Source organism: Streptomyces spectabilis (genome assembly GCF_008704795.1).
Classification (GTDB): domain Bacteria; phylum Actinomycetota; class Actinomycetes; order Streptomycetales; family Streptomycetaceae; genus Streptomyces; species Streptomyces spectabilis.
In genome coordinates this window covers 6,897,517-7,012,859 of the sequence record NZ_CP023690.1, presented here as the reverse complement: position 1 = coordinate 7,012,859, position 115,343 = coordinate 6,897,517, and the positions used below count along the sequence as shown (strand labels likewise).

85 protein-coding genes, 1 tRNA gene, 2 rRNA genes and 1 pseudogene (2 of these 89 only partly in view) are annotated in these 115,343 nt (G+C 71.0%); 28 read left to right on the top strand and 61 right to left on the bottom strand.

Going from position 1 to position 115,343, the window contains the following annotated elements; all coding sequences use genetic code 11:
* Positions 1-580 carry the 3' portion of a response regulator gene (locus CP982_RS30845; protein ID WP_150513451.1) on the top strand. 98 nt of this gene lie to the left of the window's left edge, so only the last 580 of its 678 coding nucleotides appear in the window; the start codon falls outside the window, past its left edge; it ends in the stop codon at positions 578-580.
* Between the two features lie 35 nt (positions 581-615).
* Here the strand turns inward: CP982_RS30845 and CP982_RS30840 are convergent, their stop codons facing one another.
* The 6 genes from CP982_RS30840 to CP982_RS30810 form a co-directional block, all read right to left on the bottom strand.
* A complete protein-coding gene (locus CP982_RS30840) occupies positions 616-2,205 on the bottom strand; it encodes a solute symporter family protein (RefSeq protein WP_150513450.1) in 1,590 nt (529 codons plus the stop codon).
* The gene (locus CP982_RS30835) at positions 2,202-2,723 is read right to left on the bottom strand and encodes a DUF485 domain-containing protein (RefSeq protein ID WP_150513449.1); all 522 of its coding nucleotides are present in this window, start codon (positions 2,721-2,723) and stop codon (positions 2,202-2,204) included. Before CP982_RS30835 ends, CP982_RS30840 begins: the two co-directional genes overlap by 4 nt.
* 88 nt (positions 2,724-2,811) lie before the next feature.
* Positions 2,812-3,495 carry a response regulator gene (locus CP982_RS30830; RefSeq protein ID WP_150513448.1) on the bottom strand — a complete coding sequence of 228 codons (684 nt, stop codon included), beginning with the start codon at positions 3,493-3,495 and terminating at the stop codon, positions 2,812-2,814.
* Positions 3,496-3,671: 176 nt separating this feature from the next.
* On the bottom strand, positions 3,672-4,820 hold the full coding sequence (locus CP982_RS30820) for a sensor histidine kinase (RefSeq protein ID WP_150513447.1): 1,149 nt from the start codon (positions 4,818-4,820) through the stop codon (positions 3,672-3,674).
* Between the two features lie 32 nt (positions 4,821-4,852).
* Positions 4,853-5,341: a CcdC protein domain-containing protein gene (locus CP982_RS30815; protein ID WP_150513446.1), complete on the bottom strand. Its 489-nt coding sequence runs from the start codon at positions 5,339-5,341 to the stop codon at positions 4,853-4,855.
* Between the two features lie 296 nt (positions 5,342-5,637).
* Entirely contained in the window at positions 5,638-7,761 is a 2,124-nt protein-coding gene (locus tag CP982_RS30810) for a DNA gyrase/topoisomerase IV subunit B (protein ID WP_150513445.1), read from the bottom strand.
* Between the two features lie 453 nt (positions 7,762-8,214).
* Between CP982_RS30810 and CP982_RS30805 the strand changes: the two genes are divergently transcribed.
* Complete coding sequence (locus CP982_RS30805) at positions 8,215-8,448, top strand: DUF7455 domain-containing protein (protein WP_150513444.1); 234 nt, start codon at positions 8,215-8,217, stop codon at positions 8,446-8,448.
* Positions 8,449-8,784: 336 nt separating this feature from the next.
* Here the strand turns inward: CP982_RS30805 and CP982_RS30800 are convergent, their stop codons facing one another.
* The 7 genes from CP982_RS30800 to CP982_RS30770 all read right to left on the bottom strand — a co-directional run bounded on the left by CP982_RS30800 (position 8,785) and on the right by CP982_RS30770 (position 19,903).
* Positions 8,785-9,615, bottom strand: a complete 831-nt coding sequence (locus tag CP982_RS30800; protein ID WP_150513443.1) for a S1 family peptidase — start codon at positions 9,613-9,615, stop codon at positions 8,785-8,787.
* Positions 9,616-9,792: 177 nt separating this feature from the next.
* The gene (locus CP982_RS30795) at positions 9,793-11,331 is read right to left on the bottom strand and encodes an RNA polymerase sigma factor (RefSeq protein ID WP_144321331.1); all 1,539 of its coding nucleotides are present in this window, start codon (positions 11,329-11,331) and stop codon (positions 9,793-9,795) included.
* Between the two features lie 533 nt (positions 11,332-11,864).
* Positions 11,865-12,752 carry a FadR/GntR family transcriptional regulator gene (locus tag CP982_RS30790; protein WP_184925273.1) on the bottom strand — a complete coding sequence of 296 codons (888 nt, stop codon included), beginning with the start codon at positions 12,750-12,752 and terminating at the stop codon, positions 11,865-11,867.
* A gap of 244 nt (positions 12,753-12,996) precedes the next feature.
* A complete protein-coding gene (locus tag CP982_RS30785; protein ID WP_150513442.1) occupies positions 12,997-14,961 on the bottom strand; it encodes an ATP-binding cassette domain-containing protein in 1,965 nt (654 codons plus the stop codon).
* A gap of 206 nt (positions 14,962-15,167) precedes the next feature.
* A complete protein-coding gene (locus tag CP982_RS30780; RefSeq protein WP_144321328.1) occupies positions 15,168-15,929 on the bottom strand; it encodes an NUDIX hydrolase in 762 nt (253 codons plus the stop codon).
* A gap of 119 nt (positions 15,930-16,048) precedes the next feature.
* The gene (locus tag CP982_RS30775; protein WP_229878782.1) at positions 16,049-18,001 is read right to left on the bottom strand and encodes a glycogen debranching N-terminal domain-containing protein; all 1,953 of its coding nucleotides are present in this window, start codon (positions 17,999-18,001) and stop codon (positions 16,049-16,051) included.
* A 366-nt stretch (positions 18,002-18,367) separates the two neighbouring features.
* On the bottom strand, positions 18,368-19,903 hold the full coding sequence (locus CP982_RS30770; RefSeq protein ID WP_150513440.1) for a DUF4192 domain-containing protein: 1,536 nt from the start codon (positions 19,901-19,903) through the stop codon (positions 18,368-18,370).
* A 133-nt stretch (positions 19,904-20,036) separates the two neighbouring features.
* Between CP982_RS30770 and CP982_RS30765 the strand changes: the two genes are divergently transcribed.
* Together CP982_RS30765 and CP982_RS30760 are read left to right on the top strand one after the other, a co-directional pair.
* Positions 20,037-22,226 carry a RecQ family ATP-dependent DNA helicase gene (locus CP982_RS30765; protein WP_150513439.1) on the top strand — a complete coding sequence of 730 codons (2,190 nt, stop codon included), beginning with the start codon at positions 20,037-20,039 and terminating at the stop codon, positions 22,224-22,226.
* 218 nt (positions 22,227-22,444) lie between these two features.
* The gene (locus CP982_RS30760) at positions 22,445-23,113 is read left to right on the top strand and encodes a hypothetical protein (protein WP_150513438.1); all 669 of its coding nucleotides are present in this window, start codon (positions 22,445-22,447) and stop codon (positions 23,111-23,113) included.
* 206 nt (positions 23,114-23,319) lie between these two features.
* Here the strand turns inward: CP982_RS30760 and CP982_RS30755 are convergent, their stop codons facing one another.
* The 3 genes from CP982_RS30755 to CP982_RS30745 all read right to left on the bottom strand — a co-directional run bounded on the left by CP982_RS30755 (position 23,320) and on the right by CP982_RS30745 (position 25,623).
* Complete coding sequence (locus tag CP982_RS30755) at positions 23,320-23,985, bottom strand: hypothetical protein (RefSeq protein ID WP_150513437.1); 666 nt, start codon at positions 23,983-23,985, stop codon at positions 23,320-23,322.
* 77 nt (positions 23,986-24,062) lie between these two features.
* A complete protein-coding gene (locus tag CP982_RS30750) occupies positions 24,063-24,764 on the bottom strand; it encodes a ribonuclease HII (protein ID WP_144321323.1) in 702 nt (233 codons plus the stop codon).
* Positions 24,765-25,008: 244 nt separating this feature from the next.
* The gene (locus CP982_RS30745; protein ID WP_150515784.1) at positions 25,009-25,623 is read right to left on the bottom strand and encodes a TetR/AcrR family transcriptional regulator; all 615 of its coding nucleotides are present in this window, start codon (positions 25,621-25,623) and stop codon (positions 25,009-25,011) included.
* 129 nt (positions 25,624-25,752) lie between these two features.
* Between CP982_RS30745 and CP982_RS30740 the strand changes: the two genes are divergently transcribed.
* Positions 25,753-27,309, top strand: a complete 1,557-nt coding sequence (locus tag CP982_RS30740; protein ID WP_150513436.1) for an MFS transporter — start codon at positions 25,753-25,755, stop codon at positions 27,307-27,309.
* A gap of 179 nt (positions 27,310-27,488) precedes the next feature.
* Here the strand turns inward: CP982_RS30740 and CP982_RS30735 are convergent, their stop codons facing one another.
* Genes CP982_RS30735 through abc-f form a run of 3 tightly spaced genes read right to left on the bottom strand, consistent with a single transcriptional unit; the run spans position 27,489 to position 30,711 of the window.
* Positions 27,489-28,394 (bottom strand): ADP-ribosylglycohydrolase family protein, encoded by a 906-nt coding sequence (locus CP982_RS30735; protein ID WP_150513435.1) that lies wholly within the window; start codon positions 28,392-28,394, stop codon positions 27,489-27,491.
* 12 nt (positions 28,395-28,406) lie between these two features.
* Positions 28,407-29,066 carry a histidine phosphatase family protein gene (locus CP982_RS30730; protein WP_150513434.1) on the bottom strand — a complete coding sequence of 220 codons (660 nt, stop codon included), beginning with the start codon at positions 29,064-29,066 and terminating at the stop codon, positions 28,407-28,409.
* A gap of 34 nt (positions 29,067-29,100) precedes the next feature.
* The gene (gene abc-f, locus CP982_RS30725) at positions 29,101-30,711 is read right to left on the bottom strand and encodes a ribosomal protection-like ABC-F family protein (protein WP_150513433.1); all 1,611 of its coding nucleotides are present in this window, start codon (positions 30,709-30,711) and stop codon (positions 29,101-29,103) included.
* A 520-nt stretch (positions 30,712-31,231) separates the two neighbouring features.
* On the opposite strand from abc-f, the gene CP982_RS30720 reads away from it, so the two are divergent.
* Positions 31,232-31,795: a TetR/AcrR family transcriptional regulator gene (locus CP982_RS30720; protein ID WP_150513432.1), complete on the top strand. Its 564-nt coding sequence runs from the start codon at positions 31,232-31,234 to the stop codon at positions 31,793-31,795.
* Positions 31,796-31,898: 103 nt separating this feature from the next.
* On the opposite strand, the gene CP982_RS30715 is transcribed toward CP982_RS30720, so the two are convergent.
* Positions 31,899-32,504 carry a YdbC family protein gene (locus CP982_RS30715; protein ID WP_150513431.1) on the bottom strand — a complete coding sequence of 202 codons (606 nt, stop codon included), beginning with the start codon at positions 32,502-32,504 and terminating at the stop codon, positions 31,899-31,901.
* Between the two features lie 33 nt (positions 32,505-32,537).
* Positions 32,538-33,359 (bottom strand): arylamine N-acetyltransferase family protein, encoded by an 822-nt coding sequence (locus CP982_RS30710; RefSeq protein ID WP_150513430.1) that lies wholly within the window; start codon positions 33,357-33,359, stop codon positions 32,538-32,540.
* A gap of 119 nt (positions 33,360-33,478) precedes the next feature.
* Between CP982_RS30710 and CP982_RS30705 the strand changes: the two genes are divergently transcribed.
* Positions 33,479-34,009, top strand: a complete 531-nt coding sequence (locus CP982_RS30705; RefSeq protein WP_150513429.1) for a TerD family protein — start codon at positions 33,479-33,481, stop codon at positions 34,007-34,009.
* A 62-nt stretch (positions 34,010-34,071) separates the two neighbouring features.
* On the opposite strand, the gene CP982_RS30700 is transcribed toward CP982_RS30705, so the two are convergent.
* Together CP982_RS30700 and nrdR are read right to left on the bottom strand one after the other, a co-directional pair.
* Positions 34,072-36,966, bottom strand: a complete 2,895-nt coding sequence (locus tag CP982_RS30700) for a vitamin B12-dependent ribonucleotide reductase (RefSeq protein ID WP_150513428.1) — start codon at positions 36,964-36,966, stop codon at positions 34,072-34,074.
* Between the two features lie 136 nt (positions 36,967-37,102).
* Complete coding sequence (gene nrdR, locus CP982_RS30695) at positions 37,103-37,657, bottom strand: transcriptional regulator NrdR (RefSeq protein WP_150513427.1); 555 nt, start codon at positions 37,655-37,657, stop codon at positions 37,103-37,105.
* Positions 37,658-38,171: 514 nt separating this feature from the next.
* Between nrdR and lexA the strand changes: the two genes are divergently transcribed.
* Complete coding sequence (lexA, locus tag CP982_RS30690; RefSeq protein WP_030680474.1) at positions 38,172-38,957, top strand: transcriptional repressor LexA; 786 nt, start codon at positions 38,172-38,174, stop codon at positions 38,955-38,957.
* 331 nt (positions 38,958-39,288) lie between these two features.
* Here the strand turns inward: lexA and CP982_RS30685 are convergent, their stop codons facing one another.
* From CP982_RS30685 to CP982_RS30655, 5 genes and pseudogenes are all read right to left on the bottom strand, one after another.
* Complete coding sequence (locus CP982_RS30685; protein ID WP_150513426.1) at positions 39,289-41,259, bottom strand: ATP-dependent DNA helicase; 1,971 nt, start codon at positions 41,257-41,259, stop codon at positions 39,289-39,291.
* A gap of 40 nt (positions 41,260-41,299) precedes the next feature.
* Positions 41,300-43,153 carry an IucA/IucC family protein gene (locus CP982_RS30680; RefSeq protein WP_150513425.1) on the bottom strand — a complete coding sequence of 618 codons (1,854 nt, stop codon included), beginning with the start codon at positions 43,151-43,153 and terminating at the stop codon, positions 41,300-41,302.
* 128 nt (positions 43,154-43,281) lie between these two features.
* Positions 43,282-44,058: a GNAT family N-acetyltransferase gene (locus CP982_RS30675; RefSeq protein WP_229878707.1), complete on the bottom strand. Its 777-nt coding sequence runs from the start codon at positions 44,056-44,058 to the stop codon at positions 43,282-43,284.
* A gap of 112 nt (positions 44,059-44,170) precedes the next feature.
* Positions 44,171-46,534 (bottom strand): IucA/IucC family protein, encoded by a 2,364-nt coding sequence (locus CP982_RS30670; protein WP_170316513.1) that lies wholly within the window; start codon positions 46,532-46,534, stop codon positions 44,171-44,173.
* Positions 46,535-46,677: 143 nt separating this feature from the next.
* Positions 46,678-48,260, bottom strand: a pseudogene (locus CP982_RS30655) (diaminobutyrate--2-oxoglutarate transaminase family protein).
* A gap of 445 nt (positions 48,261-48,705) precedes the next feature.
* Here CP982_RS30655 and CP982_RS30650 point away from each other — a divergent pair.
* Together CP982_RS30650 and CP982_RS30645 are read left to right on the top strand one after the other, a co-directional pair.
* Positions 48,706-49,935: a trypsin-like serine peptidase gene (locus tag CP982_RS30650; RefSeq protein ID WP_150513423.1), complete on the top strand. Its 1,230-nt coding sequence runs from the start codon at positions 48,706-48,708 to the stop codon at positions 49,933-49,935.
* A 373-nt stretch (positions 49,936-50,308) separates the two neighbouring features.
* Positions 50,309-51,523 (top strand): trypsin-like serine peptidase, encoded by a 1,215-nt coding sequence (locus tag CP982_RS30645; protein ID WP_150513422.1) that lies wholly within the window; start codon positions 50,309-50,311, stop codon positions 51,521-51,523.
* Between the two features lie 272 nt (positions 51,524-51,795).
* Here the strand turns inward: CP982_RS30645 and hflX are convergent, their stop codons facing one another.
* The 6 genes from hflX to miaA all read right to left on the bottom strand — a co-directional run bounded on the left by hflX (position 51,796) and on the right by miaA (position 60,479).
* On the bottom strand, positions 51,796-53,286 hold the full coding sequence (gene hflX / locus CP982_RS30640) for a GTPase HflX (protein ID WP_150513421.1): 1,491 nt from the start codon (positions 53,284-53,286) through the stop codon (positions 51,796-51,798).
* A 311-nt stretch (positions 53,287-53,597) separates the two neighbouring features.
* The gene (locus CP982_RS30635; protein WP_150513420.1) at positions 53,598-55,148 is read right to left on the bottom strand and encodes a M1 family metallopeptidase; all 1,551 of its coding nucleotides are present in this window, start codon (positions 55,146-55,148) and stop codon (positions 53,598-53,600) included.
* Positions 55,149-55,363: 215 nt separating this feature from the next.
* Entirely contained in the window at positions 55,364-57,529 is a 2,166-nt protein-coding gene (locus tag CP982_RS30630; protein ID WP_150513419.1) for a RelA/SpoT family protein, read from the bottom strand.
* 460 nt (positions 57,530-57,989) lie between these two features.
* The gene (gene dapF, locus CP982_RS30625) at positions 57,990-58,880 is read right to left on the bottom strand and encodes a diaminopimelate epimerase (protein WP_150513418.1); all 891 of its coding nucleotides are present in this window, start codon (positions 58,878-58,880) and stop codon (positions 57,990-57,992) included.
* A gap of 61 nt (positions 58,881-58,941) precedes the next feature.
* The gene (locus CP982_RS30620) at positions 58,942-59,433 is read right to left on the bottom strand and encodes a hypothetical protein (RefSeq protein ID WP_150515782.1); all 492 of its coding nucleotides are present in this window, start codon (positions 59,431-59,433) and stop codon (positions 58,942-58,944) included.
* A 107-nt stretch (positions 59,434-59,540) separates the two neighbouring features.
* Positions 59,541-60,479, bottom strand: coding sequence for a tRNA (adenosine(37)-N6)-dimethylallyltransferase MiaA (gene miaA / locus CP982_RS30615; protein ID WP_150513417.1), 939 nt, complete (start codon positions 60,477-60,479; stop codon positions 59,541-59,543).
* 181 nt (positions 60,480-60,660) lie between these two features.
* Here miaA and CP982_RS30610 point away from each other — a divergent pair, with 181 nt between their 5' ends.
* A complete protein-coding gene (locus CP982_RS30610) occupies positions 60,661-60,978 on the top strand; it encodes a hypothetical protein (RefSeq protein ID WP_150513416.1) in 318 nt (105 codons plus the stop codon).
* 23 nt (positions 60,979-61,001) lie between these two features.
* On the top strand, positions 61,002-61,277 hold the full coding sequence (locus tag CP982_RS30605; protein WP_150513415.1) for an antitoxin: 276 nt from the start codon (positions 61,002-61,004) through the stop codon (positions 61,275-61,277).
* A gap of 178 nt (positions 61,278-61,455) precedes the next feature.
* On the opposite strand, the gene CP982_RS30600 is transcribed toward CP982_RS30605, so the two are convergent.
* Complete coding sequence (locus CP982_RS30600) at positions 61,456-62,181, bottom strand: class III extradiol dioxygenase subunit B-like domain-containing protein (protein WP_150513414.1); 726 nt, start codon at positions 62,179-62,181, stop codon at positions 61,456-61,458.
* 143 nt (positions 62,182-62,324) lie between these two features.
* Positions 62,325-63,830: a tRNA (N6-isopentenyl adenosine(37)-C2)-methylthiotransferase MiaB gene (gene miaB / locus CP982_RS30595; RefSeq protein WP_372503527.1), complete on the bottom strand. Its 1,506-nt coding sequence runs from the start codon at positions 63,828-63,830 to the stop codon at positions 62,325-62,327.
* Between the two features lie 304 nt (positions 63,831-64,134).
* On the opposite strand from miaB, the gene CP982_RS30590 reads away from it, so the two are divergent.
* On the top strand, positions 64,135-64,920 hold the full coding sequence (locus CP982_RS30590) for an SAM-dependent methyltransferase (RefSeq protein WP_150515780.1): 786 nt from the start codon (positions 64,135-64,137) through the stop codon (positions 64,918-64,920).
* A gap of 37 nt (positions 64,921-64,957) precedes the next feature.
* On the opposite strand, the gene CP982_RS30585 is transcribed toward CP982_RS30590, so the two are convergent.
* Complete coding sequence (locus CP982_RS30585) at positions 64,958-65,893, bottom strand: MBL fold metallo-hydrolase (protein WP_150513413.1); 936 nt, start codon at positions 65,891-65,893, stop codon at positions 64,958-64,960.
* A 335-nt stretch (positions 65,894-66,228) separates the two neighbouring features.
* On the opposite strand from CP982_RS30585, the gene CP982_RS42175 reads away from it, so the two are divergent.
* Together CP982_RS42175 and CP982_RS30575 are read left to right on the top strand one after the other, a co-directional pair.
* Positions 66,229-66,600: a MarR family winged helix-turn-helix transcriptional regulator gene (locus CP982_RS42175; RefSeq protein WP_212669233.1), complete on the top strand. Its 372-nt coding sequence runs from the start codon at positions 66,229-66,231 to the stop codon at positions 66,598-66,600.
* Positions 66,601-66,677: 77 nt separating this feature from the next.
* Positions 66,678-67,673 (top strand): TAXI family TRAP transporter solute-binding subunit, encoded by a 996-nt coding sequence (locus CP982_RS30575; protein WP_150513411.1) that lies wholly within the window; start codon positions 66,678-66,680, stop codon positions 67,671-67,673.
* Here CP982_RS30575 and CP982_RS30570 read toward each other — a convergent pair.
* Both CP982_RS30570 and CP982_RS30565 read right to left on the bottom strand, forming a co-directional pair.
* Positions 67,663-69,093, bottom strand: coding sequence for a sensor histidine kinase (locus CP982_RS30570; protein ID WP_150513410.1), 1,431 nt, complete (start codon positions 69,091-69,093; stop codon positions 67,663-67,665). The genes CP982_RS30575 and CP982_RS30570 overlap by 11 nt on opposite strands.
* Positions 69,094-69,102: 9 nt before the next feature.
* Positions 69,103-69,795, bottom strand: a complete 693-nt coding sequence (locus CP982_RS30565; protein WP_150513409.1) for a response regulator transcription factor — start codon at positions 69,793-69,795, stop codon at positions 69,103-69,105.
* Positions 69,796-70,177: 382 nt separating this feature from the next.
* Between CP982_RS30565 and CP982_RS30560 the strand changes: the two genes are divergently transcribed.
* From CP982_RS30560 to CP982_RS30530, 8 genes are all read left to right on the top strand, one after another.
* Positions 70,178-70,954 (top strand): amino acid ABC transporter ATP-binding protein, encoded by a 777-nt coding sequence (locus CP982_RS30560; RefSeq protein ID WP_030680539.1) that lies wholly within the window; start codon positions 70,178-70,180, stop codon positions 70,952-70,954.
* Between the two features lie 96 nt (positions 70,955-71,050).
* On the top strand, positions 71,051-71,890 hold the full coding sequence (locus tag CP982_RS30555; RefSeq protein ID WP_150513408.1) for a glutamate ABC transporter substrate-binding protein: 840 nt from the start codon (positions 71,051-71,053) through the stop codon (positions 71,888-71,890).
* Positions 71,891-71,982: 92 nt separating this feature from the next.
* Positions 71,983-72,648, top strand: a complete 666-nt coding sequence (locus CP982_RS30550) for an amino acid ABC transporter permease (RefSeq protein WP_150513407.1) — start codon at positions 71,983-71,985, stop codon at positions 72,646-72,648.
* Positions 72,645-73,556, top strand: coding sequence for an amino acid ABC transporter permease (locus CP982_RS30545; protein ID WP_150513406.1), 912 nt, complete (start codon positions 72,645-72,647; stop codon positions 73,554-73,556). The genes CP982_RS30550 and CP982_RS30545 overlap by 4 nt, the downstream gene beginning before the upstream one ends.
* A 191-nt stretch (positions 73,557-73,747) precedes the next feature.
* Positions 73,748-75,574 (top strand): FAD-dependent monooxygenase, encoded by a 1,827-nt coding sequence (locus tag CP982_RS30540; protein WP_170316512.1) that lies wholly within the window; start codon positions 73,748-73,750, stop codon positions 75,572-75,574.
* A gap of 177 nt (positions 75,575-75,751) precedes the next feature.
* On the top strand, positions 75,752-75,838 hold the full coding sequence (locus CP982_RS43255) for a putative leader peptide (protein ID WP_361832679.1): 87 nt from the start codon (positions 75,752-75,754) through the stop codon (positions 75,836-75,838).
* A gap of 70 nt (positions 75,839-75,908) precedes the next feature.
* On the top strand, positions 75,909-76,460 hold the full coding sequence (locus CP982_RS30535; protein WP_150513405.1) for a cupin domain-containing protein: 552 nt from the start codon (positions 75,909-75,911) through the stop codon (positions 76,458-76,460).
* A gap of 14 nt (positions 76,461-76,474) precedes the next feature.
* Positions 76,475-76,909 (top strand): rhodanese-like domain-containing protein, encoded by a 435-nt coding sequence (locus CP982_RS30530; protein WP_150515779.1) that lies wholly within the window; start codon positions 76,475-76,477, stop codon positions 76,907-76,909.
* 95 nt (positions 76,910-77,004) lie between these two features.
* On the opposite strand, the gene CP982_RS30525 is transcribed toward CP982_RS30530, so the two are convergent.
* The 6 genes from CP982_RS30525 to CP982_RS30500 form a co-directional block, all read right to left on the bottom strand.
* On the bottom strand, positions 77,005-79,551 hold the full coding sequence (locus CP982_RS30525; protein WP_150513404.1) for an FtsX-like permease family protein: 2,547 nt from the start codon (positions 79,549-79,551) through the stop codon (positions 77,005-77,007).
* Entirely contained in the window at positions 79,548-80,258 is a 711-nt protein-coding gene (locus CP982_RS30520; RefSeq protein WP_150513403.1) for a helix-turn-helix domain-containing protein, read from the bottom strand. Before CP982_RS30520 ends, CP982_RS30525 begins: the two co-directional genes overlap by 4 nt.
* Positions 80,259-80,457: 199 nt before the next feature.
* Entirely contained in the window at positions 80,458-81,180 is a 723-nt protein-coding gene (gene recX / locus CP982_RS30515; protein ID WP_229878711.1) for a recombination regulator RecX, read from the bottom strand.
* A 3-nt stretch (positions 81,181-81,183) separates the two neighbouring features.
* Positions 81,184-82,308 (bottom strand): recombinase RecA, encoded by a 1,125-nt coding sequence (recA, locus tag CP982_RS30510; protein ID WP_150513402.1) that lies wholly within the window; start codon positions 82,306-82,308, stop codon positions 81,184-81,186.
* Positions 82,309-82,628: 320 nt separating this feature from the next.
* Positions 82,629-83,861 carry an AI-2E family transporter gene (locus tag CP982_RS30505; RefSeq protein ID WP_150513401.1) on the bottom strand — a complete coding sequence of 411 codons (1,233 nt, stop codon included), beginning with the start codon at positions 83,859-83,861 and terminating at the stop codon, positions 82,629-82,631.
* A gap of 204 nt (positions 83,862-84,065) precedes the next feature.
* Positions 84,066-84,260 (bottom strand): DUF3046 domain-containing protein, encoded by a 195-nt coding sequence (locus CP982_RS30500; RefSeq protein WP_030680572.1) that lies wholly within the window; start codon positions 84,258-84,260, stop codon positions 84,066-84,068.
* Positions 84,261-84,339: 79 nt separating this feature from the next.
* On the opposite strand from CP982_RS30500, the gene CP982_RS30495 reads away from it, so the two are divergent.
* A complete protein-coding gene (locus CP982_RS30495; RefSeq protein WP_150513400.1) occupies positions 84,340-85,287 on the top strand; it encodes a hypothetical protein in 948 nt (315 codons plus the stop codon).
* Between the two features lie 28 nt (positions 85,288-85,315).
* Here CP982_RS30495 and CP982_RS30490 read toward each other — a convergent pair whose 3' ends face one another.
* From CP982_RS30490 to CP982_RS30480, 3 genes are read right to left on the bottom strand one after another with little or no spacing between them, the layout of a single operon-like run.
* Positions 85,316-85,624, bottom strand: coding sequence for an AzlD domain-containing protein (locus tag CP982_RS30490; RefSeq protein WP_150513399.1), 309 nt, complete (start codon positions 85,622-85,624; stop codon positions 85,316-85,318).
* On the bottom strand, positions 85,621-86,376 hold the full coding sequence (locus tag CP982_RS30485; RefSeq protein ID WP_150515778.1) for an AzlC family ABC transporter permease: 756 nt from the start codon (positions 86,374-86,376) through the stop codon (positions 85,621-85,623). The genes CP982_RS30490 and CP982_RS30485 overlap by 4 nt, the downstream gene beginning before the upstream one ends.
* The gene (locus CP982_RS30480; RefSeq protein WP_150513398.1) at positions 86,361-87,266 is read right to left on the bottom strand and encodes an AraC family transcriptional regulator; all 906 of its coding nucleotides are present in this window, start codon (positions 87,264-87,266) and stop codon (positions 86,361-86,363) included. Before CP982_RS30480 ends, CP982_RS30485 begins: the two co-directional genes overlap by 16 nt.
* Positions 87,267-87,428: 162 nt before the next feature.
* Here CP982_RS30480 and CP982_RS30475 point away from each other — a divergent pair, with 162 nt between their 5' ends.
* The 3 genes from CP982_RS30475 (at position 87,429) to CP982_RS30465 (ending at position 93,911) form a co-directional block, all read left to right on the top strand.
* Entirely contained in the window at positions 87,429-92,096 is a 4,668-nt protein-coding gene (locus tag CP982_RS30475) for an ATP-dependent helicase (RefSeq protein ID WP_150513397.1), read from the top strand.
* Positions 92,097-92,233: 137 nt separating this feature from the next.
* Positions 92,234-93,034, top strand: coding sequence for a DNA-formamidopyrimidine glycosylase family protein (locus CP982_RS30470; RefSeq protein WP_150513396.1), 801 nt, complete (start codon positions 92,234-92,236; stop codon positions 93,032-93,034).
* A 70-nt stretch (positions 93,035-93,104) separates the two neighbouring features.
* Positions 93,105-93,911 carry an SDR family NAD(P)-dependent oxidoreductase gene (locus CP982_RS30465; protein ID WP_150513395.1) on the top strand — a complete coding sequence of 269 codons (807 nt, stop codon included), beginning with the start codon at positions 93,105-93,107 and terminating at the stop codon, positions 93,909-93,911.
* Between the two features lie 382 nt (positions 93,912-94,293).
* Here CP982_RS30465 and CP982_RS30455 read toward each other — a convergent pair whose 3' ends face one another.
* The 9 genes from CP982_RS30455 to CP982_RS30415 all read right to left on the bottom strand — a co-directional run bounded on the left by CP982_RS30455 (position 94,294) and on the right by CP982_RS30415 (position 109,118).
* Positions 94,294-94,764 carry a Dps family protein gene (locus CP982_RS30455; protein WP_144321275.1) on the bottom strand — a complete coding sequence of 157 codons (471 nt, stop codon included), beginning with the start codon at positions 94,762-94,764 and terminating at the stop codon, positions 94,294-94,296.
* A 249-nt stretch (positions 94,765-95,013) separates the two neighbouring features.
* Entirely contained in the window at positions 95,014-95,388 is a 375-nt protein-coding gene (locus CP982_RS30450; RefSeq protein ID WP_030688912.1) for a helix-turn-helix domain-containing protein, read from the bottom strand.
* Positions 95,389-95,497: 109 nt separating this feature from the next.
* Positions 95,498-96,091, bottom strand: a complete 594-nt coding sequence (locus CP982_RS30445; protein ID WP_229878721.1) for a CinA family protein — start codon at positions 96,089-96,091, stop codon at positions 95,498-95,500.
* 32 nt (positions 96,092-96,123) lie between these two features.
* On the bottom strand, positions 96,124-96,837 hold the full coding sequence (gene pgsA, locus CP982_RS30440) for a CDP-diacylglycerol--glycerol-3-phosphate 3-phosphatidyltransferase (RefSeq protein WP_150513393.1): 714 nt from the start codon (positions 96,835-96,837) through the stop codon (positions 96,124-96,126).
* On the bottom strand, positions 96,834-98,333 hold the full coding sequence (gene rimO, locus CP982_RS30435; RefSeq protein ID WP_150513392.1) for a 30S ribosomal protein S12 methylthiotransferase RimO: 1,500 nt from the start codon (positions 98,331-98,333) through the stop codon (positions 96,834-96,836). The genes pgsA and rimO overlap by 4 nt, the downstream gene beginning before the upstream one ends.
* A 94-nt stretch (positions 98,334-98,427) precedes the next feature.
* Positions 98,428-99,324, bottom strand: coding sequence for a helix-turn-helix domain-containing protein (locus tag CP982_RS30430; protein ID WP_150513391.1), 897 nt, complete (start codon positions 99,322-99,324; stop codon positions 98,428-98,430).
* A 292-nt stretch (positions 99,325-99,616) separates the two neighbouring features.
* Positions 99,617-102,394, bottom strand: coding sequence for a DNA translocase FtsK (locus tag CP982_RS30425; protein WP_221515264.1), 2,778 nt, complete (start codon positions 102,392-102,394; stop codon positions 99,617-99,619).
* A gap of 225 nt (positions 102,395-102,619) precedes the next feature.
* On the bottom strand, positions 102,620-103,303 hold the full coding sequence (locus CP982_RS30420) for a response regulator (protein WP_150513389.1): 684 nt from the start codon (positions 103,301-103,303) through the stop codon (positions 102,620-102,622).
* Between the two features lie 301 nt (positions 103,304-103,604).
* A complete protein-coding gene (locus CP982_RS30415) occupies positions 103,605-109,118 on the bottom strand; it encodes a HAMP domain-containing protein (protein ID WP_150513388.1) in 5,514 nt (1,837 codons plus the stop codon).
* A gap of 256 nt (positions 109,119-109,374) precedes the next feature.
* On the opposite strand from CP982_RS30415, the gene CP982_RS30405 reads away from it, so the two are divergent.
* Complete coding sequence (locus CP982_RS30405) at positions 109,375-112,035, top strand: SpoIIE family protein phosphatase (RefSeq protein ID WP_221515263.1); 2,661 nt, start codon at positions 109,375-109,377, stop codon at positions 112,033-112,035.
* Between the two features lie 82 nt (positions 112,036-112,117).
* On the opposite strand, the gene CP982_RS30400 is transcribed toward CP982_RS30405, so the two are convergent.
* From CP982_RS30400 to CP982_RS30385, 4 genes are all read right to left on the bottom strand, one after another.
* Positions 112,118-112,193 (bottom strand) — tRNA-Thr (locus tag CP982_RS30400).
* Positions 112,194-112,280: 87 nt separating this feature from the next.
* Entirely contained in the window at positions 112,281-112,958 is a 678-nt protein-coding gene (locus CP982_RS30395; protein ID WP_150513386.1) for a DegT/DnrJ/EryC1/StrS family aminotransferase, read from the bottom strand.
* A gap of 100 nt (positions 112,959-113,058) precedes the next feature.
* Positions 113,059-113,174: ribosomal RNA gene (rrf, locus tag CP982_RS30390) — 5S ribosomal RNA — on the bottom strand.
* An 88-nt stretch (positions 113,175-113,262) separates the two neighbouring features.
* Positions 113,263-115,343, bottom strand: a 23S ribosomal RNA gene (locus CP982_RS30385) (it continues 1,042 nt past the right edge of the window).

The window sequence follows — 115,343 nt, the reverse complement described above, 5'->3', positions numbered from 1 at the left end:
CCACAACGCGGCCGAGGCGCTGCGCCTGGTCGAGGAGGTCCCCGTCGACCTGGTGCTCCTCGACCACTATCTGCCGGACGAGACGGGTCTCACCGTGGTGCGCACGCTGCGCGAACGCGGCCTCCAGACCGACGTGATCATGGTGACGGCGGCCCGTGACGTCACCACCGTGCAGGCCGCGATGCGCCACGGCGCGCTCCAGTACCTGGTGAAGCCGTTCTCGTACGCGGGGCTCCGTACGAAGCTCGACGCGTACGCCACACTGCGCCGCACCCTCGACGGCGGCGGCGAGGCCGAGCAGGCCGAGGTCGACCGGATCTTCGGCGCGCTCTCGTCGACCCCGGCACCCGAGCTGCCCAAGGGGCACTCCCCCACGACCGCGGAGCTGGTCCGCAGGGCCCTGATGGCCGCCGATGGACCGCTCTCCGCCCAGGAGCTGGGGGAACGCACCCGGCTCAGCCGTCAGACCGCCCAGCGCTATCTGAAGCTCCTGGAACGCACCGGCCGGGTGCGGCTGAGTCTGAAGTACGGCGACACGGGACGTCCCGAGCACCGCTACGAGTGGGCGTCCAGCCGCTGACCCACCCGGCGTGGCGTCCCGCGGGTCGAGGCCGATTACACGGCACCCGCCCCGGTCAGTGAACGCACCTCCGTCTCCGCGTGCTTGGCCTCGTCCGCCCGGTCCGCCGACGTGACCGTCCCGAGCCAGCCCGCGAGGAAGCCCAGCGGGATCGAGACGAGCCCCGGGTTGTCCAGCGGGAAGTACTGGAAGTCCACTCCGGGGAACAGCGAGTCCGGGCTCCCGGACACCACCGGCGACAGCACGACGAGCACCAGCGCGGGCAGCAGCCCGCCGTACACCGACCACACGGCGCCCCGCGTGGTGAACTCCCGCCAGAACAGCGAGTACAGCAGCACCGGCAGGTTCGCGGACGCGGCCACCGCGAAGGCGAGCCCCACCAGGAACGCGACGTTGAGATCGCGGGCGAGCAGACCGAGCCCGATCGCGACGACCCCGATCCCGGCGGCGGCGACCCGCGCCACCGCCACCTCGCTGCGCTGCTTGCTCCCCCGCCGCAGGGACGCGTAGAGGTCGTGGGCCACCGACGCCGAGGAGGCGAGCGTGATCCCCGCGACCACGGCGAGGATCGTCGCGAACGCCACGGCGGCGACCACCGCGAAGAGAACCGTTCCTCCCGTGGAATCCGCGCCCCCGCCCAGATCGAGCGCCAGCAGAGGCACCGCCGTATTGCCCGCCGCGTTCGACCCGCGTACCGCGTCGGAGCCGACGATCGCCGCCGCCCCGAAGCCGAGCACGATCGTCATCAGATAGAAGCTGCCGATCAAGCCGATGGACCAGACCACGGAGCGACGGGCGGCCCGCGCGGTCGGCACCGTGTAGAAGCGCGAGAGGATGTGCGGAAGCCCGGCCGTGCCGAGCACCAGGGCGAGCCCCAGGCTGATGAAGTCCAGCCGCGCCGTCCAGTCCCCGCCGTACTTCAGCCCCGGCGCCAGGAAGTCGCTTCCATGCCCACTGCGGTCGGCCGCCGTACGCAACAACTGATCGAAGTCGCCGTGGAACCGCATCAGGACGAGCACGGTCAACGCGATCGCACCGCCCATCAACAGCACCGCCTTGACGATCTGGATCCACGTGGTGGCCCGCATCCCGCCCAGCGACACATAGATGACCATGAGCGCGCCCACACCGATCACCGCCCACGTCCGGGCGGCCGCGCTCGTCTCCCCGAGCAGCAGCGCGACCAGCGAACCCGCACCCACCATCTGCGCCACGAGATAGAGCACGGACACGGTCACCGACGACGTGCCCGCGGCGATGCGCACCGGCCGCTCCCGCATCCGTGCCGCGACGACGTCGGCGAGCGTGAACCTGCCGCAGTTGCGCACCAGTTCCGCCACGAGGAACAACACGACCAGCCATGCGACGAGAAAGCCCACCGAATAGAGCAGACCGTCATACCCGTACAGCGCGATCAGCCCGGAAATGCCGAGGAACGAGGCAGCCGACATGTAATCGCCCGCGATGGCAAAACCATTCTCCATGGGCGAGAACAACCGCCCGCCCGCATAGAACTCCTCAGCCGAGCCATGCCTGTTACGGCTCACATACGTCGTGATCCCGAGCGTGATCGCCACGAACACGCCGAACAGGACGAGCGCCAGCGTCTGATGGTCACCGGTCACCGCTCCGCCCCCTGCCTCAGCTCCCGCTCCCTGTTCTGCTCGAACACGGCCCAGCGCAGATCCAGCGCCGGACGGTCCCGCCGCAGCCGCGCATGCCGGGCATACGCCCAGGTCAGCAGGAACGTCGTGAGGAACTGCCCGAGTCCCGCCACCATCGCCACATTCACCGCTCCGGCGACGGGCCGCGCCATCAGCCCCGGCGCCGTCGTCGCCGTCACGACATACGCCACGTACCAGGTGAAGAAGGCGATCACCGCCGGGACCACGAACCTCCGGTAGCGGCGGCGGACCTCCTGGAACGCCGCGCTCGCCTGCACCTCCAGGTAGATGTCGGCCGCGCTCCCGTGCCGCCGCGGCGCGGCGGCTGGATCCGTGGGCGTCGGTGTGCCCGTGCCGTCCAGCTCGCCCCAGCCTGCGGCGAGCTCGTCGTACCACGGATCCTTCAGGTCACCGGGCCTGTCCCGCCCGGCATCGCGGCCGTCGTCCTTCTCCACCGAACTCTCCTTGTCCGCAGCCATGTTCGGCCGCGAGCCCAAGGATGGGCAGAACAGGAAGATCCGTCCCTCTTCTCTCCCCGCTCTTCACCCCATCAGGTGACGGAGATCCTCACCTGCGGCTACTCCCCGGCGGCTGCGCGAGACCGTGCCGATAGGCATAACGCACCGCTTGCGCACGGTCCTTGAGGCCCGCCTTGGCGAAGAGGTTGTTGATGTGGGTCTTCACTGTGGCCGTGGAGACCTGCAACGCCCGCGCGATCTCCTGATTCGTCAGCCCCTCCGCGATCAGCCCGACCACCTCCGTCTCGCGCAGCGTCAGTCCGTCCGGCGGCTGCACCGGCCGCACAGGTGTCTCCGGCTCCGAAAGCCGCTCCAGAAGCCGCCGTTGGATCTGCGGTGAAAGCCCGGCCTGCCCCGAGAGCACGTCCTCGATGGCCCGCACGATCTCCTCACCACCCGCGTCCTTGGTGAGATATCCCCGCGCCCCTGCCTTGAGCGCGGGAAACAGCGACTCGTCGTCGGCGTACGTGGTGAGCACCACCACCTGCGTGCCCGGATACTCGGCACGGATCCGGCGGGTGGCCTCCGCCCCGTCGCAGCGCGGCATGCGCAGGTCCATCAGCACGACGTCCGGCGAGAGTTCACCCACGAGCCGCACCGCTTCCTCGCCGTCACCGCCGGACCCGACGACTTCGACGCCCGGCAACAGCCCCAGGAGCATCACGATGCCCTCACGTACCACGGTCTGGTCATCGACAACGACCACGCGCGCGGGCGCCTTGCCTTCTCTCACAGCCCCCTGCCCCAGCGACCGCGCCGCCCCTGCACCTGCCCCGGCACCAACGGCCGCCTCAGAAGCACCACTTGTCCACGCCTTGACTCCAGCCCCGGCGCCCGACCCAGCACCAGCACCAGCACCAGCACCAGCACCAGCCACGGAAGCACCGTCGCGGCGCCCGTCGTCCCCTGTCATCCCGGCACCCTCAGCCTCACGGCAAAGCCCTTGTCCTCCGGCCCCGCCTCCAGCGAGCCGCCGAGCAGCTCGGCACGCTCACGCATTCCCAGCAGACCGTACCCGGCTCCCGATGCCGCGAATTCCCCCGGCGCTCCCCCGGAATCGGTCACGTCCAGCATGACCTCCCTCTCTCCATACTCGAAGCACACGGTGACCTTCGCCCCCGGCGCGTGCTTCCGTACGTTCGTCATCGCTTCCTGCGCCACCCTTCGCACCGCCTGTGAGGACTCCGCGGGGAGGGCCCGCCGCTCCCCGGAGACCGCGACGGAGGCACCGTCCTCCCGGGCGAGCTCCCGCAGGAAGTCCTCGACCGGGGTCATCTCCCCGCGCAGCGCCGACAGTGCCTGACGTGTCTCGGCGAGCCCCTCGGCGGCCATCGCCCGCGCCGCCACGACCCGGCCCAGAACCTGATCCCGGTCCGCGTCCCGCTCGATCAGCAGCCGGGCCGCCTCTAGATGGACCAGCTGAGCGGAGAGGCTGTGCGCCAGCACGTCGTGGATCTCCCGGGCGATACGCGCGCGCTCCCCCAAGGCCGCCGACTCCGCCTCGGCGGCCCGCGCGGCCCGCTCCTGTGCGAGTAGCCGCTGCGCGTTGCCCCTCGCCTCGGCATCGAGCCGCAGGACATACCCGGCGAGACCGAGTCCCACGGTGACGGCCGCCGTGGTCGGCCAAGGGTCCTCGTTCACCACGGCGAACGCCCCCAGGGACGTCAGCGCGGCGATCACCGCTATGGCCAGGGGCAGTCGCTCCAGCGCCATCATCGCGCAGGCACACCACAGCACGGCCGCCGGCGTCTCGAACCCGGTCCCCTGTGCCGCCGCGCCCGCGACCAGCAGCACGCCCCACGCCATCAGAGACGGCCACAGTCGCCGCTCAAGCGTGGTGTGGAGGAACCACGCCGCCGCCCCCGCGCAGAGAACGATCACGAGCACCGCGAGTGCGAGTCCCCAGCCGGGGATCTCCTTCCGTGCGAAGGCGCTCCACAGCAGCATGCCGATGAACACCGCGCGCACGCCCCAGATCAGCAACCGGCGAGGCCGCGTCAGATCCTCTTGTGTAAGCGCCTCCCGCGCGGGCCAGCGCGTCCAGATGTCTCGCGTCACGCCCGCTCCTTCCCGTCGATGCGGCCAGCTCGTCACCGTACGGCGCCGGTGAGCGCCGGGCCTGTGCGGAGGGTGTGGGCCCGCAGCTCCAGGAGGCCCGCGCGTACCAACAGGGTTGCCGCGAGGGCGAGGAGCAGCGCACCGGTGCCCTGGTGGATGCCGATGAGCAGACCTATCCCCATGAGCCCGAGCCGTGAGGCTATGCCGACGATCCACACCACGGCTGTGGCCTTGGTGCCGCGGCTCCACACAGACCCGTCCTGCTCGGCCCAGACATGGCTGGTGCGTGCCCAAGCGACACCCATCAGCAGGCCTATGAGCAGCTCACCACCGAGCAGCGCGAGCGACTCCACCCGGCGGCCGGGGTCGAGGAGGCCCGATTCCCGCAGGCCGCAGTACGCGAGCACGGCGGGCACCAGCCACCAGCGTCGGGCGTCTGTGAGTCGCTGCGGCTTCATCTGGCGTATGACGACCAGCGCAATGACTGCGAGGATCAGCAGCGCTTGGGCGAACCCGGGCATCACGGCCTCCGATGGCGTGCGCGGACGATGAAGTACGAGAAGTACGACGCCATCGACGTTACGGATTCGGTCTGGCCGGGGGATCGGAGCAGGGGTGGATCTTGGGTGGACGAAGCGCCTCCACCCGAGGGTGGAGGCGCCCGACGTGGCGAGTCGGCAGGCGGGCGACGACCCAGCCGAACTGCCCACGAGTCGGCTGACAAGCCCCGCCCCACACCCGCCGCGCGCCGCGACGGGCTACCGGCGCTACCGACGCTACCGGGGCTACCGGGGCTACCGGGGCTACCGGGGCATGCCTACGCGTCGATCCGCGATCGGTCCAGCGTCGCCGCGGAGCTGGTGATGAACTCCTTGCGCGGGGCGACCTCATTGCCCATGAGCAGGTCGAAGACCTGCTCGGCCGAGTCGAGGTCGGAGATGTTGATACGGCGCAGCGTGCGGTGGCGCGGGTCCATCGTCGTCTCGGCCAGCTGATCGGCGTCCATCTCGCCGAGGCCCTTGTAGCGCTGGATGGAGTCCTTGTACCGGACCCCCTTGCGCTCGAACTCGAGCAGGGTCTCCCGCAGCTCGCGGTCCGAGTACGTGTAGACGTACTTGTCCTGGCCCTTCTTGGGCTGGGTCAGCTCGATGCGGTGCAGCGGCGGGACGGCGGCGAAGACTCGGCCCGCCTCGACCATCGGCCGCATGTAGCGCTGGAAGAGGGTCAGGAGCAGGCAGCGGATGTGGGCGCCGTCGACGTCGGCGTCCACCAGCAGGATGATCTTGCCGTAGCGGGCGGCGTCGATGTCGAAGGTCCGGCCGGACCCCGCTCCTATGACCTGGATGATCGCGCCGCACTCGACGTTCTTGAGCATGTCCGACACGGACGACTTCTGGACGTTGAGGATCTTGCCGCGGATCGGCAGCAAGGCCTGGAACTCGGAGTTCCGGGCCAGCTTGGCCGTACCGAGCGCGGAGTCGCCCTCGACGATGAAGAGCTCGCTGCGGTCGACGTCGTCGCTGCGGCAGTCGGCGAGCTTCGCCGGGAGCGAGGAGGACTCGAGAGCGGTCTTACGGCGCTGCGCGTCCTTGTGCTGGCGGGCGGCGATGCGCGTCCGGGCGGCGGCGACGACCTTCTCCATGACCGCGCGGGCCTGCGCCTTGGCATCGCGCTTGGTGGAGGTCAGGAACGCCTTGAGCTCCTTGGCGATCACGTTGGAGACGATGCGGTTGGCCGCCGACGTGCCGAGGACTTCCTTGGTCTGGCCTTCGAACTGCGGCTCCGCCAGGCGGACGGTGACGACGGCCGTCAGCCCTTCCAGGGCGTCGTCCTTGACGACGTCGTCCTCGGCGACGCGGAGCAGCTTCTGGCCACGCAGCACCTCGTTGACCGTCTTGGTGAGCGATCGCTCGAAGCCGGTGACGTGGGTGCCGCCCTTGGGGGTGGCGATGATGTTGACGAAGGACCGGATCGTCGAGTCGTACCCGGTGCCCCAGCGCAGGGCGACGTCCACGCCCAGCTCGCGGGTGACCTCGGTCGGTGTCATCTGGCCGCGGTCGTCGAGTACCGGAACGGTCTCCTTGAAGGTCCCCTGCCCGGAGAAGCGCAGGACGTCGCAGACCGCCTTGTCCTGGGCCAGGTATTCGCAGAATTCGCTGATGCCACCGTCGAAGCGGAAGGATTCCTCGCCCTTCGTGCCGCCCTCGCCCAGGCCGTACTCGTCGCGGACGACGATGGTCAGGCCCGGCACCAGGAAGGCGGTCTGACGTGCGCGCTGGTGCAGGTTCTCCAGGCTGAGCTTGGCGTCCTTCAGGAAGATCTGGCGGTCGGCCCAGTACCGCACACGGGTGCCGGTGCGGGCCTTGGGGACCTTCTTGACCTTGGTCAGCCGCGCTGCGGAATCGAAGGCCGCATCGGGACCCGACTTCGCGAACGCACCCGGTACGCCGCGCCGGAAACTGATGGCGTGAGTGTGCCCGGCACGGTCCACCTCGACGTCCAGGCGGGCCGACAGGGCGTTCACCACGGAGGCGCCCACGCCGTGCAGACCGCCGGAGGCCGCGTACGAACCGCCGCCGAACTTGCCGCCCGCGTGCAGCTTGGTCATGACGACCTCGACTCCGGAGAGCCCGGTCTTCGGCTCGACGTCCACGGGGATGCCTCGGCCGTTGTCCCGGACTTCCACGGAGGCGTCGTCGTGCAGGATGACCTCGATGTGGTCGCAGAACCCGCCCAGGGCCTCGTCGACGGAGTTGTCGATGATCTCCCAGAGGCAGTGCATCAGGCCGCGGCTGTCCGTCGAGCCGATGTACATGCCCGGACGCTTGCGGACGGCCTCGAGCCCTTCCAGGACGAGCAGGTGCCGCGCGGTGTAGTTGGAACCGTCCCGGTCGGCTCCGGTCAGCAACGCTGTGGACGGCACGGACGTCTCGGCGGTCACGCGGTTCGCTCCTCGCTGAATTTCAAGGGAGGCCCTTGGGGGTAAGGGCTCGGCTTCTACTGCCGGTGAGAGGGTACCGAGGCCTGGTAGAGCCGTTGTCACGCCACCCTCAAGTCAACCCGCACCAAGTCCAGACTAGTCCAGAAGCGTACGCGTGTTCGATCCCTCGATGGAGTGAAGCGCACGTCACGTTCCCTTCCAGGCATGAACCATTTAGGCTCCGGGCACGTCCTCATGAACAACCGGCAAGCCAGCCGGCTGAGGACCTGACCTGACAGACAGCGCGAAACCGTACGACACGTAAGACACGCAATACGGCACATTCGCCGCCAACCGGCAGCAGACAGCCTCCTCGAAAGAAAAGTTCGGGGAAAAGCCACGAGCGGGAACGTTTTCGGGCTGGTTGGATGTTGACCCTGGTACGACAGCTCGTCGAGCTAGAGAAGAGGCGACGTGACTACTGTTCTGACCCCCGCGAGCCCCCTGACGGCCGCTGACCGCTGCGACCGCTGCGGCGCCCAGGCATACCTGCGCGTCGTCCTGTTGAGCGGCGGTGAACTGCTCTTCTGCGCCCACCACGGTCGCAAGTTCGAGCCGGAACTCAAGAAGATCGCCGCCGAGATACAGGACGAGACGGAGCGCCTGACGGCTGTGCCGGCGGCCAACGCGACCGAAGAGGAACGCTGACGCCTCGCACCCACGACGAGCGAGCGCCGGACCACCAGACCGGCACGGGCGGCTCCCCCTGTGACCCAGGGGCAGCCGCCCGCTCTCGTTCCCGGAGCCCTGCCGAGCCGATCCGCCCGGCCCGTCGATACGGGCCTTCAGCGTCGCGCAGGGCCCAGCACGAGGCCGTCAGGAGCCGTAAAGCGTTCCCTTGCGGCCTCCAGGGCGCTTGCGGCGCCTGAGCCCACCAGACCCGCCCGCGAGCCCTCAGGGGCCGCCACAGGCCTTCTCGGGCCGCCGTTCAAGGGCCGATGTAGATCGCAGCCCCGAGCATCCGGTTCCGGCCCACCGCAGGCCCTACACGTACCGCTGCACCACCCGGGCCACGTCCGAGACGCGCGTATAGACCCCTGGACTGTCTGCCCGGCCGCATCCACTTCCCCACGACACCAAGCCGATGAGCCGCCCGTGAGCGACCAGCGGACCGCCGCTGTCGCCCTGACAGGCGTCCCGGCCGCCCTGTGATTCGCCCGCGCACAGCATCGATGACCGTGTGTACGTCCCGTCGGCACTGCCCCGGTAGGCCTGCTCGCACACCGCGTCCGACAGCACCGTCACGCGCGCGGAACGCAGCGTGCGCGCGTAGTGCCCCATCCCCGTCGTGTCGCCCCAGCCGTACACGGCGGCGCCCGTACCGGACTCGTACGCGGCGTCCCCGTCCCGCGCCATGGGGATCGCCTGAGCCTTCGTAAGCGGCTTGGACAAGGTGAGGACCGCGACGTCACCTGCGTTCGTGTAGGCGTCGTACTCGGGATTGACCCACACGTCGCGTACCGGAACCTCACTCCCCGCATGGGTGTCCAGGTCCTCACGGCCCACGATGACCCTGAGGTCCCGCATCTCACGGAGGGGCACCCCGAGCACTTCTTCGCCCATGCAGTGGGCCGCAGTCAGGACCGTCGACGGTCCGATCACGACGCCGCCGCAGAACTGGCCCGAGCGCGTACCCCCGAACTGGTCACGACTGGCGAGCGCCACCGCCCATGGGCTGTCCGCCACCCGCGCGGGTGTGCCTCCGACGACCACGCTGTCGGCTGCCACCGGAGGCGGGGAGGCCAGCGGCAGGGTGGCCACCGCGGCCCCCAGGGTCAGCGTTCCCACCAGCGCTCGGGCGAAGGGACGACGCATGCGATCTCCTCACTCTGGGTTGCCATCGCGTACCCAGAGTCAACTATCGCCGCGCGCGCCGCACGCCTTTGCCACGCGAACACACGAAAGACCCGGAGCCCCTCCCGCGCGGGGAAGGAATCCGGGCCTTTCGGTGGCGCTGTGACGCGACCCTGGGGCTGGCCCAGGGGGCGGGACCTAGTCCAGGTAGTCGCGCAGGACCTGCGAGCGCGAGGGGTGGCGCAGCTTCGACATCGTCTTCGACTCGATCTGACGGATGCGCTCACGCGTCACTCCGTAGACCTTGCCGATCTCGTCGAGGGTCTTCGGCTGACCGTCGGTGAGACCGAAGCGCATCGAGACGACGCCCGCCTCGCGCTCGGACAGGGTGTCGAGGACGGAGTGCAGCTGCTCCTGGAGGAGCGTGAAGCTGACGGCGTCGGCCGGAACGACGGCCTCGGAGTCCTCGATGAGGTCACCGAACTCGCTGTCGCCGTCCTCGCCCAGCGGGGTGTGCAGGGAGATGGGCTCGCGGCCGTACTTCTGGACCTCGATGACCTTCTCCGGGGTCATGTCGAGCTCCTTGGCCAGCTCCTCCGGGGTGGGCTCGCGGCCCAGGTCCTGGAGCATCTGGCGCTGCACGCGCGCGAGCTTGTTGATGACCTCGACCATGTGCACCGGGATGCGGATGGTGCGGGCCTGGTCGGCCATGGCGCGGGTGATGGCCTGACGGATCCACCAGGTGGCGTACGTGGAGAACTTGTAGCCCTTGGTGTAGTCGAACTTCTCGACCGCGCGGATCAGACCGAGGTTGCCCTCCTGGATGAGGTCCAGGAAGAGCATGCCGCGGCCCGTGTAGCGCTTGGCCAGGGAGACCACCAGTCGGAGGTTGGCCTCCAGGAGGTGGTTCTTGGCGCGGCGGCCGTCCTCGGCGATGATCTCCAGCTCGCGCTTGAGCTTCGGCGCGAGCTTGTCGGCGTTGGCGAGCTTGTCCTCGGCGAACAGACCGGCCTCGATGCGCTTGGCGAGCTCGACCTCCTGCTCGGCGTTGAGCAGGGGGACCTTGCCGATCTGCTTCAGGTAGTCCTTGACCGGGTCGGCGGTGGCGCCGGCCGCGGCGACCTGCTGCGCGGGCGCGTCGTCCTCGTCCTCGTCGGAGAGGACGAAGCCCTGGGCACCTTCTTCCGCGGGCTCGCCCTCGCCGGGCTTGCCGACGGCGGGCGTCTCCTCGGTGGCCTCCTCGTCGAGGAACTCGGCGTCCTTCTTGGAGGCGGTCTTCTTGGCCGTGGTCTTCTTGGCGGCGGTCTTCTTCGTGACGGTCTTCTTGGCCGTCGTCTTCTTGGCAGCGGCCTTCGTGGCCGTGCCGTCCTCGTCCACGCCATCGGCGGCGGGCTTCACGGAAGCGGCCGTGGCCGGCTTCGCGGTGGCGGTCTTGGCCGCGACCGTCCTGGTCGCGGTGCGCTTGGCCGGACTCTTCGCTGCGACGCTCTTGCGGGGGCGCTTAGGCTCCGCGGCACTGACCATCAGCGTCACACCCTCTTCCTCGAGGATCTGGTTGAGGCTGCGCAGAACGTTCTTCCACTGAGTGGCCGGGATCTGGTCAGCTTCGAAGGCACGACGCACGTCGTCGCCGGCGATCTGCCCATCAGCCTTTCCCCGCTCGATGAGCGCCATCACAGAGACGGATTCGGCAATCTCCGGCGGGAGCGTACGGGATGTGCTGGCCGACACGAACAACCTCTCGGAACGTTGGAAAACGGCTTCCGGCCCCGTCCACCATGGATCGGAGCCGACGACCGACGGCTGGGGATTGTGCCGACGGCGCGGGCGGGACCGTGGAGCTGCACAGCGCCGTGAACGACGTCTGTATTCCCTCCTCGGCTATCACCTCTTAGGTCATCGCGCTGTCTCTAGGAGCGTTACGCCCAATCTACGTGGCCCGAGTCACACCCCGTAAGCGCCTAAAAACGTCCAGATGCGGTCAGACTCGACGAGGATCAGGCGAAGAGTTGTCACCCCTTCAACCATCCCCCCTTGACTACGCCCGTCTCATCGTGGCTGCTGACACGTTTCCTCATGCCGGGTGCGCGCGTCCTCCAGTCCCGGCGAGGACGCGCCGCGGCTCCGAGGCTGCTGCGCCCGTGTCGCCGGGCCCCCGGCCCCTGGCAGGGCCCCGGGAGTCCGGCGACACGGGAGCGGTCAGCGGAAGGGGCAGCAGCGAAACGATGCTGCGCGGCGCGCACGGCGGCGGTGCCGACGCGGATGCGCGGTCAGTGCTCGCGAGGAGCCGGCACGACCCGCTCCACCTCCGGGTGGACGGTCAGGAGCTGGCGCATGGCGGCCTCGGCGGCGGCTCCGTCGCCCGAGGCGAGTCCGTCGACGATCCGGGCGTGGTGGGCCAGCGAGGCCTCGGTGGGGCGGTCACAGCCGGTGACGGGGCCGCCGGAGACCTGGAGGGCGGCCGAGACGATGCCCGACAGGTGCTCCAGCATGCGGTTGCCCGCGACCTGGATGAGCAGCGAGTGGAACTCTGCGTCGGCGCGGGCGAAGGTGATCGAGTCGCCCTGGCCGAGCGCGTGCCGCATGATCTCGACCATGTCGGCGAGGCGCTGCTGGATCTCCTCCCGGCCGTGCCCGGCGGCGAGCCGGGCCGCGAGGGGCTCGATCGTCCAGCGGAGCTCGCTGAGCTCGCGGCGCTGGTCGTCGCGCTGCGGGCCGAAGGCCCGCCACTCGATGATGTCCGGGTCGAGCAGGTTCCAGTCACTGACCGGGCGCACGCGCGTGCCGACGTTGGGCCGGGCGCTGACGAGGCCCTTGGCCTCCAGCACGCGCAGGGATTCGCGGACGACGGTGCGGGAGACCTCGAACCGCTGGCCGATCTCCTCCGGGACGAGGGGACGGTCGGCGCCCAGGTCCCCGGAGACGATCATCTGGCCGAGCTGCTGGACCAGTTGGCCGTGCAGTCCGCGGCCGCGGCTTCCGGCGGCCCGGCGGCCCACGCGGGCCAGGTCCTGGTCGGCGCTGTCCCAGGCGGGCGCGACCACGCGGTCGGCGCCGTGGGCCTCGGCGTAGGGGTAGCGGTCGAGTTCGCCCGGGCCGGCGAGGCCGGCGTCTGCGGAGCGGGCGGTGGTCATCATGGTGTGCGCAAGGGTACTCACGGATTCAGTTGTCGGCCTGGCCCCCAAGTCCCTTGAGGTCTTTGGTGAAAAGCACACGAAAGGGTGATCGCTTACCTCGCTGCAATTGACGCCTTATCGGAAAGAAGTGGCTGCCCTGCGAAGACTTGTGCGCAGCGAGGGATCGAAAGGCGGCAGGCGCACGTCAGCGACCTGCCCGCGGTCGCCGGAAGGCCCTCAGCGGCCGGTACGCCGCCGCCATGCGCATCGGGGACGGCGAAGGCTGTCAGCGCGCCCGCCCGCGCACGGCCGTCAGCAGATACGCGCCGAGCAGTACGACGAGCGACAACATCAGCGCACTGCCGACGGGTTGAGCCACCATCCTCAGCCCCCCGGCGACATACCGTTCGGCGCCCAACGGCCACTCCAGCAGCGTGAGCTCACGCAACCGCCCCGGAAGTCCAGCAGCCGATCGAACGGACGGCCCTTCCAGTGCTTTCTGTACGAGCGGTACGACGACGATCGGCACCGCGAGCACCGCGGCGAGCCCAGCGGTCGTGGACCGGAACACTCCGGCGGCCAGCACCCCGGCCCAAGCACAGCCGATCATGAAGGAAATCCAACTGGCGGTCGCCGAAAGCCAGTCCGGGGGAACTTCTGTGAGCTCGCCTCCGTATACCAGGTGGAGCACAACGGCGTCGCACCCCACGGTGAGCCCGGCGAGCAGCAGCGCAGTGGCGGCGGCGACAGCGAGCTTCGCGGCGAGGAGCCCCAGGCGCCGGGGCACCGTACCGCGATCCGCGGCGAGGGCGGGATGGCGGAACTCCTCACCGAAGGCGAGCGCACCGAGGAGCCCTGCGCCCAGGGCGGCGGGCGGTAGGGGAAGTTCGCCGGGCCAGGCAGCGAGCAGGCGCAGCTGCGGTGTGTGTCCGGTCCGGGCGAGGAACAGGCACAGGAGCGCGGACAGCGCGGTGGCCGCGGCCACCGTGAGGTATCCCGTGCCGACACCGGCGGCACGGCGCAACTCGTAGCGCAGCGGACGGAGAGGGTTCGGTGCCGTACGGATGGCGATGGGAGGAGGCAAGGGAGACAACGAGGACTGTGATGCGCTCGCGGCGCTCGGAGTGATCCGAGTGGGGCCGTCGGCACCTGGCGCGGGAGCGGCGTCGGCGACGGGCGGGCGTTCGGCCGCCGTGTCGTGCGTGGACGCCACAGGGGCTTCCTGAAGTGACTCCCGCGGCTCACCGGCGGCAGAGGTCGCAGAGCGCGTGGCCCCCTCCCGCGCGTCGGAGCCGCTCCGCGCGCCCGCCTCGGCGTCGAGCGCTGGACCGCGCCCCTGCCCCACCGGCGCCTGCTCCCGCGCGTCGACTGTCGAGGGCCTCGCGTCCCCGACTTCGTCAGCGAGTTGGTGCACGAGGATGCCGTGGCGGAACGCGGTCTCCCCCACTTCCCCGCACGTGTTTCCGTACACCGACAGACGGCTGCCGCCCTCCTGCACCACCTCGACGGACCGGCGGAGCGAGCGGGCCTCCTTGGCCAGCAGGGCGGCGAGACGCGCGGCGTGCGGGCTGCGCACGGCGACGCGCGGCCTGAGCCGCGTGCGGGCGAACTCCGCCGCGTCCTGGTCCGCGACGAGCCGCCCCGCCTCCAGCGTGACGACCTGGTCTGCGGTCCGGGCGGCTTCCTTGGCGTCGTCCGTGGTGAACAGGACGGTGCCGCCCCGTGCGGCGTGCGCCCGCAGGACGCCGTGCAGCCAAGCGCCCTCCCGGGCCGTGAGCCCGCCGGTGGGCTCGTCCAGTACGAGGGCGTGCGGATCCGCGAGGAGCGCACAGGCCAGCCCGAGACGGCGGTCCATCCCACGGGAGAGCGTGCCGAGGACCTGCTCCCGCAGGCTGACGAGCCCGACCACTTCGAGTACGTCGTCGGCGCGTGTGACAGGCACACCCACCGCGGCGCACAACATGCGCAGATGGCCTCTCACCGTGCGCGCCGGGTGTCCGGGCACATCGCCGAGCACGACGCCCACCTCCCGCGAGGGGTGCGCGATGTGGTGCAGCGGCCGCCCTCTGAAGTAGGTGATGCCACGCCCCTGTTGGAGTTCGAGCATCAGCCTGAGGGTCGTCGTCCCACCCCCGTCCGAGGCGCCCAGAAGCGCGGTGACGCAGCCCGTGCGCGCTTGGAAGGAAACGTCGTCGACGGCGGCCGGGAGGTCCTTGCGGGGGTTGCTGGTCAGTCCGATGGCCTGGATCATCGCTTCTCTCGCAGGATGTGCGACCGCTCGCGGGCGGGGCGGGTCCGCCGGTTCGGGGACGGACGAACCCCGTGGGTACCGCAGCAAGATAACGCGACATTTGCGGCTTTTCGCTCAGGGCGTGGACTGCGGGTGTCAACCGCCAGCCCTGACGTGGCCGACGACACGCGAGGCCGGGCGCGGGCAGCCGTCGCGTGCAGGCGGGATCAGGCGTCAGGCCTCAGCATCGGAGGGTTGAGGAGCGTCGCGCCTCCGGCCCGGAACAGCTGGGCCGGGCGGCCACCCTGGCGGGTCGTGGTCCCTCCTGTGGGCACGAGGAATCCCGGTGTGCCCGTCACCTTCCGGTGGAAGTTGCGGGGATCGAGGGCGACCGCCCAGACCGCTTCGTACACGCGGCGCAGTTCGCCGACCGTGAACTCCGGCGGGCAGAACGCCGTGGCCAGCGAGGAGTATTCGATCTTCGATCGGGCGCGCTCCACTCCGTCCGAGAGGATCTGCGCGTGGTCGAACGCCAGCGGCGCGGCCTGCTCCCCCTCCCTGCCGTACCCGCCCTGGTGGAGCAGGGCCTCGACCGGGGCCCAGCGCGCGCTGTGCGCGTCACCGCCGGGACGGGGCGCGGGCAGATCCGGTGCGAGCGCGAGGTGAGCGACGCTGACCACGCGCATCCGCGGATCACGCTTCGGGTCGCCGTACGTGGCCAGCTGCTCGAGGTGCGCGCCATTGGCCTGAACCGGACTGTCCGGGTCGTGGGCGCAGAGCCCCGTCTCCTCCACCAGCTCGCGCGCCGCGGCCCCCGAAAGGTCCTCGTCCGCCCGTACGAATCCCCCGGGCAGCGCCCAACGCCCCTGGAACGGCGGCTCACCACGGCGCACGGCCAGGGCGCACAGGGCGTGGCGACGCACGGTCAACACGACCAGATCGACGGTGACAGCGAAGGGCGGGAAGGCCGACGGGTCGTAGGGCGACATGCCGCGATCATAGTCGTCTGCCTGACGATAAACACCTCCTACGCCATCTGCTTCCGGCCCCGCTCCCTGAGAGCCTTCCGTCCGGCCCGTCGCACCCGTGGCACCGCCGCTCAGCGACATCACACCCCCAACTGCAGCCCGTCGGCCGCCTCCTCCACCATGGCGAGGCCGAGCCTGCTGACACGCACGGAGAAGGGAGCGCCCGACACGCGCAACGCCGTCAGGCCAAGCTCTCCCAAGGGCGCGCTACGGACCGGCCTGAGCGTGACCGTGCCCGCCGGCGCGTCCGGGCGGATCCCGGCCAGCACGGTCAGGAGTTGCACTCCGGCCGCCGCGCTGACCGCGGCGGGACGACAGGCCGCAGGGTGCGGGAGCGGCGCGCTCCCGGCCATCCGCTGCTCGCCGCCGTACATCTCCGGCAGCCGGAATCCGAAGGCGGCCGCCGCGTCCAGCGCTCCGCGCAGCAGCGCACCGGCTTCCTTCTCGTAGCCCGCCGCCGCGAGTCCCGCGACCGCCGTCGCCGTCTCGTGGACCCGGACCGCCCCTCCGCGATGCCCGAAGGGGTTGTACGCCGCCTCCTTCGAGCCCAGGCTGCGCAGACCCCAGCCCGAGTCCATGGCAGGCCCGCCCAGCAGCCTCGCCACCTGCTCGGTCTGCACCTTGTCGAGCAGGCCGGGGGCGACCTCGCCGGATCCCAGGAGCCCGGTATCCAGGAGGTGGGCCGCACCGCCGGTGAGATGGGGCAGGGGCCGACCGTCGGCCTCGAGTGCCACGGCGGGCCTGCCGCCCGTCCGGTCCTCCACCCAGAACGCTTCCCTGAACCGGGCCCGCAACCGCTCCGCCCACTGCCGCAGCTCCGCGCCTCCCGTGCCCCTGAGCGCGTCGAGCAGGTCCGCTCCCAGGAGTGCCGCCCGGTACGCATGTGCTTGGATCTCGCAGCGCACCGGGCTGGAGGAAGGAGAGTCCGGGTGAGCGTCCCGCACGAATGCTGCGTCCTCGGCGCTTTCGAGCAGCCAACGCAGGCAGCGCTCCGCCGGGTGCAGCAGCTCCGCCACGTCGGCCTCCGGCATCCCCCAGCGCCACGCCTCGGCGAGCAGGGCGGGGAACAGCAGGGTGGCCTCCACTCCCGTGCACCCGGGAGGCAAGTGGGGCCCTGTGTCCCGCATCGGCCCAGGGATCATGCCCGCGCAGGGCCCGGGGCGGGTGAGCTGCTCGCGGGCGAGCGCGCGCAGCGTGCTCTCCGCGAGCCGGGTGCCGAGCGGCAGCACCATCCTGGCGGCCGTGAGGGCCTCGGCGGGTGCGAGGCCGCACCGCCACGGCGCTCCGGCGGCCACGTAGAGGTCCGCGGGGTGGGCCGGGTCGCGCAGCAACAGGGCTCTGAGATCCGCGACCGAGGTATCCAGCAGACGCTGAACCGTGGGGTCGTCCCCCGCCGCTTGGGCCGAGGACAGCGGGCTGGTCACTCCATGCCCCACCGGCCTCAGGGGCCCCGCGCCGTGCGGCCGTACGCGCAGCTCCACGCTCTGGCTGCCTCCCGGTGGCAGGTGCACCTCCCAGCGCAGCAGCCCCGCCGAGGCCAGCGCGTCCTTGGGCGCCGGGACCGCCGTGACCACGCAGTGGCCTTCTCCGGAGGACCAGCGCATGCCCGAGTCGTGGACGCTGGCGGGCAGTTCGGGACCGGCGCGGCCGGACGCGACCGCGCCGAGCTCCGCCAGGTCCGTGCCGAGCGACACCTCCACCGGCAGCCTCAGGGGGCGGCTGGCCGCGCTGTGCAGCGTGATCCGCTCGGTGCCGTCGGCATGCCGGGTCCGCTCCACGACGACGTCCGGGTCCGGTCCTCCGTCCGCCGAGGGAAGGAGGGCCGCCACGAAGCGGGCACTGTCCGCCGAGAGCATCCGCGCCTGCACGGCGATCGGCTCGCGCCCGGCCACGCGCACCTGACAGCGGGACAACATACGACGGCCCGCGCGATAGAAGCCTTCCAGTCCGCGACCGTTCAGCTGGCCTTGGTCCGTGGAGACCGCGAGCGCGGGAAGGGCGACACAGACCAGCGCGTCGTGCACGGGCGGCAGCGCGGCGAGGCGGCGTGGCCCGGGTCCGGGCGCTTGGCCATGGGGCTGGCGCCTGGGAATCGGCGCGGGCGCCCGGAAGGGGTGCGGCTCCGGCCTTTCGTTTCTCTCGGGCCAGGGGGAGACAGGAGACGAGGCGGGCACGGACATGGGGTAGCCACTTCTGCGTTCTCTGCGCTACGGAGACTCGGTCACGGAACAGCGTCACGACCAGGACGCGGGTACCGCCACTCAGGTGAACGGCGCGGGGCCGCCCCAAGTCACGCATGCGTTCCAGGAAGCCGCCCATCCGGCGGTGCGTTCTGACGGCGACCTGCGCCGTACGGGCCAGGACTGGACGCTTCGACCAAGACCGGGCCGTCGCTGCGGTCACCGGTCGTGCCTTGGGTCACGTCGGATCGTGTCCCGCCGGTTCCGCGGTCCCGTGCGCGCTCCCCCGGCGGGCCGAGGGCCCGGCCCGGAGGTGCGAGACGGGCGTCGACGGCCCCGGGGCGCTGTCCTGACGCCGACGCCGGCCCCTGCGTGATCCAGGGTGTCCGCGCCGTCCGAGGGGTCCGGCGAGACTCCGGGTGAGACGGCTTCTGGCGCCCCGGGACCGTCCTGCTCCTCGGCTCCTTCAATGTTCATGGACCTCGCGGCGTTCTTGGACCTCAAGGCTTCCTGGGACTTCTCGGCAGACCTCTCTGCCTTCTCAGCGCTCACGTCGGCGTGTTGCCGAGCATCGGATCGGAGGGCCAGCTGGTCACTCCGGCCCCGTGCCGCCGCGTCCCGCTGGGAACGCTCGCCCCGCAGAATGCGGCGGATCGGCTCCGGGTCGCTGTCCGCGCTGCAGGCCGGGTGCAGGAGCAGGGCGAAGGCATAGTGCGGATCGGCGATCAACGCCATGGTGAGTGCTTCCTGTCCCTCGGCGAGGTCGCCGAGGGACCAGGCCACCCAGCCCGCGAGGGTCAGGGGTGCGGCGGCGTGCTCTCGATACTCCCGGACGCAGCGCCGGGCCAGCGCACGCCAGAGCCTGAGCGCCGGAGCCGCCTCGTCCCCCTCCATCCACTCGGCCGCACGGTCGCGTGTCGTGCGGTCCTGAAGCCCGAGGATCAGCGTGGCGGCCTCGTCGTGGCCGATCAGCTCGTCGTCGTAGACGTCGGCTTCGAGCCTGTCGGGGATGGGAGGCGCGGCGGCCAGGCGTGCCATGACCCGGCGGGCCAGATCGAGGGTTTCGGCGGCGACTTCCGCGTGGCCGCCGTCGTCGAGGATCCTGGGGACGAGTGCGCAGGCCGTGTCATGCAACACGCGAGCCTGATCGCTCGCGGCGGCCGTTCGCCAAGGGGTGAGCCGGGCCCGGATCCGTCCCTGCGCGGGACCGACCTGGAAGCCCGCGTACACCGTGGCGGCGGCCAGCACCGACGTGCCTCCGGGGAGCAGCGGGTTGCCTTCGGCGGGACAGCAGCGCTGGTCCGGACAGCAGTACGTCCAGAAGCGGCCGTCCGAGATGCACACGACTTCGAGGACGGGAACGTCGAGGTCACCGCACTCGGTGCGGAGTGCTTGGGCCAGCGGCCTGAGGCGCTCCATGACCTGCCGCCCGGAAGCGTCCCCCGCGAACGCTTCCGGCTCCTGGCAGAGAAAGGCGACGACTCCGTCCGGCCGGGTTTCGCGCCGCTCGGATCCGGTCACCAGGCACTGGGCCAGTTGCTCGGCGACGGACGGCCAGTCCTCCGAGCGCTCCGGGATGCCGAGGCGCACCCGGCCGCCGAATCGGCCTCGCGGGCCGTGCAGGGCGATGAGGACCACACTGCTCTCGGGCTGGAAGCCGAGCAAGTACGGCAAGGCGTCGGCCAGTTCGGCGGGCGTGCGGAGGGTGACAACGGTCTCGTCGATCGGGTCGGCTGGTTCGCTGTGATTCGTCATGTGCCGACTCTGCACCGGAATGCTCACCTCCGGTTATGGCTGTGGATAACCCTGGGCAGGGCCACGCCAAGAGTTATCCACAGTCTGGCGGCCTCGTTCGCCGGATGTCCGACCCATCGGGTTGCATGGAGCCATGAGCAACGAAGACCTGCGCACGGCGGCCGACGCCGTCCTCGCCCGCCTCGTCGGCGGTTCCTCCCCCGCGTCCGACGGGACGCGGCCGCCGGACGGCCCGCGCCTGCGCGAGGACCAGTGGAGAGCCATCGAGGCGCTGGTCGCCGAGAAGCGGCGCGCGCTCGTCGTACAGCGCACCGGCTGGGGCAAGTCGGCGGTGTACTTCGTCGCGACCGCGCTGCTGCGGGAGCGCGGCAGCGGTCCGACCGTGATCGTCTCTCCTCTGCTCGCGCTCATGCGGAACCAGGTCGAGTCGGCGGCGCGGGCAGGCATCCGCGCCCGCACGATCAACTCGTCGAACACCGAGGAGTGGGACACCATCCAGGCCGAGGTGGCCGCGGGCGACGTCGACGTGCTGCTCGTGAGCCCGGAGCGGCTCAACAACCCGGACTTCCGCGACCAGGTCCTGCCCAAGCTCGCCGCGGCGACCGGCCTGCTGGTGGTCGACGAGGCCCACTGCATCTCCGACTGGGGCCACGACTTCCGGCCCGACTACCGCCGGCTGCGCACCATGCTGGCCGAACTGCCTCCCGGCGTCCCGGTCCTGGCCACCACAGCCACGGCCAACGCGCGCGTGACCGCGGACGTCGCCGACCAGCTCGGCACCGGCGGCGGGTCGGACGCCCTCGTCCTGAGAGGGCCGCTCGACCGGGAGAGCCTGAGCCTCGGCGTGCTCCAGCTGCCGAACGCGGCGCACCGTCTGGCCTGGCTCGCGGACCACCTCGACGACCTCCCTGGCTCCGGGATCATCTACACCCTCACGGTCGCCGCCGCCGAGGAGGTGACCGCGTACCTCCGCCAGCGCGGCCACGTCGTCACCTCGTACACCGGCAAGACGGAGAACGTGGACCGGCAGCAGGCGGAGGAGGATCTGCTCGCCAACCGCGTGAAGGCCCTGGTCGCCACCTCCGCGCTCGGGATGGGCTTCGACAAGCCCGACCTCGGTTTCGTGATCCACCTCGGCTCCCCCTCCTCACCGATCGCCTACTACCAGCAGGTGGGCCGCGCGGGGCGCGGTGTCGACCACGCGGAGGTGCTGCTCCTGCCCGGCCAGGAGGACACGGCGATCTGGAACTACTTCGCTTCCCTGGCCTTCCCTCCCGAGGAGCAGGTGCGTCGCACCCTGGACGTGCTCGCCCAGGCGGGCCGCCCCCTGTCGCTGCCCGCCCTGGAGCCGCTGGTCGAGCTGCGCAGATCACGGCTGGAGACGATGCTCAAGGTGCTCGACGTCGACGGCGCGGTGCGGCGCGTGCAGGGCGGCTGGATCGCCACCGGCACACCGTGGACGTACGACACCGAGCGCTATGCCTGGGTCGCCAAGCAGCGGCAGGCCGAACAGCAGGCCATGCGTGAGTACGCATCGACCACGTCCTGCCGCATGGAGTTCCTGCGCCGCCAGCTGGACGACGAGGAGGCCGCGCCGTGCGGCCGCTGTGACAACTGCGCGGGGGGCCGCTTCGACGATGCCGTCTCCTCCACGGCTCTGGACTCGGCGCGGGGCGAGCTCGCCCGGCCCGGTGTGGAGGTCGAGCCCCGCAAGATGTGGCCCACCGGACTCGCCGCCGTGGGCATGACCCTCAAGGGCCGCATCCCCGCCGGCGAGCAGGCCTCTTCGGGGCGTGCTCTGGGGCGCCTGTCGGACATCGGCTGGGGCAACCGCCTCCGCCCGATGCTCGCACCGCAGGCGCCGGACGTCCCGGTGCCCGACGACGTCACCAAGGCCGTGGTGGAGGTGCTGGCCGACTGGGCCAAGGGTCCGGGTGGCTGGGCGACGGGTGCCCCCGACGCCGGGCCCCGCCCTGTGGGCGTGGTGACGATGCCGTCCCGCTCGAAGCCCCAGCTGATCCAGTCACTCGGGGCACGGATCGCGGAGATCGGCCGCCTTCCGTTGCTCGGTTCGCTGGAGTACGCCGCCGAGGCCACGGACGTACGCGTGCCGCGGAGCAACAGCGCCCAGCGTCTGCGCGCCCTGGACGGCTCCCTGATCGTGCCGCCCGCACTGGCCTCGGCGATCCAGGAGGCGGACGGCCCCGTGCTCCTCGTCGACGACGCGACGGAGACCGGCTGGACGCTCGCGGTGTCCGCGCGCATGCTCCGACGGGCAGGGGCGAAGGGGGTGTTGCCGCTGGTCCTGGCCGTGCAGGGGTGACGTCCGCATTACCGAGCGGTGTCCTGGGCAGGGATATGCAAGACGTATCAGCGGATACTGGTCAGCGGCTTCAATTGCTCGTTGCCGCAAGCCAGTACGACGGGAAGAATTGGTACCGCTCCCGCGCGGCTCCCCGTGGTCCGGTAGGGCTGTGTCGCGGTGCGCTCCCCCCAGTCCGACCCCGCCCTCCTTGGGGGCGTGTAGCCGAAGGGAGGACCGTGACCTTCGGATTCGCTCCGTCCGCTGCGGCGTCGACATCGGATTCCCTGGCTGCCGCCGCGATGCCCGACACCGGCCGGCAGCCGACCCGGATGCTCGAGCCCTCAGAGTGGTCAGCCGCCGAGATCCCCCTGCTCCGGAACCCGCGCGAGGTCGTGAGTGGGCTGCATGCCCGGCATCGGCCCACCCCGGCCACCGCGATCGTGGCCGTGCTCGATCCGGAGGAGCGGATCAGGGCCTCCGCCTCGTTCGCCCGGCGGGCGAGCGCGGTGGACGGATGGGTGTTCCGTAACGCGCTCCTCGCCCAGCTGCGCCGGGTCATCCCGCACGACCTGCGCCGCCGCACTCCCGTGCGCACGGCAGTACTGCTCTACTGCCGCGACGGGGAGGGACGTTGGACGCAGGAGGACGGAGCGTGGATGTGGGGGTTGCGGGACGCCTGCACGCTGCACGGCCTGCGGTGCGGGGCGTACATCACGCTGACGCGGGAGGGCTGGCAGGTCCTCGGCGAAGGCCGTGGGGGCCGTAGGCCGAGCGCCGGGTCACCGCCCGAGAGCTTCGCCGGGGCGGCGGGCGCCGGAGGGGCCGGAACCGCGGTGGGCGATCCGCGGCAGCCGCGGGCCGGAGGCGCGGCGTCCGAGATGTTACGGCGCGTGGCAGCGCGGTAGACCGCAGGAACGCCTGACGGCGCGGTGAGGTCATGGGTGTCCAGCCACACCGTGCCCTGGGCCGAGGGGAATGTTGTGCGCCCCCTGCGACAGGTACGCGTGAGCGCATCGTCACAGGGGCACGAACGAACGCGGCCCGGCGACCCCGGCTGTGGTGTCACCAGGCCGCGGCGCACTCACCGCGGCTCGTCCGCCGGGCGGGAGCGTCAGACGCTCGAGCCCAGCATGGCGTTGATGCGCTGCGGGTCGCCACAGACGATCAGCAGGGTGCCGGCCAGGCCGAGTGCCACGGGCAGGGCCGCGACCTCGGCTTCCTCGCTGCCGCCGTTCAGCGCGACGACGACCGCGGGGCGGGTCGTAGCGCGGGACAGTGCGGCGGCGTCGGCGTGGAAGACGTCGTCACCGGCGTCGTGCTGGGCCCAGTAGGCGTCTTCGCCGAAGGACAGCTCGTGCGCGGCCCACGGGTGCAGCTCGCCGGTGGTGACCACCAGGACCTCACCCGGGGCACGGCCCGAGTCCAGCAGCAGGTCGACGGCTTCCTCGGCGGCGTCGAGGGCGCCGTCGGCGGAGGCCGGGATCAACTGGATCTGCGGAACCGCGGCGGTTTCGGCCGAGGCTTCCGGGGCAGCCGGAGCAGCAGGCTCCGGCTTCACGGCCGGGGCCTGCGGCCCTGGCTTGACGGTCGGCTCGCGCGTCGTGCGCTGCGCGGGCGGCATCGGCCGCGCGGGGCCGGGACGGCCCGGGCGCGACGGAGCCGCGGGACGCGGACCGGGTACGGGGCGGGGGGTCGGCGCGGTGCGGCTGTTGGCCGAAGCGGCGCGGGGACCCTGGGCACTCTCGTGAATCTGAGGCTCCTCGGGAATGAGAGGCATGCGTTGTTGTCTATCAAACGCCGATGCGACACGCGTCGGCGGGTGGCACCTGAGTGCGACCGGAACTGCGGAAAACATCAGAAATCAAAGCCGAGCTGGCCCTGGATTTCCGGAACGTTTCCCTCCGCCCAGCTGCGGGCTTTCTTGAGGTGCCGCCACTGGGGCAACGCATCAAGATACGCCCACGAAAGCCGGTGGTACGGGGTGGGCCCCCGTTCCGCCAGCGCGGCCTTGTGCACCGGCGACGGATAACCGGCGTTGGCCGCAAAACCGAAGTCTGCATGTTCGATGCCCAGTTCGGCCATCATTTTGTCGCGCTGAACCTTGGCGATCACCGACGCCGCCGCGACGGCCACGCAGGACTGGTCGCCCTTGATGACCGTACGGACGCGCCACGGGGTTCCGAGGTAGTCGTGCTTCCCGTCGAGAATGACCGCGTCCGGCCGCACCGGCAGGGCTTCGAGAGCGCGGACCGCGGCGAGCCGCAGCGCCGCCGTCATGCCCATGTCGTCGATCTCCTCGGGCGAGGAGTGACCGAGCGCGTGTGCCGTGACCCAGCCGGTCAGCTCCTGGGCGAGCTCGGCCCGCCGCTTGGGACTGATCAACTTGGAGTCGGTGAGCCCCGCGGGTGGCCTGCGCAGGCCCGTGACCGCCGCACAGACGGTGACCGGGCCCGCCCACGCTCCGCGTCCGACCTCGTCGACACCGGCGACGATCTTCGCTCCGGTGGTGGCGCGCAAAGAGCGCTCGACGGTGTGGGTGGGTGCTTCGTACGGCATGGCGCCTGACAGCGTACGCCGCCGATGACCACTCGCGACACCCCGGTTCGTCCTGCCCCCGACAGGTTCGCGCCACGGCGTCCGCCCGTGCCATACGACCGCCCCGTTCCGGGCGGCTGCATTCCGCTTCCCTTCGCCCCACGAGTTCGCCCCGGCGGACCTGACGCCCCTCACAAGGAGCAACGCTTCCGCTGACGCGCTCGCCCTGCGTACGACGCGCCACCATCGCGCCCCGGGGAAGGCGCTACAGCCGAAGCAGAGGGATCATGACCTGGTCGATGAGGTCCGTGAATTCCTCGTCGGGCCATTCGCTACCGCACACCTTGGAGCGGTACATCATCATCGCCGGAATCACCTCGCAGGCGAACTGGTCCGTCGCTCCGGCACGAACCTCTCCGCGCTCGACTGCTCGGCGCATGACCTGCCGGATGAGCCCCACACTCGGCTCAATCACGCCCTCGACGATCACGCCGTGGAAGCGCTCGGAGGTTGCCGTGTCGCATTCGTGAAGGACTGCAAGCAGGGCGTAACCGGGGCGCGAGGTCATGGCCGCGCGCATCTGGCGGCACAGCTGCAGAAGGTCTTCCCGGACGCTGCCGCAGTCCGGCGCTTCGTCGAGCTTGGGCAGTCCGGCCTGCAGAGCGTGGATGACGAGGTCCTCCTTGGACGGCCAGCGACGGTACACCGCGGCTTTGCCCGTCTGGGCGCCCGCGGCCACACCTTCCATCGTGAGGCCGTTCCAGCCGACCGTACTGAGCTGCTCCAGCGCGGAATCGAGAATCGCGCGCTCCAGCACGGGCCCCCGGCGGCGCGAGGAGACCACCTGAGCGGAAGCGGCCTTCCAACGCGAAGTAGGCATCTGGATCTCTCCGTTGAGGGTTCGAGGTAGCCCCCCCAGTGAACGGTTGCGTTCACTCACCGGGGTTCACTACCGTGGGACGCGGCAGTGAACGGATGCGTTCACTAACGCACTTGCGGGGGTCTCATAGTGACAACCTCTCGGTTAGCGCAAGATCAAAAGCCAGGTGCCGCCCGCCGGGACGGACATCCCGGCGTCGCCCTCACCATCATCGCCGCCTGTCAACTCATGGTGGTCCTGGACGCGACGATTGTGAACATCGCGCTCCCGCACATCCAGGACGCGCTGGAGTTCTCGACGACGGACCTCACCTGGGTCGTCAGCGCGTACACCCTCACCTTCGGCAGACTGCTCCTGCTCGGTGGCCGCGCCGGTGACATCCTCGGCCGCCGCCGGGTCTTCATGGCCGGCATCCTGCTCTTCACACTCGCCTCACTCCTCGGTGGATTCGCCCAGGAGCCGTGGCAACTCCTTGCGGCACGGGCCCTGCAGGGCGTTGGTGGCGCGATCGCGTCGCCCACCTCGCTCGCGCTGATCACGACGACGTTCCCCGAAGGCCCGGCGCGGAACCGGGCGTTCGGCGTCTTCGCGGCCGTCTCCGCGGGCGGCGGCGCCATCGGCCTGCTGGCGGGCGGCATGCTCACCGAGTGGCTCGACTGGCGCTGGGTGCTGTTCGTGAACGTGCCCATCGGCGTCCTGATCGCCTTCCTGACCCCCCTCTACATCAGCGAGTCCGAGCGGCACCCGGGCCGCTTCGACCTCGTGGGCGCGCTGACCTCGACCGTCGGCATGGCCTCGTTGGTCTATGGCTTCATCAGGGCGTCCGAGGAGGGCTGGCGAGACGGCCTCACTCTCGGGTCGTTCGGGGCGGCGGTCGTGCTGCTCCTGGCGTTCGCCCTCATCGAGAGCCGTGCCAAGGAGCCGATCACTCCGCTCAGGATGTTCGCCGACCGCAACCGCTCGGGCACGTACGTGATCATGCTGAGCCTGGCCGCGGCGATGTTCGGCATGTTCTTTTTCATCGTGCTCTTCGTCCAGAACGTCCTGGACTACACGCCCATCCAGGCGGGCCTGGCCTTCTTGCCCGTCACGGCCGCGATCGTGGTCGGCGCGGGCCTGTCGCAGCGGCTGCTGCCGGTTCTCGGGCCCAAGCCCTTCATGGTGACGGGCTCGTCGATCGTCGCCCTCGGGCTCGGCTGGCAGACGTTCATCACCCCGGACAGTTCGTACCTCGGCGGGGTGCTCGGTCCGATGATGTTGTTCGGCTTCGGCATGGGTCTGAACTTCGTGACCTTGACGCTGACGGCGGTCTCCGGAGTCGCCGCACATGAGGCGGGCGCCGCGTCGGGTCTGCTCAACGCGACCCAGCAGGTGGGCGGTTCGCTCGGCCTCTCCATCCTGACCACGGTCTTCGGTACGGCGAGCCGGGACGAGGCCAAGGAACAGATCCCGGACTTCATGGCGAAGGCCTCACCGGAGCAGAAGGCGGCCTTCGCCAAGTCCGGAGAGCTTCCGGCGCCGTGGGGCCATGAAGTGCTGTCCAAGGGCATCTCGACGGCCTTCCTTCCGGCTGTCGGCATGGCCGTGCTCGCCCTGGTGATCGCCTTGGTGGTCGTCCGGGTCCGCAAGAGCGACCTGGAGGCCCTCGCGGGTACGGCGAGCGCCGCGGGTCCCTCCGGAGGCTGAGGTCGGCCGTGTGCGTGCCGGGACGTCCCCTACGACGAGGCGGACCTGGCACGCACGGGGACCATCAGTTCCACCGACGGCGCACCCGGAGAGCCCGCCGCCCTGTCTGCGGCCCCTTCCAGGCGGGGCATCCCGCCCCGGCCCGGGCAGACCCCCAGGGCGGGCAGTCGGGCTCGGTGTCAGTCGGCCTCGGTCGGCACCCACTCGGGCAGTGCCTCTGTCCGCTCCAGCCACAACGCAGGTGGCTTTCCCCCGGCAGCCGCGACGACTCCTCCGACGATGGCGCAAGTGGTGTCCATGTCGCCGCCCACGGCCACAGTGGCCCAGAACGCCCGCTCGTAGTCGTCCAGCGCACGGGCCGCCGACCACAGCGCGAAGGGCACGGTGTCATGGGCAGTCGTGCGGCGGCCACAGCCGAGGACGGCGGCGACCGTCCCCGCGTCGTCGTAGTCGAGCATGTCCCGCGCCCGCCGGAGCCCGGCGCCCACGGCGCTGCGGGGCACCAGGGCGATGACACCGTCGAGGAGCGCCTTGGAGGTCGGCGGCCCTGCCGGGTCGGCCGCCAGCGCGGCCGCGGCGGCGACCGCCATGGCCCCGACGACGGCCTCCCGGTGCTGGTGGGTCGTATAGGCCGAGATCTCCGCCTGGTGCGTGGCCTGCTCCGGGTCGGTGGCGTACCAGGATCCGAGCGGCGCGATCCGCATGGACGCGCCGTTGCCCCAGGAGCCCTGGCCCTTGAACAGGGCGGAGGCCAGCTCACGCCAGTCCCCGCCGCTCCGGACCTGTTCGAGGAGCTGGTTGACGGCCGGTCCGTATCCCCGGTCCGCGTTGTGGTGCTCGGCGAAGGAGCGGGCCAGCACGTCCTGGTCGATGCGGCCGTGCGTGGCGAGGACGGCGAGCACGGAGCACGCCATCTCGGTGTCGTCGGTCCAGGGCCAGGGGCCGTCCGGCAGCTCGCGCCGCTTGAGCAGTGGGTAGTGCGCGGGCGTGAAGAACTGAGAGCCCAGCGCGTCTCCCACGGCCAGGCCGCGCAGGCTCGCCAGGGCACGGTCCAGGCGCCGGTCGGGAGAGAGGTCAGCGGTCATCGCCTTGTCACTCTATCCGGTGATGCCGTACGGCTCCGGCTCCCGCCAGCGCTCGAACGGTCGGTCGAGTCTGTACTTGCCGTTCTCACCCAGCAGCAGCATCCGCGTCTCGCCGTTGCCCGGGTTGGACAGCGACTCGAAGTCGGCCACCGTCCAGTGGAACCAGCGCATGCAGAACAGGCGCATGGTCAGCCCGTGTGTGACGAGCAGGACGTTCGGCGGGTGGTCGGGAGCCTCGAAGCTGCGGTAGAGGCTCTCCAGGAAGGATCCGACCCGGTCATAGACATCGGCTCCCGACTCGCCCTGGGCGAAGCGGTAGAAGAAGTGCCCGTAGGCGTCGCGGTAGGCCTTCTGGAGCCGGACGTCGTCCCGGTCCTGCCAGTTCCCCCAGTCCTGTTCCCTCAGCCGCGGCTCCTCTCGGACACGCACCTGGTCCGGTTCGAGGTGGAAGGCCCGCAAGGTGTCGTGGGTGCGGCGGTACGGCGAGACGTACACGCTGACCCGCTCCTGGCCGAAGAGCTCCCGCAGCCCTTTCCCGGTCTCCTCCGCTTGGCGCCACCCCGTCTCGGTCAGGGCGAGCGCGTGGTCAGGCTCGCGCTCGTACACGGTGTCGTCGGCGTTTCCTGCCGACTCGCCGTGCCGGACGAGGACGATGCGCCGCGGTCGTGCCATGGGTCGACCCTAGATCGGCCGCTGCGGGCATGGGTCAGCCGGGTAGCCGACCGGACTCCATCCGGCGTATTCGGCCGGTGAAGCGGCGGCGGAGGAGTCGGTCGTGCGAGACGACCACCAGGGCACCGGCCCACTGGTCCAGGGCCTGCTCCAGCTCCTCCACCAGGGTGAGGGCCAGGTGATTGGCCGGCTCGTCGAGTAGCAGCAGGTCGGCGGGGCGGGCGAGCAGCCGAGCGAGCGCGAGCCGGCGGCGCTGCCCGGCCGACAGCGAGCCCACGGGGACGTGGAGGTCGCGGGACCGGAACAGGCCGTAGGAGAGGAGTAGTTCGGCCTGCTCCTCCTCGGCGAGCGGTAGGCCTTTGCCGAAGGTCTCGAGCACTCGCTCGGCGGGGCGGCGCACCGGGATTTCCTGGGCGAGATAGCCGATGCGGCCACGGCGGACGACCGTGCCCTCGTCGGGTTCGAGTACGCCCGCCATGGTGCGCAGGAGTGTGGACTTCCCGGCGCCGTTGCCCCCGTGGACGAGGAGGCGCTCGCCCGCGGAGACCGTGAGCTCCGGCACCTGGAGGCGGTCTCCGACCCGCACGTCCCGGAGCGTCACCAGGGGTCCTTCGACTGCTCCTGCCGTGGGGCGCGCGGTGAACCGCAACGGCTCCGGCGGCTTGGGCACGGGGTGCTCGTGCAGGCGGCGAAGCCGCTCCTGGGCGTTGCGGACACGGCCTGCGATGGATGCCTGCACCCGGCCTCCGGCCCGGTCGTACGCCATCTTGTTGTTGTCCTTCATGGCGCGGCCTCCGGCCACGGCGTGCGCTGTGGTCGCTGTGAACTCCTCAAGGTGCCGCGCTTCCTCGCGCCACTCGGCGTAGGCCTGCTCCCAGCGCCGTCGGGCGGCCGCGCGCTCGGCGAGCAGCCCCCGATAGCCGTCTCCGTAGCGCACGACGGTGTGGCGGGCCTCGTCCACTTCCAGGATCGCGGTGGCGACACGCTCCAGGAACGTGCGGTCGTGCGAGACCGCGACGACCGTGCCCCGGTGCGCGAGCAGAGCGGCCTCCAGCCAGCCCAACGCGCTTTCGTCGAGGTGGTTGGTGGGCTCGTCGAGGAACATCACCTCAGGTGCTGCCGCGATCAAGCAGGCCAGTCCGAGCCTCGCCTGCTCACCTCCGGAGAGGCTGCCCAGTCGACGGTCGCGGTCGATGTGAGCGAGCCCGAGTCCGTGCATGGCCTTGTCGACGCGCGCGTCGGCCTCATAGCCACCGCGCAACTCGAAGGCGGTGAGCAGGTCGCCGTACTCCTCCAGCGCCGTGCCGGATGCCGCTTCCAGGTCCGCTTCGAGGTCGCGCAGGCGTCGCTCCATGGAGCGCAGGTCGGCCAGAGCGGCGTCGATCGCGTCGCCGACGCTGTGATCGGCGGGCAGCTGGGGTGTCTGCGCCAGGAGTCCGGCGCCGCCCTCGGCGACCGTCAACGCCTCACCGTCGTCGGGGTGCGTGCTCCCCGCGAGGAGATGCAGGAGCGTGGACTTGCCCGCGCCGTTCTCCCCGACGATTCCCACGCGCTCCCCCGGGCGCACGGTGAAGGAGACATCGTCGAACAGCAGACGGTCCCCCCTGGACTTGGTCACGCCGCGTACTGAGATCTGAGTAGGCATGGACATCCCCCGCTTCCGCACAATCCGCATCCACCCACCGACAAGCAAACGCAACGCTCGTCGCATTACGATGAGTGTGGCACAGCCATCGCGCTAATGCAACAGAAGTAGCAATTGAGGGCGTACTCATGATCCGCACAGAGGGAGAGCGATGACAGGCGAGGGCGTTCCTGCTGGTCAGGGCCACAAGGGCAGCCGCACGAGCAGGTCCGGACGGGTCGGCGCGATCGATCGATCCGCAGCGGCCGCTGACCCCGGCACGAGCGGGAGACCCGACACGGGCGAGGAGTTCGGCACGAGCGGGGCGTCCGGCCAAGCCGGTGCCGCCAGGGGAGCGACACGCGCCGCCACCACTCCGCGCAGAGAGCGGCCCCCAAGCCGGACCCAGGCAGACGACACCGCTTCCGCCCCCGAGCGGACCGACACCGAGGCCGTTGAAGCCGCCTCACCCCCCGCAGCCCGACGTCCCGCCCCTGGCACCAGCCGCCCCGGCGGACGCACCGCTCGTACCCGTGCCGCAGTGCGCGACGCGGTGCTGAGCGGCCTGGGCGACCACGGGTACCCAGGCCTCACCATCGAGTACGTGGCGGAGCACTCCGGCGTCCACAAGACGACGCTCTACCGCCGGTGGGGCGGCTTGGAGGGGCTGGTGGCCGACGCCCTGGACATGGCGGGCGAGGACACCTGGACGCCACCGGACACCGGCACTCTGGAGGGCGACCTGCGCGCACTCGCCCGCGAGGTCGTGGACGCGTTCGACGACCCGACGAAGGCGGCCGCGCCGACCGCGTTCATCGCCGCGGCCTTTCAGTCCCCCCGCGCGGCCGATGCCCTGTGCGCGTTCTACACCGAGCGGTTCACGCGCTGCGAGGCCGTGATCGCGCGGGCGGTGGCGCGCGGTGAGGCAGCAGCGGACACCGACGCGGCGGCGCTCGTCCGGGCCGTGTCTGCGCCGCTCATGCTGCGCCTGTTCGTCACGCGGGAGCCCATCGACACCGCGCTCGCCGATCAGTCGGCAGCCGCCGCGTTGGCCGCCACGCGCGCGGGGGCGTTCGACCGGCCCAGCACCCCGAAGAACCGCTGACGCCCTGGCCGCGCCCCACGCGGGGGGGGGCGTCGGGAACTGGCGCCGTGGCCGGAGAGCTACGCCCCCCGAGGGCCGGCGCACGCCCCGCAAGACCCTGCGATCACACCGTCCAGGACGGCTCCAGCTCCACGACATCACCCGCGAGGGCCGCGACATCAGCCTCCGTCTGCGCGCGCAGCGAGAGCCGTTCCACCCGCTCCGCGCGGTACTTGCCGTGCTCGGCGGCGGACTGCCACATCGACAGGACCAGGAATTCGTGTCCCGGAGCTTCACCGAAGAGCCCCCGGACCATGCCCGGCGAACCGGCCATCGCCGGGTTCCAGACCTTCTCCTGCATCAGCGCGAAGTGCTCGACCCGCTCCTCATGGACACGGCAGTGCGCCACACGCACCACGTCGGCGTCCGTGAAGCGCGGCTCGAAACCCGTCTTCACGTCGAAGCGATGGTCGAAGAGCTTGACCTGGATGTCCCTGTAGGTGCCCACTTGCGCCGCCGCGAGCCGGTCGTGCGAGCGCGCCATGAAGGAGTCGTAGAAGGCCCGGCTCTCCCAGAACGCGAAGGTGTGCGCCACGTTCGGCCGACCACGACTCCATCCCCCGCCCTGTCCCCGGAAACCCGGCTCCCCCAGAAGCCCCGCCCACTTTCGCTGCGCCCGCTCGAATCCCCGGCGGTCCACGACGGTGCAGCGAATCCACTTGACCAGCACCGCGCCATCGTACGGTGCGGCGCGTGGCGCGGGTCACGCTCCCGGGTAGTGCCCCCGGATCAGGTCAGCGAGCTCCTTGTCACTGAGCTCGATACCGAACTCGCGCGCGAGGACGTCCCCCAACTCGCCTCCGGTTACGCCTCGTTTCTCCAGTTCTCCATCGGGTGCCGTGACGGTCAGCTCCGTACCGGCCAGCCGAAGCCGCATCTCCGGAGTGGCCTTTTGCAGGATGGGGCGGCGGACGAAGGGGGACTTGGGGTGGGTGGATATGTAGTGGTTCATGACGGCGTAGTCGACAGGAAGGCAAGGAGTCGACGTGTAGGAGTAGAGGTCGAACCAGCCGTCGGGGTGCTCGGTCCGCAGCACCGTCACTCCGTCCGGCTCGCTCTTCAGGCCGAACCGCCACGCTCCTTGGCGCTCCTCGACCCCATCGCGCATCAGGAGGGGTTCGAGCAGCCCTTCGCCGCCGAAACCGACGTCACAGTGCCACTGCTCGCCGTCCGCCTCGACCTTCAGGAGCATGTGCGTCACCGGGCGCACGGACGACGATCCCGCCCTGGTGCGGGCACCGAGTCCCGTCACGGAGAAGCCGAAACGTTCCAGCGCCGCGGCGAACAACAGGTTCTGCTCGTAGCAGTAGCCGCCGCGCCGACGGCGCACCATCTTGTCCTGAAGGGCGGCCACCTCCAGCAGAACCGGACGGCCGAGCATGATCTCGAGGTTCTCGAAAGGGATGGCCGTCACATGCGCGCGGTGCAGTGCGCGCAGCGTCGCCAGGTCCGGCTTGGTCTCCCCCTTGTAGGCGATCCTGGCCAGATAGGCCTCGACGTCCAGTTCCTTCTCGTTCCATGTCACGGAACAATGATCACCACGGGGGCATCCGATGCAAAGCCAAGAGTCATGACGCCGATGTCAGTGGGAAGCCTTAGCGTGTCCGTAGCACTGGCAACCGGCTGACGGTGAGGGGGAGTTCGGTGAGCAACATCAGGAAAGGGCTCAAGAAGGTCGAGGTCGGCCTGAGATGGGACCCGAGCCCTCTCGGCTCGTCGCCCCACGACCTGGACATCGTGGCCGCGACGTACACCTCCGATGACCCCTACGGCAGCCCCGCCTACCTCGTGCACTTCGACAGCCGCTCCCCGGACGGCACGATCACGCTCAGCAGGGACAGCAAGACCGGCCAGGGTTTCGGCTATGACGAGGTCATGGTCCTGGAGCTGGAGCGGCTCGCCGAGAGGTACGTGCGCGTGGTGGTCGGCGTGGCCATCCAGCAGCCTCCGGAGGGCAGGGCCTTCGGGGACATAGTGAATGCCTCGGTCCGGATCCGCGAGGGGTACACGGACCTCGTCGAGCACGACTTCGCGGAAGTGGCCGGTTCCACCGCCTCCGTGGTCGCCGAGTTCACCCGGGACCAGCCGGGCGGCCCCTGGGCGTTCCGCGAGCTGCTCCACGGCTTCGACACCGACCTGGCGTCCTTCACGTCCGCCATGGGCGGCGTCCGCTGAGAACGCGATGAGGGGCGGCGGACCCGAAGGCCCGCCGCCCCTCATCTCACGGCGTCATGCGGTCAGCTGCAACCGCTGGTGGAGCCGCAGCCCTCGCAGATGTAGCACGAGCCTGCGCGCTGCATCTTCGTACCGCAGGAGAAGCACAGCGGCGCGTCGGCCTGGATGCCCAGCTGCATCTCGACGAGCTCGGCGCTGGTGTGCGCCTGCTGCTGCGGGGCCGGCGCCTCGGCCTTCGCCACCGGGGCGACGACGGCCTTCAGGGTCTCCGTCTGGCGCGGGGCGGACTGGGCCAGGCCCTCCACGTCCACGTCCTCGTCGGTCGGCTCGTACGAACCGGTCTCCAGGTGACGCTGACGCTCCTCGGCGGAGTGGATGCCGAGCGCGGAGCGGGTCTCGAAGGGCAGGAAGTCCAGCGCCAGGCGGCGGAAGATGTAGTCGACGATCGACTGCGCCATCCGCACGTCCGGGTCGTCCGTCATGCCGGCCGGCTCGAAGCGCATGTTCGTGAACTTGGAGACGTACGTCTCCAGGGGCACGCCGTACTGCAGACCGACGGAGACCGCGATGGAGAAGGCGTCCATCATGCCCGCGAGGGTCGAGCCCTGCTTGGACATCTTCAGGAAGACCTCACCGAGACCGTCGTCCGGGTACGAGTTCGCGGTCATGTAGCCCTCGGCGCCGCCCACCGTGAAGGAGGTGGTGATTCCGGGACGGCCCTTGGGCAGACGCTTGCGGACCGGACGGTACTCGACGACCTTCTCGACGGCCTCGCGGATCGTCGCCTCGGCCTTCTCCGTGACCTCGGCCTTCTCCTCCTCCTTCTTCTTGGCGGAGAGCGGCTGGCCGACCTTGCAGTTGTCGCGGTAGATGGCGAGCGCCTTGACGCCCATCTTCCAGGCCTCGAAGTAGACCTCTTCGACGTCCTCGACGGTCGCCGTCTCCGGCAGGTTGACCGTCTTGGAGAGCGCGCCGGAGATCCACGGCTGGATGGCCGCCATCATGCGGACGTGGCCCATCGCGGAGATGGAGCGCTCGCCCATGGCGCAGTCGAAGACCTCGTAGTGCTCGTGCTTGAGGCCCGGGGCGTCGATCACATTGCCGTTCTCGGCGATGTGGGCGACGATCGCCTCGATCTGCTCCTCCTGGTAGCCCAGGCGGCGCAGGGCCTGCGGCACGGTGCCGTTGACGATCTGCATCGAGCCGCCGCCGACGAGCTTCTTGAACTTGACCAGGGCCAGGTCCGGCTCGAGACCGGTGGTGTCGCAGGACATCGCGAGACCGATGGTGCCGGTCGGGGCGATCACCGAGGCCTGGGAGTTACGGAAACCGTTCTTCTCACCGAGGCGCAGGACGTCCTGCCAGGCCTCCGTGGCAGCGGCCCAGATCGGGGTGTCCAGGTCGTCGATGCGGACGGCCGTGGTGTTGGCGTCGGCGTGCTGCTTCATGACGCGCTGGTGCGGCTCGGCGTTGCGGGCGTAGCCGTCGTAGGCGCCGACGACCGCGGCGAGCTCGGCGGAGCGCTTGTACGAGGTGCCGGTCATCAGCGACGTGATGGCACCGGCGAGGGCGCGGCCGCCGTCGGAGTCGTACGCGTGGCCGGTGGCCATCAGCAGGGCGCCGAGGTTGGCGTAGCCGATGCCGAGCTGGCGGAAGGCGCGAGTGTTCTCGCCGATCTTCTGCGTCGGGAAGTCGGCGAAGCAGATGGAGATGTCCATCGCCGTGATGACCAGCTCGACGACCTTGGCGAAGCGCTCGGACTCGAAGGACTGGTTGCCCTTGCCGTCGTCCTTGAGGAACTTCATCAGGTTCAGCGAGGCAAGGTTGCAGGACGTGTTGTCCAGGTGCATGTACTCGCTGCACGGGTTCGAGCCGTTGATGCGGCCGGACTCCGGGCAGGTGTGCCAGGCGTTGATCGTGTCGTCGTACTGGATGCCCGGGTCGGCGCAGGCCCAGGCCGCCTCGGCCATCTTGCGGAAGAGGGACTTGGCGTCGACCTCTTCGATGACGTCGCCGGTCATGCGGGCGCGCAGGCCGAACTTGCCGCCGGACTCCACGGCCTTCATGAACTCGTCGTTCACACGGACCGAGTTGTTGGCGTTCTGGTACTGGACGGACGTGATGTCGTCGCCGCCCAGGTCCATGTCGAAGCCCGCGTCGCGCAGCGCGCGGATCTTCTCCTCTTCCTTGACCTTGGTCTCGATGAAGCCCTCGATGTCGGGGTGGTCGACGTCGAGGATGACCATCTTGGCCGCGCGGCGGGTGGCGCCGCCCGACTTGATCGTTCCTGCGGAGGCGTCGGCACCCCGCATGAAGGAGACCGGCCCCGAGGCGTTGCCTCCGGAGGACAGCAGTTCCTTGGAGGAACGGATGCGGGAGAGGTTCAGGCCGGCACCGGAGCCGCCCTTGAAGATCATGCCCTCTTCCTTGTACCAGTCGAGGATCGACTCCATGGAGTCGTCGACGGACAGGATGAAGCAGGCGGAGACCTGCTGCGGCTGGGGCGTGCCGACGTTGAACCACACCGGCGAGTTGAAGCTGAAGATCTGGTGCAGGAGGGCGTACGCCAGCTCGTGCTCGAAGATCTCGGCGTCCGCGGGGGAGGCGAAGTACTTGTAGTCCTCGCCGGCCTTCCGGTACGTCTTCACGATGCGGTCGATGAGCTGCTTGAGGCTGACCTCGCGCTGCGGGGTGCCGACCGCGCCCCGGAAGTACTTGCTCGTGACGATGTTGACCGCGTTCACCGACCAGAAGTCGGGGAACTCGACGCCACGCTGCTCGAAGTTGACCGAACCGTCGCGCCAGTTGGTCATGACGACGTCACGGCGCTCCCAGGCCACCTCGTCGTACGGGTGCACGCCGGGGGTCGTGTGGATGCGCTCGATACGCAGGCCCTTGCCGCCCTTGGCTCCCTTGGCGCGGGAACCTCGTGCGGGGCCGCTCGTCGTCTCGGTCATGCCGCCTCCCTGTATCAGGCTAAAACGCCCAGAAGTGCCGCGTTCTTCCCGCAGCACGGTGTGTGTCTTGCGTCGCGAGTGCCCCTCGGGCGCCTCGTGACAGGTCTGGTTCGCCGCCGAACCGTCGGCCCGACGGTCAGTCGGCGGCAGTGGCAGGCTGCGGGACTTCTGCAGTCCCTCCGGGCCCGCGGCCGGTCGCGGCACGCTCCGCGTCGGAGCCGTCCGGCGCGCGGTCACCCCGTTCCTCGCACCGCTCCCTCAGCTCCACGATCGCGGCCTCGAAGTCCTCGAGCGAGTCGAACGCCCGGTACACGGACGCGAAGCGCAGATAGGCGACGAGGTCGAGCTCCTGCAGCGGACCGAGTATGGCGAGGCCCACGTCATGAGTGGTCAGTTCGGCGCTGCCCGTGGCCCGCACCGCTTCCTCGACCCGCTGGCCCAGCTGAGCCAGCGCGTCCTCCGTCACCGGTCGCCCCTGGCATGCCTTGCGGACGCCATTGATGACCTTGGTGCGGCTGAAGGGTTCGGTCACGCCGCTGCGCTTGACCACCATCAGTGAGCACGTCTCCACCGTCGTGAAACGGCGCGAGCAGTCCGGGCACTGACGGCGCCTGCGGATCGACGTGCCGTCATCGGTGGTGCGGCTGTCGACTACGCGGCTGTCGGGGTGCCTGCAGAAGGGGCAGTGCATGGAACTCCAACCCTCCTTCACGGCACGACTCACAAGCCTCTGTGGACCCTTGAGGCCCTCGAAGCAGCCCCAAGCATAGGCGATGCCAGACCCTTCGAAGGACCGGGGACCACAACTTCTGGGCTGCGGTCGCAATCCAACCACTAGATCTGGGGTTTGCCGTAAATTTCGACGCCGTCGCGTGTCGCGCCGGTCGCCCCCGCGCGCCGCGCCGTCCACCCCTTGCGCGCCCTGGGCCCGGCCACACCAACGCCACCCGAGAGAGGCCGGTGCGGGGTTGACGCGGCCGCGGATGGCACTATGAGAGCCTCACTCGCGAGGGTTACGACCCCGGCGGTGAAGCGTACCGTAATGAACCGAAATGCCTCTCGGCTCGATCGTTAGCCATACACCTGGACACATGATCACGGCAGGCAATCTGCGATTTTTCACTCGAACGTGTGTTTGGCGCAACCTTTCGAAAGCAACTACCGTTGGCTAACTAGGGAGAACATCTCGAGAGGGGCCGACCGACGTGACCACCACCGCAGACAGCGCCACTATCAGTGCCCAGGACCGCTCCCGGAGCCGATTCGAGCCGGTGCATGCCATGAATGACGCAGCCACGAACCAGGAGGGGCCCAAGCCCACTCGCTCCCTGCCGGGCCGACCTCCAGGAATCCGCGCCGACAGCTCCGGCCTCACGGACCGCCAGCGCCGGGTGATCGAGGTCATCCGGGACTCGGTGCAGCGGCGCGGCTACCCGCCGTCGATGCGGGAGATCGGGCAGGCGGTCGGCCTCTCCAGCACCTCCTCGGTGGCACACCAGCTGATGGCTCTCGAGCGCAAGGGATTCCTGCGCCGCGACCCGCACCGCCCGCGCGCGTACGAGGTCCGCGGCTCGGACCAGCCGAGCACCCAGGCCACCGACACGACCGGCAAGCCCGCCGCCTCGTACGTCCCCCTCGTCGGCCGCATCGCCGCGGGTGGCCCCATCCTCGCCGAGGAGTCCGTCGAGGATGTGTTCCCCCTCCCTCGCCAGCTCGTCGGCGACGGTGAGCTGTTCGTCCTGAAGGTCGTCGGTGACTCCATGATCGAGGCCGCGATCTGTGACGGCGACTGGGTGACGGTCCGCCGCCAGCCCGTCGCGGAGAACGGCGATATCGTCGCCGCGATGCTCGACGGCGAGGCCACGGTCAAGCGCTTCAAGCGCGAGGACGGCCACGTCTGGCTGCTGCCCCACAACGCCGCGTACCAGCCGATCCCCGGCGACGAGGCGACGATCCTCGGCAAGGTGGTGGCGGTCCTGCGCCGGGTGTGAGCCTGTGCCCCCGACCGGGCCCCGGAACCCACTGCGCCGGTTCCGGGGCCCTGCTCTGTGCCCTGGCACCTCGCGGCTGTGCCCTGGCGCCTCACGAAGATCGGGGCATGCCTAACGGTGGTCTTGGACGGGCTGGCAGACCCGGTCCGGAAGAGGCCGGGAGGGCCGGGAGAACGCCGCAGGCGCGCGGCTGGGCCCGGGCTGCCCGTTTGTGACGCGCAGCCGGGCAGCTCGGCTGTGACGCGCAGGCCCCGAGCACCCTTGTGGAGCCGCCGACAGATGGCGCCGCTGCCCAGGGGCGTTGCCGCCCGCTCACGCGCCCTCCGCCCGCCTACTCGCTCTTCTCCTGCGCCGCCGTATCGATCGCCGCCAGTGAGCGGCGCACCTGATTGCGGTCCGTGGTGTACCAGAAGTCCGGCAGCGACGCCCTCAGATAGCTGCCGTACCGGGCCGTGGCGAGGCGCGGGTCCAGGACCGCGACCACACCCCGGTCCCCCGACGCCCGTACGAGACGTCCGGCGCCCTGTGCCATCAGCAGAGCGGCGTGCGTCGCCGCGACCGCCATGAAGCCATTGCCGCCCGCCTCGTCCACGGCCTTCTGGCGGGCGCTCATCAGCGGGTCGTCCGGGCGCGGGAACGGGATCTTGTCCATGACCACGAGCTGGCAGCTGGTGCCCGGCACGTCGACGCCCTGCCACAGCGAGAGCGTGCCGAACAGGCAGGTCGGCTCGTCGGCCGCGAAGTTCTTGATCAACTCGCCCAGGGTCTCCTCTCCCTGGAGCAGGATCGGCATGTCGAGGCGCCCGCGCAGCTCCTCGGCCGCCGACTGCGCCGCGCGCATCGAGGAGAACAGGCCGAGCGTGCGCCCGCCCGCGGCCTCGATCAGCTCGGCCAGCTCGTCGAGCATGTCCTCGCGCGTGCCGTCGCGGCCCGGGCGGGCCAGGTGCTGGGCGACGTACAGGATGCCCTGCTTGCGGTAGTCGAAGGGCGAGCCGACGTCCACGCCCTTCCACACCGGGGCGTCATCGGCCCGGGTGCCCTCGGGGGCGAGGCCCAGAGACGCCCCCACCCCGTTGAAATCCCCGCCGAGCTTGAGCGTGGCGGACGTGAGGACCACCGAGCGGTCGGTGAAGAGCTTCTCCCGGAGGAGGCCGGACACCGACATGGGGGCCACGCGCAGGGAAGCGCCGAAGCGGTCGTGGCGCTCGTACCAGACGACGTCGTACTCGGAGCCGGTCGTGATGCGCTCGGCCACCTCGTGGATGGTCTCCACGGAGGCCAGAGCCTGCTTGCGGACGGCGTCCTCGTCCTGGACCGACTTGTCGCGGGTCGTGCCGAGCGCGGTGATGACCGCGCGGGCGGCGTCCCGCAGGGCCATCAGCGCATAGCCGAGGTCCTCCGGGATCTCCTCCAGGCGGCCGGGCAGCGCCAGCTCCATCAGCCGCTCGAAGCCCTCCGCGGCCGTCTGGAGCTGGTCCGCGACCTTCTCGTCGACGAGCTTCGCCGCGCGGCGCACCGCGCGGTTGACCTGCCCTGGGGTGAGCTCGCCGGTGGCGACGCCGGTCACCCGGGAGACCAGCTCGTGGGCCTCGTCCACGATCAGTACTTCGTGCTGCGGGAGGACCGGGGCGCCCTCGATCGCGTCGATGGCGAGGAGGGCGTGGTTGGTGACCACGACCTCGGAGAGCTTGGCGCGCTCGCGGGCCGCCTCGGCGAAGCACTCCTGGCCGTACGCGCAGCGGGAGGCGCCCAAGCACTCCCGGGAGGAGACGGAGACCTGGGCCCAGGCGCGGTCGGAGACGCCGGGGGCGAGGTCGTCGCGGTCACCGTTCTCGGTCTCGTCCGCCCAGTCCCGCAGGCGCAGCAGGTCACGGCCGAGCTTGCTGGTGGGGGCAGCGGCCTCGAACTGGTCGAAGAGGCCCTCTTCCTCCTCCTGCGGCACGCCTTCGTGGAGGCGGTGCAGACACAGATAGTTCGACCGGCCCTTGAGCATGGCGAACTCGGGGCGGCGGCGCAGCAGCGGATGCAGGGCGTCCACCGTCCGCGGCAGGTCCCGCTCGACCAGCTGGCGCTGCAGCGCCAGGGTGGCCGTCGCGACGACGACCCGCTCCCCGTGGGCCAGCGCGGGCACCAGATAGCCGAGGGACTTACCGGTGCCGGTGCCGGCCTGGACCAGCGCGTGGGAACCGTCGTCGATCGCCTCGGCGACGGTCTCGGCCATGGTCACCTGGCCAGGGCGCTCCGTGCCTCCGACGGCGGCGACAGCGGCGTGCAGGAGCTCGGGGAGTGAGGGCTTCGTCATAGCCCGACCACCCTACGGTGCCCCACTGACAACGCCGCGCTCAAGGCTGGTGGAGCGGGTTCGGCACGGTCCCGTGAACGGCGGCGTGCGGGCGCTCGGCGCGGTCGCGGTAGCCGTCGAGGTGGAGCCGGTTGCGGTTCAGACAGAGCCTGTCGATACGGGGAGTGAGCAGGTCGAACATCTCGTAGCGCTCTTTGAGCTCGGGGACGCGAGCCTGGTGGCGCAGGATCTCGGCGCGGACGAGGGCCCAGAAGTCGGATTCGGCGACACCCAGTTGCTCCTCGCACAGCGGCGCCAGATAGCGGAAGACACCGACGAAGAGCCCCGCGTGGATGAACTGGGTGAGGAAGGCGGGGGGCTCGGTCAGCAGGATGTCGCGCACGGCGGGGGGCATGGAATCGTGCTCCGGCACACGCTCGGCGCTGACGTTCACGTCGTCTACGAAGTCCTTCACCGCGAGCCGTACCGGGACGTCACTGTCGTCGAAAACAACAATGGTGTTCTCACCGTGGGGCGAGAACACCGTGCCGTACCGGTAGAGGAAGTGGAGCAGGGGCGGCAGGAGCGCTGTGAACAGGTGGCTCAGCCAGACAGTCGGCGTCAGCCCGGAGCGCTCGATGAGTTCGGCGACGACCGCGCGCCCCTGCGGATCGGTGTGCAGCAGGCAGGCGAGGGTGCGGGCGCGCTCCCCCGGCGCGAGGTAGCGCGTGAGGGGCTCGCGCCAGATGGCGCCCAGCAGTTCCTTGTACTGATAGGGAACTTCCGGCAGTGAGTCGTATACGGGGTGCTCGACCGCTACGGATGCGACCTCTCCGAGGAGGATGACCCGGCACTCGTCACGCAGGAACGGGTCGGTGTCACGCAAGGCGTGCACCCAGGAGGTGACGGCCGGGGCCGCGAGTGTGCGCTCCGTGGGCAGTCCCCGCCACACCAGGGTGTTGAGGACCGACAGCGGCAGCTTGATGGTGTGCCGGTCGGGGTGTGTGGTGTTCAGGAATGTACGGATGGATTGCTGGGGCAAGCGCAGATCGCCGTCGGTCGGCAGCGGGACGACCTTTCCGGCGGCGACGGAGGGGGCGAAGAGGGGCAGCACGACGTCGTCCCACTGCCAGGGGTGGACCGGCAGGTAGAGGTACTCCTCCGGATCGTGGCCCCGCGCGCGGAGTATGGCGGCGTAGGACTCCTCCGTGGCGGCGGTGAGTTCGCGGGCGTAGAGCTTGTCGGAGGTGTCGAGGCCGGCCACGCCCCGGTAGGTGGCGAGGCTGGTGTGGACCGCGATCCAGGGGATGGTCGCGCTGGTGCGGGCCTCGGGTGCCCAGTGCCGGGCGTCGGTCGCGGAGAAGCCGATGCGGCCTTTGTTGAGGACGAGCCAGGGGTGGCCGGTCTGGTGCCCTTCGAGTTCCGCGTATCCGAGGTCGGCCAGCTCGGCCGCGCTGAGCGCGCCATCGTCGAGGCGGGTGTCGGCGCTGAGGGTGAGGGTCAGTTCGCGGATGAGGTGTCCGAGCGTGGCGCCGTCCAGGCCGAGGGTGCGGCGCGCGGCGGTCAGGAACCGCAGCGGGTCGGTCAGTGGCCGGGGCCGGTCGGCGCCTTCGGCGAGGGCCAGGCTGGCCGGGTCCACGCGCCAGCTGCCGTAGGCGCCGCGCCGGGCCCGGAAGGTGAGGAGAGGGCGGGGCTGCTCGCCCGCGGGGAGTTCGTCGAGGTGGAGGTGGTACGTGCCCGAGTCCTCGCCTCCGTCCGCGGGAACCGGCTGGATGATCTCTTCGTACGCGAACTCACTGATGATCTTGGCAAGCAGCCGTCGGCCTGCCTGCTCCCAGCGCTCGTGTGTCAGCTCGGGCGGATCGTAGAGCGCGGTGGTGTCGTGGGGTTGGCGGGGTCCTGAGGGATTCGGCACGGGGACTCCTCTGGGAGGGAACCGGATCGGGTCGAGCGGTGTATGAGAAGTGAGCAGGTCGCAGTGGTGGGTCGCTGTGAGCAGGTCGTGGTGAGCGGGTCGCTGTGAGCAAGGTCGTGGTGAGCGGGTCAGAGCAGGTCACGCAGTGCCCGGTCGCGGATCATCAGCGCGGCGCGCTTGTCGGGAAGGTCGACCTCGGCTGCGAAGCGGAAGCCGGCGCTGAGAAAGGCGGAGACGGAGGGGGTGTTGCGCAGGTCTGGTTCTGCTACGACACGTGCGCAGGAGGGGCGGTTGTCGAGTACGAGATCGGCGACGGCTCTGAGCAAGGTGCTGCCGAGACCTCGGCCGCGGTCGGCGACGCCACCGATCAGGAGGTGAATTCCGGTGTCGTGGGGTCGGCCTTGGTAATGGCGCGCCAGCGGATCGAGGTCGGCACGGTAGATCTCCCAGTAGCTCATGGCGGTGCCCGCGAGGACACCGAGGCACGGGACGCTGCGTCCGTCTCCGTCGAACTGGGCGCGCAGGTGCGCCTCTGTGACGGACGGGGGGCCTGCGAGTTCCCAGAACGCGGCGATGGCGGGGTCGTTCATCCACCGGCTGATGAGCGTCAGGTCGTCTTCGGGGTGGACGGGGACGAGTTGGAAGGGGCCGGCGGCGGTGGCTGCCGGGCCCCAGGCCGCGATGTGGTCAAGGAGGTCTTCCGGCGCCGGGGCGCCCGCCCCGCCTGCCGTCGGCCGTGCGGCACCAGGGGTGTCGGGTGCCGCGCGGGCCGCCTGCCCGTCGTTCTGGGTGGTCAGCGCGCCGAGTTCGTCGGACAGCCGCAGGTCGAGGGTCTCTTCGAAGTCCGTCGTGCCCGCGGTGGCGGGCCCGGTTCCGGCGTCAGTGCTCGCGTCGGTGGGAGGCACGACGTCGCTCCTCTCGGCTGGGGGCGGGGTGCGGTGGGGGCCGGGTGTGGTCCTCAGGGGTGGGTCATGACGGGCAGGGGTCAGGGGCAGCGTCGGCGGAGCAATGGAGGGTTCACATGTGGAGGGGGTTGGCGATGGTGACGTAGACGGATTGGGTGTCGACGGGGCCGACCAGTTCATCGAGGCCGTGCAGCCGGGTCAGCAGGTTGGCCTTGCAGCGCAGCACGGGTGAGTCGAGCAGTCGGGCGGGCAGGGGGGTGCGCAGTCGGCCGGGCCCCGAGGCAGCGTCGGTGAGGAAGCGGCGGAAGGCAGCGATCAACAGCCGTTCGTCTGCCAGGCGTTGGGACCCGAGGGCTCCGATGAGGCCGAGGACGTTGTTGATGCCGAGGTAGTAGGCGAAGCGCTCGTCGGTCACCTCGTCGGAGACGAAGGTGTCGCTGTGCTGCCCGATGCCGGGAAGTCGCTTCTCCAGCTCGGTGCGGCGGGACTCGCGGAAGTAGTAGCCCTGGTTGTCCCGGTAGCGACCGCCGGTGGGCCAGCCTTCGGAGTCGAGCAGCAGCAGGGTGTTCTGCTGGTGGGCTTCCAAGGCGACGCCTGCCTCGCTGTCCAGCCACAGCACGGGGCGGACGACGCTTTCCAGGTAGCGCAGGAACCACTCCGTGGCCACGGCTCCGCGCGGTCGGCCGGTGCGTCCGGCGAGGCGGGTGATGATCTCGGCGAGCCGGGAGCGCATCGGCGGGCGGTCCGGACCGCTGAACTGCCCGGTCGGCCGGGGCGAGACGAGGCCTGCGATGCAGGTGGCGTCGTCGGTGGGGCCGAAGGGGTTGTGCCGGATCATGACGTCGAGCCCGGCGACGGGGTTTCCGTCCGCTCCAGTGACGGCGAGCCAGGCGGGGTCGCGGATCACGTCGAAGCCGGGGTGGACGGCCTGCCACTGTTCGCCGAGGCCGCTGCGCAGCAGGCGGTGGACCTCGACGCCGCGGTGGAGTTCTTTGCGGAGGTTCTCACGACGGGAGTTGGTGATGCGCAGCCCCAGGGACAGCTTCAGCATGGCCGGGGCGCCGGACCGGTAGAGGGTGCGTACGGAGGAGGTGGGGCACCAGGGCGCGCCGTGCGGGCCGCAGTCCTTGAGGAGGCCGGCGGCCAGGAGCTCGGCGGCTTCGGGGCGGTGCTTGAGTTCCCTCATCTGCCACGGGTGCACGGGGAGCAGGGCATGGCCGTCCGGCGGCGCCAGACCGGGACCGGCCAGGCGGGCAGTGAGCTGCTCGGCCGGAACGGTGCGGCCCCGCTCGGTCCAAGCCGACGCCTTGGCCAGAACGGAGTGATCGACCGCCAGCCAGTGCAAGGGGAAGGAGCCGCGCAACTCCGGTGAGTAGAGCCGGGATTCGGTGGTGGAGAGGCCCTCGCGGCTCTTCGGGGTCGGGTGCAGGGGGTGACCGAGGAGGAGGGACTGTTCGGCGGCGAGGAAGAGATCGGGGGTGTCGTCCAGGTTGTCCCTGCGGTCGGCGAGGAAGTCGGCGGTACGGCGGACGGAGTCGGCGACGCGGGCGACGAGATCGGCGCCGTCCGTGGACTCCTGGGCCGCGGGCGTGGACGTCCTGGGCTCATCGGGCGGCGCGGTTGCGCCGGTGGCTGGGGCTGAGCCGGAGAGGACTCCGGCCGGGGCCGGGCCGGTTGCGTCCGGTGCCGGGAGGCCCGTCGGTGGCTGCCGGGTGGGCATCTGAGGGCTGGGCGGCTGGGTCGCGGCGCTCGGGGTCAGAGCCCTGGCCTCAGGACCTTCGCCCTCCGGACCTTCGACTTCAGGGGCCTTGGCTTCGGGGGACTTGGCTTCGGGCGCCCCAGCCTCGGGCACCTCGACCTCTGGCACCTTCGCCTCAGACGTCGTCGACTCCGACGCCTGGGGAGCCGATGGCACCGCATCCGACACGGTTGGAGCGTCCAACCCGGGCTTGACCGGGGCCTGTTCCTGCCCGCTCGAGGAGTCGGCCTGCTCGGCGCGGTGTGCGTCGGTGGGCTCGGGGGCGGTCGGGCTGCCTTCCTCCATGGAGGCGGTTTCGCGGGTCAGGAGGGCCGCGACCGTGACCGCGTCGACCGGGGGCGCCGCGTCGGGGTCGTCCTCCAGATAGGGGAGGCCGAAGCGGTGCCAACCGGTGGGGGACCAGTAGTCGACGGGGACCAGCAGGGCGGTGGCGCTGGCGTGGAGGGGGATGCGGAGGGAGCCGTGGTCGGGGGCGGTGATGCCGTTCTCCCGCACCCAGCAGCGCAGCAGGTTCTCGACGGCGGCGGCTTGCGCGGCGACCTGCGGGTCGGGGTGGTCGAGGAAGTCGGCGGTGCCGTGCGGCAGGCGCTTGGCCTCGTGAGTCCTGCCCTTCTGCTGAGGGACTGTGCCGGACTCCGCAGCCGACGGGGATTGCGTGCCGCAGGCGCCAGACGGGTGCGGTTGGGGACGGCCGTCCGATGCAGGGGTGGCGTTCAAGGGGCTTCCTTGCGTGGTGTCGAGCTCCGTGTGGCGACGGGCAGGGCGGGGACGGGGAAGGGTCGGCTGCCACCGGGGCGGTCCGGCTCCGGCGTGATCAGCGAGGAAGGGGGTGGCGGGCAGCGGGGCGTGGGAAGCGGTGGCTACCGGTGCTGGGCGCGCGTCGCCGTGACGACTGCGTCGGCGAGGCGATCGAGGACGGCGGTCGCCTGTTCGTCGGTGATGGTGAGGGGAGGCAGGAGCCGTACGACGCTGGAGTGGCGTCCGCCGAGTTCGACGATGAGACCGCGGCGCAGGCACTCCCGCTGCACGGCGGCGGCGAGTTCGGGGGCCGGTGGGTGGGGGCGGGTTTCCGGAAGGCCGTGCGCGGTGTCGCTCGGGCGCTGATGGAGGTCGGCGTGTTCGCCCGCCGTGGCCCCGTCGGGCTGAGAGGGGTGGGAATGAGCGCCTTCGATTCGGGTGCTTGCCGTGCGGGGGCCGCCCTGCCGTGCGGCGGGGATCGTGCGGGCGGAGCCGGAGTGGTGGTCGCGCGGGGCGGAGTCGGGTGCGGTTCCGGGTCGCCCGTCCGCCGCCGCGGCAGACGGGTCGTCGTTTCGGGAGACGCCCCTCGCCTGGTCGAAATCGCCGCCGTTCAGGGTGGGTTGGCGGCCGTTCGGGTCGACCAGTTCGACGCCGAGCATGAGCCGCGTCCGCGTACGTCGCCGATGTCGGAGTGCTCGTGGGCCAGGGAGCGCAGCCCGGCGAGCATGCGGGTGCCGAGGTCGGCGGCGCGCTCGGCGAGGCGGTTCTCACGGACGTACGCCAAGGTGGCAGCGCCCGCCGCCATGGCGAGCTGGTTGCCGCGGAAGGTGCCCGCGTGGGCGCCGGGTGGCCAGACGTCGAGGTCGTCGCGGTAGACGACGACGGCGAGCGGCAGGCTGCCGCCGATGGCCTTGGAGAGGACGAGGACGTCGGGCACGACGCCGCTGTGCTCGACGGCCCAGAAGGCGCCGGTGCGCCCGACGCCCGTCTGCACTTCGTCCGCGATGAGCGGGATGCCGCGTGCGGCCGTGATGTCGCGCATCCGGCGCATCCAGGCGTCGGGGGCGGGGAGCACGCCGCCCTCGCCCTGTACGGGTTCGACGATCATCCCCGCCGGGGCGGGGACGCCGGACTTGGAGTCGTCGAGCATGCTCTCGGTCCAGCGGGCCGCGAGTTCGGCGCCACGGGGTCCGCCGATGCCGAAGGGGCAGCGGTAGTCCTGCGGATAGGGCAGGCGCGCCACTCGTACGTCCCGCGCGCCGCCGGATGCTTCGAGCGCCCCCGCCGTCATGCCGTGATACGCGCCGGTGAAGGCGAGCAGCCCTTCGCGTCCGGTGGCGGCGCGCACCAGTTTCAGGGCCGCCTCCACCGCGTCCGTACCCGCGGGACCGCAGAACTGGACGCGTGCGCGCTCCGCGAAGCCGCGCGGGAGGGTGCGGAACAGCTCGGTGGTGAAGGCGTCCTTGACCGGTGTGGCCAGGTCGAGGACGTGCAGGGGCGCGCCGGAGTCGAGGACCGCGCGGATGGCTTCGAGGACGACGGGGTGGTTGTGCCCGAGGGCGAGGGTGCCCGCGCCGGAGAGGCAGTCCAGATAGCGCTGCCCGTCAGCGCCCTCGATCGTCATCCCCCGCGCGCGGACGGGCACGATCGGCAGGGCGCGCGCATAGGTGCGCGCGGCGGACTCGCGCGCCGACTGACGGCGCAGAATCCCTTCGTGCGCCGCGGACACCACCGCGGGGACAGGCTCGGTCACGGCCACGGCTTTTCGTCCTCCCGCTGGGACTGGGCAGGTGCCCGTCGCATCCGGCCGGGTGCGGCGGGCGAGTTGACGCGGGGGCTGAACGCGTGTGGCGTGTCCCCCGTATGTACCAACGACGGTGAGTGCGGGGGATCACGGGTTGCCCGAAGATCCTTGCCGTGACGGAACCGTTGCCGTTCCGTCGGCCGTCCCCAACGGCACCGGCATAGTGTGGGGTGCCGTTCACCAGCACCGAGGTGTTCAGAACCCCTGAGCACCGCGATGCCCAGTGGTGAACGGCACTGCTGCGACAGACGTACGGAACTCGTACGAACAGAGCCCGTACGAAATGGCGTACGACGCCACGATGTCCGGCATTTGGAACGATTCGAAGCCCAGGGGGATTCTCACCATGCGACCCATACGTCCGCTCTTCACCGCCCGTCGTGGGCGAAGCGCGCGCGGCAGAACCTCCCCCGTGGCGGCCGCTGTCGCGCTCGGCGCGGCCCTCGTCCTGACGGCGACGGCCTGTGGTCCCGGCGACGACAAGGACGACTCGTCCGCGTCCCAGCCGGGCGGCAACGGCGACGGTGACGGCAAGATCCAGCTTCCCGGCGACATCGAGGACCGGCTCAAGGAGCACGGCATCGACGTCGACAAGTGGAAGGACGGCGCCTGGCGGAACTGGGACAAGGACGACTGGCTGCGCGAGGCGGGCGATTTCGTCAACCCGATCATCGAGGGCCTGTGGGACCCGGACCGCATGCGGGACGCCGACAAGAACCCGGACCGGGGCGTCGACGAGAACGACATCTCCGGCGACCAGGGCGTGACGGACCCGACCCCGAAGCCGGTCGAGGCGGCGTCCGTGAAGGCGCCGTACCACGACCAGGTCCCCGCGGCCGGGAAGCTGTTCTTCGACGGCCCCGAGGGCTCGATGGTCTGCTCGGCCACGGTCGTCAAGGACCCGAAGAACCCCGGCAAGTCGAACATGGTGTGGACCGCGGGCCACTGCGTGCACGCGGGCGCCAAGGGCGGCTGGTACCGGAACATCGCCTTCGTCCCCTCGTACAACAACACCGGCAAGGCCGCCGCGGAGCTCCAGGGAGCGCCCAAGGAGGAAGTCGCTCCGTACGGCGTGTGGTGGGGCGACTGGGCGCAGACCTCCGACCAGTGGATCGAGCAGGGCGGTCCGACCGGCGGCAAGGGCGCTCCGTACGACTTCGCGGTGATCCATGTGACGCCGGAGAAGGGCAGCGAGGGCAAATCCCTGGAGGAGACGGTCGGCGCCGCGCTGCCCGTGGACTTCAACGCTCCGGCCGTTCCGGACATCAAGGACATGACGGCGACGGGCTATCCGGCGGCGCCGCCGTTCGAAGGCCAGGAGCAGTACCAGTGCGCGGACAAGCCGGGCCGCCTTTCGATCAGTGAGCCCGACCCGACGATGTACCGCATCGGCTGCACCATGACCGGCGGTTCGTCCGGCGGTGGCTGGGTCGCCGCCGGCAAGGACGGCAAGCCCGCCCTGGTGTCGAACACCTCGATCGGCCCGGTGACGGCCGGCTGGCTGGCGGGCCCGCGCCTGGGTGACGAGGCCAAGGGCATCTACGACGCGGTCAGCAAGAAGTTCGCGGGCCGGTAGCAACCCACGGACCGGGAGAAGTGCGCGCGGCGCGGTGGGTTCGCTCGTGAGAGGGAACCCACCGCGCCGCGACGCTCGATGGAGCCCGTGCCCGCACAGAGCGCACGGCCGCTCGGGCACGGCGCTCATCCGCGCCACGCGCCCCAGAGATCCATCTTTGTACGCGTCCGCATCCGGATGTCGGCGTACGCGCCCGTACGTAGACGTACGTAGGCGTGCACCGACGGGGCGGCGAAAACCTTCACGGGCTCGCCGCCGTTCGTCCCCAACTGCACAGGCATAGTGGGAGGCCACGTCGGCCCGGGCGGCGGACTCCGCGCCCACGCCTGACACGCACATGGCAAACACACGTTCCTACGGGGGTTACAGCTCCATGCGTTCCAATCGTGCGCCCTTCGCGCGCGGCCGCGGTCGTCGTACCGCGCTCGCCGTCACCGGGCTCGCCGCGGCCCTGGCGCTCACCGCCACGGCCTGCGGGCCGGGCGACGACAAGGCGAGCGACAAGGCCGACTCCGGCACCTCGCAGGGTGCCGACAACGGGTCCGACTCGGGCGGCGGCGGGCTCCCCGCCGACCTCACCGACCGGCTCAAGGAGCACGGCATCGATCCGGACAAGTGGAAGGACGGCGCCTGGAAGGACTGGAGCAAGGACGACTGGCTGCGCGAGGCCAAGGACTTCGTCAACCCGGTCATAGACGGCCTGTGGAAGCCCGAGCGCATGCGCAAGGCCAAGGACCCGAACAAGACGATCGCGGCGAAGGACGCGGCCGCCGACCAGGGCGCGACCGACCCCGAGCCCGAACCCGTCCGGGCACAGCCCGAGAAGACGCCGTACCACGAGCACGCCGCGCCCGTCGGGAAGATCTTCTTCGACTCCCCCGAGGGCTCGATGGTCTGCTCGGGCACGGTCGTGAAGGACCCGCGCAACCCGGGCAAGTCCAACCTCGTGTGGACCGCGGGCCACTGCGTGCACGCCGGTTCGAAGGGCGGCTGGTACCGCAACATCACCTTCGTGCCCGCCTACAACGACCTGGGCAAGTCCGAGGCCGAGCTGAGCAACGCCGCCCCGCAGGAGGTCTCCCCGTACGGCCAGTGGTGGGCGGACTGGGTGTCGACCTCCGGTGAGTGGATCGACCAGGGCGCCGCGTCGGGCGGTGCCGGTGCTCCGCACGACTACGCCGTGCTGCACGTGAAGCCGCAGCAGGGCAGCAAGTCCCTGGAGGAGACGGTCGGCAACGCGCTGGATGTCGACTTCTCGACTCCGTCCGCGCAGAGCGTGGGCTCCATGGGCGCCTGGGGCTACCCGGCCGCGCCCCCGTTCAACGGCCTGACCATGCACAAGTGCATCGGCAAGCCGGGCCGTCTGTCGCTGGACCCGGCGCAGCCGACGATGTACCGCATCGGCTGCACGATGACCGGTGGCTCGTCCGGCGGTGGCTGGTTCCGCAGGGCGGACGGCGGCGAGACCAAGCTGGTGTCCAACACCTCGATCGGCCCGGCGGAGAACACCTGGCTGGCCGGCCCGCAGCTGGGCTCCGGCGCCAAGCAGGTCTTCGACATGATGAGCGAGAAGTACGGGGCGCAGTGACCCCGCATGGGTTCAGTGCCGGAACGCATGGGTTCGGTGCGGGGATGCAGAGGCTCAGCGCTGCGGGCATGCACGGATCCAGCGCGGAGATGCATAGGCTCAGCGCTGCGGGCATGCCGTGAATGGTGCCTCGCTCCGCAAGGCCCCGTGACCGCCCCGGCCCGAGCAGCGCCGCCCGGCAGCCGCCCGTAGCCGCCCGGCACGGCGGAGGCCCCGCCCCCCTGGTGAGGGGGCGGGGCCTCCGCCTTCTGCGTGTGCGGGCTGCGCCCGCGTCAGTGCGTTGCAGGGACGAACGGTGCCAGCTCCGCCGCCAGCTCCTCGTGCACCCGGGCCTTGAGCAGCGTGCCCTCGGCGGTGTGCTCCTCGGAGAGCACCTCCCCATCGGCGTGTGCGCGGGCGACGAGCTTGCCGTGGGTGTACGGCACGAGGGCCTCGATCTCGACCTCGGGCCGCGGCAGCTCGGCGTCGATGAGCGCGAGCAGCTCTTCGATGCCCGCGCCGGTGCGCGCGGAGACCGCGATCGCGTGCCGCTGCGTGCGCAGCAGCCGCTGGACGGTCAGCGGATCGGCGGCGTCCGCCTTGTTGATCACCACGATCTCGGGGACGTCCGTCGCGCCGACCTCGCGGATCACCTCGCGCACGGCGGCGAGCTGCTCCTCGGGGGCGGGGTGCGAGCCGTCGACCACGTGGAGGATCAGGTCGGACTCGCCGACCTCCTCCATCGTGGAGCGGAACGCCTCCACCAGGTGGTGCGGCAGGTGCCGGACAAAACCGACCGTGTCCGCCAGGGTGTACAGGCGGCCGCTCGGCGTTTCCGCCCTCCGGACGGTCGGGTCGAGGGTGGCGAACAGCGAGTTCTCCACCAGGACGCCCGCGCCCGTGAGGCGGTTGAGCAGGGAGGACTTGCCCGCGTTCGTATACCCGGCGATGGCGACCGAGGGCACCTTGTTGCGCTTGCGCTCCTGGCGCTTGATCTCGCGGCCCGTCTTCATCTCCGCGATCTCACGGCGCATCTTCGCCATCTTCTCGCGGATCCGTCGCCGGTCCGTCTCGATCTTGGTCTCACCGGGGCCACGGGTGGCGAGACCGCCGCCCTTGCCGCCGCCCATCTGCCGGGACAGCGACTGACCCCAGCCGCGCAGCCTCGGCAGCATGTACTGCATCTGGGCCAGGGCGACCTGGGCCTTGCCCTCTCGGGACTTGGCGTGCTGGGCGAAGATGTCGAGGATCAGGGCGGTCCTGTCGATCACCTTGACCTTGACGACGTCTTCGAGGTGGATCAGCTGGCCGGGGCTCAGCTCACCGTCGCAGACGACCGTGTCGGCGCCGGTTTCGAGGACGATGTCCCGCAGCTCCAAGGCCTTGCCGGAGCCGATGTACGTGGCCGGGTCCGGCTTGTCGCGGCGCTGCACGACGCCGTCGAGGACGAGCGCGCCCGCCGTCTCCGCGAGGGCGGCCAGCTCGGCGAGGGAGTTCTCCGCGTCCTGAACCGTCCCGGAGGTCCAGACGCCGACGAGGACCACGCGCTCCAGACGGAGCTGGCGGTACTCGACTTCGGTGACGTCCTCGAGCTCGGTGGAGAGGCCCGCTACGCGGCGCAGCGCCGCGCGCTCGGCACGGTCGAACTGCTCGCCGTCCCGGGCTCCGTCGATCTCGTGGCTCCAGGCGACGTCCTCTTCCATCAGGGCATCGGCCCGAAGACCTTCGGGGTAGTTCTGCACGAAGCTCTGTGCGTCCTGGGAAGGGGAAGAAGAGGAGGTCATTGGGTCCTTTACGTCGATGGGAATCCGGTGCGGGGCCTCTCGGGGACGTCGACCGCCCCCTGCCGCACCCTGGGTGCGGCAGCGCCTCGCCAGTGACGGCGCCACCCGTCACCTTCGACAACGCACACGACCGCCCCGGGATTCCCCGGACCGGACGGAACCGCCCCTGAGATCTCCCCGAGGGGATGTCCCGGACGGGCCGCGCCGTCGACCTGAAGATGGTTGCACGGGACGGCCCGTCTCGTCACCTGGGTTATTGCCAGGTTCGTCACCTGGCAAAACGCGGCAGCCCAGGCGGCTCGGAACCTTGATCAGTGGTGGGCGTGCCCCACGGCTCCCCGGTCGCCGCCCGCCCGACCGGGCTGCTTCTTGCCGGGTGCCTCCGACGTCCAGTCCGGGTGCCCCGGCATCGGCGGCGTCTTGGTGCCGTACAGCCAGGCCGCGAAGAACTCGCGCAGGTCCCGGCCCGAGACGTGGGAGGCCAAGCGCGTGAAGTCGGCGGTGGTCGCGTTCCCGTCGCGGTGGGCACGCACCCAGGCGCGCTCCACGCTCTCGAAGGCGGACCGTCCGATCTCCTGGCGCAGCGCGTAGAGCACGAGCGCACTGCCGTCGTACACCACGGGCCGGAAGAGGCTGATCTTCTCCCCCGGCTTGGGCGCCTTGGGCGCGGCGGGCGGGCCGCCGGCGGCGCGCCACTGATCCGAGTACCGGTAGGCCTCGCGCATCCGCGTGCGCAGCTTGTGCCCCGACTTCTCCTCGCCGTACAAGGCCTCGTACCAGGTGGCGTGCCCTTCGTTGAGCCACAGGTCGGACCAGGTGCGCGGGCTGACGCTGTCGCCGAACCACTGGTGCGCCAGCTCGTGGACCATGATCGTGTCCACGTACCACTCCGGGAACTCCGGCCGGGTGAACAGCTGCTTCTCGAAGAGCGAGAGCGTCTGCGTCTCCAGCGCGAAGCCGGTCTGGGCGTCGGCGACGAGCACCCCGTAGTTCTCGAACGGGTAGCGGCCGACCTTGCCCTCCAGCCACGCGATCTGGCCGGGCGTCTTCTTGAGCCACCGTTCCAGCTTCTTGTGGCCCTTGGTCGGTACGACGTCGCGTACGGGGAGGCCGCGCGGGCCGGTGCGGTGCAGCACCGTGGAGCGGCCGATGGAGACCTGCGCCAGCTCGGTGGCCATGGGGTGTTCGGTGCGGTACGCCCACGTGGTGGTGGCCCCGGCGCGCTCCGTGGCCACCGGGAGGCCGTTGGCGACGGCGGTGAGCGCCTTGGGGGCGGTGACGCGGAAGGTGAACTGTGCCTTGTCGGCGGGGTGGTCGTTGCAGGGGAAGACGCGGTGCGCGGCGTCGGCCTGGTTGGCCATGGCGAGACCGTCGGCGGTGCGCACCCAGCCGCCCTCCTCCTTGCCGCCGACCGGGTGGCTCGTGTGGTGGACGGTGACCTGCATGCGCTGACCGCGCTCCACGCGCGCGTGGGGGGTGATGACGAGGTCTTCACCGCTGCTGTCGAAAGTGGCGGGCATGCCGTTGACGTCGACGGAACGGACCTTGCCCTGGGAGAAGTCGAGGTTGATCCGCTCCAGCCGGGCGGTCGCACGGGCGTCGATCTTCGTGACGGTGTCGAGCGGCTTGGTGTTGTCGCCCTTGTACGTGAAGGCGATGTCGTACTCCAGGACGTCGTATCCCGGGTTGCCGAGGTGCGGGAAGAGCCGGTCGCCGATGCCGAGCGGTGCGGCGGGCTGCGGGACGCTCGCGGCGAGCAGGGCGGTGGAGGCGGCGGTCGCGAGGAGGGCGAGGGCGACGCGGACGGACTTGGGCCGCACGGCCTTGGTCCCGGTGGCCTTGGGGCGGGGGGTGAGCAGCATGAACTACCGCTATCAGCGCACGCCTTCCGCGCCGTGATGACGCGCGCCGGGCCACTCGAACGAGTCGGGGCGGGGGTGGCCGGATGCCTCAGCGACGCGGCCGGGCGAGCGGATCGGAGTTCACAGGGGCGCGGCGCGCGGATCGGGCGCCGCCATCAGCGTCACTGCGACCCTTCTCCCTTTCTGGCCTCGCCACGCCCCCTCTAGGACGTCGCCTAGGACGTCGCCGCGGCCCGGTGCTGCGCCCTGCTCACGTCGTACACGCCGGGTACGTTCCGCATCGCGCGCATCAGGTCGAGCAGGTGGGCGGCGTCCGGGAGTTGCAGGGTGTACGTGTGGCGGACGCGCTGCTGGCTGGGGGGCTCCACGGTCGCCGAGATGATGGCGGCGCCCTCCAGGGCGATGGCTTCGGTGAGGTCGGCGAGGAGGTGCGGCCTGCCGAACGACTCGGCGATGAGCGTGACCCGGCACTCGGCGCTGTCGCCCCAGCGCACACCCACCTCCGGGCGCCCCACGCCCTTCATGCGCGCCACCGCGGGGCAGCTGACGCGGTGGACAGTGACCACGCCGCCGCGTACCGCGAAACCCGTGACCTCGTCGGGCGGTACCGGCGTACAACAGCCCGCGAGGCGCACGGTGGCGCCCTCCCGGTCGACGACGACGTTCGCGGCGGCCGGGCGCAGGGCCGCCGGGAACGGCGGCCGGGGGGCGGCAGCGGCCGTCGCCGGGGGCAGGTCCGCCGGCGCGGGCTGGCTGGGGGCCGGGGTCGGGTGCGAGGCGAGCCAGCGCCGGATGGCGATCCGCGCGGCAGGCGTCCGCGCGTGGTCGAGCCACTCGCGCGAGGGCCCGGAGGACGGGTCCTGCCCCATGAGGAGCTGGACCGAGTCGCCGTCCCGCAGGACCGTGCTGAGCGTCGCGAGGCGGCCGTTCACGCGCGCGCCGATGCAGGCGTGGGCGTCCTCGCCGTACTGGGCGTACGCGGCGTCGACGCAGCTCGCGCCCGCGGGCAGCCCGAGGGTGCCGCCGTCGGGGCGGAAGACGGCGATCTCGCGGTCCTGCGCCAGGTCCTCGCGCAGGGTGGACCAGAACGTGTCGGGGTCGGGCGCGGCCTGCTGCCATTCGAGGAGGCGCGAGAGCCAGCCGGGCCGGGTGGGGTCGGCGCGCTCGCCGTCGACGGGCTGCTCCTCCACAGGGGGCGCGTACGGGCTGCGCAGGGCGACGACGCCCGCCTCGGCGACGCGGTGCATCTTGTGGGTGCGGATGAGGACTTCGGCGACCTCGCCGTCGGAGCGCGCGACGGCCGTGTGCAACGACTGGTAGAGGTTGAACTTCGGTACGGCGATGAAGTCCTTGAACTCCGCCACGACCGGCGTGAAGCAGGTGTGCAGTTCGCCGAGCACCCCGTAGCAGTCGGCGTCCTCGGCGACGAGGACGAGCAGGCGTCCGAAGTCGGCGGGGCGCAGTCCGCCGCGTTTGCGGTGCACGCGGTGCACGGAGACGAAGTGGCGCGGCCTGATGAGCACTTCCGCCGCGATGCCCGCCTCGCGCAGCACGCCGCGTACCTCTTCGGCGATGTCCGCGAGGGGGTCGGGGCCGTCGGCGTTCTTCGCCGCGATGAGGCCTTCGACCGCGGCGTACTCCTCGGGGTGGAGGATCGCGAAGACCAGGTCCTCGAGCTCGGTCTTCAGGGCCTGCACGCCGAGCCGCTCGGCGAGCGGGATGAGGACGTCACGGGTGACCTTGGCGATGCGCGCCTGTTTCTCGGGGCGCATCACTCCGAGGGTGCGCATGTTGTGCAGCCGGTCGGCGAGTTTGATCGACATCACACGCACGTCGTTGCCGGTGGCCACGAGCATCTTGCGGAACGTCTCGGGCTCGGCGGCCGCTCCGTAGTCGACCTTTTCCAGTTTGGTGACGCCGTCGACCAGATAGCACACGTCCTCGCCGAACTCGGTGCGCACCTGATCGAGCGTCACGTCCGTGTCCTCGACCGTGTCGTGGAGCAGGGAGGCAGTCAGGGTGGTCGTCTCGGCGCCCAGTTGGGCCAGGATCAGGGTGACGGCGAGCGGGTGGGTGATGTACGGCTCGCCGCTCTTGCGCGTCTGGCCGCGGTGCGAGGACTCCGCGAGGACGTAGGCGCGGCGGAGCGGCTCCAGGTCGGCGTCCGGGTGGTGGCCGCGGTGGGCCTCGGCGACATGGCTGATCGCGTCCGGGACGCGGCCGCGCGCGGCGGTGCCGAGGAGCGCGGCCCAGCCGAGTCTGCGCAGGTCGAGCCGGGGGCGGGCGCGGCGCCGCTGGCCCGTGGATCCCGCTGTCGCCGGGGTCGGGCCCGGGGGCGTCGTGGGGCCGGGCGTCGCGGGATTCGTCGCCTCCGCACTCATGGGCACCTCCGGCAGCTCCGACCGGCGGTGTACGAACGGCAGCCTGCTCCGTCCGGGCCGGTGCTTGATGCTACCGAGCCCACCACGCGGTGCTGACCCGCTCTCGCCGAGCGTGAAACGGATCACCCATTCGAGCGACAGTTCTGTGGAGTGCTGTTTCGAGTGATGATTCGACTGGGACGAGTACTGATTCGACACGGGGGAGCCCCATCGTGACGGCGCAGGCTCCCGTTTCGACTGTTTCGCTCGGCATACGGGCGCCCGGCGGCACCGGAAGCGGTTGGGCGGTCTGGGTGCGGCCACGTGGCGCAGAGACGGCGCCCTGACGCTCCGCTGCGGGCCGGGAGAGGCCGGGCGCGGCCTGGCTGGCCTCGCAGCCCCCAGAGGCTCCAGGGGGCCGCCACGCGCGCGGAAGGCCGATGGGCTCCGCGCGGTCAACGGCGCTCCCGTCGCGTCACCCTCAGTTCGTCACCGAGGCCAGCCACTCCGGGTCGATCTCGCCCTCGGCGACGATCACGGCAGCGCCCGTCATCTCGATCTCGCCGTCCGGCCGCTCGGTGATCACCAGGCTGCCGCCGAGCACGTCCACGGTGTACGTCACCGGGGTGCCGGTCTCCGCGGGGTCCAGGCCGTCCCTGCGGGCCGCGGCGACGGCGACGGCGCACGCGCCCGTGCCGCACGAGCGGGTCTCGCCGACGCCGCGCTCGTGCACGCGCATGGCGACGTGGCGGGGGGCGCGGTCGACCACGAACTCCACGTTCACCCCGTCCGGGTACGCGGTGGCCGGGGTGAACGGCGGCGGGGAGTAGAGATCGCCCGCGTGCGCCAGGTCGGACACGAAGGCGACGGCGTGGGGGTTGCCCATGTTCACGTTGCGAGCGGGCCAGTGGCGGTCGGCCACGGAGACCGCGACATCGCCTTCGGGGAGCACGGCCTTGCCCATGGCGACGGTGACGTCCCCGTCCGGGCCGCCGGGGGTCGCGGGCTTGGCGATGTGCACGCGCTTCACGCCGCCCCGGGTGGCCACGGCCAGGTCGCCCTCGCCGACGAGCCCGGCGCGCTGGAGGTAGCGCGCGAACACGCGCACGCCGTTGCCGCACATCTCGACGATCGAGCCGTCCGCGTTGCGGTAGTCCATGAACCACTCGGCCTCGGCGGCCAGATGCCGGGCGTCCGGGTGCGCGGCGGAGCGCACGACGTGCAGCAGGCCGTCGCCACCGATGCCCGCGCGCCGGTCGCACAGGGCGGCGACGGCGGCCGGGGACAGCTCGATGGTGTTGTCGGCGTCCGGGACGATCACGAAGTCGTTCTCGGTCCCGTGCCCCTTGAGGAAGGCGATCGGCGTGCTCATTCCTCGATCGTACGGGGTGGGTACGACACCGGCGGGAGAGCGGTCCCGTGCGGCGTCCGGCTCAGCGGAGCCGGGCCACCCGCCACACCGCGAGGACGGCGGCGGTGGCGACGACCAGGGTGTACGCGGAGACCACCCGCCAGTCCGGGCGCCGCCCCGAGCCGCGCTCCGGCAGGCCCGGCCAGGTGTAGCCGACGCGGCGGGCGGCCATCATGCCCCAGCCCGCCGCGCAGGAGCTGATGAGCAGCCCGAGCATGGCGACCACGGCACCGCCGTCGCCGAACTCGAAGGCCAGCGGGAAGGCGAACATCAGCGAACCGACGGCGGCGAGGATCACGATCGGGGCGAGCTGCCAGATGCGCAGTCTGCGCTGGGGGCGCAGTTCGACCTCGACCTCGGGCTCCACGGCGAGCTCCGCCTCGGAGGGTCCGTCGTCGGTCACGCCACCCACGGTCACGTCCTGGTCGTCCGGGCCGTCCGGGCTGAGCCGCGCCCCGTCCTGTGCGGTGTGCCGCTCGCCGTCATGTGCGGTGTCACGAGGGCCGGCCTCCATCGCCACGCGCCCTCCCACTTCGGACTCCACTGGTCGATCGATGGTCGATGATGGCACGGCGTCAGGTGCCACGATGACCGGCGGAGCGTCCCGATGCCATCACGTGATCAGGCTGTGACCGCTCGTTCGACCAACGCCATTGCTCGCCCGGGGAGTTCCCCCCGGTCGGCGGCCGCCCCGCTGAGCCAGTGCACACGGGGGTCCCGGCGGAACCACGAGTCCTGACGGCGCGCGAAGCGCTTGGTGGCGCGTACGGTTTCGGTGCGCGCCTCTTCCTCGGTGCACTCCCCTGCGAGCGCCGCGAGGACCTGCTGGTACCCGAGCGCGCGGGACGCCGTGCGCCCCTCCCGCAGCCCTTGCGCCTCCAGTGTGCGCACCTCGTCGACGAGTCCCGCCTCCCACATGCGGTCCACGCGCACGGTGATGCGTTCGTCCAGCTCGGGCCGGCCCACGTCGACGCCGATCTGCACGGTGTCGTACACGGACTCGTGGCTGGGCAGGTTGGCGGTGAAGGGCTTCCCCGTGATCTCGATGACCTCCAGGGCGCGCACGATCCGGCGGCCGTTGCCGGGCAGGATCGCCCGGGCCGCGTCGGGGTCGGCGGCGGCGAGCCGGGCATGCAGCGCGCCGGGGCCGTGCAGCTCGAGCTCCGCCTCCAGGCGGGCGCGGACCTCGGGGTCGGTACCGGGGAAGTCCAGGTGATCCACGGCCCCCCTGACGTACAGGCCGGAGCCGCCGACGAGGATCGGCCAGCGGCCGTCGGCGAGCAGCCGGTCGATCTCGGCGCGCGCCAGCTTCTGGTACTCGGCGACGCTCGCCGCCTCGGTGACGTCCCAGATGTCCAGGAGGTGATGCGGGACGCCGTCGCGCTCGGCGGGCGTCAGCTTGGCGGTACCGATGTCCATCCCTCGGTACAGCTGCATCGAGTCGGCGTTGACGACTTCGCCGCCAAGGTGCTGCGCAAGGAAGACTCCCAGATCGGACTTTCCGGCCGCGGTGGGCCCGACGACGGCGATGACCCGCGGTGCGGGGGCTGCACTACTCACCGCCCCAGTCTCGCAAATCACGCCGCGACTGCCCGAACGAGCTACGTGACGGCACGGCCGCGGGGTCGTTGCCTGTTGCGAGGTCCCGGCCGCCGGTTTCGAGGCCGGTAACCCGGGCGACGCAATCGGACGCACCGGGCGGCACGGGATTTCGCCCACACGAGTAACGTATGGAGTAGTAATGGGTGTTTTTTCACGTTTCCGCCGCAAGAAGTCCGAGGCGTCGACTGAGGAGGCAGCGGCGGCGACGCTCACGGCGGAGCCGGAGGGTGCCACCGAGTCTTCCGATGCCACGGAGACCGCCGAGAACGAGGCGGCCGCCGAGGACGATGCCACGAGCGAGGCGAAGGGCGAGGCCGAGGCCGAGGGCGGCAAGGACGACACGGGCGACCAGGCGGAGGCCACCGAGGCGGCCGCCGCGGAGAACGTGGAGATCCCCAAGCAGCAGTCCGCCCAGGAGGCGGCCGACAACGAGGCCGGTGAGGGCGCCCGTAAGTGACTCCCAGTGAGGGAAGGTGAATCATGGGCTTCCTGCAGAATCTGAAAGCCAAGCTCGCCCCCGCGAAGGACAAGGTCTCCGGCCTCGCGCAGCAGCACGGGGACAAGATCGACCATGGCCTGGACAAGGCCGCGAAGGTGGTCGACAGCAAGACCAAGGGCAAGTACAGCGACAAGATCCAGACGGGGACGGGCAAGGCGAAGGACGCCCTGGATCGCCTCGCCGGGAGCCAGGACGGCAAGGGCACGGGGGACGGCACGACTCCCCCGTCGTCGCCGTCACCCCCGTCGGCCTCGTGAGCACACCGACGGACGGCCGTGAAGCGCGCTCAGCTTCACGGCCGTCGGCGTGCGCGGGCAGGGCGGCTCGCCAGGAGCCTGGCCGTCGCCGGACCACCTAGGACCCGGCCTCAGCCGGGCCGCCGCCGAGCCGCCGTCCAGGGCCAGGCCACGGCGTCCGCGCCGGGCGCGGCGGCGCCTAGGACCAGGTCGCCACCAGATAGCCCACGCCGTACGGCGCGTCGTCGAAGAGCAGGGCGCCCTGCAGGTCCGCGCCCTCGGCGGCGCCCGCGAGCACCTGCCAGGGAGCGCGGCCCGCGGCCTTCAGCTCGTACGCCAACTCGGTGTCCAGGGACTTGAGAGCTGCCACGTCCGCCGCGCCGAGCGCCTCGGCGACGTGCGCGTCGAAGCCCTCCGCCCGGTGGTCGAGATAGCCGGGCGCCTTCAGCGTGCGGCAGGCACTGGAGTCGCCCATCACCAGCATCGCCACCCGGTCGGCACGGGCGGCAATGCCCTCCCCGCTCTGGATACACCGCTCGGGCGCGAGAGGTTCCCCCACGCCGAGGCCCTCCACGGGCGCGGCCGACCACTCCGTACGGCCGAGCAGCCATCCGGCGACGGCCAGGGACGTCGGGAGCCCGTGCTCCGGTGCCGTACCGCTCTGCCCGGCAGGCGCGTCACCGAGCGTGACGTCGAGGTCCACGCCGAATCCGCGGAACGATCCGGGAGCTCCTTGCGCGTGGGGGCCGCGGCCGCTCTGTTCGGCGGGGCCGACGACCACCAGGAGGTCCGGCCGGGAGGCCGCGAGGACGGCGATCGCGTCCGAGCAGGCCGCGCGCGCGGCCTCCAGCTCGGGGGCGGCGCCCGCGGCGACCTCGGGCACGAGCAGCGGCGGGCAGGGGCAGACGGCAGCGGCGACAAGCATGATCCGCAGCGTAACGCTCCCCGCTGACAGGGGGGAGCGCGGTCAGCGGGGACGTACGGCGGTCGGGGACCGGACGCCCGGCGGCCGACGCCCGACGGGCATCTGGCAGCCGACAGCGGGCCAGGACGCCCGGTTCCGGTCCGTCAGTCGCAGGCGCAGCCGCCCGTCGCCACCGGCAGGGGCTCCGGGACGCCCACCGTGGGGAGGCCGAGCAGTACGCCGGCCGGCTTCGCGGCCTCGGCGGCGTTGCGCTTCTCCCAGGCGTCGCCCGCGCGCGTGCGGCGCACGTCGAGGACGGGGCCCTCGGCGAGCAGGTGGTGCGGCGCCGCGTACGTCACCTCGACGGTCACCACGTCACCGGGGCGCACCTCGGTGTCCGGCTTGGTGAAGTGGACCAGGCGGTTGTCGGGGGCGCGGCCGGAGAGGCGGTGCGTGGCACCGTCCTTGCGGCCCTCGCCCTCGGCGACCATGAGCTCCAGGGTGCGGCCGACCTGCTTCTTGTTCTCGTCCCAGGAGATCTCCTCCTGGAGGGCCACCAGACGCTCGTAGCGCGCCTGTACGACCTCCTTGGGGATCTGGCCCTCCATCTCGGCCGCGGGGGTGCCGGGCCGCTTGGAGTACTGGAAGGTGAAGGCCTGGGCGAAGCGGGCCTCGCGGACCACGTGGAGGGTCTGCTCGAAGTCCTCCTCGGTCTCCCCGGGGAAGCCCACGATGATGTCCGTGGTGATGGCCGCGTGCGGGATGGCGGCGCGGACCTTCTCGATGATGCCCAGGTAGCGCTCCTGGCGGTAGGAGCGGCGCATCGCCTTCAGGACGGGGTCCGAGCCGGACTGCAGCGGCATGTGGAGCTGGGGCATCACGTTCGGCGTCTCGGCCATCGCGGCGATCACGTCGTCCGTGAAGTCGCGCGGGTGCGGCGAGGTGAAGCGGACCCGCTCCAGGCCCTCGATCGCGCCGCAGGCGCGCAGGAGCTTGCTGAAGGCCTCGCGGTCGCCGATGTCGGAGCCGTACGCGTTGACGTTCTGCCCGAGGAGCGTGATCTCGGAGACGCCCTCGGCGACGAGGGCCTCGATCTCGGCGAGGATGTCGCCGGTCCTGCGGTCCTTCTCCTTGCCGCGCAGGGCGGGCACGATGCAGAAGGTGCAGGTGTTGTTGCAGCCCACGGAAATCGACACCCATGCCGCGTACGCGCTCTCGCGCCGCGTGGGCAGCGTCGAGGGGAACGCCTCCAGGGACTCGGCGATCTCGATCTGCGCCTCTTCCTGGACGCGGGCGCGCTCCAGGAGGACCGGCAGCTTGCCGATGTTGTGCGTGCCGAAGACGACGTCGACCCAGGGGGCCTTCTTGACGATGGTGTCCCGGTCCTTCTGCGCCAGGCAGCCGCCGACGGCGATCTGCATGCCGGGGCGCGAGACCTTCCTCGGGGCGAGGCGGCCGAGGTTGCCGTACAGACGGTTGTCGGCGTTCTCACGCACCGCGCACGTGTTGAAGACCACGACGTCGGCGTCTCCGTCGGACCCTTCGGGGGCGCGCACGTACCCCGCGCCCTCCAGGAGCCCGGACAGGCGCTCGGAATCGTGGACGTTCATCTGGCACCCGTAGGTGCGCACCTCGTAGGTCTTCAATCCGTCCACTGCTCCACCAGCCACGTCGTCACCGCTCACCCGTCCAGGGTAAGGGCTTGGATCAGTACACCGTGCGGAGCGGCCGCGCGGCCCCGGTCCGGCGGGGGCAGCGGCTCGGGGCGGCTCTCCTGGGAGCGGGCCGGGCGAGCCCTTGTGGCGGTCCGGGCCGGAGCACCCAACTGACCCCGCTAGATTGCGTGTTGACACCCGCACCGGCCCACCCCTCGCGCCAGGAGGCGATCACGTGACCGGGAACCCCTCCCCTGAGGCTCCACGGAGCGCCCAGGACCCGTCCCTCAAGGACGCCGCCGACGCCGTACGGAGCCGGATCAACACCGCGCAGCCGCACACGGCACGGATCTGGAACTACTGGCTCGGCGGCAAGGACAACTACGCCGTCGACCGCGAGGCAGGCGACCGCATCCGCGAGCTGCACCCCGGGATCGGTGACTACGCGCGCGCGGACCGGCTGTTCCTGGGTCGTGCGGTACGCCACCTGGTGACCGACCGCGGGGTGCGCCAGTTCCTCGACATCGGCACCGGCCTGCCGACGGCCGACAACACGCACGAGGTGGCCCAGCGCATCGCCCCGGAGTCACGCATCGTCTACGTAGACAACGATCCGCTGGTCCTCACGCACGCGCGCGCTCTGCTGACCAGCTCCCCGGAGGGGCGCACCGACTATCTGGACGCCGACATGAGGGATGTCGAGAGCGTCCTGAAGCACGCGGCGCGCACCCTGGACTTCAGTCAGCCGGTCGCATTGATGCTCCTGGGGGTCGTGATTTTCATCGACGACGACAAGGAGGCCTACGGTCTCGTACGCCGCCTCGTGGACGCCCTGCCCGCCGGGAGCCATCTGGTCCTTTCGCACACGATCACCAGCCCGTCGATGCCGGACGTGGACGCGGCGGTGGCCTTCTGGAACGAGCACGGCACTCCGAAGCTGACGCAGCGCACGCCCGACCGGGTGGCCCGGTTCTTCGACGGCCTCGACCTGCTGGAGCCCGGCGTGGTCTCGTGCTCGCGCTGGCGCCCGGAGGGGGCCGACGGCGACCCGGGGGCGCTGCCGGACGAGGTGGCCATGTACGCGGGTGTGGCCCGCAAGAGCTGATCCCGGGCCGTTCCGTCGGGGACCGGGCAGCGGGCTTTCAGGGCAGGGGTGCCCAGACCGTGCGCCCCTGGGAGTCCCGCTCCGCCCGGCCGAACACCACGTCCGCGAAGTGGATGCCGAAGCCCAGCGTGCCGGGCTCGGTCAGCTCGCCCACGAGCCAGTGGCGGTACTCGGCCGCGACGCCGGGGTCGTGGTCGACGGCCGCCGACCACTCCGGGTGGGTGACCTGGACCGGCGAGTGCATCGCGTCGCCGAAGGCCAGGAGCCGCTCGCCGCCCGAGGTGATCTCGTAGGTCACGTGGCCCACCGTGTGTCCCGGCCGCACGAGGGCGCGTACGCCCGGGAAGACCTCCTCGCCGTCCGTGAGCCTGCGCACCTTGGGCGCGAGGACGGCCAGGACCTCCTCGGTCGCGCCGTGGCTCGCGGCCAGGTGGCGCTGCTCCCACTCGGGCTCTCCGAAGAGGTAGGCGGCGCGCGTGAAGGCGGGCTCGGAGCTGCCCGGGGCGGGGTTCCAGGCCCATCCGAGGTGGTCGCCGTGCAGATGCGTGAAGGCGACCGCCTCGATCGCTTCGGGGGCGCGGCCCAGCCGGTCGAGGCCGCCGAGGAGCCGACCACTGCGCAGGGCGCCTATGAGGGGGTTGCCCGGGTCGTCGGGCGAGGTCCGCGGGCCGAATCCGGCATCGATCAGCAGGGCGCGGTCGCCGTGCTCGACGAGCAGCGCGCCCACGCTCGCGACGAGGTGCCCGCGCTCGTCCAGGTGGTCGGCGTACGCCACCCAGTCGCTCTCGGTCGCCGCGGGCAGCCAGCCGCGGGGCTTGAGGCCCACGGCGCCGTCGGCCACATAGCTGACGCGCAGTTCGCCGAGCTGGAACGTGCGGGTGCGGGCGGGCCTGCGAAGCCGCTCATCGGCTTCGGCGGGCGCCTCGGCAGTGTTCTCAGCGGCGTTCTCAGCGGTGTTCTCAGACGTGGGCATGGCCCCTCCAGGGCAGTCGGTTCAGCCGGCGGCACGGCCGTCGCGCCGCCGCACCGACAGAAACGTTAGAGCTAGAACCATTCGAGTTGCAACTATTGAAGTTGTACGGAGTGAGTAGGCTGGGGGCCATGGCGAACACACGCGGGAACGCTCAGGAACGCGGCCAGGCGGGCCGTACGGCGGCCGCGAGCCCGGAGAGGGACCGGAGGGGTCCGGAGACGGACCAGAAGGGGCCGGAGAGGGGCCAGAAGGGCTCGGAGACGGACCGGACGGCCTCCGAGGCGGATCAGGGCCACCAGAGCCTCCCCGCGGCCGACTGGCGCGTCTGCGGGCTCGTGAACGCCCTCGCCCGGCGCATCGAGACGCATGTGCGCGAGCACGCCACCGCCCTCGGCCTGACCGCGCCGCAGGCCGTCGCGCTGCGCGAGCTGACCGGGCCCATGACCCTGCGCGAGCTGGCGCAGCGGATGAGCTGCGAGCCGTCCAACGCCACGTTCGTCTCCGACCGGCTTGAGGAGCAAGGGCTCGTCGAGCGTCGCCCCCACCCCAGCGACCGCCGCGCCAAGCAGCTCGTCCTCACCCCCGAGGGCACCGCGCTGCGCGAGCGCCTGATGGCGTCGCTCGCCACGGAGTCACCCCTGAGCCCCCTCTCGGACCAGGAGCAGGACACGCTCCAGCAGCTGCTGGCGCGGGCCGTGGTGCGCTAGGGCGCCCTGCCCGAAGAGGGCGGCACCTCAGCCCAGCCCCTGGTCACCACAGCGAAGGAAATGGCAGGATCGCGCCCATGTTCGCGGCCCTGCCCCACCTCACCCGACGACGCGCCCTCCAGGGCTCGGCCGCCGGTCTCGTGGTGTTCGGGCTGCTCCTGTGGTGGCTGCTCCCGGTGGGCGACGGGTCACCCAAGGGGCGGATGAGCTTCAGCACGGGCGTCAAAGGCGCCGTCTACGAGACGTACGGAAACCTGCTCCGCGGTGCCGCCGCCAAGGACATGCCGGACGTCTCCATCAACCTCCTGAACAGCCAGGGATCGCTGCAGAACGTGCAGCGGGTGGCCACCGGGAAGGCCGACTTCACCATCGCGGCGGCCGACGCCGTGGAGAGGTACCGCCTGGACGGCGGGCCCGGCGCGGACCGGCTGCGGGGCTGCGCCCGGCTGTACGACGACTACGTGCACATCGTCGTGCGCCGCTCGTCCGACATCACGACGGCGCGTGACCTGCGCGGAAAGAAGGTCGCCGTCGGACAGCCGCACTCCGGGGTGCGTCTGATCGCCGACCGCGTCCTCCAGGCTGCCGGGATCGACCTGGACAAGGACCTCACGGCGCTGCCCTCCGGCATAGACACCGCGCCCGAGCTGCTGCGGCGCGGCAAGATCGACGCCTTCTTCTGGTCCGGCGGGCTGCCCACGACCTCCGTGCAGCAGCTCTCGGAGCGCCTCAGCATCCGCCTCGTGCCGCTCGGCGACCTCGTCGACGCCCTGCACCGGCAGGGGCGCGAGTCGCGCTACTACCGTGCCGCCGTCATGCCCGCCGACGCCTATCCGGACGCCCAGCAGAACGCGTCCGTGCGCACCCTGGCGGTGGCCAACCTCCTGGTGACCACCGACCGCGCCGACCCGAAGCTCACGGAGGGCCTGACCCGTACGGTCATCGACAGCAGGGACCGCATCGGCGCACGTGTGCACGCCGCGCAGCTCGTCGACCTGCGGACGGCCCTGTACACGCACCCCTTGGCACTGCACGAGGGCGCGCGGCGCTACTACCGCTCGGTCAAGCCCTAGCCGCCGGCGCGCCCGCGGGAGCCTGCCGGGGCACGCCGACCGTCGCCTTCAGGCCGTGCGGTTCGTGTCGCTCGTACACCAGGGAACCGCCGCCCGCGGCGAGCAGCGCCCGGGAGATCGACAGGCCGAGCCCCGAGCCCTTCACGTTCTGGTGCCGGTTGCTGCGCCAGAACCGGTCGCCGATGCGGGCCAGTTCGTCGTCGGTGAGGCCCGGGCCGCCGTCGGTGACGACGACCGTCGTCGTCCCGTCGGTCGAGGCGACACGGACCTCGACCCGCTCCCCTCGCGGCGTGAACTTGAGGGCGTTGTCGATCACCGCGTCCAGGGCGCTGGACAGGGCGATCGGGTCCGCCCAGCCGGTGGTCGCCGGGCAGTGCCCCTCCAGGCGCACCCCCCGCTCCTCGGCGAGCGGACGCCAGGACGCCACGCGCTCGGCCGCCAGCTCGCCGATGTCGGTGAGCCGGAGGTCCGCCGCGGCGTGCTCGGCGAGCGCCAGGTCCAGGAGGTCGTCGAGGACCTGGGCCAGACGCTTGCCCTCGGTGCGGACCGAGGCGATCTCCGCATTGCCGTCGGGCAGCTCCAGGGCGAGCAGCTCGATGCGCAGGAGGAGTGCGGACAGGGGGTTGCGTAGCTGGTGGGAGGCGTCGGCGACGAAGGCGCGCTGCTGCTCCAGGACGTCCTCGACGTGGTCGGCCATCTCGTTGAACGAACGGGCCAGGCGCCGGAGTTCCGGCGGCCCGCCGGCCGCCGCGACCCGGGAGGCGAGGCGCCCGGTCGCGATGTCGTGGGTGGTCGCGTCCAGGACGCCCACGGGACGCAGGATCCAGCGGGTGAGGCGCAGCGCGGCGCCGACCGCGAGGAGCATCGCCGCGGACTCGCCCGCGACGATCAGCAGCCAGCCGTGCAGGGTCTTCGCGCGCATGCGCCCGGTGGGCGAGTCGGTGACGACGACGGCGACCACGTCGCCGTCCCGGATCACCGGTGACGCCACGACGATGCGCCCGCCCTCCTGCCAGGGCCACACCTGGGGCGGGTCGTGGCTCCCCCGGGAGCGCAGCGCCTCCTCGAAGGCGTCGCGCACGGGGTGCCCCAGACCCGGCAGGTACCAGGCGGCGGGAGCGTGCGCCATGGGGTACGTGTCCCGGAAGAAGACACCCGCCTTGATGCCGTAGACCTCGTTGTAGTAGTCGAGTTCCTTCTGGAGGGTCTCGCGCCGCTCGTCCTTGTCGCGCATGCGCGAGCCGACGGGCCGCTTCGTGACGAACTGCGCGAGCGAGGCGAAGCGCGCCGTGTCGTCGATGCGGTCGACGACGACCTTCTGCTGCTGAGCCGATGCCACGCTCACCGCGAGCGGGAAGCCGAGGGCCAGCAGGACGCCCGCCATCAGGACGATGAGCAGCGGCAGGAGACGTGCGCGCACCTGACCCCGCTACGCCGCCGGGGCGACGAGCCGGTACCCGACTCCGCGCACCGTCTCGATCAGGGCGGGCATGTGCAGCTTGGCCCGCAGGGACGCGACGTGCACCTCCAGGGTGCGGCCCGTGCCCTCCCAACTGGTGCGCCACACCTCACTGATGATCTGCTCCCGGCGGAAGACGACGCCGGGCCGCTGGGCGAGCAGCGCGAGCAAGTCGAACTCCTTGCGGGTCAGTTGCACCTTGGCACCGTCCACGCTGACCTGGCGGGTGGGCAGTTCGATGCGTACGTTGCCGAGCCGCAGCTCCGTCTCGGCGGGGGCCGCGGCGGCCTCGGCCGCGGACGGGCGCCGGGTGACCGCGTGGATGCGGGCGATGAGCTCTCCCGTGTCGTACGGCTTCACCACGTAGTCGTCGGCTCCGAGGTTCAGGCCGTGGATGCGGGAGCGCACGTCGGCGCGGGCCGTCACCATGATGACCGGGGTCCGGGTGCGCTTGCGGATCTTCCCGCAGACCTCGTAGCCGTCCTGGTCGGGCAGGCCGAGGTCGAGGAGCACCACCCCGAAGGGGGCCGCTTCGCCCGGCAGCAGGGCCTGGAGGGCCTCCTCGCCGTTGCGCGCGTGGGTGACGGCGAAGCCGTGCCGGGCCAGGACCGCGGACAAGGCGGCGGCCACGTGGTCGTCGTCCTCGACGAGCAGCAGTCTCATGCGGCCCTCCTCCAGCCCATAGGCTCCCCCGTAGTTCATCAGTCGTACCGTCAGTTCATTGATCGTTCCGCTCCCGCTCGCACGGGGGCTACGCCCTTTGTCGTAGGCGTGCCCTACGCGCGCGAGCGCGCGGATCCAGCGGTGTGCCGGACGCTCCCGAGCGTCCCAAGGCATCCACGCCGATGGATAAGGACCGCGTCAAGGCCCTTCGGGTCACGGACACGTTCCGTTATGCACCCGGTACGCGCGCGGGGCGCCCCGTTCACACGGAGTGTCCGGTTGCGGCCGGATCGTTATGCTCAATTTCCCCTCAGATGTAATGACGCTGGTCGCACCGGGTTACTACTGTCCTCCCAACCCGAGGAGGATGGAGCAACAAGCCGTGACCGAAGTATCGGTGACCAAGGACGCCATACCCGCGGCGGACGACCTTGTCGTGTTGAAGAACGTCAACAAGCACTTCGGCGCACTGCACGTCCTCCAAGACATCGACCTGACCATCGCCCGCGGCGAAGTCGTCGTCGTGATCGGGCCCTCCGGGTCCGGCAAGTCGACGCTGTGCCGCACGATCAACCGCCTGGAGACCATCGACTCCGGCGCGATCACGATCGACGGCAAGCCGCTGCCCCAGGAGGGCAAGGAGCTCGCCAGGCTCCGCGCCGACGTGGGCATGGTCTTCCAGTCCTTCAACCTCTTCGCGCACAAGACCGTGCTCGAGAACGTGATGCTGGGCCAGGTCAAGGTGCGCAGGACGGCCAAGGCGGAGGCGGAGGAGAAGGCACGCGGTCTGCTCGACCGCGTCGGCGTCGGCACGCAGGCCGACAAGTACCCGGCACAGCTCTCCGGTGGCCAGCAGCAGCGTGTGGCGATCGCCAGGGCGCTCGCCATGGGGCCCAAGGTCATGCTCTTCGACGAGCCCACGTCGGCGCTCGACCCCGAGATGATCAACGAGGTCCTCGAGGTGATGCAGCAGCTCGCCCGTGACGGCATGACCATGGTCGTCGTCACCCACGAGATGGGCTTCGCCCGGTCGGCCGCCAACCGCGTCGTCTTCATGGCGGACGGCCGGATCGTCGAAGAGGCCACACCGGACCAGTTCTTCAGCAACCCGCGCAGCGACCGTGCCAAGGACTTCCTGTCGAAGATCCTGCACCACTGACGCGCCGCACGCGCTCCCGCGCGCGGGACGCCTCATCGGACGCATGACGCTCGGCAGCGTCTCCCCCAACCTCCGCCGACACGAAGGATGTTCACCATGAAGGTTCGCAAGGTCACCGCGGCAGCCTCCGTTCTGCTCGCGCTCTCCCTCACGGCCACCGCTTGTGGCGGTGACGACGACAAGGACGAGAAGGGCTCCGGCGGGGGCGGCAAGATCACCATCGGGATCAAGTTCGACCAGCCCGGCCTCGGCCAGAAGACGCCGGACGGCAAGTACGAGGGCTTCGACGTCGATGTCGCCACCTACGTGGCGAAGAAGCTCGGCCACAAGGCCGACGACATCGAGTGGAAGGAAGCCAAGAGCGCCGACCGCGAGACGATGCTCCAGCGCGGTGACGTCGACTTCATCGCGGCGACCTACTCGATCACTCCGGAGCGCGAGGAGAAGGTCGACTTCGCCGGCCCGTACCTGCTCGCCCACCAGGACGTCCTGGTCCGCGCCGACGACAAGTCGATCAAGTCGCCGAAGGACCTGAACAGCAAGAAGCTCTGCTCGGTGACCGGTTCGACCTCGGCGCAGAACGTCAAGGAGAAGCTGGCGCCCAAGGCCCAGCTCCAGAACTACGGCGCGTACTCCCAGTGCCTGACCGGCCTGCAGAGCAAGGCCATCGACGCGCTCACCACCGACGACTCGATCCTCGCCGGTTACGCCGCGCAGAAGAACTTCCAGGGCAAGTTCAAGCTCGGCGGCTTCAAGATGACCAACGAGAACTACGGGATCGGCGTCAAGAAGGGCTCCGACCTCAAGAAGAAGATCAACGACGCGCTGACCGAGATGGTCAAGGACGGGTCGTGGGAGAAGGCCGTGAAGGACAACTTCGGCCCGGCCAGCTACAAGAACGAGCCCGCCCCGAAGATCGGCGACATCGTCAAGTAAGCAGGACGTGAGGGGCGTGCCGCTCACCACAGCGGCGCGCCCCTTCGCCCTCTACGCAGAAGCTGTCCGTCTACGCGGAAGCGCGGGAGAACGTGTTCGACTTTCTTGAAGGCTATGACCTGTGGGGGGCCTTCTGGGAGACGGTGAAGCTCACCGGACTCTCAGCGGTCGGCTCCCTGATATGGGGAACCGTGCTGGCGGGCATGCGCGTCAGCCCCGTACCCCTGATGCGCGGCTTCGGAGCCGTCTACGTCAACGTCGTGCGGAACATTCCGCTGACCATCATCATCGTGTTCACGTCGCTCGGCCTGAACCAGACGCTGGGCGTCACCCTGGGCTCCGAGGACTTCGCCACCATCAACTTCCGGCTCGCGGTGCTCGGTCTGACCGCCTACACCGCCGCCTTCGTCTGTGAGGCGCTGCGCTCGGGCATCAACACCGTGCCGGTGGGCCAGGCGGAGGCCGCCCGGGCCCTCGGGCTGAGCTTCACGCAGGTCCTCACCCTCGTCGTGCTCCCCCAGGCCTTCCGCTCGGTGGTGGCACCGCTCGCCAACGTCCTGATCGCGCTCACGAAGAACACCACCGTGGCCGCCGCGATCGGCGTCGCCGAGGCGGCCCTGCTGATGAAGGGCATGATCGAGAACGAGGCCCAGACGATCGCGATCGCCGCCGTCTTCGCGTTCGGCTTCATCTGCCTCACGCTGCCGACCGGCCTGATCCTCGGCTGGGTCAGCAAGAAAGTGGCGGTCAAGCGATGAACTCCGTTCTCTACGACGCCCCGGGCCCCCGCGCCAAGCAGCGCAACATCATCTACTCGGTGATCTTCGTGATCGCCGTCGGCCTGGTGGGCTGGTGGGTCTACAGCGCCCTCTCCGACAAGGGCCAGCTCGACTGGGAGAAGTGGAAGCCCTTCTTCACGGACAGCAGGGCCTGGACGACGTACATCTGGCCCGGCCTGGAGAACACGCTCAAGGCGGCCGCGTACTCCATGGTCATCGCGCTGCCCCTGGGAGCCGTCCTCGGCATCGCGCGACTCTCGGACCACCTGTGGGTGCGCATCGTGGCCGGCACGATCGTGGAGTTCTTCCGCGCGATCCCGGTCCTGATCCTGATGCTGTTCGCCAACGAGGCCTTCTCCAAGTACAGCGACGTCTCTTCCGATGACCGTCCCATGTACGCGGTCGTGACGGGTCTCGTCCTGTACAACGCCTCCGTGCTCGCGGAGATCGTACGGGCGGGCATCCTGGCGCTGCCCAAGGGCCAGAGCGAGGCGGCCAAGGCCATCGGCCTGCGCAAGGGCCAGACCATGCGGTCCGTGCTCCTGCCGCAGTCGGTCACGGCGATGCTGCCCGCGATCGTCAGCCAGATCGTGGTCATCGTGAAGGACACCGCGCTCGGCGGTGCCATGCTCACGTTCTCCGAGCTCCTGTCGACCGTCAGCACGATGAGCGGCTACTACGGAGCCAACGTCATCGCCAGCTTCACGGTCGTCGCGGTGATCTACATCGTGCTGAACTTCATCCTGACGACGTTCGCGAGCTGGCTGGAGCGGCGCCTGCGGCGGGGCAAGAAGTCCACCGGCGCGATGGTCGATCCGGCGGCCGTGGCGGGAACGGCCGCGACGGGCGCGGGCGGCGGTGGGGGCGGCATCGGCGGCGCCGTCTGAGCCGACCCCGGGCGCTCACCCGATGATCTGCAAGAACGAAGGCAGTGGCGATCACGCCACTGCCTTCGTCGCTTGACGCAGGAACCAGCAGTGGGTTGCATACGTTCTGTGATCGTGCACCGGGTTTCAACTGCCATTTCCTGTACGTACGTCCAGCGCTCGCGGGCAGTCCTGGCAGGAGGCGGCACGCCGTGGACCCGGTGATCGTCGTCGGCGCGGGCCCCGTGGGGCTCACGCTCGCCCTGGCCCTCGCGCGTCACTCGGTTCCCACGGTGGTCCTGGACGAGGGGCCCGGCAAGGACGAGCAGCGCCCCGCGCGGACCGTCGTCCTGCGGGAGGACACGGCGGCGCTCGTGGAGCGCCTCTCCGGGGGTTCCTTCGGAGGCTCGGACGCGGGGGCACGCTGGAGCGGCTGGCGGTCGATGCGGCGCAAGCAGGTGATGCGGCAGCTCACGTTCAGTGACGAGATGCCCTCCCCGTTGCACGTGCCGCAGCACGTGCTGACCGGCGCCCTGCGGGACGCGATCACCGACGAGCGGCTCGTGAAGATCGCGGTGGAGAGCAAGCTGGACACCCTGGAGCAGGACTCCTCGGGGCTCACGGCCCACACACGCGGGCCCAAGGACACCTGGTGGCGTGGCAGCTATCTGGTCGGCTGCGACGGGCCCCGGTCGACCGTCCGCAAGCTGCTCGACATCCGCTTCCCGGGGCGCACGGCGGTCGAGCGGCACGCGGTCGCCGCCCTGCGGACGGAACTTCCCTGGCCCGGCGAGGCGTTGTTGCACCGGAGCCCGCCGTGGCCCGGCGGAGGACCCGAGGTGACGGCGCGCCCGCTGGCGGGCGGCATCTGGCGGATCGACTGGCTGCTGCCGCCGCGCGGCGACCTGGTGACACCCGACGCCCTCGTCGCCCGCATCCGGGAGACCCTCTCGGGCTGGTGCGGCGCCACCCCGCCGTACGACCTCCTCGACACCGGCGTCCACACGGTCCACCACCGGCTCGCCCGCCGGTGGCGGGTCGGGCGCTGCTTCCTGGCCGGGGACGCCGCCCATCTGCTCGGGGCGCTCGGCACCCAGGGCCTGGACGAGAGCCTTCGGGACGCGGACAACCTCGCCTGGAAGCTGGCGCTGGCCTGGCACCACGGCCCGACCGGCGCACTGCTCGACAGCTATCAGACCGAGCGGCGCGCCGCCGTGGCCGCGCGCCTGCGTGCCGCCGACCAGTCGCTGCCCCTGCTCCGGGGCGGCGGCGGGCTGCGCTCCTATGTGCCGGGGGCCGCGCGCGGCCAGGACGCGCTGCTCACGGACGGCCATGTGGGGCGCGGCCAGCTGGGCGCGCCGGGGGCGTACACCGACTCACCCCTGTCCCCCGGAAGTTCGGACTCCACGGTGCTCGTGGCCACGGAGCCGGGCGCTCCGGTCGTCGACGTGGGCGTCACGGCTCCGGACGGGGCGGTCGTACGGCTGCGGGACCGCCTCGGCCTCAGCCAGCTCCTGGTGGTGCTCGTGGCGCCGGGGACGGTCGTGTGGGACCGGCGGCACTGGATGAAGGCCGGGATCATGCCCCGCCTCGCCGCCGCGGTGACCGCGCTGCCGTGCCCGGCCGAGCTCCTCGTCGCGGAGAGCTACCCCGGCGCCGCGGCGCACACGGTCCTGCTCGTGCGCCCCGACGGGCATCTGGTCGCCGCGCTCAACGGCGTACGCCCCGCGGAACTGTACGCGGCCGCCGAGGCGGCACTGGGCAAGGCGGTGCGGGAGGCCCCGGAGAAGGCACGTACAAAGGGCGGCGGAGCGCCCGGGGGGAGGCCCGGCAGCGGTCCGAAGGACGCCGACGCTGCCCACGGGAAGCCCGGCAGCGAGCCGCGCGAGGGCCGAGCAGCCGACGGAAAGCCCAGCACCGGGTCGAACGGCGACGGAACGGCCCGCGAGACGCCCGGCACCGACGCGCAGGGCGGGCGCCCAGCCGGCGGGAAGCCCGACGCCGGACCGTCGAGCGAGCCGAAAAGGCCATCCCCGTAGAGCTCGTTTCGAACCGACCGAAGAAACCGTCCTCCTAGGCCCTCGACCCAGGCCCCGGACGGATCGAGGGCCTGGACCGAGGCCCCGGAGACAGCGGCTGTTGAACCAGTAACGACCGTCCGACCGCATGCTGAGCGCGAGTTGACCACTTCCCACGGTCATGGTCTACTCCGGACCATGACCGACACCGCTGTCCGCTTGTGGCGGAGGGTCCACATGGACCTCGTCCGCTATGCGGGCTGCGTGTGTCAGCCGTCCTGCTGAATTCGCCATCTCATCCTTTCTCGCGCGCCCGTCGTCGGCGCGCCGTTCCGCGAACTCCCAGGACGGTCCCATGTCAGCGTCTGTCTCCAGCCCTGCCCCCGTGCCCTCCCCCTCCGGCTCCCGCGTGGCCCCGCCCACCTCGGCCGACCTCCTCCACTTCGTGCGCCGCACCGCCGCCGACGCCGACCTCGTCGCCTCGCTCCCCCTCGACCCCGAGGGCCGCACCTGGGTGCGCCTCGACGGGCCCGGCGGCAGCGAGGCCTGGCTGATCGGATGGCCGCCCGGCACCGGTACCGGCTGGCACGACCACGCCGAGTCGGTCGGCGCCTTCACCACCGCCTCCGGCGCCCTCAAGGAGCACTCCCTCGCCGCCCGGCTCCCCACCGACGGCTGGAAGACCCTGGAACTCACCGAGGGCATCGACCGCGAGCGGCAGCTGCCCGCCGGGCAAGGGCGGGCGTTCGGCCGCAACCACGTGCACGAGGTGTTCAACGAGTCCCCTACGGAGCACGCCGTCTCCGTGCACGCGTACTATCCGCCACTTCCACGGATCCGTCGCTACAGCCGCACCGGCGACGTGCTACGCCTTGAGCACGTCGAGCGTCCGGAGGACTGGCAGTGAGCGCGGGCCTTGAGTTGAACATCATCCCGGGTGTGCCGACGGCCCCGGCGATCGCAGCGGAGCCGCTCACACCCGTGGGCATAGACGAATTCCTGGAACGGGTACGGCGCGGCCTCGACCGGGTCACGCCCCGGCAGGCGTACGAGATCGACCGGTCCGGAGGCCTGCTCGTCGACATCCGCTACGCGGCGCTGCGCGAGCGCGACGGCCTGATCCCGGGGGCGCTGGTCGTCGAGCGCAACGAACTGGAGTGGCGCCTCGACCCCCACGGCAGCCACCGTGCCCCGCAGGCCGTCAGCCACGACCTGGAGATCGTCATCGTCTGCAACGAAGGCTACGCGTCGAGCCTCGCGGCCCACTCCCTGCGCCAGCTCGGGCTGCGGCACGCGACCGACCTCGTCGGCGGCTTCCAGGCCTGGAAGGCGGATGGGCTCCCCGTCGCCGAGTGACTGCTCTGCCCAAAGTTGTTGCCCGGGCACGCGTCGGCGCCCCTCACACCTCCCGAAGGAGTGCGTAAGGGGCGCCCGCTATTGCCCATCGCCCCTTACTCCTTGGCCGTCGCCACCGTGACCGGAGACGGCTTCAGGGCGGTGCGGCCGGGCACCACCGTCGCCGTCAGGGCGAGCAGAGCCGCCACGGCGACCACGGCGACGTACAGCAGCGGCAGGACGACGGGGGCGGCGGAACCGGTCATGCCGATGCTGAACGCGGTCAGGACGGCGAGGGCGATGGCGCTGCCCAGAGCGGTCGCGATGAGCAGGACCGACAGCGCCTCGGTGCGCAGCATCGCCCGGACCTGGCGGCGCGTGGCGCCCGCGAGACGCAGCAGCGCGAACTCCTTGACCCGCTCCGACACCGACATCGCGAGCGTGTTGACGACGGCGATCGCGGTGAAGGCCAGCACGAGCCCCATGGCGAGGAGGTTGACGTCGGCGCTCGACTGGCCGCGCTCGGCCTGGAGGCGGTCGACGGCGTCCGGGGAATCCACCCGCACGTTCGGGAACTTCCGCAGGGCCACCGCGAGTTGATTCTTCGTACGGTCGCTCTTGACGAGGACCGTGGCGGCGAGCGGGTTGTCGACGTGGCGGGCGACCAGATCGTGCGCCAGGGTCAGATCGCCGAAGCCGAGCCCGCGCGCGTAGACGGCCCTGACCGTCAGGGTGGCCGGTGTGCCGTCGCCGAGGGTGAGCTTGAGGCGGCTGCCGGGCTTCAGGCCGAGTTGGTCGGCGGCGAGTTCGCTGACGGCGATGTCACCCGCGCCGAAGGAGGTCAGCGAGCCCGCCGTGACGTCCGGGTCCCAGGTGCGGGTGAAGCCCGCCGGAGTCACGCCCTGCGCCGGGTACTTGTCGAGCCCGACGCGCACGGTGGTGCGGACGACCTCGGTCACGGCTTCGACGCCCTCGGCCGCCCGCAGCTCCCGCGCGGCCACCGCCGGCATGCCGGGCCCTTGCGCGATGAGCGACCAGTCCGCCCGGACGCCGTCGCGCGCCTGGTCACGGGCGGCGGCGGTGAGCGTGGGCTGCGCGAAGAGCACCGTGCACGTCATGCCGACGAGCAGGACCAGCGGGGTGACGGCGGCGGCCATGCGGGCGGCGTTCCCCCGGAGGTTGGCGTGCGCGAGCCGCCCGGCCGGGCCGGTGAGCCGCAGCACCCGGCCGAGGACGGCGGCCGACACCCTGACGACGACCGGGCCGAGCAGGGCGACGGCCGAGGCGAGCACCACAACGGCCAGGAACGTGACGGGAGTCGACGCGGGCTCGGTGCGCAGCAGACTGAGGACGAAGACGAGGACGGCGCCTCCCACGAGGAAGAGCAGACCGGCGACGACACGCACCCAGGAGAGCTTCGTACGCTCCACGCCCGCCTCGGCCAGGGCCTCTCCGGGGCGGATGCGGGCGATGCGGCGGGCGGAGACGCGCGCGGCCGCCCAGGCGCCGAACAGCGTCGCGGCGACGGCCGCCAGCGGCGGGAAGACGCTGACGACCCGGTCGAGCGTCGCCGGAACCACTCCCTCGTCGACGAACTTCCCGTACAGCAGCCCGCCGAGCGGGATGCCCGCGAGCGAGCCGAGCGCTCCGGCGGCCGCCCCGACGAGGAGCGCCTCGCGGCCGAGGAGCTTGCGGAGCTGCTTCGGGCTGGCGGCGATGGCCCGCAGCAGGGCGAGTTCGCGGTGGCGCTGCTGGATGGACAGGGCGAAGGTGCCGACGACCACGAGGACGGCGACGAGCAGCGACGTACCGCCCATCGCGCCGCCCATGCTGACGAGCTTCACCCGCGCGCCCGCCGCGTCGAGGAACTCGACGGGGCCACGGCTGTCGCCGCTGCTGACCTGCGCGGTCGTACCGTCGAGCGCCTTCTCGACCGCTGCCGTGAGCGTCGGCACGGACGTGCCGTCGGCCGGCAGGACACCGAGGGCGGTGACCCGGCCGGGGTGGGCGGCGAGCCGCTCGGCCTCACGATCGGAGAAGAACAGGGCGGTCTGGTGCGTGAGGGCGCTCCCGCCGTCCTCCGGGGCGGCGATGCCCGTGACGCGGTACGTGCGCGGAGCGCTCGTCGACTGGACGGTGAGCCGGTCGCCGGGTTCGAGGCGGGCGCGCTCGGCGAGGCCGCGGTCGACGACGAGGTCCGTCGCGGCCCGCGGGGCCCGGCCCTCGACGATCCGGAACGGCGTGAGGGCGGCCGAGGCCCAGGCATGCCCGTACGCGGGACGGTCCGGGTCCTTGACGCCGGGCGCCAACGGCTGCGCCAGGAAGGTGAGTTCGGGTATCACCTTGCCGACGCCCGGCACGCCTTCGAGCCGTCTGGTGACGTCGCGCGGCAGCCAGGCCCGTTCGGCGATCGGCTTCGCCTTGTGCTTGACCTTCGTCTTGCCCTTCTTGTGCTTGACGATGGTCCGGTGCACGTTCTGATCGGCCGAGACCAGTACGGGAGCGGCGGCGTAGCGCTCGGGGCGGATGCTGCCGCGCAGGCCCGTCTCCAGGAGGGTGCCGCAGGCGGTGATGAGCGCGGCGGCGCACATCAACGCGACGAAGGCCCCTAGGAATCCGCCCTTCCGGTCGCGGATCGTCTGCAGTGCGTAGCGCAGCATCATGAGGTCTCGGTCTCTCTTCTGTTGTCGTCGGGGGTGCCGGACGGCGCGGGGAAGGCCAGGAGGCGGGTGAGGACGGTGCGGGCCCCGGGCGGCGTTTCGGCGTCGGAGCGCTTGTAACGGTTGAGGAGGGCGATGTACTCCTCGAAAAACTCACGCAGCTCGGCGACCGTCAGCCGCATCGTGCCGCGCGAGTACGGGTAGGCGTCGGCCCACTCGTCGGCGTCGCCGCTCTCGCGCTGGAGCTGCTCGAAGAGCTCCAGGTCGGCGGCGTACGAGAGGTGGTCCAGCTCGTCCATGACGAGTCGCGTCTCGGCGTTCTGCCTGCTGCGCGGCGGAAAGCGCCGGTCGCCGGGGATCGCGCGCCACCAGCGCTCGCGTCCGTGCCCGGTGCCGTCCGTCTCCTCGACGAAGCCGTACCGGGCCAGCTCGCGCAGGTGGTAGCTCGTCGCGCCGGTGTTGAGGCCCAGGGCCCGGGCCAAGGTCGCGGACGTGGCGGGCCCGTGCACGGTGAGGTGCTGGAGCATCTGCTGCCGCCGGGGCTGCGCGAGGGCCTTGAGGACCCGCAGGTCGTTCAGCTCTTCGGCAACGGGCGCGGCGTCGTCGGCCCCGCGGCCTGCCTCGACGGCGGGGGCGGCATCGATGGCGGGGACAGCCTCCGCGGCCCCGTCGAGGGCCCGGCCCTCGCTTCTGCCCTGGTGGTGAACCATGCGTACACAGTCGCCTGTGCACAGGTTCCTGTGCACGGTGGCGACCAGGCGTCTTCCATGGGGGGTTAGCCCCACCCCCGAGGGGGCACCCCCCTGGTTCACTCGGGCCTACGGCCGCCCCGCCGCACGGGACGCCCCGCCCAGGTCCGGAATTCCAGCACCCAGGTCGGAGCCTGTCCTCGGCGGGTCCTTCAGCCGCTCAGAGGCCCTCGTATCCGAGGTCCTCCGTGTCCTCCCCCTCTTGCTCCAGCGCCTCGCGGACCACGCGCAGCGCCATGCCTTCCGGATACCCCTTGCGGGCGAGCATGCCCGCGAGACGCCGCAGCCTCTTGTCGCGGTCGAGGCCGCGGGTGGAGCGCAGCTTGCGGGCGACTAGCTCGCGGGCGGTGGCCTCCTCCTGCTCCGCGTCGAGCTGGCCGACGGCCTCGTCGATCAGCGCCGAGTCCACGCCCTTGGTCCGCAGCTCGCGGGCCAGGGCCCGCCGGGCGAGGCCCCGGCCGTGGTGCCGGGACTCCACCCAGGCGTCCGCGAAGGCCTCGTCGTTGATCAGTCCGACCTCTTCGAAGCGGGACAGGACCTCGTCCGCCACGTCGTCGGGGATGTCCCGCTTGCGCAGGGCGTCGGCGAGCTGCTTGCGCGTGCGGGGCGTCCCGGTGAGCAGGCGCAAGCAGATGGCCCGCGCCCGCTCAGCGGGGTCCCCCGTGGGCGGTTCCCCGTTCTCGGCCCTCGACGAGGACGGGGAACCGCTGTCCTGATGGCCGCCGAGACCGCCGCGCCGCCGACGGCGGCGGCCGCCCCGGCCCTCCTGGTCGTCGCTCCAGGGGCCGTCGGCATCGGCACCCGCACCACCGGGGCGGCCGCCACTCCTGTGGCCGCCTCCCTGGGGGTCCGTGTGCTCCGCCCAGTCCGTACGTCGTGTCACGGCCTAGCTCTTGGCCGCCGCGGCCTTGGACTTGGTGGCCTTCGCCGCCGGAGCGGGCACCGTCTTGGCGGCGTCGGTCGCCGGGGTCTCCGCCGCGGCGTCCGCGGCGGGCTCGCCCTCGGTGCTCTCCGGCCGGACACCGACGCCCAGCTTCTCCTTGATCTTCCGCTCGATCTCGTTGGCGAGGTCGGGGTTGTCCTTCAGGAAGTTGCGGGCGTTCTCCTTGCCCTGGCCGAGCTGGTCGCCCTCGTACGTGTACCAGGCGCCGGCCTTGCGGACGAAGCCGTGCTCCACGCCCATGTCGATCAGGCCGCCCTCGCGGGAGATGCCCTGGCCGTAGAGGATGTCGAACTCGGCCTGCTTGAAGGGCGGCGCGACCTTGTTCTTGACGACCTTGACGCGGGTGCGGTTGCCCACCGCGTCCGTGCCGTCCTTCAGGGTCTCGATGCGGCGGATGTCCATGCGCACCGAGGCGTAGAACTTCAGCGCGCGGCCACCGGTCGTGGTCTCCGGGGAGCCGAACATCACGCCGATCTTCTCGCGCAGCTGGTTGATGAAGATCGCGGTGGTCTTCGACTGGTTGAGCGCGCTGGTGATCTTCCGCAGGGCCTGGCTCATCAGACGGGCCTGCAGACCCACGTGCGAGTCACCCATCTCGCCCTCGATCTCGGCGCGGGGCACCAGGGCCGCCACGGAGTCGATGACGATCAGGTCGAGCGCGCCGGAGCGGACCAGCATGTCGACGATCTCGAGCGCCTGCTCGCCGTTGTCCGGCTGGGACAGGATGAGGTTGTCGATGTCGACGCCGAGCTTCTTCGCGTACTCGGGGTCGAGGGCGTGCTCCGCGTCCACGAAGGCCACCGCGCCGCCGGCCCGCTGCGCGTTGGCCACGGCGTGCAGCGTCAGGGTCGTCTTACCGGAGGACTCCGGGCCGTACACCTCCACCACACGGCCGCGCGGGATGCCGCCGACGCCGAGCGCGACGTCGAGCGCGGTCGACCCGGTGGGGATGACCTCGATGGGCTCGTTCGGCCGCTCGCCCATGCGCATGACCGCGCCCTTGCCGAATTGCCGTTCAATCTGTGCGAGCGCGGCGTCGAGCGCCTTCTCGCGGTCGGTTCCTGCCATGGGTTCCACCCGGTTTGCTTGAGTCGATCGCTTCACGTCAAAGACGCTAACGCCTGCCACTGACAATGCGCCCCGACGCCCGTCCGGCCTGTGGATAACTCGGGCCCCACGGCCCTCCGTAATCCACCGGCGCGCCCGGGAATCCCCCCGCGAACCCCCGGTACGACGCCGCCGGAGCCCCCATAAGAATGGATGTTCGATTTTGCTGTCAAGCGCACCACGCCAGGCGCGCCGGACGCGTCAGCCCGCGAGTGGAACCCGTGCTTCAGCCTCCGGGACCCGGTGGAACGCGCCTCGGTCGCAGCGGCCCGGCGGAGCGCTCAGCCCTCACGTCCCGGCGGTGTCAGCGCGCGCCGCAGCCGCGTGAGCAGGGGCGTGTCGCCGCGGCGACGGTGTCCGTGCACCCGCGGATCGTCCGTGACGTCGTAGCGCTTCACGTACGCCCCGAGGAACGCCTGCAGCGTCGCCACCGCCGGGATGGCGATCAGGGCGCCGACCGCGCCGAGCAGCGCGGTGCCCGCGACGACCGACCCGAAGGCGACCGCCGGGTGGATGTCCACGCTCTTGGCGGTGAGCTTGGGCTGGAGCACGTAGTTCTCGAACTGCTGGTAGATGACCACGAAGCCCAGCACCCACACCGCGTACCAGGGGTCCACGGTGAAGGCGATCAGCATCGGCAGGGCGCCCGCCAGGTACGTGCCGATCGTCGGGATGAACTGCGAGACCAGCCCCACCCACACCGCGAGGGCGGGGGCATAGGGCACTTCGAGGATCTGCAGCAGGATGTAGTGCGCGATCCCGGAGATCAGCGCCATCAGGCCGCGCGAGTAGAGGTAGCCGCCGGTCTTGTTGACCGCGATCTCCCAGGCGCGCAGCACCTCGGCCTGCTTGGCGGGCGGGAGCACGGAGCACAGCGCGCGCCGCAGCCGGGGCCCGTCGGCGGCGAAGTAGAACGAGAACAGCAGGATCGTCAGGAGCTGGAAGAGGCCGCCGAGCACCTGCGCGGAGACGTCCAGGACGCCGCTCGCGCTGTTCTGCACGTACTTCCGCAGCCAGTCGGAGTGGACCAGGCTGTCCTGGACCTCGACGCGGGACAGGTCCGTGTCGAAGGTCTGGTTGATCCAGCGGATGACCTTGTCCAGGTAGTCCGGGAAGTCCTCGACCATGTCGACGATCTGGCCCGCGAGCATCGAGCCCATCATCGTGATGAAGCCCGCGCTGGCGATGATGACGCCGAGGAAGACGATGGCCGTGGCCAGGCCCCGGCGCAGTCCGCGCGCCGCCATCCAGCTCACCGCGGGCTCCACCGCGAGCGCCAGGAAGAACGCGATCAGAATGTTGATCAGCAGTCCGGTCAGCTGGTGGAAGGCCCAGCTGCCGAGCTGGAAACAGGCGACCAGGGCGAGCGCGAGCACCATGGCCCGCGGCAGCCAGCGCGGCATGCCCGCGCCGCGCCCCTGCTCGGCCCCGGCGGGCGGCTGGGCGGGCGGTGCGGTGCCGGCCGGTGTCGCGGCCTCGGAGGTGATCTGCGCGGTGTCGTCTGTGGGTGCCACCGTGCCAGTCTCGCCCACGCGGACCGCGTTCGGCCGTCGCCCCCGCCTGTTCGCGGCGCTCCTCACATCCGGCACGCGGCTCCACGGCCTCCACGCGCCTGCCCACGGCACCGCGCGCTCTCTCCACCGGGGTCTTCCGGCCAGTGCCGGACGGTGGCTACGCGCGCGTGGAGCCACGACGGCGCGAGCCGTCGCCCTCGTGGATCAACGCTTTTCGGCCGGTACGTCCATGGCCCTGCACACCGCGCGCCAGACGTCCTTCGCCTCCCAGCCCGCGTCCAGCGCCTCGTGCACCGTCCGCCCGCCCAGCTCGGACATCACATGGTCACGCGCGAAGGAGTCCGCGTACCCCGCGCCGAAGTGAGCTGCCATTCGCTGCCAGAAGACCGTCAACCGCATGCGTCCAGTATCGCGCCCCTGAGAGTGCAGCCGAGCCCTGAGGGCTTGTCGGCGGCGCATTCCGCCCTACCGTCTGAACATGGCCGAAAACGGAGCGTCCTCGCACGCCGCGTCCTCCCCGCTCGCGCGCGCCGAACAGTTCGTCTGGCTCACCGCGCGCATCCTCGAACAGCGACGATTCGCGTACCACTTCCTGAACGGCGCGGGCAGTGGCGAAGGCGCCGACGCGGTGGAGACGGCGCTGGCCGCGTACGGCAACGCGGACGGAGGGTACGGTCACGCGCTCGAACCCGATCTGCGCGGGCCCGTCAGCCAGCCGCTGCACACCGGTCACGCGCTGCGGGTCCTGGACTCCATCGGCCGCTGCGGCGGCCTTCGGGTGGAGCGCGTGTGCCGCTATCTGACATCGGTGTCGACGGCCGACGGCGCCCTGCCGGCGATCCATCCGAGCCAGCGCGGCTACCCCCTGGCGCCGTTCGTGCCCGTGGTGGACGACCCGCCGAGCGAGCTGCTCGCCACCGGGCCCGTGGTGGGCCTGCTGCATCGCAACGAGGTCTGGCACGCCTGGCTGTTCCGTGCCACCGACTTCTGCTGGCAGGCCGTGGAGTCCCTGGAGAAGTCGCATCCGTACGAAGTGCAGGCGGCGGTCGCCTTCCTCGACGGCGCGCCGGACCGCCCGCGCGCGCAGGCGGCGGCCGACCGGCTCGGCCGCCGGGTGCGCGAGCAGCGCCTCGTGGCCCTGGAGCCGGAACGCGCCGACGCGTATCCGGTGCCTGAGGGGTACGCGCCCGGCGAGCACCACTTCGCCCACGACTTCGCGAGGTCCCCGGACTCGCTCGCCCGCGCCTGGTTCACGGACGAGGAGATGGAACGCTCCCTGGACTTCCTCATGAACGACCAACAAGAAGACGGCGGTTGGCCGATCCGGTGGCGCCAGTGGGCTCCGGGCACCGCGCTGGAGTGGCGGCCCATCGTGACGATCGACGCCCTGCGCACGCTCGCCGCGTACGGGCGGCCGATCGGCTGAGACGCCCCCTGGGGTGACGGCCTGGCCGTCACCCCGTGAGTGCCCGTACGCCCGCCGTGACGACGACAGCGGCGGCGATGACGACCAGGAACGGCACGCGCAGCAGCAGCGCCACGGCGGCCGCAGCGAGCCCCACGGCCTTGGCGTCGAGCACCAGGGTCCGGCCGTCGGCGAAGGCCTGCTGGGCGGTGAGAGCCGCGAGCAGCGCGACCGGCAGCAAAGCGGCCATGCGCTTCACGAGCGGCCGCTCCAGGGCTCCGACGGGCACCAGGAGACCCGCGAGCTTGACCGCGTAGCAGCTGACGGCGGTCACGGCGATGGCTATCCAGACGTTCAACGGTCGTTCCCCCGTGTCGTGCGCTGTGCGCGCAGGCCTGCTCCGTAGAGGACGATCGGCACGGCGAGCCCGGCCACCAGGACCGGGACGCCCGCGGGCAGCACGGGCAGCAGCCCGAGCCCCAGAAGGACCGCGACGGCCGCGACCGCGCGCTCCCGGGCGGTCCTGACCATCGGCGCCAGGAGCGCGAGGAAGACCGCGGGGCCCGCGGCGTCCAGGCCCCAGGCGTCGGTGTCCCCGATCGCCTCGGCGCCGACCGCGCCCAGGAGGGTGGTCAGGTTCCACAGGACGTACAGGCTGAGCCCTGTGACGGTGAAGCCGATGCGGGCGCCGCGCCGTCCGCGCTGTGCGAGCGACACGGCCGTGGTCTCGTCGATCACCCAGTGGGCCGCGAACGGCCGCACCGCGCGCGGGAGGGCGAGCAACTGGGAGAGCCGCAACCCGTAGAACGCGTTGCGCACGCCCAAGAAGAAGGCTCCCGCCGCCGCGGTGAACGGATTCCCGCCCCCGGCGAGCGCGCCCACCAGGGCGAACTGCGAGGCCCCTGTGAACACCAGGAGGCTCAGGGCACAGGTCTGCAACACGGTGAGGCCGCTGCCGGCGGAGGTCACGCCGAAGGCGAATCCGGAGAGGCCGACGGCTATTCCGACGCCGAGGGCGTCGCGGACGACGGCGGAGTCCGGGCGGTCCCCGACGGCGCCCGCGTCCGTGCCCTCTACGGAGGCGTCGGGCGGGGCTACGGGGCTGGGTATGTCTGCGCGTGAGGTTCGTTCTGCCACGCCAAGGACGCTACGAGGAGCCCGCCCGGACGGTCTTGTACGTTCTTGCGCTCCCGTTGGTACGCGCCCGGCGGGACCCCGACGATGCGGGCGAAGTGGCGGTTGAGGTGCGGCTGGTCGGTGAAGCCGACGGCCACGGCCGCCTCCGCGGGCGTCGTACCGGCGTCCAGGAGGCGGCGGGCGCGACGCACGCGCGCGTCGGTGAGCCAGGCGTGCGGCGGCATGCCGTACGCGTCGCGGAAGGCGCGCAGCAGGGCGAAGGGCCCGACGCCGAGATCGGCGGCCAGCCGGTCCAGGCTCGGCGGGTCCGTGAGGCGTTCTTCGAGGACGGCACGCGCGCGTGCGGCCACGCGGTGGCCCGCCGACCGCACGGTGCGCTCGGGCAGGGCGCCGCCGTTGAGCCGCAGCATCCGGGTCACGGCGATCCGCAGGAACGTGTCGGCGGCCAGGGCGTTGCCCTCCTCGGCCGCACGCAGCACCTGGTGGACGAGGGCCACCGCGTACGCGTCCTCGAACACGGGCTGGACGAAACCGGGTGTGCCGCGGATGGCCGTCGTCTCCGCCGCGATGGCGGCGACCAGCTCCGGCGCCGGGTACACCGCTCCGTACCGCCAGCCCTCGGGCCCTCCTCCCCGGCCGGTGTGCGGGGTGTCGGGGTTGATCAGGGCGAGCGTCCCGGGGCCCGCGTGCCGGTCGGCCCCGGTGTGGTGGAAGACGTCGACGCCTTCGGTGACCGCGGCCATCACGAAGTGCTCGTGGGTGTGCCGCACGAAGGTCATGCGGACGTAGTGGGCGCGCAGCAGGTCGACGCCGGGCAGCTCGGCATAGGTCCAGTGCCGCGCCCGCTCCGCCGAACCTGCCATGCCGCCATTCTGCGCCAGTGGCGCAAACCATTTCCCGGCCTGTGGCACCTGCCATTTCTGGCCCGCGGCACCGGCCATTCCCCGGGCCGCGGCACCGGCTCGGCGGCCAGGTCGTTCGCGCAGGTCAGGGCCATTGTCAGTGGTGGGGTGCACGATGGGTCCATGGCTCGGTCCGCACGCAGCGCCCCCGGCGCCCACGGCGCCCTCGACGGATTCTCCCCCGCGACCCGCGGCTGGTTCACGGGGGCCTTCCCCGCGCCCACGTCCGCCCAGGCCGGGGCGTGGCGGGCGATCGCGGAGGGCTCGGACGTCCTGGTGGTCGCCCCGACCGGCTCCGGCAAGACCCTGGCCGCGTTCCTCGCCGCCCTGGACCAGCTCGCCTCGTCCCCGCCCCCGGCGGACCCGAAGAAGCGCTGCCGGGTGCTGTACGTGTCGCCGCTCAAGGCCCTCGCGGTCGACGTGGAGCGCAATCTGCGCAGCCCGCTCACCGGCATCCGGCAGGAGTCCGTGCGCCTCGGCCTGCCCGAGCCCGAGGTGCGGGTGGGCATCCGCTCCGGTGACACCCCGGCAGCCGAGCGCCGCGCCCTGGCCACCCGCCCGCCGGACATCCTGATCACCACCCCGGAATCGCTGTTCCTGATGCTCACGTCCGCCACGCGGGACGCGCTGACGGGCATCGAGACCGTGATCCTGGACGAGGTGCACGCGGTCGCGGGCACCAAGCGTGGCGCGCACCTCGCGCTGACCCTGGAGCGGCTCGACGCGCTCCTGAAGCGCCCCGCCCGCCGGATCGGCCTGTCCGCCACGGTCCGTCCGGTCGACGAGGTGGCCCGCTATCTCTCGCCGCAGCGCAGGGTGGAGGTCGTCCAGCCCGAGTCGGGCAAGGAGTTCGACCTGTCGGTGGTCGTCCCGGTCGAGGACCTGGGCGAACTGGGCGGCTCCCCGGCGGCGGACTCCGATCAGGGAGCGGAGCGCCCGTCCATCTGGCCGCACGTCGAGGAGCGCATCACCGACCTCGTCCAGGCGCACCGCTCGACGATCGTCTTCGCCAACTCCCGCCGCCTGGCGGAGCGCCTGTGCAACCGTCTCAACGAGATCGCGTACGAGCGCGCCACGGGCGAGCCACTGCCGGAGGACCACTCCCCCGCGGAGCTGATGGCGGAGTCGGGCGCCGCCAAGGGCGCGCCGCCCGTCCTCGCCCGCGCCCACCACGGCTCGGTGTCCAAGGAGCAGCGCGCCCAGGTCGAGGAGGACCTGAAGGCGGGCCGGCTCCCCGCGGTGGTCGCCACCTCAAGCCTGGAGCTGGGCATCGACATGGGCGCCGTCGACCTGGTGGTGCAGGTCGAGTCGCCGCCGTCAGTGGCCTCCGGACTGCAGCGGGTGGGCCGCGCGGGGCACCAGGTGGGCGCGGTCTCCACCGGAGTCGTCTTCCCGAAGTACCGGGGCGACCTGGTCCAGGCCGCCGTGGTCACGGAGCGGATGCGCCAGGGCGCCATCGAATCCCTGCGCGTCCCGGCGAACCCGCTGGACGTCCTGGCCCAGCAGCTGGTCGCGATGGTGGCCCTGGACACCTGGCAGGTGGACGACCTCCTGGCCCTGGTCCGCCGCGCGGCGCCCTTCACCTCGCTGCCCGAGTCGGCGTTCACTTCGGTCCTGGACATGCTCGCGGGTCGCTATCCGTCCGACGCGTTCGCGGAGCTGCGCCCGCGCGTGGTGTGGGACCGGGTCGCGGGCACCGTCACCGGCCGCCCCGGGGCCCAGCGCCTCGCGGTGACCTCCGGGGGCACGATCCCCGACCGGGGCCTCTTCGGGGTCTTCCTCGCGGGCGCCGACCCGAAGAAGGGCGGCGGCCGCGTCGGCGAGCTCGACGAGGAGATGGTCTACGAATCGCGCGTGGGCGACGTCTTCACCCTGGGCACCAGCTCCTGGCGCATCGAGGACATCACGCGCGACCGCGTGCTCGTGTCACCCGCCCCCGGCGTCCCCGGCAGGCTGCCGTTCTGGAAGGGCGACCAGCTGGGCCGCCCGCTCGAACTGGGGCGCGCCCTGGGGGCGTTCCTGCGCGAGATCGGATCCCTGTCGCAGGACGACGCGCGCGGGCGCCTCCAGGCGGCGGGCCTCGACACCTGGGCCGCGGACAATGTGCTGGCGTACCTCACCGAGCAGCGCGAAGCCTGCGGACACATCCCGGACGACCGCACGATCGTGGTCGAGCGCTTCCGCGACGAGCTGGGCGACTGGCGGGTCGTCGTGCACTCACCGTTCGGCGCGCAGGTGCACGCACCCTGGGCCCTGGCACTCGGCGCCCGCCTCGCCGAGCGGTACGGCATGGACGCGCAGGTCATGCACGCCGACGACGGCATCGTGCTGCGCCTGCCGGACGCCGACCTGATGGGCCTCGACCTGCTCGACCAGGAGCCGGTGGACGTCACCGTGGACGCGACCTTCGACCCCGAGCAGGCCCCGGTCGGCGCGGCGGACGTCACCTTCGACAAGGGCGAGGTCAGCCAGGTCGTCACCGATCAGGTGGGCGGCTCGGCGCTGTTCGCGGCCCGCTTCCGCGAGTGCGCCGCCCGCGCGCTGCTGCTGCCGCGCCGCAGCCCGGGCAAGCGCACCCCCCTGTGGCAGCAGCGCCAGCGGGCCGCCCAACTCCTGGAGGTGACCAGCGAGTTCGGTTCCTTCCCGATCATCTTGGAGGCGGTCAGGGAGTGCCTCCAGGACGTCTTCGACGTGCCGGGCCTCACGGAGCTGATGGGCGACATCGAGTCCCGCCGCGTCCGGCTCGTGGAGGTCACCACCCCCGAGCCGTCCCCGTTCGCCCGCTCCCTGCTGTTCGGGTACGTCGCCCAGTTCCTGTACGAGGGCGACTCGCCCCTCGCCGAGCGCCGCGCGGCCGCCCTGTCCCTGGACTCCCGCCTCCTGGCCGAGCTCCTGGGCCAGGCGGAGCTGCGCGAACTGCTCGACGCGGACGTCCTCACCGAGCTGGAGCGCGAGCTCCAGTGGCGTACGGACGACCGCCGGATCAAGGACGCCGAGGGCGTCGCCGACCTGCTGCGCCTGCTCGGCCCGCTCACCGCCGCCGAGTTGGCCGAGCGCGGCGCGGAGCCCGCGTGGGCGGAGGACCTCGCGGCGGCCCGCCGTGCCATCCGGGTCCGGATCGCGGGGGCCGACCACTGGGCGGCCGTCGAGGACGCGGGCCGTCTGCGGGACGCTCTCGGGACGGCCCTGCCGGTCGGCGTGCCCGAGGCGTTCACGGAGCCCGTGAAGGACCCCCTCGGCGACCTCCTCGCGCGCTATGCCCGCACCCACGGCCCGTTCACCTCGGCCGACGCCGCCGCGCGCTTCGGCCTCGGCGCCGCCGTCACGGAGGGCGCGCTGCACCGCCTCGCGGCGAACGGCCGCGTGGTCCAGGGCGAGTTCCACCCGGCGGGCATCGGCCAGGAGTGGTGCGACGCGGCCGTGCTGCGCCGTCTGCGCCGCCGCTCCCTGGCCGCGCTCCGTCAGGAGCTGGAGCCGGTGCCCCCGGCCGCGCTCGCCCAGTTCCTGCCGCAGTGGCAGCACCTGAGCGGCCACGGCCTGCGAGGCGTCGACGGCCTTGTGCGCGCGATCGAGCAGTTGCAGGGCGCGTCCGTACCGGCTTCGGCGCTGGAGAAGCTCGTCCTGCCCTCCCGCATGGCGGGGTACGCCCCGGCGATGCTCGACGAGCTCACCGCCGCCGGAGAGGTGGTGTGGGCCGGAGCGGGGGCCCTTCCGGGCAAGGACGGCTGGGTCTCGCTGTATCTGGCCGACGCCGCGCCCCTCCTCCTGCCGCCCGCACACCCCCTGGAGCTCACCGCGCTGCACCAGTCCGTCCTGGACGCGCTCTCCGGGGGGTACGGCCTGTTCTTCCGGCAGATCACCGACCAGGTCCGCGCCACCACGCACCCGGACGTCACGGACCCCCAACTGGCCGACGCGGTCTGGGACCTGGCCTGGTCGGGCCGGCTCACGAACGACACGCTCGCTCCGATGCGGTCCCTCCTGGGTTCGGGCCGCACGGCGGGCTCCACGGCCCACCGCGCGAAGCGCGCCGTCCCGCGCGGGCGCTACGGCAGCCTGACCGCCGCCGCCCGCCCCGTCTCCCGCACCGGCCCGCCGACCGTCGCGGGCCGCTGGTCGCTGCTGCCCGCCCGCGAGCCCGACCCGACCCTGCGCGCGCACGCCCTGGCCCGCACGCTGCTCGACCGGCACGGCGTGGTGACCCGTGGCGCGGTGGCCGCCGAAGGCGTCGAGGGCGGCTTCTCGGCGACGTACCGGATCCTGTCGGCGTTCGAGGACAGCGGCCAAGCCCGTCGTGGGTACGTGGTGGAGGGGCTGGGCGCGGCGCAGTTCGCCATGGACGGCGCGGTGGACCGGCTGCGCGCCGCGGCCACCGCGCGGGAGCGCGCGGGCACCGGGCACGCCACCGACGCCCAAGCGGTGGTCCTGGCCGCCGCCGACCCCGCGAACGCGTACGGGGCGGCCCTCCCCTGGCCCGACCCCCCGGCGGAGGCCGGGCACAAGCCGGGCCGCAAGGCGGGCTCCCTGGTCGTCCTGGTCGACGGCGAGCTGACGCTGTACGTGGAGCGCGGCGGCAAGTCCGTCCTGGCCTGGGCCACGTCCGAGACCGACCAGGACCCCCGGCTCCTGGCGGCCGCGACCGCCCTCGCCTCGGCCGCCAAGGCGGGCGCGCTCGGCACGGTCACCGTGGAGCGCATCAACGGCGCCGCCGCCCTGACCTCCCCCTTGGCCCCCCTCCTGGAGCACACCGGTTTCCACGCCACCCCGAGAGGCCTCCGCATCCGCGCCTGAACCACCCCGGCACCGGGGCGACCGCTCCACACCGCAGCGACCACCCCGGCCCCGGACAGCCGCCCCACCCCCGAGACCGCCTCACCCCGCCCCGGGGAAGGGCACCCGCCACCCCACCCCAATGACACCCTGGTCCCATGCCCGAAGGAGACACAGTCCACCAGACGGCCCGGCGCCTGCACCGGGCCCTGGCCGGTCGCGCCCTCACCCGCTCCGACCTCCGCGTCCCCAAGCTGGCCACGGCGGACCTCACCGGCCGCGCCGTCCTGGACGTCACCCCTCGCGGCAAGCACCTGCTCACCCGTGTGGAGGGCGGCCTCACCCTGCACTCGCATCTGCGCATGGACGGCTCCTGGAAGGTCTACGCCCCGCACGAACGCTGGCGCGGCGGCCCCGCCCACCAGATCCGGGCCATCCTCGCCACCGCGGAGCACACGGCCGTCGGCTACCGCCTGCCCGTCCTCGAACTGCTCCGCACCGCCGACGAACAGCGCGCCGTCGGCCATCTGGGCCCCGACCTCCTCGGCCCCGACTGGGACCCCGACCGGGCCCTGCGCAACCTCCTCGCGACCCCCGAGCGCGCCCTCGGCGAGGCCCTGCTCGACCAGCGCAACCTCGCGGGCATCGGCAACATCTACAAGAGCGAGCTGTGCTTCCTGCTCGGCGTGACCCCCTGGCTGCCGATCGGCGAACTTCCCGCCGAGACGGCGAACCGCCTGCCCGCCCTCGCCAAGAAGCTCCTGGAAGCCAACCGCGACCGCCCGGACCGCACGACCACGGGCATCCCCCGCCCCGGCCTGCGGCTGTACGTGTACGGCCGGGCGCCACGCCCCTGTCTGCGCTGCGGGACCCCCGTTCGGACGGCGGACCAGGGCGACGGCTCCCGCCAGCGCCCGACGTACTGGTGCCCGACCTGCCAACGCGGCCCCACCCCTTAACCCTCCGCCCCGATTCCCTGGACTCGCGCCACCAATTGACGGGCCGTCAGCTCTCTCCTACGGTCCTGTCATGCCCTCCAAGGCGTACGACCTCACCGGCCGCACCGCGTTCGTCACCGGCGCGGCGAGCGGCATCGGCCGTGCCAGCGCCGTCCTGCTCGCGCGGGCGGGAGCCGCGGTGCACTGCGCCGACCGGGACGCACCGGGCCTGGACGAGACGACGGATCTCATCAAGGAGACCGGCGGCACCGCCTGTCCGCACCTCCTCGACGTCGCCGACCGGACGCAGGTGGACCAGGCCGTGGCCGAGGCGGCGACGGCCGCACCGACGGGGCGCGTCGACACCCTGGCCGCCATCGCCGGGATCATGCACAGCGGCCCGGTCCTGGAGACCCGGGAGGAAGACCTCGACCGGGTCCTGGACGTGAACTTCAAAGGGGTCCTGTACGCCTGCCAGGCGGCGGCCCGCGTGATGATCGAGGCGGGCTCGGGCGGCAGCATCATCACGATGGCGTCGGGCGCCGTGGACACGGGCGCTCCGGACCTGCTCTGCTACGGCGCCTCGAAGGCCGCGGTGGTGCAGCTGACGAAGACGCTGGCCACGGAGGTCGGGCCGCACGGCATCCGCGTCAACGCCGTGGCGCCGGGCTGGATCCGTACGCCGATGACGGACCGCCACGACGCCGCGGACCGTAACCGGGACCAGGACCGTGACCGGGACCGCATCGAGGACCTCATGGCCAGGCGGTCGCCGCTCGGCCGCGTCGGTACGCCGGAGGACGTCGCCCACGCCGTGCTGTACCTGGCCTCGGACGCGGCGGCGTTCACGACCGGCCAGATCCTCCGCCCCAACGGCGGCGTGGCGATGCCTTGGTAACCGCGCCGCGCCGCACCCGGCGAGGCCGCCCCCGCGCCCCGCTCAGCCGCCGACGCGCCCCGGCCACCCCCAGCGCCCGCTCCTTGGGCACGCAGTGCACGGGCAGCAGGCTCAGCCCCCACCCCCCGGCGGCGATCGTGCCCTCGAGGGCGCCCGCGTCGGGCGCCGCCGCGAGCCGCAGCACCGCCCACCACCACAGCGCGGCGACACCGAGGGCCGAAGCCCACCGCAGGACGCGCCCCGCCACGGCTGTCACCTCCCGCCAGACGACGCTAGACCCGGCCCGGCCCCCGGCGGCAGGGCGCACCGGGCGCACCGAAGGCGCGCCCGCGCCGTCGACCGGCCCGCCCATCGCGGCGGGCGCCCCGCCGGTGCGGGGCCGCTATCCGTTCTCGGCCTGGAACATCCAGTGGTGCTTCTCCAGGTCGGCGGTGATGCCGATGAAGATGTCCTGGCTCACCGGGTCGGCGTCACCGGTGGAGTTCACCCGCTCCCGCATGCGCGTGATCACCGCGCCGAGGGCCGCCACGAGGGTCCCCACCGCGTCCGTGTCCTTGACCCAGCCTTCGGGGACGGCGGCGATGCCGCTGCTGTCCGCGACGGTGGCCGCGCGGCCGTCGGGCGAGACGCCGAGCGTCGAGGCCCGCTCCGCGACGGTGTCGGAGTGCAGGCGGGCCGTGTCGACGACCTCGTCGAGCTGGAGGTGGATGGAGCGGAAGCGCGGTCCGACCACGTTCCAGTGGATCTGCTTGGCGACCAGGGACAGGTCGACGAGGTCGACGAGCGCGCCCTGGAGGGCCTCGGACACCGTCTTCAGATCGTCATCGGGCAGCGGGCTCTTCACGACGTACATCGGTCTCCTCCGGCTACACGGGTCATCCAGGCGTGTTCGACCTCGCGGTTACCCGCTGTCGGTGTCACACACCCATCAACCATCGCGCACCGGCACTACTACGGCCACTTCGGACAGTGCGCCGCACGCACAGCCCCACCGGAGCCCCGGCAGGGGCACCTCGCGAGCGCCGCGTACCGTCACAAGGACGGCGAAGGCCCCGGCCGGAACACCCGGCCGGGGCCTTCGTCACGTGTGGTCACCCGCAGGTCACGCGGCGACGACGTCGACCGCTTCCGCGGGTGCCTTGATCGTGACCCGTTCCGGTGGCACACCGGTCACCGAGACGGAATTGAGCATCGGGCGGACCGGTGCCCGCACCGGTTCCGTGGCCGCTGCCGACTCGGCCAGCTCGGCGAGCGAGAGCTCGTCGCTCACTTCTCGCATGAGCTCGGACATCCGTACGTCAAGCGCGTCGCAGATCGCGGAAAGCAGCTCGGAGGAAGCCTCCTTCTGCCCCCGCTCCACCTCGGAGAGATAGCCGAGTGAGACTCGGGCGGACGAGGAGACTTCGCGCAGAGTACGGCCCTGGCGCTGGCGCTGCCGACGCAGCACGTCACCCAGCAGGCGACGGAGCAGAATCATCGGTGGCTCCCTCCTCGGACCGCGTAGCCGCATCCTTCACGCCCCACCGTACCGCCTTGCGCGGCGGCCGTGCGGGGAGCGATGTCGTGTTCACTCAGGGCTGCAAACATCAAGTCCCCCCGTTCTGTTCCGTATCCTGTGCCCGCCCATTCCCGGCGCGTTCGCCCGAGAGCTGCTCCAGAAGCAGGCTTAGCACGCTGCGGACGCTCTCCATACGGATTTCCGTACGGTTTCCGTTCAACCGCAGAGTCGCTACTTTCCCCTCAGAGCGAAGCGGGGAACCTGCGTCCGCGGACCCGGGAACGACCTCGGCAGAACCCGATGCCGCGCCCGCACCTGCGCAAACCGCCACGTGGACCGTCCCCACCGGTTGTCCGTCCTGCGGATCGGGTCCGGCGACGCCCGTGGTCGCGATCCCCCAGTCCGCCCCGAGCAGCCGTCGCACTCCGGCCGCCATCTGGAGGGCGACCTCGGCGTCCACGGCTCCGCGGGCGGCCAGAAGGTCGCCGTCGACGCCGAGGACCTCCCGCTTGAGCTCCGTCGCGTACGCGGTCACGGACCCCCGGAAGACCCGTGAGGCCCCCGGTACGGCCGTCACCTCGGCGGCCACGAGGCCGCCGGTCAGCGACTCGGCGACTGCCAGGGTCTCCCCCCGCTCGCCGAGCAGCCGCAGCACCTCGGCGGCGACCCCGGCGGCCGCCACGGCCACCGTGCTCCCAGAAGACCCCGCCGACGTCACTTCGCCGCCCCCGGCTCCCCTGCCTCAGAGACCTCGGAAACCTCAGAAACCTCAGCCGAAGCCTCGGCCATGCCCTGTCGCCGCAGCACCACGGCCTGCTTCACGTAGTCGAGCCCGGTCACCACGGTCAGCACGACGGCGACCGCCATCACCCAGAACCGCAGCGTGGCCAGCGGCCCGGTCAGCGCCAGGACGTACATCCCGACTGCCGTGCCCTGCGCGAGCGTCTTCATCTTGCCGCCGCGGCTGGCCGGAATGACGCCGTAGCGGATCACCCAGAACCGCAGCAGCGTGATCCCCAGCTCGCGCCCGAGGATCACGATGGTCACCCACCACGGCAGATCGTCGAGCCAGGACAGACAGATCAGGGCGGCGCCCATGATCGCCTTGTCCGCGATCGGGTCGGCGATCTTGCCGAAGTCCGTGACCAGGTTGTACGTCCGTGCCAGATGCCCGTCGAACAGGTCCGTGATCATGGCGATGGCGAAGGCGGCCCAGGCGAAGGAGCGCCACGCCGGGTCGTATCCGCCGTTGGCGAGCAGCAGCATCACGAATCCGGGCACGAGCAGCAGCCGGATCATGGTCAGCAGGTTCGCGACGTTCCACAGACTGGCCTGGTCCATCGCGGCGGCGCCGAGCTTCCCGCCGCGCACCGGCTTCGCGCCGGGCGCGCCGGAGCCGCCCGCCGCGGATGCCGGGACCTGGGTCATCTGCCCGTCCCTTCACCGGCGCCATGGGGTCGGTCGGAAGCCTCCAGGACCTCGCACTGCTCAGCCAACAGATCCACGCCCTCCGTGCCGACGACCTTTGCCACGACCATACGGCCGATCTCCAGGCCGTCCCCAGGGGCGGAGTCCACGAAACGGATCTGTCCGTCGGTCTCGGGCGCCTGGTGCGCCGCCCGGCCGATGGCGCCCTCCTCGTCGTCGACGGACTCGATGAGGACCTCGATGCGCTCGCCGACGCGCTCCTCCGCGCGCTGCGACGTCAGCTCCTCGGCCAGGCGCGAGACGCGCGCGAGCCGCTCGTCGACGACGTCCTGGTCGAGCTTGTGCTCGTACGTGGCCGCCTCGGTGCCCTCCTCGTCCGAGTAGCCGAAGACGCCGATGGCGTCCAGGCGGGCGCCGGTGAGGAAGCGCTCCAGCTCCGCCACGTCGGCCTCGGTCTCGCCGGGGAAGCCCACGATGAAGTTGGAGCGCACGCCCGCCTGCGGCGCCTTGCCGCGGATCGTGTCGAGGAGCTCGAGGAACCGGTCGGTGTCCCCGAAGCGCCGCATGGCCCGCAGCACGCCGGGCGCGGAGTGCTGGAAGGACAGGTCGAAGTACGGCACGACCTTCTCCGTCGACGTCAGGACGTCGATCAGGCCGGGGCGCATCTCGGCGGGCTGGAGGTAGCTCACCCGCACCCGCTCGATGCCGTCGACGGCCGCAAGCTCCGGCAGCAGCGTCTCCAGGAGACGGATGTCGCCGAGGTCCTTGCCGTACGAGGTGTTGTTCTCGGAGACCAGCATGATCTCCTTCACGCCCTGCTCGGCGAGCCAGCGCGTCTCGCCGAGCACGTCCGAGGGGCGGCGCGAGATGAACGAGCCGCGGAAGGACGGGATGGCGCAGAACGAGCATCTGCGGTCGCAGCCGGAAGCCAGCTTCACGGAGGCCACGGGGCTCGCACCGAGGCGGCGGCGCAGCGGCGCGCGCGGCCCGGACGCGGGCGCGACGCCGTCCGGCAGGTCGACCGGGGCGTGCCCGGGAAGGGCGACCTCCGTGCCGGCCTCCTGGCGCTCGGCCGGGCTGATCGGAAGGAGCTTGCGGCGGTCACGCGGGGTGTGCGCCTCGACATTGCCGCCGCTGAGGATGACCTGCAGGCGGTTGGAGATGTCGGCGTAGTCGTCGAAGCCGAGGACGCCGTCGGCTTCGGGCAGCGCGTCGGCCAGCTCCTTGCCGTAGCGCTCGGCCATGCAGCCGACGGCCACGACGGCCTGGGTGCGGCCGTGACCCTTCAGGTCATTGGCTTCCAGCAGGGCGTCGACGGAGTCCTTCTTGGCGGCTTCGACGAAGCCACAGGTGTTGACGACGGCGACATCCGCTTCCTCGGCGTCCTCCACGAGGGCCCAGCCGTCCGCCTCCAAGCGGCCTGCGAGCTCCTCCGAGTCCACCTCGTTACGGGCGCAGCCGAGCGTGACAAGGGCGACAGTGCGGCGTTCGGGCATGGTCTCAAGACTACTTCGTCCATGCGTCGGCGCCCGCCGCCAGGGTTCCTGGGCTCGCGACGGGCGCTCGGCAAGGTCATCGGGACGCCGCTGGTCAGCCGACCTCCGGGTCGCCCTTCGTGTACGTGAGGCGCTCGACCTGGCCCGGCTCGAACTCGTTCTCGACCTGCTTGCCGTTCACGAAGAGGCTGATGGCACCGGCGTCGCCGAGCACGAGGTCGATCTTCTTCTTGTCCTGGAAGGTCTTGGACTCGCCCTGCTTGAGCAGGCCGTCGAAGAGCAGTCGGCCGTTGTGGTCCTTGGCCGAGATCCAGCTGCGCCCGTCGGAGGCGTCGACCTTGACCGTCACCTTGTCCCGGGGCACGCCGGCGATGGCGCTGTCCGACGGGTCCGGCTTGGGGTCGGCGGGCTTGGACGGCTTCGGCTTGTCGGCGGGCTTGCTGCTGGTGGGCGTGGTGCCCTCGGCGACCTGCTGCGACGATCCCTCGTCGTCCCCGCCGCTGAACGCCGTGTACGCGACGAAGCCGATCACGGCGACGATCGCGGCGACCATGGCCGCCGTCCAGTTCGGCCGCCGCGGCTCGGAGCGGATCCGCTCAGCCTCGAACAGCGGCGCGGCCGGGGTCGGCGCCGGGGGCCGCCCGCCGCGCCCCTCGTCGTACTGGGCGAGCAGCGGGGCGGGGTCGATGCGGACGGCGCGGGCGAGCGTGCGGATGTGTCCGCGCGCGTACACATCGCCGCCGCAGCGGGAGAAGTCGTCCTGTTCGATCGCGTGCACGATCGGGATGCGCACCCGGGTGGTCGTACTGATCTCGTCGACGGTCAGGCCCGCGTCGATGCGCGCCTGCCGGAGGACGCGGCCGATCGGGGGACGGTCTTCCGCGGGGCGCTCCTGGGCAGGGCTTTCCGCGGGGCCGTCCGCGACGGGACGCTCGTCTGCGGGGCGGTCGTCTGAAGGGCGGTCGTCTTCGGGAGAGTTGCCGATGGACACGGGTGCGCCTTTCGAGCGTGTAGCCACCTGCCGGACATTCAGTCTAGGGGGGCTGAGAAAGGGTGGGGCAACCGGGCGGACGGACTTTGTACGCCATCAGAATGGCCGGACATCCTGATGGTGGGACACGGCCTTGCGCTTCCCTCAACTTGACGTACGCCGAGGGGAAACGGTTGCCTGCGTTCCCGTACGGGTGAGCTCGGCCCCCGTACGGGCGAGCCGGGCCCCGCACGCGGCGCTCCCGGCCGTCGTACGAGGTCAGGCCCTGTGCTTCCCAGGCGTTTCCGGGCTTCTAGGGAGCCTCCCCGCGGAGTACGGCGAGCACTCCATCCAGCTCATCAGGTTTCACGAGAACGTCACGTGCCTTCGACCCCTCGCTCGGACCCACGATGTTGCGCGATTCCATGAGGTCCATGAGGCGGCCGGCCTTGGCGAAGCCGACGCGCAGTTTGCGCTGGAGCATCGACGTGGACCCGAACTGGGTGGAGACGACCAGCTCGGCCGCCTGGCACAGCAGGTCGAGGTCGTCGCCGATGTCCTCGTCGATCTCCTTCTTCTGTTTGGTGCCCACCGTGACGTCGTCGCGGAAGACGGGCGCCATCTGGTCCTTGCAGTGCTGTACGACCGCCGCGACCTCGTCCTCGGTGACGAAGGCGCCCTGCATGCGGACCGGCTTGTTCGCGCCCATCGGCAGGAAGAGCCCGTCGCCCTTGCCGATGAGCTTCTCGGCGCCGGGCTGGTCGAGGATGACGCGGCTGTCGGCGAGCGAGGAGGTGGCGAAGGCGAGCCGGGAGGGCACGTTCGCCTTGATCAGACCGGTCACGACGTCCACGGACGGCCGCTGCGTGGCGAGCACCAGGTGGATGCCGGCCGCGCGCGCGAGCTGGGTGATGCGCACGATCGAGTCCTCGACGTCACGCGGCGCGACCATCATCAGGTCGGCCAGCTCGTCGACGATCACCAGGAGGTACGGGTACGGCTTGAGCTCGCGCTCGCTGCCCTCGGGCGTCTTGAGCTTGCCCTCGCGCACGGCCTGGTTGAAGTCGTCGATGTGGCGGTAGCCGAAGGCCGCGAGGTCGTCGTAGCGCAGGTCCATCTCGCGTACGACCCACTGGAGCGCCTCGGCGGCCCGCTTGGGGTTGGTGATGATCGGCGTGATCAGGTGCGGGATGCCCTCGTACGCGGTGAGCTCCACGCGCTTGGGGTCGACGAGGACCATGCGGACGTCCTCGGGGGTGGCCCGGACCATGATCGAGGTGATCAGGCAGTTGATGCACGACGACTTTCCGGAGCCGGTGGCTCCGGCGACGAGGATGTGCGGCATCTTCGCCATGTTGGCCATCACATAGCCGCCCTCGACGTCCTTGCCGAGCGCGACCAGCATCGGGTGCTCGTCCTCAGCGGCGTCCGCGAGCCGCAGTACGTCGCCGACCTTGACCATCTCGCGGTCGGTGTTCGGGATCTCGATGCCGACCGCGGACTTGCCCGGGATCGGCGAGATGATCCGCACGTCCGGGGACGCCACGGCGTAGGCGATGTTCTTCGCCAGGGCGGTGATCTTCTCGACCTTCACGGCCGGGCCCAGCTCGACCTCGTAGCGCGTGACCGTGGGGCCACGCGTGAAGCCGGTGACGTCGGCGTCGACCTTGAACTCGGTGAACACGTTCGAGAGTGCGTCGACGACCGCGTCGTTGGCGGCGCTGCGGGCCTTGCCGGGGCCACCGCGCTCCAGGAGGTCGAGCGACGGCAGGGAGTACGTGATGTCCCCGGAGAGCTGGAGCTGCTCCGCGCGCGGGGGCAGGTCGCGCAGCTCGTCCGGCGCGGCCTTGGTCAGGTCGGGCACGCCGGCGCGCGCGGGCTCCCCGGCCGCGGCCTTGCGGCCCGGCACGGCGTCGGCGCCGCGCGCGGGGGGCACGGGGCCGGACGGGTCCTGCGGCGCGCGCTCCACGGAGACGCCCTGGGTGAGGTCCGCGACCAGCGGCGAGGGCGGCATGCCGTGCAGCACGGCGCCGTCGAGCGCGGCGGCCGCGGCGGCGGCCACGTCCACCGCGTCCATGGGGCGGTCCGGATCGGGCTGTACGGAGGCGCGGCGGGGCCTGCGGCGCTTGGACAGGGCCTCTTCCTCGGCCTGGTCCGGGGAGGGCTCCTGCGGGCCGTCAGCGGGCCGTCTGCGGACTCGGGAGCGGGGGCGCGCGGGCAGCGCCTCGCGCCACTGGTCGTCGTACCGCTCGTCGTCCTCGGTGTACTCCGCGTACTCCTCGGCCCCCGCCGCCTCGGCGGGCGCCTCGATGACGCCGAGGCGTACGCCGAGCGCGCGCAGGCGCTGCGGGATGGCGTTGACCGGGGTCGCCGTGACGACGAGGAGGCCGAAGACCGTCAGCAGGACCAGCATCGGCACGGCGAGGACCTCGCCCATCGCCTTGGTCAGGGGCGTCGACGCGCCCCAGCCGACGAGCCCGCCGGCGTCCCTTATGGCCTGCATGCCGTCCGTGCGCGCGGGTGAGCCGCAGGCGATGTGCACCTGCCCGAGCACGCCGAGGACCAGCGCGGACAGGCCGATGACGATGCGGCCGTTGGCGTCGACCTTCTCGGGGTGCCGGATGAGGCGCATGGCCATGCCCGCGACGAGGAGCGGCACGAGCAGGTCGAGCCGTCCGAAGGCGCCGGTGACCAGTATCTCGACGAGGTCGCCGACGGGGCCGCGCAGATTGGACCAGGTGCCCGCCGCGACGATCAGCGCGATGCCCAGGAGCAGCAGCGCGAGGCCGTCCTTGCGGTGCGCGGGGTCCAGTCCTTTGGCGCCGCGGCCCACGCCGCGGAACATCGCGCCCACGGCGTGCGCGATGCCGAGCCAGATGGCGCGGACCACGCGGTAGAGGCCGTTGGTGGGGCTCGGCGCCGGCTTCGGGGCGGGCTTCTTGGGCGCCGCGGCCTTCTTGGCGGGCGCCTTCTTCGCCGCGGCCTTCTTGGCGGGCGGCTTCTTGGCGGCGGCCTTCTTCGCCGGAGCCTTGGTCGGCGCGGCCGCCTTCTTCGCGGGCGTCTTCTTGGCTGCGGACTGACGTGAGGCCATGGGTGTGAGATTACCGGGGGAGGCGACGGTGGACACGTGTGCCTACTGCTTCACCCGTTTGTGTCGCCCGTGCGCGGGCGGCTAACTGACGAGGCTGCACAGGGAGGCTGACGACGGCTCACGACAGATGCCGGGAGCCGCTGACGCATCGTACGGAACGATTGCTTCCGCCACCTGCCGAGGAGCGCCGGAGGGGCCGCGCGCGGACGGCGGCCCGGCCCGCCGTCAGTTCTGCGACGGCACGGAGGGCGCCCCGCTGCCGGTGCCCGGCTCCAGGGCGTCAAGAGCCCTGCGCAAACCGGTGAGTTTGCGTTCGAGATGGGCTGCCGTGGCGACGGCCGCCGCATCGGCCGAGTCGTCGTCGAGCTGTTTGGACAGCGCCTCGGCCTGCTCCTCAACGGCGGCGAGCCGCGCGGACAGTTCGGCGAGGAGACCGGCGGGCTCCTTGGTGTCCTCGGCCGCCGCCTTGGCGCCGCCCTCCAGCTGGAGGCGCAGCAGGGCCGCCTGCTCGCGCAGTTGACAGTTCTTCATGTACAGCTCGACGAACACCGAGACCTTCGCGCGCAGGACCCACGGGTCGAAGGGCTTGGAGATGTAGTCCACGGCGCCGGCCGCGTACCCCCGGAAGGTGTGGTGCGGGCCGTGGTTGATCGCCGTGAGGAAGATGATCGGGATGTCCCGGGTGCGCTCCCGCCGCTTGATGTGCGCCGCGGTCTCGAAGCCGTCCATTCCTGGCATCTGGACGTCCAGGAGAATGACCGCGAAGTCGTCCGTCAGCAGCGCTTTGAGCGCTTCCTCCCCGGACGATGCCCGCACCAGCGTCTGATCGAGCGCAGAGAGGATGGCCTCCAGCGCCAGCAGATTCTCCGGCCGGTCATCGACCAGGAGGATCTTGGCCTTCTGCACCATGGCCCGCCCTCCTCGCCCCGGCGGTACACCGGGCGCCGCCCCAGGGGACGACTCCCTTGCGCCGTCCGTCCTTGTGCCGGTCATGGTAGCCGCACCCCGCCCGTCGCCACACCCTGTCACCGCGATGTCACTGTGCACGTAGCAGAAACGCAGTGGCGGACCAGAAGGTTCCCCGAATACCGCGCTTCTACACGGCGCCGGACACACTCTGTCAGCAACTCCGCGTAGCGGCGCGGCTCCCCCCGGCGTCGCACCGGTGATCCGGGAGAACGGCCGGGAGAGCGGCGCCGGCCACGCTCCGTCACTCCCCCCGCATCCACTGGTCCATGACCGACAACAGATGATCGGGGTCGACCGGCTTCGTCACGTAGTCGGAGGCTCCGGAGTCGATCGCCTTCTCCCGGTCGCCCTTCATCGCCTTCGCGGTGAGCGCGATGATCGGCAGCCCGGCGAACTGCGGCATCCTGCGGATCGCCGTCGTCGTCGCGTAGCCGTCCATCTCCGGCATCATGATGTCCATCAGAACGACCGTCACGTCGTCGTGCTGCTCCAGGACCTCGATGCCCTCGCGGCCGTTCTCCGCGTACAGCACCGACAGGCCGTGCTGCTCCAGGACGCTGGTGAGCGCGAACACGTTGCGGATGTCGTCGTCGACGATGAGGACCTTCTCGCCGTCGAACTGGACCCCCGCGCGCGTGGCCGTCGCGTCCTGCGCGACGCCCTCCTGCCACTGCTCCTGCGCGCCCGCCCCGGGCCCGTTGCCGAGCTGCGGAACCTCGCTCGCGGGCTCCGCCGCGGCCGCGGCCCGGCGGCGGCGCCTGAACAGCGCGGCGGGCCCCGCGTGCCGCTCCGGGGCCTCCGTGTGCGCCGTCCCGGGAGCCGCCCTGTCGGCGGCCGCGTTCCCCCCGACCTCGGTCAGGGTCTCCAGGGCGGGCAGCGCGGGGACCACGGGCGACGCGAGCTGGGCGTACCCCTGCGGCGGCAGTTCGCTCGGGTGCAGGGGCAAATACAGCGTGAAGGTGGAGCCGCGGCCCGGCTCGCTGGCCGCGTGGATCTCGCCACCGAGCAGCCGCGCGATCTCCCGGCTGATGGACAGGCCCAGACCAGTGCCGCCGTACTTGCGGCTGGTCGTGCCGTCCGCCTGCTTGAACGCCTCGAAGATCACCCGCATCTTGCTGGCCGCGATGCCGATGCCGGTGTCGGCCACGGAGAACGCGATCAGGTCGGCGTCCGGGTCGCGCAGCGAACCGGCCTCCAGGAGCTGCTCCCGGATCGCGTTCGGCACGTCGTTGCTGGCGAGCCGGATGACGAGCTCGACCGCGCCGGTGTCGGTGAACTTGACCGCGTTGGCCAGCAGGTTGCGCAGCACCTGAAGGAGACGCTGTTCGTCCGTGTGCAGCGTCGCGGGCAGCTCCGGCGATACGCGTACGGAGAAGTCGAGCCCCTTCTCGGCGGTCAGTGGACGGAAAGTGGCCTCTACGTAGTCCACGAGTTGGACGAGCGCGATGCGCGTCGGGCTGACGTCCATCTTGCCCGCCTCGACCTTCGACAGGTCCAGGATGTCGTTGATCAGCTGGAGCAGGTCCGAGCCCGCCCCGTGGATCGTTTCGGCGAACTCGACCTGCTTGGGAGTGAGGTTCGCGTCGGCGTTGTCCGCCAGCAGCTTGGCGAGGATGAGCAGGGAGTTGAGCGGCGTCCGCAGCTCGTGCGACATGTTCGCCAGGAACTCGGACTTGTAGCGCATCGACACCGCGAGCTGCTCGGCACGCTCCTCCAGGACCTGCCGGGCCTCCTCGATCTCGGTGTTCTTCACCTCGATGTCGCGGTTCTGCTGGGCGAGCAGCGCGGCCTTCTCCTCCAGCTCGGCGTTGGAGTCCTGCAGCGCCTTCTGCCGGTTCTCCAACTCCTCGGAGCGGTCGCGCAGTTGCTCGGTGAGCTCCTGCGACTGCTTGAGCAGCATCTCCGTCTTCGTATTGACGCTGATGGTGTTGACGCTCGTCGCGATCATCTCGGCGATCTGGCTCAGGAAGTCCTTCTGGATCTGCGTGAACGGCTGGAACGACGCCAGCTCGATCACCCCGAGCACCTTGCCCTCGAAGAGCACCGGCAACACGATGACCTGCGCCGGAGGCGCCTCGCCGAGCCCGGAGGCGATCCGCAGATAGCCGGAGGGCGTGTTCTCCACGAGGATCGTGCGGCGCTCCTTGGCGGCCGTCCCGATCAGCGTCTCACCGGGCCTGAACGAGGTGGGCATCGACCCCATCGAGTAGCCGTAGCTGCCCAGCATCCGCAGTTCGTACGCGTCCTCGTCGCGCCCCGGGGCGTTCGTGTCGTCGAGGGACATCGCGAGGAAGAAGGCGCCGTGCTGCGCCGAGACCACCGGCGTCAGCTCACTCATGATCAGCGAGGCGACGTCCTCCAGGTCGCGGCGGCCCTGCATCAGACCGGAGATCCGGGCCAGGTTGCCCTTGAGCCAGTCCTGTTCCTTGTTGGCGAGCGTGGTGTCGCGGAGGTTCGCGATCATCGTGTTGATGTTGTCCTGGAGGACCTGGATCTCGCCCGCCGCGTCCACGTCGATCTTCAGATTGAGGTCGCCGCGGGTCACCGCGGTGGCCACGGCCGCGATCGCGCGGACCTGCCGGGTGAGGTTCCCGGCCATCTCGTTCACGGACTCCGTGAGGTCGCGCCAGGTGCCGTCGATGTCCCGTACGCGCGCCTGACCGCCGAGCTGGCCCTCGGTGCCCACCTCGCGGGCGACGCGGGTGACCTCCTCGGCGAAGGACGACAGCTGGTCGACCATCGTGTTGATGGTCGTCTTGAGCTCCAGGATCTCACCGCGCGCGTCGATGTCGATCTTCTTGGTGAGGTCGCCCTTGGCGATGGCCGTCGTGACCATCGCGATGTTGCGGACCTGGCCGGTCAGGTTGGACGCCATGCCGTTGACGGACTCGGTGAGGTCCTTCCAGGTGCCCGAGACGCCGGGGACGCGGGCCTGACCGCCGAGGATGCCGTCCGTACCCACCTCGCGCGCCACCTTGGTGACCTGGTCGGCGAACGAACTCAGCGTCTTCACCATGGTGTTGAAGGTGTCGGCGAGCTGCGCGACCTCGCCGCGCGCCTCGATCGTCACGGTCTTCGTCAGATCGCCGTTGGCGACGGCCGCCGCCACCTGGGAGATGTTCCGCACCTGCATGGTCAGGTTGTTGGCCATCAGGTTGACGTTGTCGCTGAGGTCCTTCCAGATGCCCGTGACGCCCGGGACGCGGGACTGGCCGCCCAGCTTGCCCTCCGTGCCCACCTCGCGGGCGACCCGCGTCACCTGCTCGGCGAACGACGACAGCTGGTCGACCATCGTGTTCACGGTCGTGACGAGTTCGAGGATCTCGCCCTTGGCGTCGACCGTGATCTTCTTGGACAGGTCGCCGCGGGCGACGGCCGTCGTGACCTCGGCGATGTTGCGGACCTGGAGCGTCAGGTTGTTCGCCATGCCGTTCACGGACTGCGTCAGGTCCTTCCAGGTGCCCGACACGCCCTGCACCTCGGCCTGGCCGCCCAGGATGCCGTCCGTACCCACCTCGCGGGCCACGCGCGTCACCTGCTCCGCGAAGGCCGAGAGCTGGTCCACCATCGTGTTGAGGGTGTTCTTCAGCTCCAGGATCTCGCCGCGCGCGTCCACGTCGATCTTCTGCGACAGGTCGCCGCGCGCCACCGCCGTGGCGACCTGCGCGATGTTGCGGACCTGCGCGGTGAGGTTCCCGGCCATGCCGTTCACGGAGTCCGTGAGGTCGCGCCACACGCCCGCGACACCGGGGACCTGCGCCTGGCCGCCGAGCCTGCCCTCCGTGCCCACTTCCCTGGCGACGCGCGTCACCTGGTCGGCGAACGCGGACAACTGGTCGACCATGGTGTTGATGGTGTTCTTGAGCTCCAGGATCTCGCCGCGGGCGTCCACGTCGATCTTCTGGGAGAGGTCGCCGCGCGCCACCGCCGTCGTCACCTGGGCGATCTGGCGGACCTGGGACGTCAGATTGCCCGCCATGAAGTTGACGGAGTCCGTCAGCTCCTTCCAGGTGCCGCTCACGCCGTCCACGCGCGCCTGGCCGCCCAGGCGCCCCTCGGTGCCCACGTCCCGCGCCATCCGCGTGACCTGGTCGGCCATGGACGACAGCTGGTCCACCATCGTGTTCACGGTGTTCTTCAGCTGGAGCATCTCGCCGGAGACGTCCACGGTGACCTTCTGCGACAGGTCGCCGTTGGCCACCGCCGTCGTCACCTGCGCGATGTTGCGGACCTGGCCGGTGAGGTTGCGGAAGGCGGTGTTCACCGAGTCGGTGAGGTCCTTCCAGGTGCCCGCCGCGCCCGGCACCTGCGCCTGGCCGCCGAGCTGGCCCTCGGCGCCGACCTCGCGCGCCACCCGGGTCACCTCGTCACCGAAGGACGACAGCTGGTCCACCATCGTGTTCACGGTGTTCTTCAGTTCGAGCATCTCGCCCGCGACGTCGACCGTGACCTTCTGCGAGAGATCGCCGTTGGCCACCGCCGTCGTCACCGTGGCGATGTCACGGACCTGCGTCGTCAGATTCCGGAACACCGTGTTGACGGAGTCCGTCAGGTCCTTCCAGGTGCCCGCCGCCCCCGGCACGTTGGCCTGACCGCCGAGCTGCCCCTCGGCGCCGACCTCGTTGGCCACGCGCGTGACCTCGTCGGCGAACGTGCGCAGCGTCTCGGTCATCTGGTTGATGGTCCCGGCGAGCTGCGCCACCTCGCCGCGCGCGCTCACCCGTACCTTCTGCGACAGGTCTCCGTTGGCGACGGCCGTCGTGACCTGGGCGATGCCGCGCACCTGCGCCGTCAGGTTCCCGGCCATCAGATTGACCGAATCCGTGAGGTCCTTCCACACGCCCGCGACGCCCGGCACCTGCGCCTGGCCGCCGAGCTCGCCCTCCGTACCGACCTCGCGCGCGACGCGCGTCACCTCGGACGAGAACGAGGAGAGCTGGTCCACCATCGTGTTGACGGTGTTCTTCAGCTCCAGCATCTCGCCGGCCACGTGGACCGTGACCTTCCGGGACAGGTCGCCCTTCGCCACGGCGGTCGTCACCAGCGCGATGTCCCGCACCTGCGCCGTCAGGCGGTACGCCATCGTGTTGACCGAGTCCGTGAGGTCCTTCCACGAACCGGACATGCCGCGCACCCGGGCCTGTCCGCCCAGCTTGCCCTCCGTGCCCACCTCACTGGCCACACGCGTGACCTCGTCGGTGAACGTCGACAGCTGGTCCACCAGGTTGTTGACCGTGCGCCCGACCTTCAGGAACTCCCCGCGCAGCGGATGGCCGTTGCCGTCCGCCACGTGCGCGCGCAGCTCCATGCGCTGCTCCAGGTCGCCGTCGGCGACCGCCGAGAGCACCCGGCCGACCTCGGAGACCGGACGTACGAGATCGTCGACCAGGTCGTTCGCCGCGTCGATCGCGGCCACCCAGGAGCCCTCCATCGCCCCGGCCTGGAGCCGCTCTGTGAGCTTCCCCTCACGCCCCACCGTGCGCCGAACCCGCGACAGCTCTCCGGTGAGGTGCAGATTGCGGTCCCCCACCTCGTTGAAAACAGCGGCGATCTCCGACATCACGTCGTCGCCCGTGACCGTGAGCCGCTTGCGGAAATTCCCGTCCCGCATCGCCGCGAGCGCGGTCAGCAGCCTGTTCAGGGCCGCCGCCTCCACCGTGACCGTCGTCCCGTTCCGCGGTTTGCGCTGACCGTTCAGGGACCGTCCGTCTTTCGCGCGCGTCTTACTGCCCCGCGTCGCAGCGCCAGACTCCACTGTGTCCCTCCCGCAAGGGTCGACCGTACTGCCCGTCTCAAGCCTGCCCAGTGTTTCACCATGGCCGAACCAGGCCATAACAGTTCGGCAGCTTCGCACACCGTCCGCACACCCTCCGGGCGGAAACACTGGCGACCGGCATCAGCATGGACGGCGAAGGTAAGTAACCTGGCATCCGGCTGTCCAACCACCCCGGTCCTGCCCGGCCAGGGCGGTGGCACACATATTCAGCGGGCATCGGAGGGGCGGCCGCACCATGGGACTGCAGATTCCCGGGGGACAACGGACGAGGAGCTCTGTGATCACCGCGCGCGCGGCTGCGACTTTCGAACCCGTCGGGCGTTCCGTCGCGACGGCCCGCTCGTTCGTCCGGGACACCCTCCAGGGGTGGGGGTTTTCGGACATCGTCGACGACGCGGTCGTCCTGACCAGCGAGCTGGTCACGAACGCCGTCGTGCACGCGGGCACCGCCGCCGACGTCCAGTGCCTGCGCACCGAAGACGCCGTCCGCATCGAGGTCTCCGACCGCTATCCCGAGCGCGAGATCCCGCTCCAGAACTCCCCCGCGACCATGGGCAGCCCCGACCGCGAGGGCGGCCGCGGCCTCCAGCTCTGCGCCGCGCTCGCCACCCGCTGGGGCGTCGACTACACCCCCACGCACAAGCAGGTCTGGTTCCAACTCGACCTGCCCGACCGGCCCGTGGGCACCCGCACCGCCGGCCCCACGCTGCCGCCGGACCTGCTCCCGATCACCGACGGCCGGGTCCGCGTCGCCGTCGTCCAGATCGACCGGGCGGGCGCGATCTCGGCCTGGAACGAGGACGCGGAGGAGCTCTTCGGTTACGTCGCCGAGCAGGTCACCGGCAAGCCGCTCACGGACTTCGCCGCCTGGCCGCACACCCCCGGCACCAGCACCGGCATCGCCGACGCCCTCCAGCTCTCCCGCTGGGAAGGCAGCTACGGCATCCGCGACTCAAGCGGCCGCGTCACCCCCGTGTACGCCTCGCACCTGCGCGTACGCGACACCGACGGCGAGCCCTCCACGGTCTGTCTGCTCGTACGCGACGACGAGCGCGCCGTCCTGCAGACCCCGCTGCGCGTCCCGTCGCCCGAGTCCGGCGCCCTCAGCGAGCCGCACGCCGCCGACCCCTTCGAGGTCTTCATCGGCTCCCCCACGCCCGAGGACCTGGACGGCCTGCTCCAGCGCACCGTGGAGCGCGCCCGCGACATGCTCGACGGCGACGCGGCCTTCCTGCTCCTGGCCACGGACGACGAGACCGAGCTGGAAGTACGCGCCTCCACCGGCCTCCCCTCCGCCCGCCAGCGCTTCGCCCGCGTCCCCGTGGAGGCGGGCACCGGACGCTACGGCTCCGCCCGCATGCCCGCCGTCCACGAGGACCTCACGGTCGTGCCGGACGCCGTTCCCCTCCTGAAGAGCACGGGCATGCGCTCCGTCGTCACGGTCCCGCTGAAGGTCGAGGGGCGCCTCACGGGCTCGCTCGGCGTCGCCGCCGAGGCGCCGAACCGGTACTCGAACGAGGAGGCCCTTCGCCTGCAGTTCGCCGCCGACCGCATCGCCCTCGGCATCGAATCGGCCCGGCTCGGCGATCTGCAGCGGCTGCGCCGCGGCTCCCTCTCCTTCCTCGTCGAGGCCTCCGACCTGCTCGCAGGCACCCTCGACCGGGACCAGACCCTCGCGCTCATGGCGCAGATGACGGTCCCCACGCTCGCCACCTGGTGCGCCGTCTACACCATCGCCGACCAGGCATCGGAGCCGTATCTGTCGTACGTCCTGCACGAGGACGAGGAGCGCATCGACGGCTTGAAGGCGCTCCTGAAGAAGGTCGACCCGCCGGAGCCGGTGCCCACCCCGGGCGCCCGCATCTGGAAGGCCCCCTCCGAGGCCGCCCACCAGTCGGCCCTGCGCACCTCCATGCGCAACCTCGGCCTCGGCGAGCCCATGTCCGTCGCGGCGAGCATCGGCACCTCGCTGTCCACCGCGTCCGCGGTCGGCGGCGAGACCGTCGTCCTGCCCCTGGTCGCCCGCAACCGCGTCATCGGCATGCTCACGCTCGGCAAGCCCTCCGACGAACACTTCCGCCAGGAGATCCTGGAGCTCGCCGAGGACCTGTCCCGCCGGGCCGCCCTCGCCCTGGACAACGCCCGTCTGTACTCGGAGCGCACGGCCATCAGCCAGTCCCTCCAGCGCAGCCTCCTCCCGCCCGGCCTGCCCCAGGTCCCCGGCGTGGAGGTCGACGTCATCTACCGCGCGGCGGGCGAGGGCAACGAGGTCGGCGGCGACTTCTACGACCTGTTCCCGATCCGCGACGGCGCGTACGGCTTCGCCATCGGCGACGTGTGCGGCACGGGCCCCGAGGCGGCCGCCGTGACGGGTCTCGCCCGGCACGCGCTGCGGCTGCTCGCCCGCGAGGGCTTCGGCGGCCCCGCGGTCCTGGAGCGCCTGAACGCCGCGATCCTCGACGAGGGCGCCCGCAGCCGCTTCCTCACCCTCCTGTACGGCGAGCTGTGGCCCCAGGAGGACGGCTCGGCGGTCCTGAAGGTCGTCTGCGCGGGCCATCCGCTGCCGCTGCGCCTGCGCCAGGACGGCACGGTCGAGCCGTACGCGGAGCCGCAGCCGCTGCTCGGCGTGATGGAGGACCTCGAACTGTACGAGCAGACGATGACGCTCGACCCGGGCGACGTCCTGCTCTGTGTCACCGATGGCGTCACCGAGCGCCGCGAGGGCACCCGCATGCTGGGCGACGACGGTCTCGCGGACGTCCTGACGACCTGCACGGGCCTCACCGCCGGCGCCGTGGCGGCCCGCATCATGCGCGCCGTGGAACGCTTCGCGACGGACGCCCCGTCGGACGACATGGCGATCCTGGCGATGCGCGTCCCGGAGCTCCACAGCTGAACTCCCGTGCCGTGAACGGCACCGGGAGCCCGGCTCGCGAAACGAAGAAGGCCACCGCCCATGAGGCGGTGGCCTTTTCGTATGGAGCCCCCAAGCGGAATCGAACCGCTGACCTTCTCCTTACCATGGAGACGCTCTACCGACTGAGCTATAGGGGCCAGTTGCGCCTTTCGCGGTTTTCCGCGCGGCAACGGAATAGATCATACCTGAACATCAGGCGGTCTCGAAACACCCCGCTCCGGCGCCTAAAACGCCGGCTGGAGCAATCCTCCGAGCGCGTTGCACGCCGATACGATCCGCTGGAGGTCGCGCCGGGAGAGCCAGGCGTCGACGGGCAGCGCGAGCGTCTCGTCCGCGGCCCGTTCCGTCTCCGGCAGGTCCACGTCCCGCCAGAACTGCGGTGTGCGGTGCAGCGGGGTCTTCACGGGCACCCGGCAGTCGACTCCCTTGGCCCGCAGGACCCGCGCGAAGGCGTCCCGGTCCGGCCGCCCGTTGCCCGGCACGCGCACGACGTACTGCTGGTAGCTGTGGCTCTCGCCGCCGACGGGCGTGTGCACCCCGTTCAGTCGGGCGGTGAGGTACGCGGCGTGCGTCCGCCGTCGTGCGACGTCGTCGTACGACGCGCCCTGCTCGCCTTCTTCGAGCACCAGCATCCCGTGCCGCTGTCCGAGCGCGTGCATCTGCGGCATGGCGGCCTGGTTCCCGAACCGCCGGACGGCGACGACGGCCGCCGTGCGCTCGGTGCGGACGGCGTCGACCGCGTCGACACTGAGGCAGTACGTGGCCGGGTCGATGTCGGCGAACACCGGCATGGCCCCCACGGAGACCACGGCCTCGGCGACCGCCGCACTCCCGTACGCGGGCACGACGACCTCGTCGCCGCTGCCTACACCTGCCGCTCTGAGCAACGCTTCTGTCCCCATGTGACGGATGCTGATCGCGCAACGTGAACGGCAAGTAACGCAAAACAAAAAAGAGCTGGTCCCTGAACCGAAGTTCAGGGACCAGCTCTTATCAAGTTTAGTTCGGCGGCGTCCTACTCTCCCACAGGGTCCCCCTGCAGTACCATCGGCGCTGTAAGGCTTAGCTTCCGGGTTCGGAATGTAACCGGGCGTTTCCCTCACGCTATGACCACCGAAACACTATGAAACTGTGAACTACCGCACCACACCAGAAGGTGTGGGGTTGTTCGTGGTTTCAGAACCAACACAGTGAACGCGAGCAACTGAGGACAAGCCCTCGGCCTATTAGTACCAGTCAACTCCACCCGTTACCAGGCTTCCATATCTGGCCTATCAACCCAGTCGTCTACTGGGAGCCTTACCCCATCAAGTGGGTGGGAGTCCTCATCTCGAAGCAGGCTTCCCGCTTAGATGCTTTCAGCGGTTATCCTTTCCGAACGTAGCCAACCAGCCATGCCCTTGGCAGGACAACTGGCACACCAGAGGTTCGTCCGTCCCGGTCCTCTCGTACTAGGGACAGCCCTTCTCAAGACTCCTGCGCGCACAGCGGATAGGGACCGAACTGTCTCACGACGTTCTAAACCCAGCTCGCGTACCGCTTTAATGGGCGAACAGCCCAACCCTTGGGACCGACTCCAGCCCCAGGATGCGACGAGCCGACATCGAGGTGCCAAACCATCCCGTCGATATGGACTCTTGGGGAAGATCAGCCTGTTATCCCCGGGGTACCTTTTATCCGTTGAGCGACGGCGCTTCCACAAGCCACCGCCGGATCACTAGTCCCGACTTTCGTCCCTGCTCGACCCGTCAGTCTCACAGTCAAGCTCCCTTGTGCACTTACACTCAACACCTGATTACCAACCAGGCTGAGGGAACCTTTGGGCGCCTCCGTTACCCTTTGGGAGGCAACCGCCCCAGTTAAACTACCCATCAGACACTGTCCCTGATCCGGATCACGGACCCAGGTTAGACATCCAGCACGACCAGAGTGGTATTTCAACGGCGACTCCACGAACACTGGCGTGCCCGCTTCACAGTCTCCCACCTATCCTACACAAGCCGAACCGAACACCAATATCAAACTGTAGTAAAGGTCCCGGGGTCTTTCCGTCCTGCTGCGCGAAACGAGCATCTTTACTCGTAGTGCAATTTCACCGGGCCTATGGTTGAGACAGTCGAGAAGTCGTTACGCCATTCGTGCAGGTCGGAACTTACCCGACAAGGAATTTCGCTACCTTAGGATGGTTATAGTTACCACCGCCGTTTACTGGCGCTTAAGTTCTCAGCTTCGCCCCACCGAAATGGAGCTAACCGGTCCCCTTAACGTTCCAGCACCGGGCAGGCGTCAGTCCGTATACATCGCCTTACGGCTTCGCACGGACCTGTGTTTTTAGTAAACAGTCGCTTCTCGCTGGTCTCTGCGGCCACCCCCAGCTCTGGCAGCAAGTGCCGTCACCGGGTGTGGCCCCCCTTCTCCCGAAGTTACGGGGGCATTTTGCCGAGTTCCTTAACCATAGTTCACCCGAACGCCTCGGTATTCTCTACCTGACCACCTGAGTCGGTTTAGGGTACGGGCCGCCATGAAACTCGCTAGAGGCTTTTCTCGACAGCATAGGATCATCCACTTCACCACAATCGGCTCGGCATCAGGTCTCAGCCTCAATGTGTGACGGATTTGCCTATCACACGGCCTACACCCTTACCCCGGGACAACCACCGCCCGGGCTGGACTACCTTCCTGCGTCACCCCATCGCTTACCTACTACCACCTTGGGTCGGCGGCTCCACCACTTTCCTTTCCCCGAAGGGTCCGGAACGGCTTCACGGCCTTAGCATTAATGGGCTCGATACTGGGCGTTTCAAAGCGGGTACCGGAATATCAACCGGTTATCCATCGACTACGCCTGTCGGCCTCGCCTTAGGTCCCGACTTACCCTGGGCAGATCAGCTTGACCCAGGAACCCTTAGTCAATCGGCGCACACGTTTCTCACGTATGTATCGCTACTCATGCCTGCATTCTCACTCGTGAACCGTCCACCACTGCCTTCCGGCGCAGCTTCACCCGGCACACGACGCTCCCCTACCCATCACAGTCCCCGTTGGGGGTATGTACTGCAATGACACGACTTCGGCGGTACGCTTGAGCCCCGCTACATTGTCGGCGCGGAATCACTAGACCAGTGAGCTATTACGCACTCTTTCAAGGGTGGCTGCTTCTAAGCCAACCTCCTGGTTGTCTCTGCGACTCCACATCCTTTCCCACTTAGCGTACGCTTAGGGGCCTTAGTCGATGCTCTGGGCTGTTTCCCTCTCGACCATGGAGCTTATCCCCCACAGTCTCACTG

Bases quoted from the DNA above. Each gene is read 5' to 3' on its own strand.
- CP982_RS30835 (WP_150513449.1), bottom strand. From the start codon at position 2,723: ATGGCTGCGGACAAGGAGAGTTCGGTGGAGAAGGACGACGGCCGCGAT.
- CP982_RS30815 (WP_150513446.1), bottom strand. From the start codon at position 5,341: ATGCCCGGGTTCGCCCAAGCGCTGCTGATCCTCGCAGTCATTGCGCTG.
- CP982_RS30800 (WP_150513443.1), bottom strand. From the start codon at position 9,615: ATGCGTCGTCCCTTCGCCCGAGCGCTGGTGGGAACGCTGACCCTGGGG.
- CP982_RS30785 (WP_150513442.1), bottom strand. From the start codon at position 14,961: ATGATCCAGGCCATCGGACTGACCAGCAACCCCCGCAAGGACCTCCCG.
- CP982_RS30780 (WP_144321328.1), bottom strand. From the start codon at position 15,929: ATGTCGCCCTACGACCCGTCGGCCTTCCCGCCCTTCGCTGTCACCGTC.
- CP982_RS30770 (WP_150513440.1), bottom strand. From the start codon at position 19,903: ATGACGAATCACAGCGAACCAGCCGACCCGATCGACGAGACCGTTGTC.
- CP982_RS30765 (WP_150513439.1), top strand. From the start codon at position 20,037: ATGAGCAACGAAGACCTGCGCACGGCGGCCGACGCCGTCCTCGCCCGC.
- CP982_RS30755 (WP_150513437.1), bottom strand. From the start codon at position 23,985: ATGCCTCTCATTCCCGAGGAGCCTCAGATTCACGAGAGTGCCCAGGGT.
- CP982_RS30750 (WP_144321323.1), bottom strand. From the start codon at position 24,764: ATGCCGTACGAAGCACCCACCCACACCGTCGAGCGCTCTTTGCGCGCC.
- CP982_RS30745 (WP_150515784.1), bottom strand. From the start codon at position 25,623: ATGCCTACTTCGCGTTGGAAGGCCGCTTCCGCTCAGGTGGTCTCCTCG.
- CP982_RS30735 (WP_150513435.1), bottom strand. From the start codon at position 28,394: ATGACCGCTGACCTCTCTCCCGACCGGCGCCTGGACCGTGCCCTGGCG.
- CP982_RS30730 (WP_150513434.1), bottom strand. From the start codon at position 29,066: ATGGCACGACCGCGGCGCATCGTCCTCGTCCGGCACGGCGAGTCGGCA.
- abc-f (WP_150513433.1), bottom strand. From the start codon at position 30,711: ATGCCTACTCAGATCTCAGTACGCGGCGTGACCAAGTCCAGGGGGGAC.
- CP982_RS30700 (WP_150513428.1), bottom strand. From the start codon at position 36,966: ATGACCGAGACGACGAGCGGCCCCGCACGAGGTTCCCGCGCCAAGGGA.
- nrdR (WP_150513427.1), bottom strand. From the start codon at position 37,657: ATGCACTGCCCCTTCTGCAGGCACCCCGACAGCCGCGTAGTCGACAGC.
- CP982_RS30685 (WP_150513426.1), bottom strand. From the start codon at position 41,259: ATGACGAAGCCCTCACTCCCCGAGCTCCTGCACGCCGCTGTCGCCGCC.
- CP982_RS30650 (WP_150513423.1), top strand. From the start codon at position 48,706: ATGCGACCCATACGTCCGCTCTTCACCGCCCGTCGTGGGCGAAGCGCG.
- CP982_RS30645 (WP_150513422.1), top strand. From the start codon at position 50,309: ATGCGTTCCAATCGTGCGCCCTTCGCGCGCGGCCGCGGTCGTCGTACC.
- hflX (WP_150513421.1), bottom strand. From the start codon at position 53,286: ATGACCTCCTCTTCTTCCCCTTCCCAGGACGCACAGAGCTTCGTGCAG.
- CP982_RS30635 (WP_150513420.1), bottom strand. From the start codon at position 55,148: ATGCTGCTCACCCCCCGCCCCAAGGCCACCGGGACCAAGGCCGTGCGG.
- CP982_RS30630 (WP_150513419.1), bottom strand. From the start codon at position 57,529: ATGAGTGCGGAGGCGACGAATCCCGCGACGCCCGGCCCCACGACGCCC.
- dapF (WP_150513418.1), bottom strand. From the start codon at position 58,880: ATGAGCACGCCGATCGCCTTCCTCAAGGGGCACGGGACCGAGAACGAC.
- CP982_RS30620 (WP_150515782.1), bottom strand. From the start codon at position 59,433: ATGGAGGCCGGCCCTCGTGACACCGCACATGACGGCGAGCGGCACACC.
- CP982_RS30610 (WP_150513416.1), top strand. From the start codon at position 60,661: ATGGGTGTTTTTTCACGTTTCCGCCGCAAGAAGTCCGAGGCGTCGACT.
- CP982_RS30605 (WP_150513415.1), top strand. From the start codon at position 61,002: ATGGGCTTCCTGCAGAATCTGAAAGCCAAGCTCGCCCCCGCGAAGGAC.
- CP982_RS30600 (WP_150513414.1), bottom strand. From the start codon at position 62,181: ATGCTTGTCGCCGCTGCCGTCTGCCCCTGCCCGCCGCTGCTCGTGCCC.
- CP982_RS30585 (WP_150513413.1), bottom strand. From the start codon at position 65,893: ATGCCCACGTCTGAGAACACCGCTGAGAACGCCGCTGAGAACACTGCC.
- CP982_RS30575 (WP_150513411.1), top strand. From the start codon at position 66,678: ATGTTCGCGGCCCTGCCCCACCTCACCCGACGACGCGCCCTCCAGGGC.
- CP982_RS30565 (WP_150513409.1), bottom strand. From the start codon at position 69,795: ATGAGACTGCTGCTCGTCGAGGACGACGACCACGTGGCCGCCGCCTTG.
- CP982_RS30555 (WP_150513408.1), top strand. From the start codon at position 71,051: ATGAAGGTTCGCAAGGTCACCGCGGCAGCCTCCGTTCTGCTCGCGCTC.
- CP982_RS30545 (WP_150513406.1), top strand. From the start codon at position 72,645: ATGAACTCCGTTCTCTACGACGCCCCGGGCCCCCGCGCCAAGCAGCGC.
- CP982_RS43255 (WP_361832679.1), top strand. From the start codon at position 75,752: ATGACCGACACCGCTGTCCGCTTGTGGCGGAGGGTCCACATGGACCTC.
- CP982_RS30535 (WP_150513405.1), top strand. From the start codon at position 75,909: ATGTCAGCGTCTGTCTCCAGCCCTGCCCCCGTGCCCTCCCCCTCCGGC.
- CP982_RS30525 (WP_150513404.1), bottom strand. From the start codon at position 79,551: ATGATGCTGCGCTACGCACTGCAGACGATCCGCGACCGGAAGGGCGGA.
- CP982_RS30520 (WP_150513403.1), bottom strand. From the start codon at position 80,258: ATGGTTCACCACCAGGGCAGAAGCGAGGGCCGGGCCCTCGACGGGGCC.
- recA (WP_150513402.1), bottom strand. From the start codon at position 82,308: ATGGCAGGAACCGACCGCGAGAAGGCGCTCGACGCCGCGCTCGCACAG.
- CP982_RS30500 (WP_030680572.1), bottom strand. From the start codon at position 84,260: ATGCGGTTGACGGTCTTCTGGCAGCGAATGGCAGCTCACTTCGGCGCG.
- CP982_RS30495 (WP_150513400.1), top strand. From the start codon at position 84,340: ATGGCCGAAAACGGAGCGTCCTCGCACGCCGCGTCCTCCCCGCTCGCG.
- CP982_RS30480 (WP_150513398.1), bottom strand. From the start codon at position 87,266: ATGGCAGGTTCGGCGGAGCGGGCGCGGCACTGGACCTATGCCGAGCTG.
- CP982_RS30475 (WP_150513397.1), top strand. From the start codon at position 87,429: ATGGCTCGGTCCGCACGCAGCGCCCCCGGCGCCCACGGCGCCCTCGAC.
- CP982_RS30470 (WP_150513396.1), top strand. From the start codon at position 92,234: ATGCCCGAAGGAGACACAGTCCACCAGACGGCCCGGCGCCTGCACCGG.
- CP982_RS30465 (WP_150513395.1), top strand. From the start codon at position 93,105: ATGCCCTCCAAGGCGTACGACCTCACCGGCCGCACCGCGTTCGTCACC.
- CP982_RS30455 (WP_144321275.1), bottom strand. From the start codon at position 94,764: ATGTACGTCGTGAAGAGCCCGCTGCCCGATGACGATCTGAAGACGGTG.
- CP982_RS30450 (WP_030688912.1), bottom strand. From the start codon at position 95,388: ATGATTCTGCTCCGTCGCCTGCTGGGTGACGTGCTGCGTCGGCAGCGC.
- pgsA (WP_150513393.1), bottom strand. From the start codon at position 96,837: ATGACCCAGGTCCCGGCATCCGCGGCGGGCGGCTCCGGCGCGCCCGGC.
- rimO (WP_150513392.1), bottom strand. From the start codon at position 98,333: ATGCCCGAACGCCGCACTGTCGCCCTTGTCACGCTCGGCTGCGCCCGT.
- CP982_RS30425 (WP_221515264.1), bottom strand. From the start codon at position 102,394: ATGGCCTCACGTCAGTCCGCAGCCAAGAAGACGCCCGCGAAGAAGGCG.
- CP982_RS30420 (WP_150513389.1), bottom strand. From the start codon at position 103,303: ATGGTGCAGAAGGCCAAGATCCTCCTGGTCGATGACCGGCCGGAGAAT.
- CP982_RS30405 (WP_221515263.1), top strand. From the start codon at position 109,375: ATGGGACTGCAGATTCCCGGGGGACAACGGACGAGGAGCTCTGTGATC.
- CP982_RS30395 (WP_150513386.1), bottom strand. From the start codon at position 112,958: ATGGGGACAGAAGCGTTGCTCAGAGCGGCAGGTGTAGGCAGCGGCGAC.